119 protein-coding genes (2 of these 119 running past the window's edge) are annotated in these 108,518 nt (G+C 66.2%); 62 read left to right on the forward strand and 57 right to left on the reverse strand.

Going from position 1 to position 108,518, the window contains the following annotated elements; genetic code table 11:
* On the reverse strand, positions 1-819 hold the 5' portion of the coding sequence (locus tag AC1RP5_RS02390) for an MBL fold metallo-hydrolase (protein WP_493108966.1). The gene continues 30 nt to the left of window position 1, outside the view; 819 of the gene's 849 nt are visible here — the first part of the coding sequence; it begins with the start codon at positions 817-819; its stop codon lies beyond the left edge, outside the window.
* Between the two features lie 198 nt (positions 820-1,017).
* Here AC1RP5_RS02390 and hspQ point away from each other — a divergent pair, with 198 nt between their 5' ends.
* Positions 1,018-1,389 carry a heat shock protein HspQ gene (gene hspQ / locus AC1RP5_RS02395; protein ID WP_493108967.1) on the forward strand — a complete coding sequence of 124 codons (372 nt, stop codon included), beginning with the start codon at positions 1,018-1,020 and terminating at the stop codon, positions 1,387-1,389.
* A 12-nt stretch (positions 1,390-1,401) separates the two neighbouring features.
* On the opposite strand, the gene AC1RP5_RS02400 is transcribed toward hspQ, so the two are convergent.
* From AC1RP5_RS02400 to AC1RP5_RS02425, 6 genes are read right to left on the reverse strand one after another with little or no spacing between them, the layout of a single operon-like run.
* Positions 1,402-2,064 carry a cysteine hydrolase family protein gene (locus tag AC1RP5_RS02400; protein WP_493108968.1) on the reverse strand — a complete coding sequence of 221 codons (663 nt, stop codon included), beginning with the start codon at positions 2,062-2,064 and terminating at the stop codon, positions 1,402-1,404.
* Between the two features lie 13 nt (positions 2,065-2,077).
* Positions 2,078-3,535, reverse strand: coding sequence for an ABC transporter ATP-binding protein (locus AC1RP5_RS02405; protein ID WP_493113276.1), 1,458 nt, complete (start codon positions 3,533-3,535; stop codon positions 2,078-2,080).
* Positions 3,536-3,582: 47 nt separating this feature from the next.
* Positions 3,583-4,266 (reverse strand): biuret amidohydrolase, encoded by a 684-nt coding sequence (gene biuH, locus AC1RP5_RS02410; RefSeq protein ID WP_493108969.1) that lies wholly within the window; start codon positions 4,264-4,266, stop codon positions 3,583-3,585.
* Between the two features lie 8 nt (positions 4,267-4,274).
* Positions 4,275-5,201, reverse strand: a complete 927-nt coding sequence (locus AC1RP5_RS02415) for an ABC transporter permease (RefSeq protein ID WP_493108970.1) — start codon at positions 5,199-5,201, stop codon at positions 4,275-4,277.
* Positions 5,202-6,269, reverse strand: coding sequence for an ABC transporter permease (locus tag AC1RP5_RS02420; protein WP_493108971.1), 1,068 nt, complete (start codon positions 6,267-6,269; stop codon positions 5,202-5,204).
* Positions 6,270-6,296: 27 nt separating this feature from the next.
* On the reverse strand, positions 6,297-7,409 hold the full coding sequence (locus AC1RP5_RS02425) for a BMP family ABC transporter substrate-binding protein (RefSeq protein WP_493108972.1): 1,113 nt from the start codon (positions 7,407-7,409) through the stop codon (positions 6,297-6,299).
* A gap of 261 nt (positions 7,410-7,670) precedes the next feature.
* Between AC1RP5_RS02425 and AC1RP5_RS02430 the strand changes: the two genes are divergently transcribed.
* Positions 7,671-8,327: a GntR family transcriptional regulator gene (locus AC1RP5_RS02430; RefSeq protein ID WP_493108973.1), complete on the forward strand. Its 657-nt coding sequence runs from the start codon at positions 7,671-7,673 to the stop codon at positions 8,325-8,327.
* Positions 8,328-8,336: 9 nt separating this feature from the next.
* On the opposite strand, the gene AC1RP5_RS02435 is transcribed toward AC1RP5_RS02430, so the two are convergent.
* The 4 genes from AC1RP5_RS02435 to rph are packed head-to-tail and all read right to left on the reverse strand — an operon-like array spanning position 8,337 to position 11,687.
* Entirely contained in the window at positions 8,337-9,206 is an 870-nt protein-coding gene (locus tag AC1RP5_RS02435; RefSeq protein WP_493108974.1) for a transporter substrate-binding domain-containing protein, read from the reverse strand.
* A complete protein-coding gene (hemW, locus tag AC1RP5_RS02440) occupies positions 9,203-10,357 on the reverse strand; it encodes a radical SAM family heme chaperone HemW (protein WP_493108975.1) in 1,155 nt (384 codons plus the stop codon). Before hemW ends, AC1RP5_RS02435 begins: the two co-directional genes overlap by 4 nt.
* Positions 10,354-10,968 carry an RdgB/HAM1 family non-canonical purine NTP pyrophosphatase gene (gene rdgB, locus AC1RP5_RS02445; protein WP_493108976.1) on the reverse strand — a complete coding sequence of 205 codons (615 nt, stop codon included), beginning with the start codon at positions 10,966-10,968 and terminating at the stop codon, positions 10,354-10,356. Before rdgB ends, hemW begins: the two co-directional genes overlap by 4 nt.
* Positions 10,968-11,687 (reverse strand): ribonuclease PH, encoded by a 720-nt coding sequence (gene rph, locus AC1RP5_RS02450; protein ID WP_493108977.1) that lies wholly within the window; start codon positions 11,685-11,687, stop codon positions 10,968-10,970. Before rph ends, rdgB begins: the two co-directional genes overlap by 1 nt.
* A 210-nt stretch (positions 11,688-11,897) precedes the next feature.
* On the opposite strand from rph, the gene hrcA reads away from it, so the two are divergent.
* Entirely contained in the window at positions 11,898-12,932 is a 1,035-nt protein-coding gene (gene hrcA / locus AC1RP5_RS02455; protein ID WP_493108978.1) for a heat-inducible transcriptional repressor HrcA, read from the forward strand.
* 18 nt (positions 12,933-12,950) lie between these two features.
* Here hrcA and AC1RP5_RS02460 read toward each other — a convergent pair whose 3' ends face one another.
* On the reverse strand, positions 12,951-13,562 hold the full coding sequence (locus tag AC1RP5_RS02460; RefSeq protein WP_493108979.1) for a L,D-transpeptidase family protein: 612 nt from the start codon (positions 13,560-13,562) through the stop codon (positions 12,951-12,953).
* A gap of 52 nt (positions 13,563-13,614) precedes the next feature.
* Here AC1RP5_RS02460 and AC1RP5_RS02465 point away from each other — a divergent pair, with 52 nt between their 5' ends.
* Entirely contained in the window at positions 13,615-14,316 is a 702-nt protein-coding gene (locus tag AC1RP5_RS02465; protein WP_493108980.1) for a fumarylacetoacetate hydrolase family protein, read from the forward strand.
* Positions 14,317-14,393: 77 nt separating this feature from the next.
* Here AC1RP5_RS02465 and ypfJ read toward each other — a convergent pair whose 3' ends face one another.
* Complete coding sequence (ypfJ, locus tag AC1RP5_RS02470; protein ID WP_493108981.1) at positions 14,394-15,344, reverse strand: KPN_02809 family neutral zinc metallopeptidase; 951 nt, start codon at positions 15,342-15,344, stop codon at positions 14,394-14,396.
* A 67-nt stretch (positions 15,345-15,411) separates the two neighbouring features.
* On the opposite strand from ypfJ, the gene AC1RP5_RS02475 reads away from it, so the two are divergent.
* Positions 15,412-16,233: an exodeoxyribonuclease III gene (locus AC1RP5_RS02475; protein WP_493108982.1), complete on the forward strand. Its 822-nt coding sequence runs from the start codon at positions 15,412-15,414 to the stop codon at positions 16,231-16,233.
* 24 nt (positions 16,234-16,257) lie between these two features.
* Entirely contained in the window at positions 16,258-16,503 is a 246-nt protein-coding gene (locus AC1RP5_RS02480; RefSeq protein ID WP_493108983.1) for a GlsB/YeaQ/YmgE family stress response membrane protein, read from the forward strand.
* On the opposite strand, the gene AC1RP5_RS02485 is transcribed toward AC1RP5_RS02480, so the two are convergent.
* Genes AC1RP5_RS02485 through AC1RP5_RS02495 form a run of 3 tightly spaced genes read right to left on the reverse strand, consistent with a single transcriptional unit; the run spans position 16,500 to position 20,203 of the window.
* Positions 16,500-16,988, reverse strand: coding sequence for a class I SAM-dependent methyltransferase (locus tag AC1RP5_RS02485; RefSeq protein WP_493108984.1), 489 nt, complete (start codon positions 16,986-16,988; stop codon positions 16,500-16,502). The genes AC1RP5_RS02480 and AC1RP5_RS02485 overlap by 4 nt on opposite strands.
* A 25-nt stretch (positions 16,989-17,013) precedes the next feature.
* Positions 17,014-17,463: a cyclic nucleotide-binding domain-containing protein gene (locus AC1RP5_RS02490; protein ID WP_493108986.1), complete on the reverse strand. Its 450-nt coding sequence runs from the start codon at positions 17,461-17,463 to the stop codon at positions 17,014-17,016.
* A 19-nt stretch (positions 17,464-17,482) separates the two neighbouring features.
* A complete protein-coding gene (locus AC1RP5_RS02495) occupies positions 17,483-20,203 on the reverse strand; it encodes an ABC transporter transmembrane domain-containing protein (RefSeq protein ID WP_493108987.1) in 2,721 nt (906 codons plus the stop codon).
* Positions 20,204-20,379: 176 nt separating this feature from the next.
* On the opposite strand from AC1RP5_RS02495, the gene AC1RP5_RS02500 reads away from it, so the two are divergent.
* The 20 genes from AC1RP5_RS02500 (at position 20,380) to AC1RP5_RS02595 (ending at position 38,700) form a co-directional block, all read left to right on the forward strand.
* The gene (locus AC1RP5_RS02500; protein ID WP_493108988.1) at positions 20,380-21,660 is read left to right on the forward strand and encodes a glycosyltransferase family protein; all 1,281 of its coding nucleotides are present in this window, start codon (positions 20,380-20,382) and stop codon (positions 21,658-21,660) included.
* 13 nt (positions 21,661-21,673) lie between these two features.
* A complete protein-coding gene (locus tag AC1RP5_RS02505) occupies positions 21,674-22,966 on the forward strand; it encodes a glycosyltransferase (protein WP_493108989.1) in 1,293 nt (430 codons plus the stop codon).
* 3 nt (positions 22,967-22,969) lie between these two features.
* On the forward strand, positions 22,970-24,076 hold the full coding sequence (locus tag AC1RP5_RS02510; protein WP_493108990.1) for a glycosyltransferase family 4 protein: 1,107 nt from the start codon (positions 22,970-22,972) through the stop codon (positions 24,074-24,076).
* On the forward strand, positions 24,073-24,660 hold the full coding sequence (locus AC1RP5_RS02515) for a histidine phosphatase family protein (protein WP_493108991.1): 588 nt from the start codon (positions 24,073-24,075) through the stop codon (positions 24,658-24,660). Before AC1RP5_RS02510 ends, AC1RP5_RS02515 begins: the two co-directional genes overlap by 4 nt.
* A complete protein-coding gene (locus AC1RP5_RS02520) occupies positions 24,657-25,802 on the forward strand; it encodes a glycosyltransferase family protein (RefSeq protein ID WP_493108992.1) in 1,146 nt (381 codons plus the stop codon). The genes AC1RP5_RS02515 and AC1RP5_RS02520 overlap by 4 nt, the downstream gene beginning before the upstream one ends.
* On the forward strand, positions 25,799-26,578 hold the full coding sequence (locus tag AC1RP5_RS02525) for a polysaccharide deacetylase family protein (protein ID WP_493108993.1): 780 nt from the start codon (positions 25,799-25,801) through the stop codon (positions 26,576-26,578). Before AC1RP5_RS02520 ends, AC1RP5_RS02525 begins: the two co-directional genes overlap by 4 nt.
* On the forward strand, positions 26,575-27,081 hold the full coding sequence (locus AC1RP5_RS02530) for a hypothetical protein (protein ID WP_493108995.1): 507 nt from the start codon (positions 26,575-26,577) through the stop codon (positions 27,079-27,081). Before AC1RP5_RS02525 ends, AC1RP5_RS02530 begins: the two co-directional genes overlap by 4 nt.
* On the forward strand, positions 27,078-29,030 hold the full coding sequence (locus tag AC1RP5_RS02535) for an ABC transporter ATP-binding protein (protein ID WP_493108996.1): 1,953 nt from the start codon (positions 27,078-27,080) through the stop codon (positions 29,028-29,030). The genes AC1RP5_RS02530 and AC1RP5_RS02535 overlap by 4 nt, the downstream gene beginning before the upstream one ends.
* A gap of 1 nt (position 29,031) precedes the next feature.
* A complete protein-coding gene (locus AC1RP5_RS02540; protein WP_493108997.1) occupies positions 29,032-30,027 on the forward strand; it encodes an ABC transporter permease in 996 nt (331 codons plus the stop codon).
* Between the two features lie 7 nt (positions 30,028-30,034).
* Positions 30,035-31,210 (forward strand): ABC transporter permease, encoded by a 1,176-nt coding sequence (locus tag AC1RP5_RS02545; protein ID WP_493108998.1) that lies wholly within the window; start codon positions 30,035-30,037, stop codon positions 31,208-31,210.
* A 360-nt stretch (positions 31,211-31,570) separates the two neighbouring features.
* A complete protein-coding gene (gene ccmA, locus AC1RP5_RS02550; protein ID WP_493108999.1) occupies positions 31,571-32,215 on the forward strand; it encodes a heme ABC exporter ATP-binding protein CcmA in 645 nt (214 codons plus the stop codon).
* Complete coding sequence (gene ccmB, locus AC1RP5_RS02555) at positions 32,212-32,877, forward strand: heme exporter protein CcmB (RefSeq protein ID WP_493109000.1); 666 nt, start codon at positions 32,212-32,214, stop codon at positions 32,875-32,877. The genes ccmA and ccmB overlap by 4 nt, the downstream gene beginning before the upstream one ends.
* 14 nt (positions 32,878-32,891) lie before the next feature.
* The gene (locus AC1RP5_RS02560) at positions 32,892-33,611 is read left to right on the forward strand and encodes a heme ABC transporter permease (RefSeq protein WP_493109001.1); all 720 of its coding nucleotides are present in this window, start codon (positions 32,892-32,894) and stop codon (positions 33,609-33,611) included.
* The gene (gene ccmD / locus AC1RP5_RS02565) at positions 33,608-33,748 is read left to right on the forward strand and encodes a heme exporter protein CcmD (protein ID WP_493109002.1); all 141 of its coding nucleotides are present in this window, start codon (positions 33,608-33,610) and stop codon (positions 33,746-33,748) included. Before AC1RP5_RS02560 ends, ccmD begins: the two co-directional genes overlap by 4 nt.
* Positions 33,745-34,179, forward strand: a complete 435-nt coding sequence (ccmE, locus tag AC1RP5_RS02570; protein WP_493109003.1) for a cytochrome c maturation protein CcmE — start codon at positions 33,745-33,747, stop codon at positions 34,177-34,179. The genes ccmD and ccmE overlap by 4 nt, the downstream gene beginning before the upstream one ends.
* An 81-nt stretch (positions 34,180-34,260) precedes the next feature.
* Entirely contained in the window at positions 34,261-36,207 is a 1,947-nt protein-coding gene (locus AC1RP5_RS02575) for a heme lyase CcmF/NrfE family subunit (protein ID WP_493109004.1), read from the forward strand.
* 1 nt (position 36,208) lies between these two features.
* Positions 36,209-36,748 (forward strand): DsbE family thiol:disulfide interchange protein, encoded by a 540-nt coding sequence (locus AC1RP5_RS02580; protein WP_493109005.1) that lies wholly within the window; start codon positions 36,209-36,211, stop codon positions 36,746-36,748.
* Positions 36,745-37,209, forward strand: a complete 465-nt coding sequence (locus tag AC1RP5_RS02585) for a cytochrome c-type biogenesis protein (protein ID WP_493109006.1) — start codon at positions 36,745-36,747, stop codon at positions 37,207-37,209. Before AC1RP5_RS02580 ends, AC1RP5_RS02585 begins: the two co-directional genes overlap by 4 nt.
* 6 nt (positions 37,210-37,215) lie before the next feature.
* Positions 37,216-38,502, forward strand: a complete 1,287-nt coding sequence (gene ccmI, locus AC1RP5_RS02590; protein WP_493109008.1) for a c-type cytochrome biogenesis protein CcmI — start codon at positions 37,216-37,218, stop codon at positions 38,500-38,502.
* A 6-nt stretch (positions 38,503-38,508) separates the two neighbouring features.
* Positions 38,509-38,700 (forward strand): hypothetical protein, encoded by a 192-nt coding sequence (locus AC1RP5_RS02595; RefSeq protein ID WP_493109009.1) that lies wholly within the window; start codon positions 38,509-38,511, stop codon positions 38,698-38,700.
* Here the strand turns inward: AC1RP5_RS02595 and AC1RP5_RS02600 are convergent.
* Genes AC1RP5_RS02600 through AC1RP5_RS02615 form a run of 4 tightly spaced genes read right to left on the reverse strand, consistent with a single transcriptional unit; the run spans position 38,697 to position 41,472 of the window.
* Entirely contained in the window at positions 38,697-38,918 is a 222-nt protein-coding gene (locus AC1RP5_RS02600) for a hypothetical protein (RefSeq protein ID WP_493109010.1), read from the reverse strand. The two genes, AC1RP5_RS02595 and AC1RP5_RS02600, sit on opposite strands and share 4 nt — an antisense overlap.
* A gap of 42 nt (positions 38,919-38,960) precedes the next feature.
* Positions 38,961-39,797, reverse strand: a complete 837-nt coding sequence (locus AC1RP5_RS02605) for an Eco29kI family restriction endonuclease (protein ID WP_493109011.1) — start codon at positions 39,795-39,797, stop codon at positions 38,961-38,963.
* Positions 39,794-40,981, reverse strand: a complete 1,188-nt coding sequence (locus AC1RP5_RS02610; protein ID WP_493109012.1) for a DNA cytosine methyltransferase — start codon at positions 40,979-40,981, stop codon at positions 39,794-39,796. Before AC1RP5_RS02610 ends, AC1RP5_RS02605 begins: the two co-directional genes overlap by 4 nt.
* The gene (locus tag AC1RP5_RS02615) at positions 40,978-41,472 is read right to left on the reverse strand and encodes a very short patch repair endonuclease (RefSeq protein ID WP_493109013.1); all 495 of its coding nucleotides are present in this window, start codon (positions 41,470-41,472) and stop codon (positions 40,978-40,980) included. The genes AC1RP5_RS02610 and AC1RP5_RS02615 overlap by 4 nt, the downstream gene beginning before the upstream one ends.
* Before the next feature lie 108 nt (positions 41,473-41,580).
* On the opposite strand from AC1RP5_RS02615, the gene AC1RP5_RS02620 reads away from it, so the two are divergent.
* The 3 genes from AC1RP5_RS02620 to AC1RP5_RS02630 all read left to right on the forward strand — a co-directional run bounded on the left by AC1RP5_RS02620 (position 41,581) and on the right by AC1RP5_RS02630 (position 44,402).
* On the forward strand, positions 41,581-42,324 hold the full coding sequence (locus AC1RP5_RS02620; protein WP_493109014.1) for an FRG domain-containing protein: 744 nt from the start codon (positions 41,581-41,583) through the stop codon (positions 42,322-42,324).
* Positions 42,321-43,385 carry a GmrSD restriction endonuclease domain-containing protein gene (locus tag AC1RP5_RS02625; protein ID WP_493109015.1) on the forward strand — a complete coding sequence of 355 codons (1,065 nt, stop codon included), beginning with the start codon at positions 42,321-42,323 and terminating at the stop codon, positions 43,383-43,385. Before AC1RP5_RS02620 ends, AC1RP5_RS02625 begins: the two co-directional genes overlap by 4 nt.
* A 618-nt stretch (positions 43,386-44,003) precedes the next feature.
* Positions 44,004-44,402, forward strand: a complete 399-nt coding sequence (locus AC1RP5_RS02630; RefSeq protein WP_493109016.1) for a nuclear transport factor 2 family protein — start codon at positions 44,004-44,006, stop codon at positions 44,400-44,402.
* 125 nt (positions 44,403-44,527) lie between these two features.
* Here AC1RP5_RS02630 and ahpF read toward each other — a convergent pair whose 3' ends face one another.
* Positions 44,528-46,120: an alkyl hydroperoxide reductase subunit F gene (gene ahpF, locus AC1RP5_RS02635; protein ID WP_493109017.1), complete on the reverse strand. Its 1,593-nt coding sequence runs from the start codon at positions 46,118-46,120 to the stop codon at positions 44,528-44,530.
* 171 nt (positions 46,121-46,291) lie between these two features.
* Positions 46,292-46,861, reverse strand: a complete 570-nt coding sequence (gene ahpC / locus AC1RP5_RS02640) for an alkyl hydroperoxide reductase subunit C (protein WP_493109018.1) — start codon at positions 46,859-46,861, stop codon at positions 46,292-46,294.
* Between the two features lie 112 nt (positions 46,862-46,973).
* On the opposite strand from ahpC, the gene AC1RP5_RS02645 reads away from it, so the two are divergent.
* A complete protein-coding gene (locus AC1RP5_RS02645; protein ID WP_493109019.1) occupies positions 46,974-47,864 on the forward strand; it encodes a hydrogen peroxide-inducible genes activator in 891 nt (296 codons plus the stop codon).
* Positions 47,865-48,010: 146 nt separating this feature from the next.
* On the opposite strand, the gene AC1RP5_RS02650 is transcribed toward AC1RP5_RS02645, so the two are convergent.
* Together AC1RP5_RS02650 and AC1RP5_RS02655 are read right to left on the reverse strand one after the other, a co-directional pair.
* Positions 48,011-48,310: a hypothetical protein gene (locus AC1RP5_RS02650; protein WP_493109020.1), complete on the reverse strand. Its 300-nt coding sequence runs from the start codon at positions 48,308-48,310 to the stop codon at positions 48,011-48,013.
* A 4-nt stretch (positions 48,311-48,314) separates the two neighbouring features.
* On the reverse strand, positions 48,315-48,644 hold the full coding sequence (locus AC1RP5_RS02655) for a hypothetical protein (protein WP_493109021.1): 330 nt from the start codon (positions 48,642-48,644) through the stop codon (positions 48,315-48,317).
* A 111-nt stretch (positions 48,645-48,755) separates the two neighbouring features.
* On the opposite strand from AC1RP5_RS02655, the gene AC1RP5_RS02660 reads away from it, so the two are divergent.
* From AC1RP5_RS02660 to AC1RP5_RS02680, 5 genes are read left to right on the forward strand one after another with little or no spacing between them, the layout of a single operon-like run.
* Positions 48,756-49,430 carry an MSMEG_1061 family FMN-dependent PPOX-type flavoprotein gene (locus tag AC1RP5_RS02660; RefSeq protein WP_493109022.1) on the forward strand — a complete coding sequence of 225 codons (675 nt, stop codon included), beginning with the start codon at positions 48,756-48,758 and terminating at the stop codon, positions 49,428-49,430.
* Positions 49,412-50,335: a fatty acid desaturase gene (locus AC1RP5_RS02665; protein ID WP_493109023.1), complete on the forward strand. Its 924-nt coding sequence runs from the start codon at positions 49,412-49,414 to the stop codon at positions 50,333-50,335. The genes AC1RP5_RS02660 and AC1RP5_RS02665 overlap by 19 nt, the downstream gene beginning before the upstream one ends.
* A 27-nt stretch (positions 50,336-50,362) precedes the next feature.
* Positions 50,363-51,334 (forward strand): alpha/beta fold hydrolase, encoded by a 972-nt coding sequence (locus AC1RP5_RS02670; protein WP_493109024.1) that lies wholly within the window; start codon positions 50,363-50,365, stop codon positions 51,332-51,334.
* Positions 51,327-52,769, forward strand: coding sequence for a thioredoxin family protein (locus tag AC1RP5_RS02675; RefSeq protein ID WP_493109025.1), 1,443 nt, complete (start codon positions 51,327-51,329; stop codon positions 52,767-52,769). The genes AC1RP5_RS02670 and AC1RP5_RS02675 overlap by 8 nt, the downstream gene beginning before the upstream one ends.
* A 13-nt stretch (positions 52,770-52,782) precedes the next feature.
* A complete protein-coding gene (locus AC1RP5_RS02680) occupies positions 52,783-53,307 on the forward strand; it encodes a UGSC family (seleno)protein (RefSeq protein WP_493109026.1) in 525 nt (174 codons plus the stop codon).
* A gap of 63 nt (positions 53,308-53,370) precedes the next feature.
* On the opposite strand, the gene AC1RP5_RS02685 is transcribed toward AC1RP5_RS02680, so the two are convergent.
* Both AC1RP5_RS02685 and AC1RP5_RS02690 read right to left on the reverse strand, forming a co-directional pair.
* Positions 53,371-54,429, reverse strand: coding sequence for an alpha/beta fold hydrolase (locus tag AC1RP5_RS02685; protein WP_493109027.1), 1,059 nt, complete (start codon positions 54,427-54,429; stop codon positions 53,371-53,373).
* Positions 54,410-56,854: a DUF3772 domain-containing protein gene (locus AC1RP5_RS02690; protein WP_493109028.1), complete on the reverse strand. Its 2,445-nt coding sequence runs from the start codon at positions 56,852-56,854 to the stop codon at positions 54,410-54,412. Before AC1RP5_RS02690 ends, AC1RP5_RS02685 begins: the two co-directional genes overlap by 20 nt.
* Positions 56,855-57,066: 212 nt before the next feature.
* Between AC1RP5_RS02690 and AC1RP5_RS02695 the strand changes: the two genes are divergently transcribed.
* The 3 genes from AC1RP5_RS02695 to AC1RP5_RS02705 are packed head-to-tail and all read left to right on the forward strand — an operon-like array spanning position 57,067 to position 59,251.
* Positions 57,067-58,170 carry a malate/lactate/ureidoglycolate dehydrogenase gene (locus AC1RP5_RS02695; RefSeq protein ID WP_493109029.1) on the forward strand — a complete coding sequence of 368 codons (1,104 nt, stop codon included), beginning with the start codon at positions 57,067-57,069 and terminating at the stop codon, positions 58,168-58,170.
* A 26-nt stretch (positions 58,171-58,196) separates the two neighbouring features.
* Entirely contained in the window at positions 58,197-58,817 is a 621-nt protein-coding gene (locus AC1RP5_RS02700; RefSeq protein ID WP_493109030.1) for a glutathione S-transferase family protein, read from the forward strand.
* Positions 58,814-59,251: a cupin domain-containing protein gene (locus AC1RP5_RS02705; RefSeq protein ID WP_493113278.1), complete on the forward strand. Its 438-nt coding sequence runs from the start codon at positions 58,814-58,816 to the stop codon at positions 59,249-59,251. Before AC1RP5_RS02700 ends, AC1RP5_RS02705 begins: the two co-directional genes overlap by 4 nt.
* Positions 59,252-59,321: 70 nt before the next feature.
* Here the strand turns inward: AC1RP5_RS02705 and yddG are convergent, their stop codons facing one another.
* On the reverse strand, positions 59,322-60,173 hold the full coding sequence (yddG, locus tag AC1RP5_RS02710; RefSeq protein ID WP_493109031.1) for an aromatic amino acid exporter YddG: 852 nt from the start codon (positions 60,171-60,173) through the stop codon (positions 59,322-59,324).
* A gap of 121 nt (positions 60,174-60,294) precedes the next feature.
* On the opposite strand from yddG, the gene AC1RP5_RS02715 reads away from it, so the two are divergent.
* On the forward strand, positions 60,295-61,047 hold the full coding sequence (locus AC1RP5_RS02715) for a DUF1499 domain-containing protein (protein WP_493109032.1): 753 nt from the start codon (positions 60,295-60,297) through the stop codon (positions 61,045-61,047).
* A gap of 6 nt (positions 61,048-61,053) precedes the next feature.
* Here the strand turns inward: AC1RP5_RS02715 and AC1RP5_RS02720 are convergent, their stop codons facing one another.
* The 4 genes from AC1RP5_RS02720 to AC1RP5_RS02735 form a co-directional block, all read right to left on the reverse strand.
* A complete protein-coding gene (locus tag AC1RP5_RS02720; protein ID WP_493109033.1) occupies positions 61,054-62,481 on the reverse strand; it encodes a sensor histidine kinase in 1,428 nt (475 codons plus the stop codon).
* Between the two features lie 9 nt (positions 62,482-62,490).
* Positions 62,491-63,915 (reverse strand): dihydrolipoyl dehydrogenase family protein, encoded by a 1,425-nt coding sequence (locus AC1RP5_RS02725; RefSeq protein ID WP_493109034.1) that lies wholly within the window; start codon positions 63,913-63,915, stop codon positions 62,491-62,493.
* A 1-nt stretch (position 63,916) separates the two neighbouring features.
* Complete coding sequence (locus AC1RP5_RS02730) at positions 63,917-64,624, reverse strand: TVP38/TMEM64 family protein (RefSeq protein WP_493109036.1); 708 nt, start codon at positions 64,622-64,624, stop codon at positions 63,917-63,919.
* A gap of 65 nt (positions 64,625-64,689) precedes the next feature.
* A complete protein-coding gene (locus tag AC1RP5_RS02735) occupies positions 64,690-65,346 on the reverse strand; it encodes a glutathione S-transferase family protein (protein ID WP_493109037.1) in 657 nt (218 codons plus the stop codon).
* 116 nt (positions 65,347-65,462) lie between these two features.
* Here AC1RP5_RS02735 and rpmH point away from each other — a divergent pair, with 116 nt between their 5' ends.
* The 5 genes from rpmH (at position 65,463) to yihA (ending at position 68,841) form a co-directional block, all read left to right on the forward strand.
* Entirely contained in the window at positions 65,463-65,597 is a 135-nt protein-coding gene (rpmH, locus tag AC1RP5_RS02740; protein WP_068199953.1) for a 50S ribosomal protein L34, read from the forward strand.
* 5 nt (positions 65,598-65,602) lie between these two features.
* A complete protein-coding gene (rnpA, locus tag AC1RP5_RS02745; RefSeq protein ID WP_493109038.1) occupies positions 65,603-65,992 on the forward strand; it encodes a ribonuclease P protein component in 390 nt (129 codons plus the stop codon).
* A 63-nt stretch (positions 65,993-66,055) separates the two neighbouring features.
* Positions 66,056-66,322 carry a membrane protein insertion efficiency factor YidD gene (yidD, locus tag AC1RP5_RS02750; protein ID WP_493109039.1) on the forward strand — a complete coding sequence of 89 codons (267 nt, stop codon included), beginning with the start codon at positions 66,056-66,058 and terminating at the stop codon, positions 66,320-66,322.
* 24 nt (positions 66,323-66,346) lie between these two features.
* Complete coding sequence (gene yidC / locus AC1RP5_RS02755) at positions 66,347-68,179, forward strand: membrane protein insertase YidC (RefSeq protein WP_493109040.1); 1,833 nt, start codon at positions 66,347-66,349, stop codon at positions 68,177-68,179.
* Positions 68,179-68,841, forward strand: a complete 663-nt coding sequence (yihA, locus tag AC1RP5_RS02760; RefSeq protein ID WP_493109041.1) for a ribosome biogenesis GTP-binding protein YihA/YsxC — start codon at positions 68,179-68,181, stop codon at positions 68,839-68,841. The genes yidC and yihA overlap by 1 nt, the downstream gene beginning before the upstream one ends.
* A gap of 18 nt (positions 68,842-68,859) precedes the next feature.
* On the opposite strand, the gene AC1RP5_RS02765 is transcribed toward yihA, so the two are convergent.
* A complete protein-coding gene (locus AC1RP5_RS02765; RefSeq protein ID WP_493109042.1) occupies positions 68,860-69,546 on the reverse strand; it encodes a 2OG-Fe(II) oxygenase in 687 nt (228 codons plus the stop codon).
* Positions 69,547-69,662: 116 nt separating this feature from the next.
* Here AC1RP5_RS02765 and argB point away from each other — a divergent pair, with 116 nt between their 5' ends.
* Both argB and def read left to right on the forward strand, forming a co-directional pair.
* Complete coding sequence (gene argB / locus AC1RP5_RS02770) at positions 69,663-70,577, forward strand: acetylglutamate kinase (RefSeq protein WP_493109043.1); 915 nt, start codon at positions 69,663-69,665, stop codon at positions 70,575-70,577.
* Positions 70,578-70,620: 43 nt separating this feature from the next.
* Complete coding sequence (gene def / locus AC1RP5_RS02775; protein WP_493109044.1) at positions 70,621-71,193, forward strand: peptide deformylase; 573 nt, start codon at positions 70,621-70,623, stop codon at positions 71,191-71,193.
* On the opposite strand, the gene AC1RP5_RS02780 is transcribed toward def, so the two are convergent.
* Positions 71,190-72,029 carry an SDR family NAD(P)-dependent oxidoreductase gene (locus AC1RP5_RS02780; protein WP_493109045.1) on the reverse strand — a complete coding sequence of 280 codons (840 nt, stop codon included), beginning with the start codon at positions 72,027-72,029 and terminating at the stop codon, positions 71,190-71,192. The genes def and AC1RP5_RS02780 overlap by 4 nt on opposite strands.
* Positions 72,030-72,124: 95 nt before the next feature.
* Between AC1RP5_RS02780 and AC1RP5_RS02785 the strand changes: the two genes are divergently transcribed.
* Positions 72,125-73,033 carry an AraC family transcriptional regulator gene (locus tag AC1RP5_RS02785; RefSeq protein ID WP_493109046.1) on the forward strand — a complete coding sequence of 303 codons (909 nt, stop codon included), beginning with the start codon at positions 72,125-72,127 and terminating at the stop codon, positions 73,031-73,033.
* Here the strand turns inward: AC1RP5_RS02785 and AC1RP5_RS02790 are convergent.
* From AC1RP5_RS02790 to AC1RP5_RS02845, 12 genes are all read right to left on the reverse strand, one after another.
* Positions 73,030-73,848: a phosphodiesterase gene (locus AC1RP5_RS02790; protein WP_493109047.1), complete on the reverse strand. Its 819-nt coding sequence runs from the start codon at positions 73,846-73,848 to the stop codon at positions 73,030-73,032. The two genes, AC1RP5_RS02785 and AC1RP5_RS02790, sit on opposite strands and share 4 nt — an antisense overlap.
* 10 nt (positions 73,849-73,858) lie before the next feature.
* Positions 73,859-74,905, reverse strand: coding sequence for an ABC transporter ATP-binding protein (locus AC1RP5_RS02795; protein ID WP_493109048.1), 1,047 nt, complete (start codon positions 74,903-74,905; stop codon positions 73,859-73,861).
* On the reverse strand, positions 74,902-75,708 hold the full coding sequence (locus tag AC1RP5_RS02800) for an ABC transporter permease (RefSeq protein ID WP_493109049.1): 807 nt from the start codon (positions 75,706-75,708) through the stop codon (positions 74,902-74,904). The genes AC1RP5_RS02795 and AC1RP5_RS02800 overlap by 4 nt, the downstream gene beginning before the upstream one ends.
* A gap of 1 nt (position 75,709) precedes the next feature.
* Positions 75,710-76,528: an ABC transporter permease gene (locus AC1RP5_RS02805; RefSeq protein WP_493109051.1), complete on the reverse strand. Its 819-nt coding sequence runs from the start codon at positions 76,526-76,528 to the stop codon at positions 75,710-75,712.
* Positions 76,529-76,602: 74 nt separating this feature from the next.
* Positions 76,603-77,610, reverse strand: coding sequence for an extracellular solute-binding protein (locus AC1RP5_RS02810; RefSeq protein ID WP_493113280.1), 1,008 nt, complete (start codon positions 77,608-77,610; stop codon positions 76,603-76,605).
* A 7-nt stretch (positions 77,611-77,617) separates the two neighbouring features.
* Positions 77,618-78,424, reverse strand: coding sequence for a DeoR/GlpR family DNA-binding transcription regulator (locus tag AC1RP5_RS02815; protein WP_493109052.1), 807 nt, complete (start codon positions 78,422-78,424; stop codon positions 77,618-77,620).
* A 184-nt stretch (positions 78,425-78,608) separates the two neighbouring features.
* The gene (locus tag AC1RP5_RS02820) at positions 78,609-79,973 is read right to left on the reverse strand and encodes an NAD(P)H-dependent oxidoreductase (RefSeq protein WP_493109053.1); all 1,365 of its coding nucleotides are present in this window, start codon (positions 79,971-79,973) and stop codon (positions 78,609-78,611) included.
* A gap of 23 nt (positions 79,974-79,996) precedes the next feature.
* Positions 79,997-80,797 (reverse strand): phytanoyl-CoA dioxygenase family protein, encoded by an 801-nt coding sequence (locus AC1RP5_RS02825; RefSeq protein WP_493109054.1) that lies wholly within the window; start codon positions 80,795-80,797, stop codon positions 79,997-79,999.
* Positions 80,798-80,847: 50 nt separating this feature from the next.
* Positions 80,848-81,519: a GntR family transcriptional regulator gene (locus AC1RP5_RS02830; protein WP_493109055.1), complete on the reverse strand. Its 672-nt coding sequence runs from the start codon at positions 81,517-81,519 to the stop codon at positions 80,848-80,850.
* A gap of 39 nt (positions 81,520-81,558) precedes the next feature.
* The gene (locus AC1RP5_RS02835) at positions 81,559-82,518 is read right to left on the reverse strand and encodes a glycerophosphodiester phosphodiesterase (RefSeq protein WP_493113282.1); all 960 of its coding nucleotides are present in this window, start codon (positions 82,516-82,518) and stop codon (positions 81,559-81,561) included.
* Positions 82,469-83,416 carry a M48 family metallopeptidase gene (locus tag AC1RP5_RS02840; protein ID WP_493109056.1) on the reverse strand — a complete coding sequence of 316 codons (948 nt, stop codon included), beginning with the start codon at positions 83,414-83,416 and terminating at the stop codon, positions 82,469-82,471. Before AC1RP5_RS02840 ends, AC1RP5_RS02835 begins: the two co-directional genes overlap by 50 nt.
* A gap of 13 nt (positions 83,417-83,429) precedes the next feature.
* Complete coding sequence (locus AC1RP5_RS02845) at positions 83,430-83,984, reverse strand: LemA family protein (RefSeq protein WP_493109057.1); 555 nt, start codon at positions 83,982-83,984, stop codon at positions 83,430-83,432.
* A gap of 64 nt (positions 83,985-84,048) precedes the next feature.
* On the opposite strand from AC1RP5_RS02845, the gene AC1RP5_RS02850 reads away from it, so the two are divergent.
* Positions 84,049-84,516 carry a nuclear transport factor 2 family protein gene (locus AC1RP5_RS02850; protein WP_493109058.1) on the forward strand — a complete coding sequence of 156 codons (468 nt, stop codon included), beginning with the start codon at positions 84,049-84,051 and terminating at the stop codon, positions 84,514-84,516.
* 9 nt (positions 84,517-84,525) lie between these two features.
* Here AC1RP5_RS02850 and AC1RP5_RS02855 read toward each other — a convergent pair whose 3' ends face one another.
* Together AC1RP5_RS02855 and dapD are read right to left on the reverse strand one after the other, a co-directional pair.
* Complete coding sequence (locus AC1RP5_RS02855; RefSeq protein ID WP_493109059.1) at positions 84,526-85,515, reverse strand: TauD/TfdA family dioxygenase; 990 nt, start codon at positions 85,513-85,515, stop codon at positions 84,526-84,528.
* 26 nt (positions 85,516-85,541) lie between these two features.
* Positions 85,542-86,381 carry a 2,3,4,5-tetrahydropyridine-2,6-dicarboxylate N-succinyltransferase gene (gene dapD, locus AC1RP5_RS02860; RefSeq protein ID WP_493109060.1) on the reverse strand — a complete coding sequence of 280 codons (840 nt, stop codon included), beginning with the start codon at positions 86,379-86,381 and terminating at the stop codon, positions 85,542-85,544.
* 75 nt (positions 86,382-86,456) lie between these two features.
* Here dapD and nudB point away from each other — a divergent pair, with 75 nt between their 5' ends.
* Together nudB and AC1RP5_RS02870 are read left to right on the forward strand one after the other, a co-directional pair.
* Entirely contained in the window at positions 86,457-86,909 is a 453-nt protein-coding gene (gene nudB / locus AC1RP5_RS02865; RefSeq protein WP_493109061.1) for a dihydroneopterin triphosphate diphosphatase, read from the forward strand.
* A complete protein-coding gene (locus AC1RP5_RS02870) occupies positions 86,906-88,297 on the forward strand; it encodes an MFS transporter (RefSeq protein ID WP_493109062.1) in 1,392 nt (463 codons plus the stop codon). The genes nudB and AC1RP5_RS02870 overlap by 4 nt, the downstream gene beginning before the upstream one ends.
* A gap of 2 nt (positions 88,298-88,299) precedes the next feature.
* On the opposite strand, the gene AC1RP5_RS02875 is transcribed toward AC1RP5_RS02870, so the two are convergent.
* Positions 88,300-88,779, reverse strand: coding sequence for a VOC family protein (locus AC1RP5_RS02875; RefSeq protein WP_493109063.1), 480 nt, complete (start codon positions 88,777-88,779; stop codon positions 88,300-88,302).
* 10 nt (positions 88,780-88,789) lie between these two features.
* Positions 88,790-89,500, reverse strand: a complete 711-nt coding sequence (locus AC1RP5_RS02880) for a DUF1428 domain-containing protein (RefSeq protein WP_493109065.1) — start codon at positions 89,498-89,500, stop codon at positions 88,790-88,792.
* Positions 89,501-89,557: 57 nt separating this feature from the next.
* On the opposite strand from AC1RP5_RS02880, the gene AC1RP5_RS02885 reads away from it, so the two are divergent.
* A complete protein-coding gene (locus AC1RP5_RS02885; protein WP_493109066.1) occupies positions 89,558-90,004 on the forward strand; it encodes a MarR family winged helix-turn-helix transcriptional regulator in 447 nt (148 codons plus the stop codon).
* The gene (locus AC1RP5_RS02890; RefSeq protein ID WP_493109067.1) at positions 90,001-90,495 is read left to right on the forward strand and encodes a GFA family protein; all 495 of its coding nucleotides are present in this window, start codon (positions 90,001-90,003) and stop codon (positions 90,493-90,495) included. The genes AC1RP5_RS02885 and AC1RP5_RS02890 overlap by 4 nt, the downstream gene beginning before the upstream one ends.
* Here the strand turns inward: AC1RP5_RS02890 and AC1RP5_RS02895 are convergent.
* Positions 90,492-91,418 carry an AEC family transporter gene (locus tag AC1RP5_RS02895; RefSeq protein ID WP_493109068.1) on the reverse strand — a complete coding sequence of 309 codons (927 nt, stop codon included), beginning with the start codon at positions 91,416-91,418 and terminating at the stop codon, positions 90,492-90,494. The genes AC1RP5_RS02890 and AC1RP5_RS02895 overlap by 4 nt on opposite strands.
* A gap of 82 nt (positions 91,419-91,500) precedes the next feature.
* Here AC1RP5_RS02895 and AC1RP5_RS02900 point away from each other — a divergent pair, with 82 nt between their 5' ends.
* Complete coding sequence (locus tag AC1RP5_RS02900) at positions 91,501-92,439, forward strand: LysR family transcriptional regulator (protein WP_493109069.1); 939 nt, start codon at positions 91,501-91,503, stop codon at positions 92,437-92,439.
* On the opposite strand, the gene nth is transcribed toward AC1RP5_RS02900, so the two are convergent.
* Entirely contained in the window at positions 92,414-93,061 is a 648-nt protein-coding gene (nth, locus tag AC1RP5_RS02905; RefSeq protein WP_493109070.1) for an endonuclease III, read from the reverse strand. The two genes, AC1RP5_RS02900 and nth, sit on opposite strands and share 26 nt — an antisense overlap.
* 14 nt (positions 93,062-93,075) lie before the next feature.
* Here nth and AC1RP5_RS02910 point away from each other — a divergent pair, with 14 nt between their 5' ends.
* Positions 93,076-93,564, forward strand: a complete 489-nt coding sequence (locus AC1RP5_RS02910) for a DUF2244 domain-containing protein (protein ID WP_493109071.1) — start codon at positions 93,076-93,078, stop codon at positions 93,562-93,564.
* Positions 93,565-93,582: 18 nt separating this feature from the next.
* On the opposite strand, the gene dapB is transcribed toward AC1RP5_RS02910, so the two are convergent.
* Positions 93,583-94,380, reverse strand: coding sequence for a 4-hydroxy-tetrahydrodipicolinate reductase (dapB, locus tag AC1RP5_RS02915; protein ID WP_493109072.1), 798 nt, complete (start codon positions 94,378-94,380; stop codon positions 93,583-93,585).
* Between the two features lie 57 nt (positions 94,381-94,437).
* Between dapB and AC1RP5_RS02920 the strand changes: the two genes are divergently transcribed.
* Positions 94,438-94,707: a DUF3303 domain-containing protein gene (locus AC1RP5_RS02920; protein ID WP_493109073.1), complete on the forward strand. Its 270-nt coding sequence runs from the start codon at positions 94,438-94,440 to the stop codon at positions 94,705-94,707.
* Here AC1RP5_RS02920 and AC1RP5_RS02925 read toward each other — a convergent pair whose 3' ends face one another.
* Positions 94,708-96,168 carry a M81 family metallopeptidase gene (locus tag AC1RP5_RS02925; RefSeq protein ID WP_493109074.1) on the reverse strand — a complete coding sequence of 487 codons (1,461 nt, stop codon included), beginning with the start codon at positions 96,166-96,168 and terminating at the stop codon, positions 94,708-94,710. It abuts the gene before it with no gap.
* Between the two features lie 2 nt (positions 96,169-96,170).
* On the reverse strand, positions 96,171-96,743 hold the full coding sequence (locus tag AC1RP5_RS02930; RefSeq protein WP_493109075.1) for a DNA-3-methyladenine glycosylase I: 573 nt from the start codon (positions 96,741-96,743) through the stop codon (positions 96,171-96,173).
* Positions 96,744-96,780: 37 nt separating this feature from the next.
* Between AC1RP5_RS02930 and AC1RP5_RS02935 the strand changes: the two genes are divergently transcribed.
* A complete protein-coding gene (locus tag AC1RP5_RS02935; protein WP_493109076.1) occupies positions 96,781-97,500 on the forward strand; it encodes a haloacid dehalogenase type II in 720 nt (239 codons plus the stop codon).
* 97 nt (positions 97,501-97,597) lie between these two features.
* On the opposite strand, the gene AC1RP5_RS02940 is transcribed toward AC1RP5_RS02935, so the two are convergent.
* Genes AC1RP5_RS02940 through AC1RP5_RS02950 form a run of 3 tightly spaced genes read right to left on the reverse strand, consistent with a single transcriptional unit; the run spans position 97,598 to position 100,808 of the window.
* A complete protein-coding gene (locus tag AC1RP5_RS02940) occupies positions 97,598-99,193 on the reverse strand; it encodes an ABC transporter substrate-binding protein (protein WP_493109077.1) in 1,596 nt (531 codons plus the stop codon).
* A 13-nt stretch (positions 99,194-99,206) separates the two neighbouring features.
* Positions 99,207-100,604 carry an amidase gene (locus AC1RP5_RS02945; protein WP_493109078.1) on the reverse strand — a complete coding sequence of 466 codons (1,398 nt, stop codon included), beginning with the start codon at positions 100,602-100,604 and terminating at the stop codon, positions 99,207-99,209.
* A 9-nt stretch (positions 100,605-100,613) separates the two neighbouring features.
* Positions 100,614-100,808, reverse strand: a complete 195-nt coding sequence (locus AC1RP5_RS02950) for a hypothetical protein (RefSeq protein ID WP_493109079.1) — start codon at positions 100,806-100,808, stop codon at positions 100,614-100,616.
* Between the two features lie 149 nt (positions 100,809-100,957).
* On the opposite strand from AC1RP5_RS02950, the gene AC1RP5_RS02955 reads away from it, so the two are divergent.
* From AC1RP5_RS02955 to AC1RP5_RS02980, 6 genes are all read left to right on the forward strand, one after another.
* Positions 100,958-102,562, forward strand: a complete 1,605-nt coding sequence (locus tag AC1RP5_RS02955) for an ABC transporter substrate-binding protein (protein WP_493109081.1) — start codon at positions 100,958-100,960, stop codon at positions 102,560-102,562.
* A gap of 31 nt (positions 102,563-102,593) precedes the next feature.
* Positions 102,594-103,547, forward strand: coding sequence for an ABC transporter permease (locus tag AC1RP5_RS02960; protein ID WP_493109082.1), 954 nt, complete (start codon positions 102,594-102,596; stop codon positions 103,545-103,547).
* A 4-nt stretch (positions 103,548-103,551) separates the two neighbouring features.
* Entirely contained in the window at positions 103,552-104,460 is a 909-nt protein-coding gene (locus tag AC1RP5_RS02965) for an ABC transporter permease (RefSeq protein WP_493109083.1), read from the forward strand.
* A gap of 1 nt (position 104,461) precedes the next feature.
* Complete coding sequence (locus tag AC1RP5_RS02970; RefSeq protein WP_493109084.1) at positions 104,462-105,496, forward strand: ABC transporter ATP-binding protein; 1,035 nt, start codon at positions 104,462-104,464, stop codon at positions 105,494-105,496.
* A complete protein-coding gene (locus AC1RP5_RS02975; protein ID WP_493109085.1) occupies positions 105,493-106,464 on the forward strand; it encodes an ABC transporter ATP-binding protein in 972 nt (323 codons plus the stop codon). The genes AC1RP5_RS02970 and AC1RP5_RS02975 overlap by 4 nt, the downstream gene beginning before the upstream one ends.
* Before the next feature lie 129 nt (positions 106,465-106,593).
* Positions 106,594-108,518, forward strand: partial view of an ATP-binding protein gene (locus AC1RP5_RS02980; RefSeq protein WP_493109086.1) — the 5' portion only. It continues 1,039 nt past the right edge of the window; the window shows 1,925 of its 2,964 coding nt (coding positions 1-1,925); it begins with the start codon at positions 106,594-106,596; the stop codon falls past the right edge of the window.

A 108,518-nucleotide genomic window follows, 5' to 3' on the forward strand; every position in this document is an offset into this window, starting at 1 on the left:
GACGAGGACACGTGGCAGGCCGCTTGCCGCAAGGCCCGGCCGCAGCAGGGCGGCTTCGCGCGCCACGCCGTCCATGAAGGCGTCGTCATGGCTGGGATCGTGATGGAAGATAGCCAGCGTGCCGACACCGGCCGCTTCGGCGATGCGCGCGCCTTCCTGCCAGGTCGAGTGGCCCCAGCCGCGATAGCGCGGGTATTCCTGGTCGGTGTAGCTCGAATCGTAGATCATCACGTCAGCGCCGCGGCAGAGATCCACGATCGTGGCGTCGAGCTGGCCTTCGCGATGTTCGGTGTCGGTGATGTAGCAGATCGACTTGCCGAGATGGTCGATGCGGTAGCCGGTGGCGCCATTGGGATGGTTGAGCGGCGCCGTGCGCACGGCGACCGCACCGCACGACAACGCGTCGCCGGCCCGGAACTCCTTGAACTCGACCCGCGCCTGGAAGACGTCGAGCGACACCGGGTAGAGCGGCGCCTGCATCAGATGGCCGACGACTTTCTTCAACGTGTAAGGCACCTCGAGATGGCCGGCCCACATGCGCACCGTGCTGCGCTTGTCGAACAGCGGCGCGAAGAAGGTGAGGCCGGAGATGTGATCGAGATGCGTATGGGTGAAGTAGATGTCGATGTCGAGAGGGGCCTGGCGCGCCAGCTCTACGCCCAGCGTGCGAATACCCGTGCCCGCATCGAAGATCAGCCGGCGTCCGCCGGCGCTGACTTCCAGGCACGACGTATTGCCGCCATAGCGTGCGTATTCTGCGCCCGGGCACGAGATCGATCCCCGCACGCCCCAGAATCGGACTTTCAGACCCTCGACCAACGCATCCTTCCCGGCAACCGTGGCGCCAGAGTCCACAGGCAGGTGCGTCCCGTCAACCGACGCGCGAAGCCCTCCGCCTTGGCCACATTCTTGCGTAGCGATCTGGGCGGCTGTTTTTCACGTATTCTTGCAGTCGGCGGTCGAATCCGGCGTCCCGACTGCGTTGCCTACCGGCCTGTTCGGAGCAATACTTTGCCTATGGACCCTATCAATCAGGCTTCTACTCCGGCGCTCGCCGCGCCGCCCCTGCGTTGCGCCAAGTTCGCCATCGGCCAGGTGGTGAAGCACCGCGTCTACCCTTTTCGCGGCGTGATCTTCGACGTCGACCCGGTGTTCGCGAACACCGAGGAATGGCTGTCGTCGATCCCCGAAGAGGTGCGGCCGCGCCGCGACCAGCCCTTCTACCATCTGCTCGCGGAGAACGCGCAGACCACCTACGTGGCCTATGTGTCGGAGCAGAACCTGCTGGCGGATGACACGGGCAAGCCGGTGTCGCACCCGCAGGTGCCGCAGTTCTTCAAGGAACTGAAGAGCGGTCACTACGTCTCGCGCGAGCGCGCGCTCCACTAGGAGCCCGCTTCGTCAGCGCAGCGCTGCCGCCACCTGATCGACGGTGGCGGTCCAGCCGACGATTGCGCCCTGGGCGCGGATCATGTCGATCGCCGCCTTCTTGAATTCCGGGAAATAGCTTTCGGTCGCGTCCTCGGCCAGCAGGCATTCGAAGCCGCGGTCGTTGGCTTCGCGCATGGTCGTCTGTACGCAGACCTCGGTGGTGACGCCGGCAAACACGAGATGCGTGATCTTCTTCTCTGCCAGGATCTCGCCGAGGGGCGTCGCGTAGAAGGCACCCTTGCCCGGCTTGTCGAGCACGATCTCGCCGGGCTTGGCCGCCAGCTCCGGCACGATGTCGGCACCCGGTTCGCCGGCGATCAGGATGCGGCCCATCGTTCCCGGATCGCCGATCCGCATCGACGGCTTGCCGCGCAGCCGCTTGGCCGGCGGACAATCCGACAGGTCGGGCCTGTGGCACTCGCGCGTGTGGATGATCGGCAGTCCGGCCGCGCGGAAGGTTTCGATCAGCCGTCCGACCGTCGGCACGATCGCCGACAGCAGACTCACATCGTTGCCCAAGGTCGCGCCGAAGCCACCGGGCTCGATGAAGTCGCGCTGCATGTCGATGACGATCAACGCCAGATGCGCGGGATCGAAGGTGAAGTCGAACGGTTGGGCGGTGATGGTCTTCATCGGTGGCCTGCTCTCAATGACCCGCCATCGCGCGGCCGATGGCGCCGACGTCGGCGGAAGCGGCGTCCGTTTGCAGCGCCAGCTTGCCGTCGAACATGACGACGATGCGATCCGACAATTGCAGGATTTCGTCGAGGTCCTCGCTTACCAGCAGCACGGCGGCGCCGCGGTTGCGGGCCTGCACGATGCGGGCGCGGATTTCGGCGACGGCAGCGAAGTCGAGGCCGAAACAGGGATTGGCCACGATCAGCAGATCGCCCTCGCTCGACAGTTCGCGGGCCAGCACGGCGCGCTGTACGTTGCCGCCGGACAGACCGCGAATGGCGGCATCGGGCCCGGGCGTCTTCACCTTGTAAGCCTCGATCAGCTTGCGCGCCGTGTCGCGCATCGGGCCACGCTTGAGCCAGATGCCGGTCGACGAGGAAGGCGGTTGGTCGAACGAACGCAGCGCGATGTTCTCCGCCACCGACATGTCGGCCACACAGGCGTTGCGCAGCGGCTCCTCGGGCAGGCAGGCGATCTTGTGGCGGATCATCTCGGGCCGAGTGGCCGTGTAGACCTCGCCATGCACCAGCATCTTGCCGGCCTCGGCGTCGCGCTGGCCGGCCAGTGTCTCGACGAGTTCGCGCTGGCCGTTGCCCGACACGCCCGCAACGCCGACGATCTCGCCGGCGCGAATGTCGAGCGCCAGATCCTCGACCGCGAGCTGGCCGACATTGTCGGCAACGCTCAACCCTTCGAGCCTGAGGACGGCCTTGCCCGGCGCGCGCGCCTCGCGCTCGACCACGACGCGGGTCTCGCGGCGGCCCACCATCATCTCGGCCATCATGTCGTTGTCGAGCTCGCTCGTCGGCTTCGTGCCGATGAGCTGGCCACGGCGAAGCACCGTGACGGCATCGCAATAGGTGTTCACCTCACGGAACTTGTGCGTGATGGTGACGATGGTGATCTGCCCGGCGGTCGTCAGCTTCTTCAGCGTCGTCAGCACCTCGTCGGCCTCGTCCGGCGTCAGCACCGAGGTCGGCTCGTCGAGGATCAGCAGGTTACGCTTGAGGTAGAGCTGGCGGAGGATCTCGCCCTTCTGCTTCTGGCCGGCCGCGAGGTCGGCGACGGTCACGTCAATCGGCACCGTGAACGGCGTCGTCTCGAAGAAGGCTTTTAGCGCGCGCCGCTCCGACGCCCAGTCGATCACGGCCGGCAGATTGCCACGCGACAGCACGAAATTCTCCAGTACCGTCATGTTCGGCACGAGCGTGAAGTGCTGGTAGACCATGCCGAGGCCGAGATCGTGGGCCTGGCGGGGATGAGTGATCGTCACCTCGCGCTCGTTCAGCAGGATTTGGCCCTCGTCGGCGGCGTAGTAGCCCATGGCGCACTTCACCAGGGTGCTCTTGCCCGCGCCGTTCTCGCCCAGCAGCGCATGGAAGGCGCCGGCCTTGATCTTCACGGAGACGTCGTCGAGCGCGGCCATCGCGCCGAAGCGCTTGGTGAAGCCGATCAGCTCGAGGGACGGCGCGGTCACGCCAGCGCCTTCAGGATCGCGGCCGAGTTGGCGACGGCGCCGAACACGCCACCCTGCATCTCGACCATCTTCAGCGCGGCGCTGTGATTGCCCGGATCGGTGGCGCCGGTGCAATCCTCCAGGATCAGGCATTCGAAGCCGCGATCGTTGGCCTCGCGCATCGTGGTGTGGACGCAGACGTCGGTCGTGATTCCGGTCAGCACCAGATTGTCGATGCCGCGCGTGCGCAGCATCAGTTCGAGGTCGGTCGCGCAGAACGAGCCCTTGCCCGGCTTGTCGATGATCGGCTCGCCGGCAATCGGCGCGAGATCGGGAATGATCTCCCAGCCCGGCTCGCCGCGCACCAGGATGCGGCCGCACGGACCGGGATCGCCGATGCCGGCGCCGATCTGCTGCGAACGCCAGCGCTTGTTGGGTGGCAGGTCGGAGAGATCGGGACGATGGCCCTCGCGCGTGTGGATCACGGTCCAGCCGGCCTTTCGCGCGGCGGCGAGCAGCTTCTTGATCGGCTCGATCGGCGCGCGCGTCAGCGACAGGTCGTAGCCCATCTTGTCGACATAGCCGCCGACGCCGCAGAAATCGGTCTGCATGTCGATGATGACCAGCGCGGTGTTGTCGGGACGCAGCGCGCCGTTCCACGGCCAGGCATAAGGGCGGGAGTCGATGTGGGTCTTGCTCATGACGGCTCCTACTTGACGGCGCCCAGCTCGCCCGGTGCGCCGCGCAGGCTTCGTGCCGGCGAGCAGGTGGCGATCATCAGGGCAAGGGTGAGGACGTAGGGCGCGGCGCTGAACAGGTAGTAGCCCTGGGTCACGCCGACCGATTGAAGCGCCGGGCTGATCGCACCGGCCGCGCCAAACAGTAGCGAGGCCCACAGGCAGCGGATCGGATCCCAGCGCGCGAAGATCACGAGCGCCACGGCCATCAAGCCCTGACCGCTGGAAAGTCCTTCGTTCCAGCTTCCCGGATAGTAGAGCGACAGGAAGGCGCCGCCGATGCCGGCGAAGGCGCCGCCGACGGCCGTCGCCACCAGCCGCACCCGGGCGACCGAGGCGCCGATGGCGAGTGCTGCGTCGACGCTCTCGCCGGCCAGCCGCACGATCAGGCCCCAGCGCGTGTTTTTAAGCGCCCAGGCCAGCGCGAAGGCCAGGATGATACCGACGATGAAGAGCGGATTGACCTGCAGTGCCTGCTGCACCTGCGGGATGCTGCTCCACGCGCCGAGGTCGAGGGCGCCGAGGTTGGGCGCCTTGGGCTGGATGAAGGGTTTGCCGAGGAAGAAAGCGAGGCCGGTGCCGAACAGCATCAGGCCGATGCCGGTGGCGATGTCGTTGACCTTGGGCAGCTGGCAGAGCCCGGCATGCAGTGCGCCCAGCAGCAGGCCGACGAAGGCCGCCACCAGGACGCCGAGCCAGGGCGAACCGCTCAGCAGCGCGGTGCCGTAGGCGCTCATCGCACCCATCATCAGGGTGCCTTCGAGGCCGAGATTGATGCGGCCGCTGCGCTCGGTCAGGCATTCGCCGAGGCTCACGAAGATGAACGGTGTGCTGACACGGATGGCGCCGGCCAGCATGGCCAGCGGCACGCCCCAGAGACCGAGATCGCTGCCGCCCATTCAGCGTCCCTCCACCGGCTTGAAGCGCCACAGCCAGCTCCACGACCGGCCGTACAGCGTTTCGCTCGCCAGGATGCAAACGAAGATAATGCCCTGCAGCACGACCACCGCGGCGTCGGGCAGGTCGAGCCGGCGCTGCAGCAGGCCGCCGCTGGCGCCGATGCCGCCCAGCAGGATGGCGACCGGGATGATCGCCAGCGGATGATGGCGTGCGAGGAAGGAGACGAGGATGCCGGTGAAGCCGTAGCCGACGGCCAGCGAGGCATTGGCCTTGCCGTGCACCGCCGCGACCTCGACCATGCCCGCGAGGCCGGCCGCCGCGCCGCCGGCGGCACAGGCGATCAGCACGTAGCGACCGACATTGAGGCCCATCATGCGCGCGGTCTTCGGGTTGCCGCCGATCACCTGCATGGCGAAGCCGAAGGTGGTGAAGCGCTGCACGACGTAGCAAAGCAGGCAGGCCACGATGCCGAAGGCGAGGCCCCAATGCACATCGCTGCCGGCGATCGTGCCCAGCATGTTGGCGTCGCCGATCGGCGGGGTCGACGGTTTGTTGAGGCTCGTCGGGTCGCGCAGCGGGCCCTCGACGAAATGGTTCATCAGGGCGATGGCGATATAGGTCAGCAGCAGGCTGGAGATCGTCTCGTTGACGCCGCGATACTGGCGTAGCCCGCCGGCCAGCGCGATCCACACGCCTCCCACGATCATCGCCGCCGCCGCCATGGTGAGGTGCACGACCAGCGGTCCGGAGCCCGAAACGGCGACGCCCGCCGCCGCGGCCGCCACGCCGCCCAAGACAAGCGCGCCCTCGTTGCCGATGATGATCAGTCCGAGCCGCGCCGGCAGGGCCGTGCACAGCGCCGTCAGGATCAGCGGCGCCGCGCGCGTCAGCGTGTTCTGGAAGGAGAACCAGCTGCCGAACGCTCCCTGGTACATGAGCACATAGGCCTCGAACGGATCGACGCCCGCATAGAAGATCAGCAGCAGGCCGAAGATCACCGCCGACGCCAGCAGGGCCAGCGCCGAGACGGCGATGCGTTCGAGGGCGGTGCTGATGCCCGTACTCACACTGGGCTCCCGGTCCGCGTTGCGCGCTTAGGACGTCGCGCCTAAAACGCCTTCGACCAGGTAGTTCATGCCCTCGAGCTTGGGCTCGGTCTGGGTGTAGGCCGTGCCGCCGTCGATGACGGTGTTGCCCTTGTTGTCCTTCAGCGGGCCCTTGAAGATCGCGAAGCTGCCGTCGACGATTCCCTTCCGGGCTTCCTCGACCTTGGCCTTGGCCGCGTCAGACACGGCGGGTCCGAAGGGCGAATTCTTGACGTAGCCTGCCTTGAGGCCGCCGCGCACGAAATTGCCGGGTACGCCGCCCTTCTTCATCGTCTCGACGAAGTCGACATAGATCTTGTCCCACTGCCACTCGGCGCCGGTGAGATAGCCCTTGGGCGCGAGTTTCGCCTGGTTGGTGTGATAGCCGCAGGTGTAGATGCCGGCGCGCTCGGCGGTCTCGATCACGACCTTCGGGCTGTCGACATGGCAGGTCACGACATCGACGCCCTGCGCGATCATGGAGTTGGTGGCCTCGGCTTCCTTGACGGGCATCGACCAGTCGCCGGTGAAGATCGCCTGGCAGGTGACCTTCGGATTCACCGAGCGCGCGCCCATGGTGAAGGCGTTGATGTTGCGAAGCACTTGGGGGATCGGCTTGGCGGCCACGAAGCCGATCTTGCCGCTCTTGGTGGTCGAGCCAGCGACGATGCCGCTGAGATACTGCGCCTCGTCGATGTAGCCGAAGTAGCTGCCGGTGTTCATCGGGTTCTTGGCCTGGTTCCACAGGCCGCCGCAGTGGCGGAACTGGATCTTCGGGTACTTGGCGGCCATGCGCAGCATGTGCGGGTCGAAGTAGCCGAACGAGGTCGGGAACAGCAGCGTGGCGCCGTCCATGTTGATCATGCTCTCCATCGATTTCTCGACGGCGACCGTCTCGGGCACCTTCTCTTCCTCGACGACCTTCACGCCGGCCATCTTCTTCAGGACGGCCGCGCCCTCGGCATGGGCCTGGTTGTAGCCGTAGTCGTCGCGCGGGCCGACATAGATGAAGCCCACCACCAGCGGCTTCTGCGCCTGCGCGCCGCCCGCCAGACCCAGCACCGCCGCGCCCGCCGCACCGCCGAGGAGTGTCCGTCGGCCGATATTGAACTTGTCGATCATTGAACGTCCCCCTTGATCGCGTGTCCGGCCGTCGCGGCCCGCAAGAGGAACAGCAAGCAATGTGCCACCCTTCAAAAGAGGGGTAATTCGAGGGAATCTGCGGAAAAAACGCGCAAAAAGTGCGTCTTTCCTGATTCAGAGCGAGCGCGGCGCCGCGCGGATGAGCATGAAGACTGTATACAATTTCAGCCTATTGCATTCTTTTAGGGCACACACAGGCCATCTGTGCACTTTGGCATCCATATTGTATGCAATCGGGGAATGCATCCCGATAACCCCACTTTGGCGGACAAGATCGCTGCGGCGATCGCCGACGGCATCCTCAACGGCGCGCTGCCGCCCGGCGAGCGACTGGACGAGGTCGGGCTTGCCGAACAGCACGGTGTGTCGCGCACCCCGGTCCGCGAGGCCCTGCGCCAGCTTGCGATGAGCGGCCTGATCGACATGCGCCCGCGCAAGGGCGCGATCGTCTCGAAGGCGACGCCCGAGGAAATCGAGAGCCTGTTCGTCGCGATGGCCGAGATGGAAGCGACCTGCGCCCGCCTGGCCGCGATGAGCATGACGCCGATCGAGCGGCGCCGGCTGCAGGCGCGGCATGAATCCATGGTGGCGCTGGCAGCGGCCGGCGAGACCGAAGCCTATTCCGACGCCAACGTCGCCTTCCATTCGGCGATCTATGCCGGTGCACACAATGCGCCGCTGGCCGAGTACGCGATGAGCCTGCGCCGCCGCGTCGGTCCGTTCCGCCGCGCCCAGTTCCGGATGGACGGTCGCCTGCTGCGCTCCAACCAGGAACATGACGCAGTGGTGCGCGCGATCCTCTCCGGCGACGCCGCCGGCGCGCACGCCGCGATGATCCATCACGTCAGCCTGGTCGAGGACGCGTTCGAGGCTTTCGCGGCGATCAACGCGGCGTAACCATCGCCGCTAGTTCAGCGCGAACGGGAAATACTTCTCGTTGATCTTCTTGTAGGTGCCGTCGGTCACCATTTCGCCGAACGCCTTGTTCAGCGCTTCACGCAGCTTGGCGTCTTCCTTGCGCAGGCCCGCGGCGACGCCGACGCCCAGCGTCTGCGTGTCCTTGATATCCTGCCCGACCAGCTCGCAGCATTTGCCTTCCGGCTTCTGGCTCCACAGCCAGAGCTGCGCCTTGTCGCCGAACACCGCATCGACCTCGTCGTTGGCCAGCCCCTGCAGCGCGGCGGCGATCGTGTCGTAGCGCTTGAGCTGCGCGGAGCGGCGGAAGCTCTTGTCGGCCCAGTCGGCGTGCGTGGAATCGCGCTGGATGCCGATGCGCTTGTTGCGCAGCAACGACGGTGGCCCGTCATAAGGTGCGCCCTTGGGCGCGATGAAGGCGCCGGGCGACAGGTAGTAACGGCGCGACAGGCCCATGCGCTGGCGCCGCTCGCGCGTCACTTCCATCGACGACATGATGATGTCGAACTTCTTGTCGATCAGGCCGGGGATCAGCTCGTCCCATTTCAGGGCGACGAACTCGCACTCCGCCTTGATGCGCTGGCAGGCTTCCTGCGCCAGCTCCATCTCGAAGCCGGCCGGGAGGCCCTTGCGATCGAGATAGTTGAAGGGCGGGAAGGCCGCCTCGGTGGCGATGGTGATCTTGAAGGCCGCCGGCGTGAACGGCGATTTCGGTCCGGGCTTGGCGGCCGGCGCCGCGGCAGGCTTCGCGGCCGGTGCGGCGGGTTTGGCCGGTGGCTTCGGCGGTGGTTGCGTCTGCTGCTGCGCCGAGGCGGCGCCCGTTATCGCGACCAGAGCCAGGAGAGCGACCAGAAGCCTCATGCGATCAGCCGCTCCAGCAACGCGTTGAGCCGCTGTCGGCCTTCCGGCGTGGCGCGCAGATGCGTGGCGTCGACTTCGAGGAAGCCGGCGCGAACCAGCGGTGCGAGCCGCGCTTCGTCGATTGCCTCGACCGGGTCGGCGCCGGTGACGGACGCAAAGGTGGCGCGGTCGATGCCGTCGGCCAGCCTCAGTCCCATCATCAACGCCTCCTCCACCAGATCCTGTCCTTCGACGGTCGACGTTTCCGTCGTGCCGTGGCCCGTCCGTTCGACGGCTTCCAGCCAGGCTTCCGGTCCGCTCGACCGACGGGTCGCCCGTTTGGCGGTCCCTTCGGCGAAGCGTCCATGGGCGCCCGGCCCGATGCCGACGTAATCCTGATACCGCCAATAGATCAAATTATGGCGGCAGGCAGCCCCCGGCCGCGCATGGTTGGAAATCTCGTAGGCCGGCATGCCTGCCCGGTCGAGCCGCGCCTGGGTTTGCTCGAACATGGCGGCGGAGGCTTCCTCGTCCGGCAGCACGAAGTTGCCGCGCGCGTGCTCGGTGAAGAAGCGCGTCCCGCGCTCGATGGTGAGCTGGTAGAGCGACAGGTGTTCGCCGGCCAGCGCCAGCGCACGTTCCAGCTCCTCGGCCCAGGCCTCCGGCGTCTGGCCAGGCCGGGCATAGATCAGGTCGAAGGAATGGCGTGAGAAGTGGCGGCGCGCGGTGGCGAGCGCGTCGAGCGCCTCGTCGCGCGAATGCTCGCGGCCGAGAAATTTCAGCGACGCCGCGTCAAGCGCCTGGACGCCCAGCGACACCCGGTTGACGCCGGCTTGAGCAAGCGCGGCGAAGCGGCTGGCCTCGACCGAGGTCGGGTTGGCTTCGAGCGTGATCTCGATCTCGGGCGCGCTGTCCCAAAGCTCTTTGGTGCGGGCGATCAGCGCGGCGACGGTCTCGGGTTCCATCAGCGACGGCGTGCCGCCCCCGAAGAACATCGTCTCGACCCGCCGGTCCGGTGCCTCGCGCGCGCCATGCTCCAGTTCGCGCAGCAGCGCCGCCCGCCAGCGCGCCTGTTCGACGCCCTCGCGAACATGGCTGTTGAAATCGCAGTAAGGGCACTTCGACTTGCAGAAGGGCCAATGGACATAAACGCCCAGTGGCGCCGCGCTCATCCGAAGCAGGCCTCGACCATCATCCGGAAGGCGCGACCGCGATGGCTGATGGCGTTCTTCTCCGCGTCCGACATCTCCGCCGTCGTGCGCGTATCGCCGACCGGTTGGAAGCAGGGATCGTAGCCGTGGCCACCGGTGCCGCGCGGCGGCCAGACGATGGCGCCGTCAAGTGTGCCGTGGAACAGCTCGACATGCTCGTCGGGCCAGGCCAGCGCCAGCACGCAATGGAAGGTCGCAACCCGCGCTGCATCGGTCTTCACGACGTGGCGCGCCGCCAGCTCGTCCTGGATGCGGCGCATGCCGACCATTGCGTCGCGCGCCGGCCCTTCCCAGTCGGCGGTGTAGACGCCGGGCTGATGATCGAGGGCGTGTACGCTGAGGCCGGAATCGTCGGCCAGCGAAGGAAGACCGCTTCCCCGCACGGCTGCCAGCGCCTTCAGCGTGGCATTGTCCTCGAAGGTGGTGCCGGTCTCGTCGGGCGACGGCAGGCCAAGCTCGCCCGCCGAGACGATCTCGACGCCGAACGGCGCCAGCATGGTGCGGATCTCGCCCGCCTTGCCGCGATTGTGGGTCGCCACAACGAGCTTTGGCAGAACGAAGCGCCGCGCCATCAGTTCTTCCCGATCGCCTGCTTCTGCAGGACCACCAGTTCGCCGATGCCCTTCTTGGCGAGAGCGAGCAGCTCGAGGAACTGCGCCTCGCTGAACGGATCCTTCTCGGCCGTGCCCTGCACCTCGACGATGCCGCCCGCACCGGTCAGCACGAAATTGGCATCGGCCTCGGCCTTGGAATCCTCGGGGTAATCGAGGTCGAGAACGGCGGTGCCTTCCCACAGGCCGCACGACACCGCGGCGACCGTGCCGGTCAGCGGGTTCGCGGCCAGCTTGCCGTCCTTGATCAGGCGCTCGAAGGCGAAGTGCAGCGCCACCCACGAGCCGGTGATGCTGGCGGTGCGGGTGCCGCCGTCGGCCTGCAGCACGTCGCAGTCGATGTTGATCTGGCGTTCGCCCATGGCCTGCAGGTTCACGACGGCGCGCAGAGAGCGGCCGATCAGGCGCTGGATCTCCTGGGTGCGGCCCGATTGCTTTCCGCGCGCGGCCTCACGGTCCGTGCGGGTATGGGTCGAGCGCGGCAGCATGCCGTATTCGGCCGTCACCCAGCCCTTGCCGCTGTTGCGCATCCACGGCGGCACCTTCTCGTCGATCGAGGCGGTGCAAAGGACATGCGTGTCGCCGAATTTGACCAGGCACGACCCCTCGGCGTGACGGGAAAAGCCGGGTTCTAGGGAAACCGGGCGAAGCTGGTCGGGGGCGCGGCCTGATGGGCGCATGGGTTTCTCCTGAGGGGTGGGCGGCCGGTGTGTACCCCCCGGCAGACGGCGAATCCAGCCGCCATCCGGTGGTTTGCCGCCGATTGGCGCGCCGGCTTCATTGACCCTGCTGCCCGCACTACCTACATTTTTTCCATGGCGATCCACCGCATCGGCATTCCCGGGGGCGCCCTTGCCGATTCCCCGACCGGACAACGCCAGGCTGCCTCCGTGGCGGAACTGAACGAACGTGCACGCGAAGTGCTGCGCCACGTCGTGGAAGGTTATGTCGAGACGGGCGAGCCGGTGGGCTCCCGGGCGCTGACTCGCAAGCTCACCGAGACCCTGTCGCCGGCCACCATTCGAAACATCATGGCCGATCTTCAAGACGCGGGCCTTCTCTACGCACCACACACCTCGGCCGGCCGCCTGCCGACCGACGCTGGGCTAAAACTGTTCGTGAACGGCCTGCTCGAGGTCGGCAACGTCTCCGAAGAGGAGCGCGAATCGATCGAGGCGCGCTGCGCCACGTCGGGCCGCAGCGTCACCGAGGCGCTGGAGCAGGCAACCGCAATGCTGTCGGGCTTGTCGCGTTGCGCCGGCCTGGTGATGGCGCCCAAGACGGAACAGCCACTGAAGCACATCGAATTCGTCAATCTCGGCCCCGGCCGCGCGCTGGTCGTCACGGTCACGCATTCGGGCCATGTCGAGAACCGCGTGATCGACACGCCGCTCGGCATGCCGCCGTCGGCGCTGACCGAGGCCAGCAACTATCTCAATGCGCGGCTGAGCGGGCGCACCTTCGACGAAGCACGCCGGCTGATCCTCGAAGACATCAAGCTGAAGCGCGCGGAGCTGAACGACCTCACGGCGCGGGTGATCGAATCGGGTCTTGCGACGTGGTCCGGTGAACCGAATGGCGCCGGCTCGCTGATCGTGCGTGGCCAGGCGCGCCTGCTTGAAGACATCACGGCGATCGAGGATCTGGAACGCGTGCGCATCCTGTTCGATGCGCTGGAGCGCGGTGAGAGCTTCGTGCGCCTGCTCGAACTCGCCAACACCGCGTCGGGCGTGCAGATCTTCATCGGCGCCGACAATCCGCTGTTCGCCAACACCGGCTGCTCGATGGTGGTGGCGCCATTCCGCGATTCGCAGGAGCGCATCCTGGGTGCCATCGGCGTGATCGGTCCGACCCGCCTCAACTACGCGCGCATCATCCCGCTGGTCGACTACACCGCGCGCACGATTGGGCGGATGGTCGGATAAGCGAACCCCATCGGGCACCTACCAGTCCTTCTCGTCGAAGTCCTCGAACTGCTTGATGCGCTCGTCTTCCTCCGAACGCGGCACCGCCTCTTCATTGGCGGCATGTGAGAGGATTCGCAGCCGGGTTTCGCGGCTCAGCAGCGGCAGAAGCTCCAGAAGATCGTTGCGCGCAAAGGCGACGCAGCCCTGGGTGCCGGCGTAATCGTCGCGCGCGACGTGGAGGAAGATGGCGCTGCCCCATTCGCCTTCCGGCGGATCATCGTTGTAGCCGACCACGACGACGAGATCGTAGAGCCCGTCCTCGCGCCACATCTTCTCGTGGCTCCACTCGTTGGGGATGCTGACCAGCCGGTTGTAGGTGGGCGAGCGCGGGTCGTCGCACCAGCCGTCATGCTCGTTGATCGGCCGGGCTGGCAGATTGACCTTGGGCAGGACCAGCCGGTCGTTGCGGAAATAGATGCGGCGCAACGGGAATTCGCCGACCGGCGTGGCGGAATCGCCCTCGACCTTGTCTTCGCGGATCCCGCCTGCACCCACGGTGCAGCGCCAGCGCCGCTCGCCCAGGGCGGCCCAGCCCAGCGAGGTTTCGGCCGTATCGGCCTGCACGATCAGGACATTTTCGTCGGTCATTGCCCAGCACTCCGGTGACCTTCATAAAGGCACGCTCTTGAGGGAGAAAGCGATGGCTTATGTCGTAACGCCGCCGGCCACCGTCGGCGTGCCGGTCCACGGAACCGGCGATCTGTTTCCCGTCCGCCGCATCTTCTGCGTCGGCCGCAATTACGCCGCCCATGCCCGCGAGATGGGACACGATCCCGACCGCGAGCCGCCGTTCTTCTTTACCAAGCCGGCCGACGCGATCGTCATCTGCGCCGACCCGAAGAACCCGACCAAGGTTGCCTATCCGCCGGCCACCAAAAATCTGCACCATGAGATGGAGCTGGTCGTGGCGATGAAGTCGGGCGGTGCGAACATCCCCGTCGAGAAGGCGCTGGAGCATGTCTACGGCTACGGTGTCGGTCTCGACATGACGCGCCGCGATCTCCAGAACCAGGCCAAGGACATGGGCCGCCCGTGGGACATGGGCAAGGGCTTCGACCAGTCCGCGCCTATCGGCGAGATCTATCCGGCCGCCAAGATCGGCCACCCCGCCAAGGGCACGATCCAGCTCGATGTGAACGGCAAGACCCGCCAGAAGTCGGACCTCAACGCGCTGATCTGGAGCGTGCCGGAGACGATTTCCTACCTGTCGGGCCTGGTCGAACTCGCTGCCGGCGACCTGATCTACACCGGCACGCCCGACGGCGTGGCTGCGGTGGTGAAGGGCGACACGCTGTCGGGCTTCGTCGACGGCTGCGGCACCGTCACCTGCGTGCTGGTTTAATTCATCCGGACCGCGGGCCCGCTCATGACTGCGGGTTCGCGCGGGGTAACCCCCGCGCTGAGGAGACCCGCGGTCCGTTAGAGTTGTTGAGCGCGGAACGTATCGCACTGACGCGGATCGCCGCTGTCCAAGCCCTTGCGGAACCAGCGCGCGCGTTGCGCACTGGTGCCGTGCGTAAAGCTGTCGGGCACGACGCGGCCCTGGCTCTGCTTCTGTAGGGCGTCGTCGCCGATCGCGCTGGCGGCGGCCAGCGCCTGATCGACGTCCTTGTCGTCGATCATCTTGCCGCCGCGCTGCTTGTCGGCGCGATTGGCCCAGACGCCGGCGAAGCAGTCGGCCTGGAGTTCGGTGCGCACGGATAGCGCGTTGCCGTCGCGCTTGCTCATGCTCTCGCGCATCTGCTGGACCTTGGCCGAGATGCCGAGCTGGTTCTGCACGTGATGGCCGACCTCGTGGGCGATCACATAGGCCTGCGGAAACTGGCCGGGCGCGCGGAAGCGGCGCGCCAGCTCGTCGAAGAAGCCGAGGTCGAGATAGACCCGTTGATCGGCCGGACAATAGAACGGCCCCATCGCCGCCTGTCCGACACCGCATTCGGTGCGGGTGGCGTCGCGGAACAGCACCAGCTTGGGGTCGCGATACTGGCGGCCCATGCCCTGGAAGATTTCGTGCCAGACATCCTCGGTGCTCTTCAGGACACGCGAGACGAACTGGGTCTCGGCGTCGCCGGCCGGCGCCTGCGTGCCCGGTGTGCGGCTGGCCGAGGAAGAGGGCGGCGCCGGCGCGTAGCTCGAGGTGCCGCCCCCGCCCGCAATGTCGCTCAGGATGGCGCCAGGATCGGCGCCCATGATCATGGCGATGACGACGAAGGCGACCAGGCCGAAACCGCCCTTGAACAGGCCACCTCCCCCTCCGCCCATCGGGATGGGAAAGCCGCCGCCGCCAAATCCGCCGCCACCGCCGCCGAATCCACCGCCTTCGCTGCGGCGATCCTCGACGTTGCTGCTCTGGTCGCCATCCATCTGCATGGCTTAGGTCTCCCTGATCGCGATGTTCCCGGCGAGAACGTCTGCGGATCGTCTATAATGCCCGGCGATGAGTCTCACCATTGCGACCTGGAACATAAACTCGGTCCGGCTGCGGATCGGAAACGTTGAACGGTACCTGAAGTTGCGCCAGCCCGATGTGCTGTGCCTCCAGGAGACCAAGTGCCCGGACGAATTCTTCCCGCACGAGGCCTTCGAGCGGATGGGCTACACCCACCGCTTCGTGCAGGGCATGAAGGCCTATAACGGCGTGGCGATCCTCTCCAAGGTGCCGTTCGCCGCCGGCAACATCCATCACCGCTGCGGCAAGGAGGATTGCCGGCACGTCGAGGTCGCGCTCGATGTCGGTGGCGACCCGATCCTGCTCGACAATCTCTACATTCCCGCCGGCGGCGACATTCCCGACCCCGACCTCAACGTGAAGTTCGCGCACAAGCTCGATTTCTATCGCGAGATGGCGGCCTGGTATGCCGAGCGCAAGCCCGGCCAGCGCGCCCGCAAGGGCCTGCGCCGCATCACCGTGGGCGACCTCAACGTGGCGCCGCTGGAGCACGATGTCTGGAGCCACAAGCAGCTCCTGAAGATCGTCTCGCACACACCCATAGAGGTGGAACTGTTCGGCAAGCTGCAGGCCTCGCTCGACTGGATCGACGTGCCGCGCAAGTTCGTGCCGGAGGATCAGAAGCTCTATTCCTGGTGGAGCTATCGCAACAACGACTGGCGCGTCTCCAACCGCGGCCGCCGGCTCGACCATATCCTGGCGAGTCCCGCCCTTGCCGGCGCGATCCGCAGCCACCACATCGACGTCGACCTGCGCGACTGGGAAAAAGCGTCGGACCATGTGCCGGTGTCGGCGACGTTCGAGGTCTAGTGTGAAGTCTGGGGGGAGCCCGCCATGCTGCAAATCATCTTCACGATCCTGATCGGCTTCGTCGTGGGCCTGCTGGCCCGCTGGATCGGTCCCGGCGTGCAAATCCAGGGCTTCTGGATCACCGTCCTGATCGGTGTCGCGGGCTCGGTGATCGCGACCTATGGCGGCCAGGCGCTCGGCCTCTACCGCGCCGGTCGGCCGGCTGGGTTCATCGGTTCGGTGGTCGGCGCGATCGTCCTGCTGGCGCTGGTTCAGCTCTTCGGTCGCTAACGCACGCGATAAAGAAAGTACCGATCCTTCGGGACACCCGGAGGCTCGGGCAAAAGCTGCCAGCGCGCGACCTCGAGCGTCTGGTTGGCGAGCACGTAGCCGCCCGACACGGCCAGCCTGTCGAGGGCCGGACCGAGCCACTTGCCCATTGCCACGTTCGCTTCGTGATCGCCGGTGCCGAGATCGGTGTGGATCAGCGCGGCCGTTGCGCCGAGTTTTTGCGCCGCTTCAGGGATCGTCTTGTCCGCATCGCCGAGGAACAGCCGGTCGTCGGACGGGATGCAGTCGGGATGGGCGGCGACCTTGCGCTCGAACACGTAGATGTCGCGGCCGGGAAAGAGCTCGCGCAGGTGGTCGTAGGTGCGACCGTTGCCCAGGCCCACTTCGAGCAGGGCGCCCGGCACGGCATCGACCAGAGGCTTGAGAAAATTCAGGCAGTCGCGCTGCGCCTGCATGCGCGCGATGAAACTGTCGAGACGACTCATGACGATGCGATGACTCTTTGAATGCTCAGGCGGCCTTGGTGGCGGCGCGCAGCTTCTGGTTGGTGTCCTCGAGGCGATGCGCCAGCTCACGCATGATCTCGATCGCCATCTCGGGGAACTCCGCGACCAGGCGATAGAACATGTCCTTGGTGATCTTGAGCGTGGCGAGCGGCTCCTTGGCCTTGATGGTCGCGGTGCGCGGCACGTCGCACAGGATGGCGATCTCGCCGAAGAAGCTGTTGGGCTTCATCTCCGCGACGGCGATCTGGCCGTTCGGCGTGTCGATCAGCACGTCGGCCGCACCGCCCAGGATCACGTACATCGTGTCGCCGGGATCGCCCTGGTGGCAGACTTCCTGACCGACGCCGAAGTTCACCCTCTCGCTGGTGAAGGCCAGGAGTTTCAGCCTCGCCTGCTCGACCTTCGAGAAGATCGGCACGCCTTTCAGAAGCTCTACTTCTTCGTTGAGGTTCATGGTGTGCTCCTCGATGTGCCTACGCCGACGCCATCAGCTCGGTATAGAGCCCGCCTTTTGCCGCCAGATCCGGCGGCGATCCCTGGGCGACCACGCGGCCACCCTGCATAACGACGATCTGCTCGAACGGCTCCGCCTGGTTGGGCCGATTGGCGATCCAGAACACGCCTTTGTTCTCTTCCGACGCCATGGCCAGGATGTTGTCGCGGATCCGGTCCTGCGTGCGGCTGTCGAACATGGCGACCGCTTCGTTGACGACCATTAGCTGCGGCCGCTTGATCAATGCGCGCGCGATGCCGAGCTTCTGGCGCTGGCTCGCCGGTAGTCTCTTACCGCCGACGCCGACATTGTACTCCAGGCCGACTTCGATGACCGAGTCGCGCAGCCCGAGCTCGTCGAACACCTGGGCGATCAGGGTGCCGATGCGTTCGCCGGCCTGCGCCTGGCCGTAGACCAGGCGGCCGAACAGGATGTTGTCCTGCAGGGTGGCGGCGCTGTTGTAGCGCTCGAAATCGTAGAACTCGACGGCGTCGCGCAGGTTGGCCGGCAGGCCTTCGGCGAAGGCACGGCGGGCGCCCAGGATGCGCTCCTCCATGGCTGCATCGATCAGGCCCAGGCGATGGCGGGCCTCGATGTAGCGGAACGGCAGGGTCATCAGGCGGATGCGGTCGGCCTCGGGCACCGCCTCGATGCCCTTGCCGCCGAGGCGCTGCAGCAGCAGCCGGACGTTGGGCAGCTCGTCGGCCGAGATGAAGCTGTACTGCTCGAACAACGGATTGTCGGGCGACAGGCCGGAGAACAGTTCGACCATGGTCTCGGCGATGGTGAGGCCCATCCGTTGCAGGTCGATGTCGAGCCCGGTCTTCTGCAGCACCGACTTCACGTAGGGATCGGCCGCGAGGTTGTCGCCGTCGAATTGCTTGCCCAGCGCCGTGCCGAACAGCAGGTTCTCCGCAACCGACAGGTTCTTGTTGTAGTGGTCGTTGTTGAAGGGCTCGACCAGTCCGGCGTAGGTGCCGTCCTGCAGGTGCTCGTGCAGCGTATGGCGGGCCTTCAGGATCTTTTCAGCAAGGTCGGGGCGCAGCTTGGAATCGACAGTGCCGCGCAGGCCCAGCGAATAGATGTCTTCGTCGAGTTCAACCTGCTTCAGCACCCGCACCATGCAGGGCAGCAGGTCGACCGGGCCGGTGGCGCCGGCCAGCTCGTAGTCGACCCAGTCGGCATTGGGATCGAAGGGCGGGTTGCCGGCACGCTCCGATTCCTTCCAGAAGGTATCGCGGATCGCTTTGGTGGCCTCGTCGTAGACGGCAGGCGAGACGGGCCGCAGCTTCAGACCGAACAGCAGATTGTCGCGGACCGACAGTGGGAAGAGGTAGGTGTCCTGGCCGACATAGGCCAGACGCGCGCCGATCACGTATTCCGGGATCTGGAAGAAGTCCTGGCCGTCGACGCGGATCGAGCCGCTGGCCGGCAGTACCTGACGGGCCAGCACATGGCCCAGTACATCCTTGCCCGAGCCGGACCCGCCGATCACCGCCACGCGGCTGATGGTCTGCAAAGTGAGCGAGACGCTGTCGAGCTGCTTTACGCGGCCGTCTTCGGACACGACGACGCCGGCCAGCGCCAGCTCCTTGCCCAGCGGCGGTGGCGGCCCGTCGGGAATCACCTGCAGTTCCGGCGGCATCATGCCCTCGGGCTGGAACTGATCGATCACCTGCTCGTACTTGATCTGCACGTCCTGGCGCTGCTGGTCCCAGTCGATCAGCTCCTTGATCGGCGAGGGCAGGTCCTTGTAGGCGAGCAGCACGCCGACCACGGCGCCGACGTCCATCTGGCCGGTGATCGCGAAGTAGCCGCCCACCAGGTAGATCGCGAAGGGCGTCGCCTGCGACAGGATGTTGTTCCAGAACTTGGCGACGAACTTCTTCTGGTAGAGGTCGAAGCGGATCTTGAAGATCTTGCCCAACCGCTCGGAGATGTCGGCGCGCTCGTAGTTGGCCGCGCCATGGATATGGATCTCGTGCACGCCGTCGGCCGTTTCGGCGATGCGGCCGGCGAGCTGGCGGGCCGAAATCTGACGCTGCCGGCCCAGTGCCAGCACTGGCTTCCTGAGGCGCGGGATGATCGCCATCTGCACCGCCAGCAGCACGATCACGATGATCCCGAGCAGCCAGTTCTGCATCATGATGAAGATGATGGCCGTCAGCGCCTGGCCGCCCAGGAACATCGGCTGTACGAATGCATCGCCGATGAAGCCGCCGAGCGGCTCGACCTCGTCCTTCACCATGGTGGCCAGTTCGGCCTGCTTGACCTTGCGGAAATGGGCCGGCGGGAAGCGCAGGATGCGATCGTAGAGCTCGTAGCGGATGCGGCGCAGCATGCGCTCGCCCATGCGGCCCTTCTGGGTATTGATCGTCTTCTTGAACAGACCATTCACAACGACTGCACCCAGGAAGACGAAGCTCATGACCACGAGGTACTGGAGCTGGTCGACCTGGAATCCGTCGAAGAAGCGGATGACCTTGCCCGGGAAGATGGCCGTCAGGTCGAGTTCCCAGACCAGGAACGGGATCGTCTTGGTGTTCTTGAACGCGTTGCCCTGGATGCCGTTGTTGATGACCGACTTCGGCACCGTCAACGACATGAAGTAGAAAACCTGGGCGAGGACCACCAGCAGAAGGATCACGACCTGTTCAGGCCGGCTGTGCCGCCAGATATAGGAGAAGAGGCTGCGTTCCATGAATCCTGCGTCACCGCGATCCTGACTTCCCTATAGGCGATCAGTGCCTTGATTACATTCGATATTTCCAAATTGTCGCGGTCCCGCCGGGGGGTTCGCGGCATCCCTGGCTTGTGGCATAGTCGGCCCGTCGTTCACCGGTCGGGGCAGTAGCCGCTTCGGCGAGGGAGAGGCCAATGCTCGCCAGCACCCGGTCCAAGCGCGTGCTTATCTACAGCCATGACTCCTTCGGCCTCGGCCACGTGAGTCGCTGCCGCACCATCGCCAATGCCATCGTCGAGGCCGACAAGGATGTGTCGGTGCTCATCCTGTCCGGCTCGCCGGTCGTCGGGTCCTACGAGTTCCGCTCCGGCGTCGACTTCGTGCGTATCCCCGGCGTCGTGAAGATGATCGACACTGGCGAATACGACTCGGCCAACCTGCGCATGAACGTCGAGCACACGCTCGAGATGCGCACCCGCATCATCCGCGACACGGCCGACATCTACCGGCCCGATCTCTTCATCGTCGACAAGGAGCCGCTCGGCCTGCGCGGCGAGGTCGGTCCCGCGCTGCGTCTGCTGAAGGAGCGCGGCACGCCGCTGGTGCTCGGCCTGCGCGACGTGATGGACGATCCCGCCCAGCTCGCCAAGGAATGGGAACGCAAGAACGTCGTGCCGGCGTTGCGCGACCTCTATGACGAGATCTGGGTCTATGGCCTGCCGCAGATCAACAAGCCGCTGACCGGCATCGACGTACCGCCGTCGGTGCGCCACAAGATGGTTTACACCGGCTATCTGCGGCGTGAACTGCCGCTGCACGGCGACGTGCCGCACGAGATGGAGGAGATCGACGGTCCCTTCATCCTGGTGACTCCGGGTGGCGGCGGCGACGGCGTCGAGCTGGTCGACTGGGTGCTGGCCGCCTACGAGACCGACCAGAACATTCCCTATGGCGCGGTCATCGTGTTCGGTCCGTTCATGCCGGCCGCGGCGCGCGAAGCCTTCAAGGAGCGCGCGGCGAAGTTCCCCAACATCCGCACGCTGACCTTCACCAACAATCTCGGCGCGCTGATGAAGCGGGCCGCCGGCGTCGTCGCCATGGGCGGCTACAACACGTTCTGCGAGATCCTGTCGTTCGACAAGCGGGCCATCATCGTGCCGCGTACTCATCCGCGGCTGGAACAGTTCATCCGCGCCCGCGCGGCGCGCAACATCGGCCTGATCGAGATGCTCGATCCCGCCCGCGGCCTCGACCCGCAGGCGATGGCCACGGCATTGCGGCACCTGCCGCAGCAGGGACTGCCCAGCGACGTCGTGGTGCCCGGCCTGCTCGATGGCCTGGGCAGTGTCTGGCGCCTCGTGTCCAAGCAGCTTTCCCATCCGCACCGGGGCCCTGCGTCGCTCGACGTCGCGGACACCGGCGGTGAACTCGCGTCGGCGGACTCGGTGATCGTGCCGGGCCGCGTCCGGACCTGATTCTCGGATCCTGATGTCGCAAACGTCCGGCGTGGAAGCAGGCAGCGCGCGTGTCGCGGTCATCCTGAAGGGCTGGCCGCGCCTCTCCGAGACCTTCATTGCCCAGGAGATCGCGGGGCTCGAGGCGCGCGGCGTCGTGCTGGAACTATGGTCGATGCGCCGCCCGACCGACAAGGCGCGCCATCCCGTGCACGATCGCGTGCGCGGTCGCGTCGTCTATCTGCCGGAGTATCTGAAGGACGAGCCGGGTCGCGTCTTCTCGGCCTGGCTCAAGGCGCGCCGCCTGCCGGGCTATGCCGCTGCACGCGCCAAGTTCCTCGCCGACTTCCAGAGGGATCGCACCTCCAATCGCGTCCGGCGCTGGGGCCAGGCGCTGGTGCTGGCCGCCGAACTGCCGCCCACGATCGAGCGGCTCTACGCGCACTTCCTGCACACGCCCGCCTCGGTGACGCGTTACGCCGCCACGCTGCGTGGCCTGCCGTGGAGCGTGTCGGCGCATGCCAAGGATATCTGGACCAGTGAGCCGTGGGACGTGAGCGAGAAGCTCTCGGACTGCGCCTGGCTGGTGACCTGCACCAATGTTGGATTGCAACGGCTGAAAGAGCTGGCGCCCGATCCGCGCAAGCTGCGCCTCGTCTATCACGGGCTCGACTTCGCCCATCTGCCGCCGCCGCCGCCGCCGCCGCGCCCGCCGCGCGACGGTTCGGACCCGGCCGATCCCGTCGTGATCCTGTCGGTCGGCCGCAAGGTCGAGAAGAAGGGCTACGACGATCTTCTGAACGCCTTGGCGGCGCTGCCGGCTCATCTGCATTGGCGCTTCGAGCATGTCGGCGCGGGCAGTCTCTCGGATACCTTGAAGGCGCAGGCCGCGGCGCTCGGCATCGCCGATCGCTGCGTGTGGCATGGCGGCCAGCCGCAGAAGGCGGTGTTTGCGGCACTCGCCAGCGCCGATCTGTTCGTTCTGGCGAGCAAGAAAGCGGCCGACGGCGACCAGGATGGTTTGCCCAACGTGCTGATGGAAGCCGCGCACCAGGGCCTGCCTCTCGTCTCGACGCAGGCAGCCGCCATCGGCGAGTTCATCGAGGACGGCGAGACCGGCCTGCTCGTGCCGCCGGCCGCGCCGCGCGAACTGGGCATCGCACTCGGCCGCATGATCGCCGATCCCGCCTTGCGCCGCCGTCTGGCGGAGCGGGCCGGCGAGGTGGTGCGCACGCGCTTCTCCTACGAGGCCGGCGTCGAATGGATCGCGTCGGCGCTGCAGGGCCGGCGCCTCGAGGACACGACAACCGCGCGCGCCGCGGAGTAGGCCATGCGCGTGCTGCTGCACACGCCGCTGAAGCCGCCCGACAGCGCCGTGCCGTCCGGCGATCGCGAAATGGCGCGAGGTTTGAAGCGCCTGCTCGAACGTCTCGGGCACCGGGTCGTGATGCCGGCCGCCAGTCGCGTCGCGCCGGGACCGCCTCCCGTCGACACTCATCTCGCGTTGGAACGTCGGGCGCGGGAGCAGGCCAGGCGGTTGATCGCCCGCTGGCGGGCGCTGCCGGCGCATCATCCGGAGCGCTTCGATCTCTGGTTCACCTATCACTGCTACTACCGCAAACCCGACTGGCTCGGGCCCGTGGTGACGCGCGCGCTGGGCATTCCCTACGTGATCGCCGAGGCCTCGCATGCGCCGTGCCGCGCGCAAGGGCCGACCCGCCTCGGCCATCGCGCCGTCGAGCGGGCGCTGGAGGCCGTCGACCTCGTGCTGACGGTCAATCCGCGCGACGTTGCCGGCGTGAAGGCGCGGCTGCGTCCCGGCGCACGCCAGGTCTGGCTGCCGCCGTTCATCGACATAGAACCCTTCGAGGTCCCGCCGAGGCGCGATCCCGCCGGGCCGCCGCTGTTGCTGAGCGTCGGCATGATGCGCACGCGCGACAAGCTCGACTCCTATCGTGTACTCGCCCGCGCCTTCGCCCTGATGAAGGACAAGGACTGGCGGGCACTGCTGGTGGGCGACGGTCCCGCGCGGCCTGAGATCGAGGCGCTGATGGCGCCGTTCGGCTCGCGCGTGCGTTTTGCCGGCGCCGTGCCGCATACCGATCTTCCCGCGCTCTACGCATCGGCGGACCTTTACCTTTGGCCCGCGATCAACGAAGCCTACGGCATGGCCTTCCTCGAAGCCCAGGCGACTGGCTTGCCCGTGGTTGCCGGCCGCACCGGCGGCGTGCCCGCGGTCGTGGCCGACGGCATCAGCGGCCTTTTGGCTCCGATCGGCGACGCGGCAGCGTTCGCCGCGGCCGTGACGCGCCTGCTGGACGATCCGGCCGAACGCGCGCGGCTTGGCGAGGCGGCGGCAGCACGCGTGGCCGCCCATCACGACGAACGCGCGGCCGCGCATGCGCTTGCTGCTGCCCTGGCGACCTTGCGGCAATGAGAGCCGTACCGTTTGCCCTCGTGCGGCATGCCCCCACCGTGTGGAATGGCGAAGGCCGGCTGCAGGGCCTGACCGATACCCGTCTCAGCGCCGAGGGCGAGGCCGCTGCGGCGCGCTGGCGTCTGCCGCCGCCGGCCGATGGCTGGAAGAGGATTTGCAGTCCGCTGCAACGCGCGCGCCGCACCGCCGAATTGCTGCAGCCCGCGATGCCGGTGACCCTCGACTCCCGCCTGCGCGAGATGAGTTTCGGCATCTGGGAAGGATTTACCGTCAAGGAATTGCGCGCCACCGGCGGTGAGCAGTTCGTGGCGGCGGAAGCGGCCGGGCTCGACTTCCATCCGCCGGGCGGGGAGTCGCCGCGCATGGCGATGGCCCGCCTCTCGCAGTGGAGTTCGACGCTCACCGAGCCGGTGGTCGCCGTGTCGCACAAGGCCGCGATCCGCGCCCTGCTGGCGCTGGCGACCGGATGGAACATGCTGGGCCGTCCGCCGCACAAGCTCGACTGGACCTGCGCGCATTTCTTCGTGGCCCACGACGAGGGCCGCATCGCGATCGAACGGCTGAACGTGCCGATGACATCATGACCGCGCGCGTCTTCTTCTACGTGCAACACCTGCTGGGCATCGGCCATCTTCGCCGCGCCGCCACGCTGGCGCGCGCGCTGGCGACGGGCGGCTTCGACGTGTTGCTGGTCTCGGGCGGCGCGCCGGTCGACGGGCTGGCGCTGGGAAGGGCGCGTCTCCATCAACTGCCGCCGCTGCGCGCGGCCGATGCGCGATTGAAGGAATTGGCGCTGCTCGATGGCACGCCAGTCGATGAAGCCTATCGTGCGGCGCGCACGCGGCAACTGCTCGACCTGTTCGAAGCCGAGCAACCCGACATTCTCCTCACCGAACAGTTCCCGTTCGGCCGCACGCAACTTCGCTTCGAGTTGATGCCCCTGCTCGACGCGGCGCAGGACAGGGAGCCGGCGCCGTGGATCGTCTCGTCGATCCGCGACGTGTTGCGTCGCACCGCCTCGCCGGCCCGGGTCGACGAGATGATCCAGACCTTCGAGGCCTTCGACGCCGTGCTGGTCCATGCCGATCCGGCCCTGGTGCAGCTCGGCGACAGCTTCCCCGGTTGGGCCGATATCCAGGCGCGGGCGCTCTATACGGGCTACGTCTCGGATTCGGACGCGGACGTCTCCGACGTCAATGTCGGCAAGGGCGAAGTGATCGTGTCGGCCGGCGGCGGCGCCGTCGGTGCGCCGTTGCTGCAGGCCGCCATCGCCGCTCGGCCGTTGACCGCGCTGGCCGACCGCAGATGGCGTTTGCTGGTCGGGCCGAACATGCCGGACGCCGAACGTGCGGCGCTTGCCGCGTCGGCTGGTCCGGACATCATCGTCGAAGCGGTGCGCGCCGACTTCCCGTCGCTCCTGCGCAACGCGGCGCTGTCGATCTCGCAGGCGGGATACAACACCGTGGTCGAGACGCTCTGCCATGGCGATCGTGCCGTGCTGGTGCCATTCGGCACCGCGCGGGAGACCGAACAGGCCGATCGTGCCCGCGTCCTGGTCGAGCGCGGCATGGTGGCGTCGATCGCGCCCGACGAGCTGACGCCGGCCAACCTCGCAGCGGCCATCGCCAGGGCGTGGGCCGGCCCTTCGATACGCAGCTTCCCGCCGGTCGATGCGAAAGGCGCCGCGGCGACCGTCGCCGCCCTGAAGCAGATGGTGTCGCCATGAGCGGCTGGCAGGCTCTCGCCGACGAGGCCGCGCGCTGGCGCGATGCCGGTCGCACGGCCGATCTCTGGTGGCGCGACGACGATGCGATCGATGCCGGACCCGCGCTCGATCGTCTGCTCGCCATCGTTGGCGATACGAAAACGCCGCTCGCGCTCGCGGTGGTGCCGGCGCAGGCGACGCCGGCGCTGGCCGAACGCCTCGCCGCTGCGCCGGGCGTCGACGTGCTGCAGCATGGATATGCCCACACCAATCATGCGGTTGCCCCGGACAAGAAGATCGAACTGGGCGTCCAGCGACCGGCCATGTTCACCCTGGGCGAGCTTGCGACCGGCTGGATGGCGCTCGAACGCCTGTTCGGGTCCCGGGCGCTGCCCGTCATGGTACCGCCATGGAACCGTATTGCGCCGGTGCTCATCCCGACTCTTCCGGAAATCGGCTATCGCGGACTCTCGACCTTCGGTCCGCGTGCGCGCGTCCATCCGGTGCGCGGCCTGCTGCAGATCAATACCCACGTCGATCTGATCGACTGGAAGGGCGGTCGCGCCTTTGCGGGCGAGGAAGCGCTGCTAGTCAGCCTCGTCTCGGCGCTCGCACAGGCGCGCAGCGGCGGCGGCGAGCCGGTCGGCATCCTTAGTCATCATCTTGCGATGGACGCGGGGGCGTGGGATTTCCTAAGGTCGTTGTGGGAAAGAATGAAGACGCTGGAGAACATCGTAGTGCGTCCGGCGCGCGAGCTGTTCGGCCATGATGCCCAGGTCAAGGGAGGGCGCGGGTGAATTCCGCTGATCTGCGCTATCCGCGGCAGACGCTGATCGCCGACTATTGGCGCGCGGCGACGGGTGTCGTGCTGTGCGGTGCGCCGTTGCTGCTGCTCGACGTCAATGTCTGGCTGGCGGCTATTTTCATCGCCGGGTTCGGACTCTTCGCGCTCTTTCTGGTACGCACGGCATTGCGCCATCGGACGCGTTACGTGCTGGGCCCCGATACGCTCTGCGCCGACGGCCCGGTCGGCACGCTGGTGGAATGGAGCCGTCTCGACCGGATGAAACTCAGCTATTTTTCGACCAAGCGCGACCGGACGGATGGCTGGATGCAACTCAGCGTCGGTTCGACTGGCGGCAGGCTGGTGAAGGTCGATTCCTCGCTCGAGGGCTTTCACGATATCGTGGCGCGGGCATCGGAGGCGGTCGAGGCAACGAGGCTGCCGCTCAGCGACACGACGAAGGCGAACTTGAGGTCCATGGGTATCGTGGTGGCGGGTCAGGAAGAAACGGCATGAAGGATCTGCTGCGAGTCGAGGATCTGACGGTCGAGTTCGGCGTGCACGAAGGCGTGCTGCGGGCCGTCGACAAGGTGTCGTTCTCCATCCCGCCCGGCGGCACCGTGGCCCTGGTGGGCGAATCGGGCTCCGGCAAATCGGTGTGCAGCCAGGCGATCATGGGCCTGCTGCCGCGCACCGCGAAGATCACCACCGGTTCGATCCTGTTCCAGGATCCGAGGGTCAACGAAGGCGTCGTCGACATCGCCAAGATCGACCGTTCCGGTCCGGCCATGCGGCGCATCCGCGGCGGCCAGATCTCGATCATTTTCCAGGAACCGATGACCTCGCTGTCGGCCCTCCATACGGTGGGTGACCAGATCGGCGAAGCGGTCGAGTTGCACGGCGCCCAGCCGGGCGGCCCGCTCGGCGGCAAGAGCGGCCGCAAGCTCAGCCGTGCCGAGATCGACGGGCTCACGACCGACATGCTGCGCATGGTCGGCTTCCCCGACCCGAAGCGCGCACTCAGGACCTATCCGTTCGAGCTGTCGGGCGGTCTCCGTCAGCGCGCGATGATCGCCATGGCGCTGGTCTGCCGGCCGGCACTGCTGATCGCCGACGAGCCCACGACCGCGCTCGACGTCACCATCCAGGCCCAGATCCTGCGTCTCATGAAGGATCTCCAGCAGGAACTGGGGATGGCGCTGCTGATGATCACCCACGATCTCGGGGTGGTCGCCAACGTCGCTGACGACGTGGTCGTCATGTATCGCGGCAAGGTCGTCGAGTCGGGCGACCTGCGCGACATCTTCCGCGATCCGCAGCATCCTTACCTGAAGGCGCTGCTGCATGCGGTGCCGCGCTTCGACATGAAGCCCGGCGAGCGGCTGCAGCCGATCCGCGAGATCAAGGGCACGACCGGCCATCTGCTGAAGGAGAAGCCGGTCTCGGCGCCCACGGCGACCTTCAATCCCGACGCGCCGGTACTCAAGGTGCGGCACGTCACCAAGACCTTCCGCATCCGCAAGGCCGACACGCTGATGGAACAGCTGATGGGCGGCGGCACGACGCGCGCCGTCCGCGCCGTCAACGACGTGAGCTTCGACGTCATGCGCGGCGAGTGCCTCGGCCTGGTGGGCGAATCGGGCTGCGGCAAGACCACCCTCAGCAAGATGCTGATGCGCGGCATCTCGGCCGATGCCGGACAGGGCGGCCGCGTGATCTTCGACGATTGGGGCCGCAAGACCGACGTGCTGAACATCGAGGGCGAGGAGCTGAACCGCTTCCGCACCAAGCTGCAGTTCATCTTCCAGGATCCGTTCGGCTCGCTGAACCCGCGCATGACGGTCTTCGACATCCTGGTCGAGCCGCTGGTCATCCATAAGATCGGCGACGATGCTTATCGTCGCGAGATGGTCGCTGAGCTGATGGAGATGGTCGGCCTCGACCGCCGCCACCTCAGCCGTTACCCGCACTCCTTCTCTGGCGGCCAACGCCAGCGCATCGGCATCGCGCGCGCGTTGGCGTTGCGGCCCGATATGCTGATCTGCGACGAGCCGGTGTCGGCGCTCGACGTGTCGATCCAGGCGCAGATCCTGAACCTGCTGAAGGACCTGCAGAAGCAGCTTGGCCTCACCTACCTCTTCATCAGCCACAATCTCGCGGTGGTCGATTACATCGCCGACCGCATCGCGGTGATGTGCGCCGGCCGCCTGGTCGAGCTGGCGCCTGCCGGCGAACTGTTCCGCAATCCCATGCATCCCTACACCAAGGCACTCCTTTCGGCGGTGCCGATGCCCGATCCCGATGCCCGCCTCGATCTCGGGGCGCTGATGGAGGGCAAGGCGTCCGATCCGTCGGTCTGGCCCGAGCCGTTCCGCGACGACGGCAAGACGCCGCTGCTCTGGACCGAGGCCGAACCCGGCCACTTTGTCCGCGTCTCACGGTCTAACGGACGAGAGGTGGTCTGACATGCTGCACTTCATTGTCCGTCGCATCCTGCTGATGATCCCGACGCTGTTCGTGATCAGCGCCCTCGTCTATTTCATCATCGACTTGCCGCCCGGCGACTGCGTCACTTCGCAGATCGAGGAGCTGCTGGCGCGCGGCGATCCAGATGCGCACCAGCGCGCCGACGAGCTGCGCGCGCTGTACGGCCTCAATCATCCGCTGTGGCTGCGCTATCTGGATTGGGTCTCCGGCATCTTCCGCTGGGACTTCGGTCTTTCCTGCCAGGATACGGTGCCGGTCGCCGACCTGATCAGCGAGAGGATGGTGCTCACCATCATCATGGAGACCTGCACGATCATCTTCATCTGGGTCGTGTCCTTCGTGATCGGCGTCTATGCCGCGACGCATCAATACAAATGGGGCGACTACGTCGCCTCGTTCATCGGCTTCATCGGCCTGTCGATCCCGAACTTCCTGCTGGCGCTGGTGCTGCTCTATGTCGGCAAGGTCTATTTCGGCCTGTCGATCGGCGGCCTGATGGACCCCGAGTACATCGACAAGCCGCTGAGCTGGGGCAAGATCGTTTCGGTGATGCAGCACCTGATCATCCCGGTCATCGTGATCGGCATGTCGGGCACCGCCGGCATGATCCGGCGGCTGCGCGCCAACCTGCTGGACGAGCTGCAGAAGCAGTATGTCGTCACCGGCCGGGCCAAGGGCCTGCCGCCGATGAAGCTGCTGGTGAAGTATCCCCTGCGGCACGCCATCAACCCGTTCGTCGCCGACATCGGCGGCCTGCTGCCCGACGTCATTTCGGGATCGGTCATCGTCTCGGTGGTGCTGTCGCTGCCGACCACGGGCCCGATGCTGCTGAGCGCGCTCAAGACCCAGGACGTCAATCTGGCCGCCACCTTCCTGCTGTTCGTGGCGGCCCTCACCGTCGTCGGCATGCTGATCTCGGACCTGGCGCTGGCCGCGCTCGATCCGCGCATCCGCTTCGGCAGCTCGGAAAAGTGAGGGTGCCATGACCGACACGACACCCAACACCCCGCCCCGCACACCGCACTTCGTCTCGAAGGAGACGTGGGACCCCTACGTCGCCGACAAGCTGACCGCCGAGCAGGAACGCTACTACATGGCGGGCCAGTGGAAGCTCATGTGGTGGCGCTTCCGCCGCCACCGGCCGGCTGTCGTCTCCCTGGCCTTCCTCGTGCTGATGTATTTCTCGACGCTCATCAGCGAGTTCATCGCGCCCTACGACCTGCACACCCGCCATTCCGGCTACATCTTCGCCGCGCCTCAGTCGGTCCATCTCTTCCACGAGGGCTCGTTCCTCGGGCCGTTCGTCTACGGCCTCAAGATGGAGCGCGATCCGGCGACCCTGCAGCGCGTCTACAGCCCCGACACCAACAAGCCGCAGCAGCTGCGCTTCTTCTGCCTTGGCGAAAGCTACGAGTTCTGGGGCCTGATCGAAGGGCGCTTCCATTTCATGTGTCCGCCCGAGGGTGGCACCGTCTTCCTGTTGGGCACCGATCGACTAGGACGCGACATGTTCAGTCGCATCGTCTACGCGGCGCGAATCTCCCTCACCATCGGTATCATCGGCATCGGCCTGTCGTTTGCGCTCGCCCTGATCCTCGGCGGGTTGGCCGGCTACTACGGCGGCTGGATCGACAGCGTCGTCCAGCGGCTGACCGAGATCATCAAGAGCTTCCCGCATCTGCCCCTGTGGCTGGCCCTGTCGGCGGCACTGCCCGTCACCTGGTCGCCGCTGCTGGTCTACTTCGGCATCACCATCATCCTGGCGCTGCTCGACTGGCCGGGTCTGGGGCGCGCCGTCCGTTCCAAGCTCCTGTCCTTGCGTGAGGAGGATTACGCGGCGGCGGCCCAGATGATGGGCGCCAAGCCCGCTCGCATCATCGGCCGTCACCTGCTGCCGGGCTTCATGAGCCACCTGATTGCCTCGGCCACGCTGTCGATCCCGTCGATGATCCTGGCCGAGACGGCCTTGTCGTTCCTCGGCCTCGGCCTGCGGCCGCCGATCACCTCGTGGGGCGTGCTGCTGAACGAGGCCACGGATATCAACGTCGTGGCCGTGAACTGGTGGCTGATGCTGCCGGTGGTGCCGGTGATCCTGGTGATCCTCGCGTACCAGTTCATGGGCGACGGTATGAGAGATGCGGCGGATCCCTACGCCTAAGCGCGCAGCGCTTAGGCGTGGCGGGCGGCAGGGCCTGTAATTAGGCCCGAGAGCCGGCACGGCCCAGAACGAATGAGGGTGTTGCCACACCCTCAAGCTCTTGAAATCCCTATCTATTTTTCCCTGAGCAACAGTCGCTGCACTTGCGCATCGACTGTTGCTCAGAAATCACACTCTTGCCCCATTTGGGCCTAGCGACAGCCACCCGGCGCTTCCATTTAGATTGGGTATCTCCCCCGAACGTGGTCCCCCCAAAGCCACGTTCTAGCCTCCTCGGAGGCGCTTAGGCCGTCATCTCACTCTCCCCCGAGATGACGGCCTTTTTCTTTGCCTGCTGCCGGCATGCTAGGACGGCGCCCCATGGCGTCTCCGCTTCTCGAAGTGACCGGCCTCTCCTGCCGCCGCGGTGGCCGGCAGGTGTTCGATCGCCTGTCCTTCGGGCTGGGCGAAGGCGAGCTGCTGGCGCTTACCGGGCGCAACGGCAGCGGCAAGACCACTCTCCTGCGCGCCCTGGCGGGCTTGAGCCCATCCGACGCCGGCACGATCGCCTGGAAGGGCGCTGACGTCGCTGAGGATCCCGAGAGCTGGCGCGGTCGACTGGCCTGGCTGGGCCATCTCGAGGGGCTGAAAGGCGACCTCACTGTCGGCGAAAACCTCCTGGTCGCCGAGCGTCTGCGCGGCGGCGCGGGCGACGACCGGCTGGAGGGCGCGCTGCTGGCCTTCGACCTGATCGGACTTTCCGCACGGGAAGTGCGCACCCTGTCGGCCGGCCAGCGCCGCCGCACCGCGCTGGCCCGCATCGTCCTCTCGCAGGCGCCGCTCTGGCTGCTCGACGAACCGCTGAACGCGCTCGATGCCCCGGCTCAAGCCGCGTTCCGCACGGCCCTCCAGGCGCATCTTGCGGCTGGCGGCCTCGCCATCGCCGCGACCCATGCCGAGCTCGGCATCGAGGGTGCGCAGCGGCTCGAGCTGCGCGGCGGCGCCTCGGTGGAGAGGCCGGCATGAGCGGCTTCACGGCCTTGCTGATGCGCGATCTGCGTCTCGTCTGGCGCCGGCCGGGTGATGTCGGCGTCGTGCTGGCCTTCTTCGTCGTGGCGACGGTGCTGTTTCCGCTGGGCATCGGCCCCGAGACCAATGTGCTGACTCGCATCGCGGCAGGTGTCCTCTGGTGCGCCGCGCTGTTCGCCGCGCTGCTCTCGCTGGAGCGGCTGTTTGCCGCCGACTACGAGGACGGCACGCTCGACCTCCTGCTGCTGGCGCCGTGGCCGCTAGAACTGGCGGCGCTGGCGAAATGCCTCGCTCACTGGATCGTGACCGGCCTGCCGCTCAGCCTGCTCGCACCCTTTCTCGGCATCGCTTTCGGCCTCGACGGTCAAAGCCTGCTGGCGCTGGGGGCGACCCTGCTGGTCGGCACGCCCACTTTGTCGTTGATCGGCGGGCTTGCGGCCGCTCTCACGCTCGGTGCGCGCAAGTCCGGCGCCCTGCTGGCGCTGCTCGCGCTGCCGCTCTGCGTGCCGACGCTGATCTTTGGTGCGGGCGCGATCGAAACGCTGGCGGCGGGCGAGGGCATCGTGACACATGTCGCGATCCTCGCCGCTCTTGCATTGGTCGCCCTGGCCACGACGCCTTGGGCGATTGCCGCAGCCTTGCGGCAAGCCGGCGAATAGGGAGGATGGGGCCGATGGCCGACCTGCATTTTCTCGCCAATCCTGCGCGTTTCCGGCGCTTCTCGCAGCGCGTGCTGCCGGGCCTCGCTTTCGCGACGGCGCTGATGATCGCGGTCGGCTTCTACATGGCCTTCTTCGTGGCGCCCGAGGATTACCAGCAGGGCAAGACGGTGCGGATCATGTTCGTGCACGTGCCGTCGGCATGGCTGTCGATGGGTGGCTACGCGATGCTGGCCGCGCTCGGCGCCTCGCTGCTGGTGTGGCGCCATCCGCTGGCGGCACTGATGGCGCGCGCGGCGGCGCCGGTCGGCGCGAGCTTCGCGGCGGTGTGCCTGCTCACCGGCTCGCTGTGGGGCCGGCCGATGTGGGGCACCTACTGGGTGTGGGACGCGCGGCTCACCTCGATGCTGCTGCTCTTCTTCCTCTATCTCGGCCACATCGCGCTCAGCCGCGCTTACGATTCGCCGGAGCGCGGCGATCGTGCGGCCGCGATCCTCGCGCTGATCGGCGTGATCAACCTGCCGATCATCAAGTTCTCGGTCGACTGGTGGAACACGCTGCACCAACCCGCCTCGATCACGCGGCTCGATGCGCCGGCGATCCACAATTCGATCCTGGTGCCGCTACTCTGGATGGCGGTGGCGCTGCTGTTCCTGTTCGTGTTTCTGGTGCTGTTGCGCACCGAGACCGAAATCGACCGCCGCCGCCTCGAGAATGCCGAGGCCGCGGCATGAGCAATCATGCGGCCTATATCCTTGCGGCCTATCTGGCGGCCGCCACGATCCTGGGCGGTCTGGTGATCGCGTCGCTCAGCGCGCACCGGAAGGTGCGACGCGAGCTCGCTGCGCGGGGCCTGGACAAACGTCGATGACCCCGAAGCGCCGCCGCCTTTGGTTGTTGCTGGGATCTCTGGGCACGCTCGGCGTCGCGGCCGCGCTCGTGCTCACGGCGCTGAACGACAATCTTGTCTTCTTCTATTCGCCGACGCAGGTCGCGGAGAAGAACATCGGTGCCGACCGCCGCTTCCGGCTGGGTGGTCTGGTCGAGCAGGGCAGCGTCCAGAAGGACGGTCAGCTCGTACGCTTCATCGTCACCGACACGAACAAGACGCTGAAGGTTTCCTATCGCGGGATTCTTCCCGATCTGTTTCGCGAGGGGCAGGGCGTGATCGCCGAGGGCTCGATCGGGCCGGACGGCGTGTTCACGGCGCGCGAGATTCTAGCCAAGCACGACGAGAACTACATGCCGCCTGAGGTCGCCAAGGCGCTCAAAGAGTCGGGCCAATGGAAAGACAAGAAGTGAGCGTCAGGCTCATGCGGACCGCGGGCCTCCAGGTCCGCCTCACGATCATGAGCGGGCCTGGAGGCCCGCGGTCCAGAAGACATGATTCCTGAGCTTGGACATTTCGCGCTCATCCTCGCGCTAGCCGTCGCGCTGGTGCAGGGGACGTTGCCGCTCGTCGGCGCATCGCGTAACGACATCAGACTGATGTCGCTCGGCCGCACGGCGGCGCTGACACAGGCCTTCCTCGTGCTGCTGGCGTTCGGCGCGTTGACGCAGGCCTACGTCACGTCGGACTTCTCCGTCCTCAACGTCGTCGACAACTCGCATTCGGCCAAGCCGCTGCTCTACAAGATCAGCGGCGTGTGGGGGAACCACGAAGGCTCGATGCTGCTGTGGGCGTTGATCCTCGCGCTGTTCGGTGCGGCGGTCGCGGTCTTCGGCAACAACCTGCCCGACACGCTGCGCAGCCGCGTGCTGGCGATCCAGGCGCTGATCGGCGTCGGGTTCCTCGCCTTCCTGCTCTTCACCTCGAATCCGTTCGAGCGCGTCTTCCCCGCGCCGCCCGATGGCAACGGGCTCAATCCGCTGCTGCAGGATCCCGGCCTCGCGTTCCATCCGCCGCTTCTCTATCTCGGCTATGTCGGCTTCTCGGTGACTTACGCCTTCGCCGTCGCCGCCCTTCTCGAAGGCCGGGTCGACGCCGCGTGGGCGCGCTGGGTGCGGCCGTGGGCGCTCGCGGCCTGGTGCTTCCTGACGCTGGGCATCGCGCTCGGTTCATGGTGGGCCTACTACATCCTCGGCTGGGGCGGCTTCTGGTTCTGGGATCCCGTCGAGAACGCCTCGCTGATGCCGTGGCTCGCCGGCACCGCGCTGCTGCATTCGGCCATCGTCGTGGAGAAGCGCGACGCACTGAAGAGCTGGACGGTGCTGCTGGCGCTGCTGGCCTTCTCGCTGTCGCTGCTCGGCACCTTCCTCGTGCGGTCGGGCGTGCTGACCTCGGTGCATGCCTTCGCGCAGGACCCGGCGCGCGGCATGTTCATCCTCGCCTTCCTGCTGCTCGTCACCGGCGGTGGCCTCGCGCTCTACGCCTGGCGCGCGCCGCAGCTGCAGGGCGGCGGCCTGTTCCAGCCGGTCAGCCGCGAGGGCGCGCTGATCCTGAACAACCTGCTGCTGTGCACCTTGGCGGCCACGGTGCTGCTGGGCACGCTCTATCCGCTGTTCCTCGACCTGCTGACCGGCAACAAGGTCTCGGTCGGCCCGCCGTTCTTCAACGCGACCTTCGTGCCGCTCTGCGCGCCGCTGTTCGCCGCGCTCTGCGTCGGCCCGTTCCTCGGCTGGAAGCGCGCCGAGCTGTGGCCGGCGCTGATGCGGCTGCGGATCGCGCTCGTCGTGTCGCTGGCGGCGATCCTCGTCGCGATGACGATGATCGACAGCCGCTCGACGCTCGCGGCTCTCGCCTTCGGCTTCGGTGTCTGGCTGATCGTCGGCAGCCTGGTCTCGCTCGGCGATCGCATCCGCACCGGCACGCTCCGCACCATCCCGCGCTCGACCCTGGGCATGGTGATCAGCCACGCAGCCCTGGGCGTCGTCGTGCTGGGTTCGGTCGCGACCTCGTCGTGGAACACCGAGCTGATGCAGACCATGAAGCCCGGCGACAAGGTTTCCTTCGCGGGCTACGCCGTGCAGCTCGAGCGGATGGACGAGGTGCAGGGCCCCAACTACGTGGCCGAGCGTGCGACCTTGAACGTCACCGTCGGCGGCAAGCCCTACACGGTGCTGCAGCCGGAGCGGCGCCTCTTCACCGTGCAGCGCCGCCAGGTCGCGGAGACGGCGATCCAGACCAACCTGCTGCGTGACTTCTACGCCACCCTGGGCGAGGGCGATCCGAAGCAGGGCTGGGTGATCCGCCTCTATCTCAATCCGCTGGCGCCGTGGATCTGGCTCGGTGCGGCGCTGTGCGCGCTGGGCGGCTTCGTCTCGCTGTCGGACCGGCGCCTGCGCATCGGTGCGCCGTCGCGCAAGCCCGTGCTGCAGGCGGCGGAATAGCATGCGCCGGCTCCTCTTCGTCCTGCCGCTGCTGACGCTCGCGCTGATGGCCGGCTTCTTCGCCTGGTCGCTGACCAGCGGCCGCGATCCCGCCTCGATCGGCTCGGTGGTGGTCGGCCGCGAGGCGCCGAAGCTCGACCTGCCGGCGCTGCATCAGGGCGACCCGCCGCTCACCGGCGCGGCGCTGCGCACCGGCAAGCCGGTGATCGTGAACTTCTTTGCGAGCTGGTGCACGCCCTGCCTTGCCGAGCATCCGCTGTTCACGCGGCTGGCCGAACGCGAGGGCGCGACCATCATTGGCATCGCGTGGAAGAACAAGCGCGAGGATGCGACCGCGTGGCTGAAGAAGCTCGGCGATCCCTTCAAGCTCGCGGGCCTCGACCTCGACGGCAAGACCGGCCTCGACTGGGGCCTCTCCGGCGTGCCCGAGACCTATCTGATCGACGGCACCGGCATCGTGCTCCGCCATTATCGTGGGCCGATCACCGAGCGGGATTTGAACGAGACGATCCTGCCGTTCCTCAAGGGAGCGGCGAAGTGAGACGCCTCCTCGCGATCTGCGCGCTCGCGCTCACTTCCTTCGTACTCCCCGCCCACGCCGTCGAGCCCTCCGAAATCCTGCCCGACCCCGCGCTCGAATCCCGCGCGCGTGAGATCGGCCGCGCGTTGCGCTGCGTCGTTTGCCAGAACCAGTCGATCGACGATTCCTCGGCCGAAGTCGCGCGCGACATGCGCCGGGCCGTGCGCGAGCGGCTGACCGCCGGCGACAGCGACGGCGACGTCTTCGCCTTCATGGTCGCGCGCTACGGCGACTACGTGCTGCTGAAGCCGCCCTTCAAGGCCGGCACGCTCGTCCTGTGGCTGGGCGCGCCGCTCGTGTTGCTGGTCGCCGGCGGCGCTCTCCTCCTCGCCGCGCGCCGCCGCCGCGCCCAACCCGTCGCGGCGCCAAAGCCGCTCGACGAGGAGGAGCGCCGCCGCCTCGACGCGCTCCTGAAGGGCTGACGGGCCATGCTCGAATTCCTGCTGGCTCTCCTCACCACCGCGACGGTCGCCGCCCTTCTCTGGCCGCTGCTGCGCCCGCGCCTGCCCGCGCGAGACCGGCTGTCGGGCGAACTGGCGATCTACCGCGACCAGCTGGCCGAACTGGAGCGCGAGCGCGCCGCCGGCACGCTCGGCCCCACCGAAGCCGCCGCCGCCCGCACCGAGATCGAGCGCCGCATGCTGGCCGCCGGCGACGCCGCCGCAGGCACGGCCAAAGCAAAGACCCCCTCCGACGCGGTGCAGAAGTGGCTGCCTCCCGCGCTCTCGCTCTTCGTCCCGCTGCTGACCTTGGGCCTCTACCTGCAGACCGGCCGCCCTGGTCTTCCTGCCGCGCCGTTCGCCGATCGTGGCGCCGAGCACCCCGCCGCCCCGCAACAGCTCGACGTCGCCCGCCTGCTGGCCGAGGCGCGCGCCCGCCTGGCGCAGGACCCCAACGACGCCGACGCGCTGGCCGCACTCGGCGAGGGCCTGACCCTTGAGGCCGGCGGCACCGTCACCCCCCAGGCACTCGACGCGCTACGCCGCGCGCTACAGGCGCGGCCCGACGATCCGCGCATCCTCTACTATCTCGGCCTGCACGAGGCGCAGAGCGGCGATTCGAAGGCCGCGATCGCCCGCTGGAGCGACCTTGCCGCCAAGAGCCCGCCCGACGCGCCCTATCTCGGCCTGCTGCGCGCCGAGATCGCGCGGGTGGCCAAGGCCGCGGGCATCGAGGTGCCGCAAAGCGCGACGCCGCAAACCCAACCACCGCAATCCACCATGCCGACGCCCAGCCGCGAGCAGCAGGAGGCGATGGCGCAGCTCACGCCGGAGCAGCGCCAGCAGGCGATCCGCTCCATGGTCGAGGGGCTGGCCGCGCGCCTCGCCGACGCGCCGCAGGACCGCGCCGGCTGGCTGCGCCTGGCCAATGCCTGGAAGGTGCTGGGCGAGAACGCCAACGCCGCCGACGCCTACGGCCGCGCCGACACGCTGGCCCCCGTCGACGCGCGCATCCTGGCCGACTGGGCCGAGGCGCATGTGCGCCAGCTGAGCCCCGGCGCCGTCCCCTCGGCCCAGGCCGTCGCCGTGCTGGAGCGGCTGGAGAAGGCCGAGCCGCGCAACGCGCTGGCCCTGTTCTACCTGGGCGTCGCCGCCGAAGCCGCGGGCAACAAGCCGGCGGCGCTGCAGCGCTGGAAGACGCTGCTGGCGCTCCTGCCGGCCGATGCGCCGATCCGGGGGATGCTGGAGGAGAGGATCAAGGCGGCGGGGGGGTGAGGTCGGGTGACCGGGCCGGGGCCGATGCTCGGTGCGCTACGCGCGCAGGATCGCCTGACGATTGCGCAGCTTATCGCCGCCAGTCGCAACGCGCTCAAGGTGCGGCTGCGCGAGGTGGTGTCGACGGGACACGAGTGCCACCAAGGCAAGGAGCGGGCGACCTGGTATTCGTTGCGACTGCTAACCGTCGCCGGTTAAAGCGATGTCTCTCCAAAATGGTCGAGGTAGATCGACCCGATGGTCTTACCGGACTCGTCGATCACGGGATGGTGGCCCGTTTCTAGCTCATCTCGCTCAATTCTGTCCGCCAGCTTGCGGAGCGCGGCGGCGCACCATGTGTTCACCGTCTGAGAATTTGGACCTGAAAGATCCAGTTCAATTTCGCAATTTAGGTGCGGCGTTACATCGTCGTCCATTGAGCGCTCCTCCTCCTTCCATGAAGACCCAGAGACCGTGAGTTATGTTTGGCGCAACTCGTCGACGAAGCTGGCCAATACGTCGCTCAGTCGCTTGAGAGGCGGATGCTTAGAAAAATGTTCAGCTAACTCCGACTGGATCCTTTCGATGCTCTTGGCGTCCTCAGTGGACTTTGCCGCCCAAGCTCTACCTGGATGAAGGGTATCCCATGGTGACCGTTTATTGCGGCGTGTATTGGCATCGTCACCATGCTTGCCAAGTCCGAAAACCAGCTTTGTCTCACTGTTCCAAATCGGCCTGAATAAACGGATTAGATAATCCTCTGCGCCGGTCTCCCATCCGGTCTGAACGACCAGAGCTCTATATTCAAAGTCTTCTATTTGGAGGTTCTGCCCGGCCCTCTCAATATTCTTACGATGCTCGTTGAGTCGAGCGGCCAGCCGAGCACCCTGAGCAACTGGAGTCATCGCACCCTGCTGATGGGGTGCCGCTTGTCCAACATAGATTGGCGTGTCAGTGCTGCTGATGGGAGAGTAGAGGGAGAAGCTACCCGAGTAGTATATCGCATAGACTCCTGATCCATGGAAAAGCTGAAGCTCGCTTAGTGGTCGGCGCGGTTGAGCCGTTAGTGCTAAAGCAATGAAAAAGCCAGTAGTGCGTGGGTTTCCTGGATCAAAGACGGCACTGGGACGAGTGATCGGATCCAGCTTCGCAAGTAAAGCTTGCAAGTCGTTTGCTGCGTTGTTCAAAGCGTCGTTCAATCGGCGCCTTGAGGTGGCCGAGAACTGACCTGTGTTGATCTCAGCAGCTAATTCCTCAAGGTCCTTTCGAAGATTTGCAATGACCGATTCAGCTTGAGGAAGAGGACTCTTAGTCATTGGAACTGCTTGGACCTCGTCACAAGCATTAATTGCTTACGAACACTTCTGGCCACCATCGCACCCAATTCAACAGGAACCGCATTGCCTAGCTGACGCATCGTCTCACTCCATGCTCCATGGAATACGAAGTCATCTGGAAATGTCTGCAAACGCGCGCTCTCCCGAACAGTAAAATAGCGTACTTTGCCACTGGAGCGAACAAGCATGTTCTCACCGCCTGGGACGCCATGTACGCCCGCCTTGAGAGCTTTAGCTGGTTCATCAAGGGGACTGCCGGTGTGACCGGGATAGGCGCGCGCCCCAGGTTGGAAGCGATGATTAGGGATATGGAATGCCTTCTTGGGCTCAAGCTCGGGATCAGGCAGGCCGCGCAGAGCGTCTCTCACAGTCAGCCAGGCTTTTGTCTCTGGCTGAGCCCCGATCTTCAATGCTCTCTCTTGCAGCCGTGGCCCAACCTGCCGTTCGCGTTTAGCGACGCGATGATGTTCCCAATACTCACCGCTTCGCAATTGAGACCAAAGAAGCGCGTCGATGGAGTGAGTTTCGTCGGGGAATGACCATTCGACACCCAGGTCGCGACGAAACCCAACGAAGACGATACGCTCTCGCCGTTGAGGGATTCCGTAATCAGCTGCATTCAGTACGCGACATACAACTCGATACGTCAATCCAGTGCTGCGCTTGTTGCCAGTATGGTGCCGCTCTAGGCGGCCGAGATGGTCTTCCCAATTCTCGCAATTCTTACGAATAATGTCTGGATAGGTTAATTGCTGAATAATGTACGTTAGGTAACTGGCGAAACTTGCACGAGTAAGCCCCTTCACATTCTCGAAAATGAATGCTTTGGGCTTAATTTCTCTAACCGCGCGAACCGCCTCTGGCCACATGTCACGTTCATCGTCATGCGCTCGATGTCGACCGCCCAGGGAAAACGGCTGACAAGGTGGGCCGCCAGTTACTAGATCGACTTGACCTTCGTATGGATGAAAATCAACTGTTCTCACGTCACATTCGGTTGGCTCGGGCCATTTGACCACAGCTGGCACGCCATCATTCCGATTCTCTCGGATTGTGTCACAGCACCATTTATCTCTTTCAATGATTGCTTGGGGCATAAAGCCAGCGTTGCTTACACCAATGCCAAGCCCACCTGCTCCGACAAACAGCTCGACCGATTTCATTTCTTGTCCCCAAGAAAGGCAGCAAGGGCGTTCTTTAAACGTTCCTTATCTCCGATTTGACACTCCCATACAACCAAGACTTTCCAACCGTCTTTTCTGAGCAGGCTGATATTACGGCGATCACGTTTCGCGTTTGCGGTGAGCTTTGAAGTCCAAAAATCGATTCGAGACTTCGGGAGCCGAGCTAACCGACAGGTGGCGGCTGAGTGCCGATGCCAAAAGCAACCGTGAACGAAGATTATTTTCTGCTTCCCCTTAAATACAAGGTCAGGACGACCAGGCAGATTGCGCGCCTGGAGTCGATATCGATACCCGAGCGCCGAAACGGTGCTTCGTACCACTCGCTCGGGCTTGGTGTCCTTGTGTCGAACGAGACTCATTCTGACACTGCGCTCTGCGGGTGTGAGAGGATCTACGGACACCGTCCGGCTTGGTTTGGTTAACTTAGTTTGCTTGTTCATGGGGCGAGCCCGACCAGATTGGCGAAGCATATTGCGAGGGATCAAGCCAAGGTTGTGGATTTCTGTTCGATAATTGGCGACAAGATTCAGCCGTCGTGCGTTACTTGTATGGTTTCATTGGTGGGATCGTGAGCAAGCATGCGGTTTCCTGATAAACAGATTCGGTCAGTTGGCGACCTTTTAGAAGAGCTCAATCGAAGGCTTAAGCCAAAGGAAAGTGTGTGGTTCAGGGGGCACTCAAATAAGAGTTGGCCTCTAGTGCCATCTATTGCTCGCAGTATAGCAACTCTTGCCGCAGAGCGAGCTTACGTTAAGCATTTCATGCAAAACGCCTTTGCCTACATCGGGGAAAGACCAAGAACCGAATGGGAGTGGATTTTTACGATGCAGCACCATCGGGCGCCCACTCGCCTTTTGGACTGGTCTGAAAGTCCTCTCACAGCTCTCTATTTTATTGTAACGGCACGACCTAGAGTTGATGGAGCGCTCTGGTGTCTCGATCCTGTAGAACTTAACAAGAAAGCCAACATACGCTTCGACAATCCGAAGGAAATTCCTTTGTTTGGAATGGATCGTCAGCTTGACAACTATCTTCCGAGTAGCGTGGGCAGCGAAAAGCTAACAAATTTTACACCGGTCGCGGCACTTGCCGAGAGGAACACTCGGAGAATTGAAGCGCAACTAGGAACCTTCACGATCGTCCATCGCGAAGCAATGCCGATCGAGAAAGTTGGCGATGGCAGCCATGTATGGCGGTTGATTGTTCCCAAAGCCGCAAAAGCCCGCATACGAGACGAACTGGCGCGGCTCAAAGTTAGTGAATTTACGGTGTTCCCGGATCTGGATAGAGTTGCGGCGGCTGCTCGCGAGTTGCTCGAATGAATGCCATGGAAGTGACAACTTTACCCCAGAGCGCGATCCTGTACCTGTACGCGAGGAAGAATCGTGTTCAACTTGATCCTGTTTATCAGCGAGCAAGCGAAATATGGAGTCTAGACAAGCGTCAGCTGTTGATTGATTCAATACTCAATGGCTTCGACATTCCGAAGTTGTACTTTCATAAACTGCCAAAGCGCGCGTCGTCGAAATTCGACTACGCGATTGTAGACGGGAAGCAGCGGCTCGAAACAATTTGGAAGTTTATCGACGGAGCTTTTCCTCTGGCGGACGATTTCGAATACTTTAAAGATCCAAAAGTTGAGGCGTCGGGTCTTACATATGCTGAATTGAGCAAACAACATCCAGATCTCAAAATATCTTTTGATAGCTATACGCTCTCTGTCGTCTCGATCGAAACTGCCGATATTGAGATGATCGAAGAGATGTTCTCGCGGTTAAACGAAGCGGTTCCATTGAGTGCAGCAGAAAAGCGAAACGCTTTTCCGGGCCCTTTGCCTACTGCAATACGGCATATCTCTAAACACAAGTTCTTTACCAAGAAGTTGCCGTTCAAGAATCAACGCTACCGGCATTTCGATACTGCGGCCAAGTTTCTTAGTGCTCAGAAAGCGCAACGGGTTGTCGACACAAAGAAGATCTATCTGGACGGCTTTGTACGCGAGTTCGAGAATAGACCCAAGACTAGCAGGTTGACATTCGTTTCTGATACGGAACGCGTGCTTGACGCAATGGTGAGGGTTTTCGTCGATGCTGATCCACTGCTGCGATCAGTCGGCATGATTAATATCTATTATCATTTGTTTCGGATCGCGCGTGACGAAAGGTGGCTCGGAGATATTTCGAGGTCGCGATTGCTAAAATTTGAGAAACTGAGAATTGACAACCGCGCAATCGCGGAAAGCGACTTTGATAAAGCTGACTATGAACTTGTTGAGTTTGAGCGCTATCAGCAATCTCCGAATGATGGCTACGCTATACGCCTCAGACTGCGAACGCTTCTGAATAAGGCTTTTGAGCGTCAAGTTAGTACGGATGAACTATAAAGAAGTAAAGTGAGGGTATGCATGGCGCTAGTTCGATCATTTGCGCGAAAAGATCGTGAGCGAGCTTCATTGCATGATGAGATTGATGCGACGTATTCAACTTTTGAAAGAGATGGCATCAGAGTTTTGCAGATCGACACGTACGGTCGAAATTCGCGACAAGTTCCGGGAAAGCAGAGCCAGACTCTTCAACTTGACATAGGCGGGGCCAAAGCCCTGTACGAAATACTAAAGCGCGAATTCCAGCTCTAGGTTATTCCCGCGAGCTAGCGAAGGTGTAGGGCGTGCCGGCTTTTGGCATGATGTGGGGCGGTCATACTCGTCTAAGCCGCCTCCTACAGCTCGACCAGCGTACTCCGGATCAGGTGTCGAACGCCGATAACGCGCCCTTGAGGTCCTCGCGCAGGACGACGACGATCTGCTTGCAGGGCACGCTCGTGGTGTCGCCTGCGAGAAGAACGGGGGTTGCCAACTGCATGTATGCGCCTGTCTGGCACTAAGCAGCACAAGGAAGCTCGCTCCAGCGTTACGAGAATGCCTCATTACCTCCCAGACAATCGCCGCCTCGCCTGCGCTGGCCTACCTCCCGCGTGGATCAACCATCCGCAGGAGGAAGCCATGTCCCATCCCACCGCCACGCCGGACGCCGTCGTCGAGGCCTACGTCGCCACCTGGAACGAGACCGATGCCGCGCGCCGCGGCGCCGGCATTGCGGCGGCCTGGACTGAGAAGGGCATCTACCGCGATCCGGTGATGGCGAGCGACTTGCATGCCGGGATCGATGCCATGCTGGCGGGCGTGCAGGCGAAGTTCCCGGGCTTCGTGCTCAAGCGCACGTCGAAGGTCGACGCTCATGCCGGCCCCTCTGGTGGGCCGGTGGGCGGCTATCTGCGCTTCACGTGGTCGCTCGGTCCGGTCGATGGGCCATCGGTCGTCGAGGGTGTCGATTTCTGCACCCTGGCGCCGGATGGGCGGCTGGCGTCTGTGGTGGGGTTCATCGACAAGATGCCGGGCTAGGTGCGCTACAGGGGCAGGAAAGGTCCCTCGGCTTCGCTTCGCTTCGCTCGGGATGACAACGGGAGCGACGCGATAGGCGTGCGACAACCCGGGCCGGCGAGGACCCGGGTCATCTGCCTTGCGGCCTAAGCCGCTTCCTTCACCTCCACCGGCGTGCTGCGGATCAGGTGGTCGAATGCCGACAGCGCGGCCTTCGCGCCCTCGCCCATGGCGATGACGATCTGCTTATAGGGCACGGTCGTGGCGTCGCCGGCGGCGAAGATGCCGGGGACCGAGGTCTGGCCCCTGGCGTCGACTTCGATCTCGCCGCGCGGGCTCAAGGCGATCGCGCCCTTCAGCCACTCGGTGTTGGGCACCAGGCCGATCTGCACGAAGATGCCCTCGAGCTCGATCGTCTTCTGCTCGCCCGCCCCGTTGTTAGCCGCGCGGTCCTTGTAGGCGAGGCCCGTCACCTTGGCGCCGTCGCCGTGCACCTCGGTCGTCTGCGCCGAGACGATCACCGTGGCGTTGGGCAGCGACTTGAGCTTGGCCTGCAGCACCGCGTCGGCGCGGAGCTGGCTGTCGAACTCGATCAGGGTGACGTGGCTCACCAGGCCCGCGAGGTCGATCGCCGCCTCGACGCCGGAATTGCCGCCGCCGATCACCGCCACCCGCTTGCCCTTGAACAGCGGGCCGTCGCAGTGCGGGCAGTAGGCCACGCCCTTGTTGCGATACTCGGCCTCGCCGGGGACGTTCATCTGCCGCCACCGCGCGCCGGGCGCCAGCACGATCGTGCGCGCCTTGAGGCTGGCGCCATTCTGCAGCTCCAGCTCGGCATGGCCGTCGGGCGTCGCGGCCGGGGTCAGCTTGGCGGCGATCTGCAAGTCCATCACGTCGACCTCGTAGTCCTTCACGTGCTGGCTGAGCGCGGCCGCCATCTTCGGCCCCTCGGTGTGGGAGACCGAGATGAAATTCTCGATGCCCATCGTGTCCAGCACCTGGCCGCCGAAGCGCTCCGAGGCGATGCCGGTGCGGATGCCCTTGCGTGCGGCGTAGATCGCCGCGGCCGCGCCAGCGGGGCCGCCGCCGACCACCAGCACGTCATAGGGCTTCTTCGTCGCGATCTCCTCGGCCGCGCGTTCGCTGGCGCCGGTGTCGAGCTTGGCCAGGATCTGCTCCAGGCTCATGCGGCCCTGGCCGAACGGCAGGCTGTTCAGGAAGATCGACGGGACGGCCATCACGCCGCGCTTCTCGACCTCGTCCTGGAACAGGGCGCCGTCGATCGCCGTGTGGCGGATGCGCGGGTTCAGCACGCTCATCAGGTTCAGCGCCTGCACCACGTCGGGGCAGTTCTGGCACGAGAGCGAGAAATAGGTCTCGAACGTGTAGTCGCCGTCGAGGCCCTTCACCCGCTCGATCGTCTCCTGCGCTTCCTTGCCCGGGTGGCCGCCGACCTGCAGCAGCGCCAGCACCAGCGAGGTGAATTCATGGCCCATCGGGATGCCGGCGAAGCGGACCGAGATGTCGGTGCCGGCGCGCACGATGGCGAAGGACGGCTTGCGCATGTCCTCGTCGGCCTCGGCGAACGTGACCTTGTCCGACAGGCCCGCGATCTCCTGCAGCAGCTCCTTCAGCTCGGCCGACTTCTCGCTCCCGTCGAGCGACGCCACCAGCTCAACCGGCTGCGTCAGGCGCTCGAGATATCCCTGCAACTGCGTCTTGAGGTTGGCATCCAACATGGGAGGTACTCCTGTGAAAACTCTTGGTCGTCGCGGAGGAAAAAGAGATCCCTCGACTTCGCTGCGCTCCGCTCGGGATGACGGATCCCATGGAACCCGTCGTCCCGACCGGAGCCCGAAGGGCGGAGTGGAGGGACCTCTTTTGAAGGTCTCTCCACCCCTTCGTCGTCCTTAGATCTTGCCGACCAGGTCGAGGCTGGGGGCGAGGGTCTTCTCGCCTTCCTTCCAGGCGGCCGGGCAGACTTCGCCGGGGTGCGAGGCGACGTACTGGGCGGCCTTGACCTTGCGCAGCAGCTCCGAGGCGTCGCGGCCGATGCCGCCGGCGGTGATCTCGACGATCTGGATCTTGCCGTCCGGGTCGACCACGAAGGTGCCGCGATCGGCCAGACCGGCTTCCTCGATCATCACGCCGAAGTTGCGGGTGATGGCGCCGGTCGGGTCACCGACCATGACGTACTCGATCTTCTTGATGGCTTCCGACGTGTCGTGCCACGCCTTGTGGCTGAAGTGCGTGTCGGTCGAGACGCTGTAGATTTCCACGCCCAGCTTCTTGAACTCGGCGTAGTTCGTGGCCAGGTCCTCGAGCTCGGTCGGGCAGACGAAGGTGAAGTCCGCCGGGTAGAAGAACACGACCGACCACTTGCCCTTGCCCTTCAGGTTGGCTTCGGTGACGTCGATGAACTTGCCCTTCTGGAAGGCGGTGGCCTTGAACGGCTTGATCTCGGTGTTGATGAGGGACACGCTTGAAACTCCTTGGGTAATTGGTCGCAACGGTTACTTAGGGGCATTCTAAGATCGTTTAAAGCGCAAAATACCGAATTGAATAATCGGTAAAAGCGATTATATGCCCCCTATGAAACCTACCCCCACCTTGCGACAGCTTCGCTACCTGGTGGCCGTGGTCGATCGCTGCCACTTCGGCCAGGCGGCCGCCGCCTGCAACGTCAGCCAGTCGACCCTCAGCGCCAGCATCCAGGAGCTGGAGGAGCTTTTAGGCGCCCCCCTGCTGGAGCGGACCAAGCGCACAGTCGTGCCGACCCCGCTGGGCCGCGGCGTCGCGGACCGGGCGCGGGGGCTGCTGGAGGGCGCGGAGAACCTGATGGACCTGGCCCAGGCGTCGCGCGACCCGCTGTCGGGTCCGCTGCATCTCGGCGTCATCCCGACCATCGGCCCGTTCCTGCTGCCGCGCGCGATGCCGCGCCTGCGTAAAAGCTTCCCGAAGCTGCAGCTCTATCTGCGCGAGGACCAGACCGCCCGCCTGCTCGAACGCCTCGACAGCGGTGAACTCGACGCCGTGCTGCTGGCGCTGCCCTATGCGCTGGGCGACCTCGAAGTCATGGACCTCGGCGAGGACCGGTTCTCGATCGTCTATCCGTCGAGCCATCAACCGGCCGCGAACATCGCCGACGAGAACCTGCTGCTGCTGGAGGACGGTCACTGCCTGCGCGACCAGGCGCTGGCGGCCTGCGAGCTGGAAGGCGCGCGGCGCAATGCCGGCTTCAATGGCACGAGCCTGCATACGCTGGCGCAGATGGTGGCAAACGGATTGGGCGTGACCCTGATGCCGCAAATGGCAATCGATGCCGGCATCCTGCGCGGCCTCGACGTGACGGTGCGCCCCTTGGTGGGCGCCGTTCCGCATCGCCGTATCGGGCTGGTGTGGCGGCGGACATCGGCGCGCGCCGAAACCTTTCACGCCTTGGGAAATTCACTCAAGGAGGAACTTGGAGTCGAACTGCGATGAAAAAGGAACAAGCCTGCCCTGCAGGATTGACTCGTCAGGTCCCACAGGGGGCTGTGCTACTTCCGGAATGCAGAGAATAAAGGCCTGTGCGCCCGACCGCGGATCTCGCGGTCGGGCTCTTTTTTTGCGCAGGCGGCGCGCTCGCGTTACTGCTGGCGCGGCGTTTCCTGAGGCATCTCCGGCGTCGGCGTCACCGGGATCGGCGTGATCCTCGGCACGTTCGGCGTCCGGGTCTCGTTGGTCGGCGCATTGATGCCCGCGGGATCCGGACTGCGGGCCATCTCGCTCCGCTCGCCCTTGTCGCCCGAGAAGAACATCAGACCTGCGGCGGCTACGATCGCGGCCACCACACCCGTGACAAGGTAAAGCCCACGGCTCGGGGCCTTCTGCTCGAACGCGACGTCGTCGTAGACGGGCCTGTCGAGTTTCGGATCGTAGTCGCTCATGTCCTTACTCCTGCGGAGCGGTACGCGGCGTGGCCGGAGCCGGGGCCGCGGGATTGGCCGGCATCGGGATAGCCGTCGGGCGGTCCGCGTTCGGGGTCGCGCCCGGCGCCGTCGGCGTGTCGGTCACCGTCCGCTCGATCGGAGCGGGAGCCTGCGCCTGTTCAGGCGCGCCGTTCTGCGGATTGCCGAAGTACAGGAAGCCACCCACCAGGGCGACGCCCGCCAGGACGGCGAGCAGGACATAGCCGGGGCGGCCGTCATCCGGCGCACGATACGGGTCCTTGGGGTCGTAGCCGAAACGGCCCGGGCCCAGGTTGGGATCATAATCGCTCATCTGGTCCTCCTTTTGCTGTGTGTCTGAACAACCAACGACTCCTCGCGCCGGATGGTTTCCACAAAGGGGGGTGCCTGCTACCCTGCCCTGCAGATTCCGGAGGTCTCGCAAATGCCTGATTCGCTGTCTTTTTCGACCCCGCCGACGGAACCCGAATTGCTCGATGCGGCGGGCGCGGCCGCCCTGGTCGCGTCCTACGCGCCGGTCAGCGCGACGGCCGCGATCAAGGATATCGGCCGCATCGATGCCCACATGGGTCGCTTCATTGCCCTGTCGCCGATCTGCCTGATCTCGACGGCCGACGCCGTCGGCAAGCAGGACGTCACGCCGCGCGGGGATCCGCCGGGCTCCTTCAAGGTACTGGACGAGAAGACGATCGCGCTGGCCGACCGGCCGGGCAACAACCGCCTCGATACGCTGCGCAATCTTCTGGAGAACCCCGAGGTCGCACTGATCTTCCTGCTGCCGGGCGTCAACGAGACGGTGCGGGTCGCGGGCACCGCGCGCCTGTCGGTCGATCCGGAGTTGCTCGAAGCGATGGCGGTGCAGGGCAAGGCGCCGAAATGTGCGATCGTCGTGTCGGTTCGCCAGGCCTACCTGCACTGCGCCAAGGCGCTGCTGCGCTCGCGCCTGTGGTCGCCCGACTATGTCCAGCCCAAGGGCACCTTCCCCTCGATCTCGCGCATGGTCGGCGACCAGATTGGCCTCAGCGAAGACGAGAAGAAGAAGCGCGAAGCGGCGACCGAGCACGCCTACAAGGAAGGCCTATGGGCGCCTATACAATAACCGGCCAGCGCGCCCGCCAGATGCGGGTGGTGCCGGCCGAGGTGCTGAAGCGGCTCTATGTCCGCGACGACACCAAGGGCCTCATCCAGACGGCCGCGCACGTGGCCCTGCTGATCCTCGGCGGCTGGCTGGTGCTTTTAACGCGCGGCACCTGGTGGGTGCTGCCGGCGCTGTTGCTGCAGGGCATCTTCATCAACTCGCTGTTCGGCGCCCTGCACGAGTCGGTGCATTACGGATCGTTCAAGACGCGCTGGATGGCCGACCTGCTCGCTTTCTTTTCCGGCGCGGCGATCCTGAACAATGCCGGTTTCTACCGGCACTATCATCTCGCCCATCACCGCTACACCCAGGACCCCGACCGCGATCCCGAATTGATCACGTCCGGCACGCCGCGCACCTGGAAGAACTATCTGTTCCGCGTCAGCTCGATCCCGTTCCTGATGATCCGCGCGCGCGACCTCCTGCTGTTCCCGTTCGGCTTCCGCGGCGACGTCACCTACATCCACGAAGCGGCATGGCCCGAGGTGCGGCGCTGGGGCCGCTGGCTGCTTGCCTTCTACGCCGTGCTGATCGTCGGTTCGATCCTGCTCAAGACCGATGCAATCCTGTGGGTCTGGTTCTTCCCGCTGCTGGTCGGCCTGCCGTTGCTACGCCTCTACCTGCTGACCGAGCACACGCTCTGCCCCAACAGCGACGACGGCTTCGCCAACACGCGCACGACGATCTCCAATCCCGTCGTGCGGTTCCTGATGTGGAACCTGCCTTATCACGCCGAGCATCACCTTCTGCCCAACATTCCGTTCCATCACCTGCCCGAGGCGCACCGGCATCTGCGGCCGCACCTGAAATACGTCGCGAAGAGCTACACTCAGGTGCACGGCGAGATCATCCGCAGCTTCGGCTGAACTAAAAACGGGAAAGGGGGCGAACCCATGCGGACGAGCGAAGGTGTCTGGACGGCGGACCATGTCCGGCTGCAGCGCGGCGGCACGCTGAAGCAGGCCCGTATCGTCTGGAAGACCTACGGCACGCTGTCGCCCAAGCGCGACAACGTCATCCTCTATCCGACCAGCTACGGCGCCCATCACACCGACATCGAATGGCTGGTCGACGTGCGGCGCTGCCTCGATCCCAGTCGCTACTTCATCATCATTCCCAACATGCTGACGAACGGCCTCTCCTCGTCGCCGTCCAACACAGCCGACTTCCCCGAGGTCACGACCTTCGACAACGTGATGCTGCAGCGGCAGATGCTGGTGGAACTGTTCGGCATCGACCGGCTGAAGCTGGTCTATGGCTGGTCGATGGGCGCGCAGCAGGCCTATCACTGGGGCGCGCTGTTCGGCGAGGCGGTCGAGCGCATCGTCGTCAATTGCGGCTCGGCCCGCACCGCGCCGCACAACTTCGTCTTCCTCGAAGGCATCCGTACCACCCTGCAGGCCGCCGCGACGCCGCAGCAGGGATTGCGCGCCATGGGCCGCATCTATGCCGGCTGGGCGCTCAGCCAGACCTTCTATCGGCGCGAGATGTGGCGCGGTCTCGGCTTCACGACGCTGGAGGATTTCCTCGTCCGCTCGTGGGAGGCCAACTTTCTGCGCCGCGCTATGCACGACCTGCTGGCCCAGCTCTGGACCTGGCAGAACGGCGATATTTCGGCCAACGATCTTTACCGCGGTGACCTCGAAATGGCGCTTTCGGGCATCAAGGCCAAGGTTTTGCTGATGCCGTCGGCCACCGATCTCTATTTCCAGACCGACGACAACCGGGCGGAGCTGCCGCATTTGCGGTATGGCAGACTGGTCGAGATCCCGTCGGTCTGGGGACATCGCGCTGGCAATCCGCGCGACAATCCCGAGGACGCCGCGTTCATCGACGCCCAGGTGGAGGCTCTGCTGAATGATTGAGGTATTGCCTGCGGACGGGCTGGTGATCGTTGCCAAGCACGAATGCCATACCTGCGTGCTGGTCGAGCCGGTGATGCAGAGCCTCGACCGCGCCGGCCCGCTCACCGTAATCACGCAGGACGATCCGACGTTTCCGTCCGGCGTCGGTCGCGTGCTCGACGACCAGCAGCTCGAACGCTCCTTCCATCTCAAGGTCGAGGCCGTGCCGACCTTGATCCGCTACGAAGGCGGCCGCGAAGTCGGGCGCACCGTGGGCTGGGATCGCGCCGAATGGACCCGCCTCGCCGGCGCCGCGGCAGCGGGCGAAGGCCTGCCCGCCTGGCAGCCCGGCTGCGGCTCGCGCAGCGTCGAACCCGGCGTACAGGAAGCGCTGATCGCGCGCTACGGCGATCCTGGTCTTGCATCGCGCGAGATCCCGGTCGGCGAATGGGACGATCCGATCGAGGCCTGTTTCGAGCGTGGCTGGAGCGACGGTCTGCCCGTCGTGCCGCCGACCGACGAGCGCATCCTGCGCATGCTGGGCGGCACCGATCGCAAGCCCGACGAAGTCGTCGGCCTCATCCCGCCAAATCTTGCGCCCTGCACGATCGAGAAGGTGGCGATCAACGCGGTGATGGCGGGCTGCAAGCCGGAATACATGCCCGTCGTTCTGGGCGTGCTGGAGGCGGCGCTCGATCCGTTGTTCGTGCTGCATGGGCTGCTCTGCACGACGCATTTCTCGGGGCCTCTGGTCATCATCAACGGACCGGCGGCCAAGGCCGTCGGCATGAACTCCGGCGTCAATGCGCTGGGCCAGGGCAACCGCGCCAACGCCACGATCGGGCGTGCGCTGCAGCTCATCGTGCGCAACGTCGGCGGCGGCATTCCCGGTGGCATGGACCGTGCGACCCTGGGCAATCCCGGCAAGTACACGTTCTGCTTTGCCGAGGATGAATCCGACCCGGACTGGGAGCCGCTGGCGCAACGCCGCGGCATCGACGCCGGCAAGAGCGCCGTGACCCTGTTCCATGGCGAGGGCGTACACGGCTTTATCGACCAGAAATCGCGCACGCCGGAAGAGCTCGTCCGCTCGCTGGCCATGGGCCTGTTCGGCGTCGGCCATCCCAAGCTCTGCAACGTCGGCAATGCGGTGCTCGTGCTGTCGCCCGAGCATTACAATATCTTCAAGGAAGGTGGCTGGAACCGCCGTCGCATCGAAGAGGAACTCCATCAGGCGCTGAAGCGGCCCGGCCGCGACCTGATTCACGGCGCGCAGAATGTCGCCGAAGGGCTGCCCGCCTCGATGGCCGACAAGATGGTCGACAAGTTCCAGCCCGACGGCGTGCTGATCGTTCGCGCCGGCGGCCCGGCCGGTCTATTCTCCGCCATCATCGGTGGCTGGCCTGGACAGCGCGTGAGCGACGAATGCCAGGCCGTTACCCACGAGATTCGCTGAAGGACATCGATCGATGAATTATTCGAGCAAGTTGCGCGACCCCACTTCCGAAGCTTCGCCGACGCGCCGCGCCCGCCTTGCGCCCCCGTCCTCGCTCGACGGCAAGGTCGTGGCGCTGATGGATATCGGCAAGTCGCGCGGCGCGGAGTTCCTCGACCGGCTGGAGGGTCATTTCAAGGCCGCTGGCGTCGCGACGAAGCGCTACCGCAAGCCCACGAACACCAAGGTGGCGCCGGCTTCGGTGATGCAGACGATCGCGGCCGAGGCGCAGCTCGCGGTGATCGCCTTAAGCGATTGAGGCTCTTGCACATCGTGCAGTCTGCACGACCTTCATAATCTCGACGGACGCGGGCTTCCCGGCGTCAACATCGTGACCACCGAATTCGTTGACGGCGTTACCGCGCAAAGCGATGCGCTGGGCTTCGAACCGGCGGTCGTCTACGTGCCGCATCCCATCCAGAACCGCACCAAGGACGAGATCGTCGAAATCGCCGACCGCGCCTTCGCGCAGGTGATGGCGTTGCTGAAGAGCACTTAATCATTGGACCGCGGGCCTCCAGGCCCGCTCATGAGGCGGGTCTGGAGACCCGCGGTCCGATGACTAATCCTTCTCAGGCACCACCGACGGCTGGACGGTGGTGTCGTTGGCCGGGTCGGGTTCCGGTTCGGACGGTGCTGCCGTCTGTGGCGGCAACGGCGCGTTGGCGAGGAAGGCGGCGACGACCGCGGCGGTCGCACGCGGCGCCTCTTCCATCGGGTTGTGGCCCAGGTTCTCGAAGATCTCGAGCTTGCTGCCCTTGATGTCCTCCTGGAAGCGGAAGGCATCGGCCACCGGCACCCAGCGGTCCTTGGCGCCCCAGATGATCAAGGTCGGCACGTCCATGCGCTTGAGCGGCGAGGGATCGAGCGGCTCCTGCTTGCGGGCGCGCTGCAGCGTCGCCTCGCGATTGCCGGGGAAGCGCTGCAGCTCGGAATAACGCCGGATGCGCTCGGGTGTCACCATCGCGGGATCGGCATAGACCTCGGTAAGGGACCGACGGACCAGACCCTCCGGCTTGAAGTAGATGCCGATGTCGCCGACGACCGGCGTGCGGGCGAGGCGGGTCGGCAGGGGCGCGTCGCCACCCTGCCGCGGGTAGCCCGCGGCGTCGACCAGCACGAGCTGGATCACGCGATCGGGCCGTGTCGCGGCAAAGGTCCAGGCGACGGCGGCGCCCAGCGAATGGCCGGCCACGACGACCTTGTCGAGATGCAGCGTGTCGATCAGCACCTCGATGAAGTCGGCATAGGCCTCGACCGTATATTCGTCACGCGGCCAGGCGCCGGTCAGGCCATGGCCCGGCAGGTCGACCGAGATCACCCTTGCCGTCTTGCCGAGTTCTCGCGCCCAGCCTTCCCACGAATGCAGCGAGCCGTTCGAGCCATGGATCAGCAGGATCGGCACGCCGTCGGGATTGCCCTGCTCGCGGACATGGGCGTTGACGCCGCCGACATCGACGAAGCGCGAGCGGTCGTTGGCGTAGCGCGCGATCAGGGTCTCGGGCGGCAGCGAGGGCGCGTAGGCCCACATCGCGATGCCGGCAAACACTGCGGCCGAGAACAGCGCATAGAGCGGCCAGCGCCGGGGCGGGGCCTCGTCCCTACGGCGTCGCGGGGGCATCGCCCGGCCTTTCCGTGGAGCCTTCCTTTGTCTCTGGCGACGGGTCGCTGTGCAGCGCGAAGTTCACCTTGTCGAGGCCGCGCACCCTGAACTCCGGCACCGGGCTGGGGTCGATGATCTTCTGCTCGATCAGCTTCTGCAGGATCGCCCGGTTGAGGTCGTTGGTGACGATCAGCCGGTCCTCGAGCCGCGCGACGAACACGAACAGCTCGAAGTCGAGCCCGCCGGACGCGACCTTCACGAAGCGCACGATCGGCGCGGGCACGCGCAGCACGCGGGCATGGCCAAGTGCGGCCTCGCGCAGGATCGCCTCCATGCCGTTCACGTCGGTGCCGACCGGCACGGTGAGCTTGATCTCGATGCGGCTCGACGTGTCGGAATAGGTGCGGTTCACCACCGGGTTCTGCAGGAACATGCTGTTGGGCACGATGACGTGCGTGCGCTGGAACGTCTCGATCTCGGTGGCGCGAATGTTGATGCGCCGCACGAAGCCCTCATGGCCGCTCACGGTCACCCAGTCGCCCGCCTTGATCGGCCGCTCGACCAGCAGGATGACACCGGAGATCACGTTGTTGGCGATGTTCTGCAGCCCGAGGCCGATGCCGACCGAGAGCGCGCCCAGCACGATGGCGAGGTTGGTGAAGTCGACGCCCAGCGCGCCGATGCCCACCAGGATGGCGATCATCACGCCGGCATAGTTGAGGCCGGCATCGATCGATTGGCGCAGCGGCATCGGCGCATCGACGGTCGGCAGCACACGGTCGCGCACGATGCCGCGGATCAGGCGGGCCAGCAGCATGCAGACGAAGAACGCCACGATCGCCATGCCGACATTGCCGAGCGAGATCGTGACGCCGCCGACCTTGACGCCGCGCAGGAGCTGGCCGAATCCGTCGGCGATCGCGTCGGTGTCGACGTTCCAGGTCGCGGGGATGGCAATGGACAGGACCAGCACCAGCGCCGCGTCGAAGACCAGCAGCACGAGATACTGGCCGCGCAGCGAGGCGTCGGGCGCCAGGCCGAGATTGCGGCGGACCCACTTGCCCGACGGCGATCCGGGTGCGGCCGCCGCATCGAGAAGATCGGCCACCAGCCGATGCAGCAGCAAGGCCACGGCGATCAGCAGGCAGGTGGTCGAGATCGCGGAATGCAGATGCGAGCCCAGGGTCGCGTAGCCGACGAGCGAGAAGACGATGGACGAAAACACCGAGACCACGAGCGCCAGGCGGATGACCGTCCACCACGTGCCGCCGATCATGGGCGGCAGCTCGGAGCCTTCGGGGCGGGCGGCCCGCCAGGCGCGATTCGACAGGGCCGGCAGGCTGAGCACAGCCACCACGCTGGTCATCACGACCGCGCCGACCGCCGCCACCGCGTCACGGCCATCGCCGCGCGTCAGGGCCAGATAGATGAATTCGAGCGGCAGGCTGACCGAGAACAGGCGCCGCAGGGCGTTCGACAGATAGGCGGCGCTGTCGTCGGTGAGCGGCATCACGCGCCATTCAGGTCGGGCCGGCGACAGGCCCGCCGACGTCATGCCGAACACCAGCAGCAGCAGCATGAGGCGCACCACGGCTTCGGGGATCAGCGTGTCGATCGGCGACGGCGGATTGCTGGCCAGCAGCAGCTTGCCGATCAGCCACACCGCCAGGATGGGCACCAGGACGAGGCCGAGTCCGTCGATGGCGGTGACGATGGTCTGGTCGCGCTGGGCATCGATGTGCGTGCCGCCCCGGCCGAAGCGGCGGCGCAGCGACCGGCCCAGCCACCACAGGACGATGGTGATGACCGCCCACAGGCCGAGCGGCACCAGTTCGGGACTGCCCGAGCTCAGGGAGAGGAAGCCGTCGCGGCTCCAGATCGCCATCGCCTTGGTCAGAGACGATATCGAGGCGACGAACTGCGGCCCGATATTCCGCCACACGCTGGGCGAAAGCGGGGAAGGATCGCGTCGCAGCAGGGTCCGCAGCACCAGCTCGCCGCGCAGCTTGGTCATGCGCTCGAGAAGCTGGTCGGCGCGGGCGATCACGACCTCGCATTGCTTGAGCCGGCTTTCGGAGACCGTGGCCTGCTCGGTCAACCGGTCGCGGTCGGCCTTCACCGCGTCGGTTTCAGGTGGTGCATCGGTGCCGGGCTTCACCTCGAGCGGCGCCAGGAGCTTCCTGGTGTCGGCGAGGTCGTTGCGGGCGAGCGAGGCGGCGGCCATCGCCGCCGTCCGCACGTCGGTCGCCTGCTCGCGCAGGCCGTCGATCTCGACCGGCAGCAGGTCGGCCTGCTCGGTACGTGAGGCGATGCGGTCGAGCTGGCGTCCCCACAGCTCGACGAGCTGGCTGAAGGGTCGTTGCGGCGGCGGCACGGACTGGGCGGAGGCCGCGACGCTGGCGAACAGCAGCACGAGCCATGCGAGGCGAGCTAGAGATCGCATTCGGTGCGCGATTCCCGGAAACGACGAAAGGGCTTTAGTGGTCACTACCACGGGCGGCCCGGACCGGGCCACGCCGCAGACAGTGTCTGGCCGCGCAGCAGGGCGAAATCAGGGCGCGTTTGGCGTGGGCCTGTACCTGTAACCGCTTCGTCGTTGACAGGGCCGTGACGACGCGGAACCTTGCCGCCCGAATGTAAAGGGGAGATCAAGGTATGGCCGAAGGGCAGGGTTCCGTTGGCGAAGTGCGTATCAAGCCCGACCGCCTGCATGATTTCACCATGGCGATCTGCCGGGCCGACGGCAGCTCCGTCGAGGAGGCGAAGCTGGTCGCCGACCATCTCGTCCTCGCCAACCTGTACGGTCATGACAGCCACGGCGTCGGCATGATGCCGTCCTATATCCAGAACACGATGAACGGCGCCTGCAAGCGCAACCACCACGCCAAGATCGATCGCGACAATGGCGCGGTGATCGTGATCGACGGCGGCGCCGGCTACGGTCAGGTCATCGCCAAGGAGGCGATGGAGATCGGTATCGAGCGGGCGAAGAAGCACGGCGTCTGCGTCGTCGGCCTCAAGAACTCCCACCATATCGGCCGTATCGGTCACTGGGGCGAGCAGTGCGCGCGCGCCGGCATGGTCAGCACCCATTGGGTGAACGTGCATGGTCACAAGTCGCTGGTCGCGCCGTTCGGTGGCGCCGAGGCGCGCTTCACGACCAATCCCTACTGCACGGCCATTCCGCGCAAGGGCCGCGAGCCGATCGTGCTCGACTTCGCCACCAGCCAGGTCGCGATGGGCAAGGTGCGGGTCGCCAACAACAAGAAGATCCAGATGGAGGAAGGCCTCCTGATCGATGCGGCGGGCAACGCCACCACCGAACCGGGCGTGATGTACAACGCGCCCTACGGCGCCATCCTGCCGTTCGGTCTGCACAAGGGCGGTGGCCTCGCCGTGATCTGCGACCTGCTGGCCGGCGCGCTGACCGGCGGCCGCACGCACAGCCCGCGCACGATCAAGAAGAACGGCACCGACATCATCAACAACATGCTGTCGATCATCATCGATCCCGATTCGATGGGCGGCACCGCCTTCTTCGAGGACGAGGTCGACACCTTCATCGACTGGGTGAAGTCGGCCAAGCCGCAGCCCGGCGTCGACGAAGTGCTGGTGCCGGGCGAGCCCGAGCGGGCGCGCAAGCTCGACCGCGAGAAGAACGGCGTTCCAATCGATTCGACGACCTGGCAGCAGCTCGTCGACACGGCCCGCAAGGTGCGCTTGAACGACACGGATATCCCGCAGATGGCCGGCGCCTGACGCGACCGGATAACAGGAGACCGACCATGGCCAAGATGAAGCTCTACTACTCGCCGTCGTCGCCCTATGCCCGCAAGGTCAGGGTGCTCTCGCTCGAGACCGGTCTCGACAAGAAGATGGACCTGGTGAACGTGGCGCTGACGCCGGTCGCTCCCAACGGCGACGTCGACAAGCACAATCCGGTCGGCAAGATCCCGGCGCTGTCCATCAAGAACATGGACCTCTTCGACTCGCCGGTGATCTGCGAGTACCTCGACAGCCAGCACAAGGGCCGCAAGCTGTTCCCGCGCAAGGGCCGCGAGCGCTGGATGGCGCTGCGTCAGCAGGCGATGGCCGACGGCCTGCTCGATGCCGCGCTGCTCGCCCGCTACGAGGGCTTCCTGCGCCCCGAGGAGAAGCGCTGGCCCGATTGGTCAAAGGGCCAGATGAAGAAGATCGACGGCGTGCTCGACCAGCTCGAGGCCGAATCGAAGGCGCTGAAGGGCAAGCCGACCATCGGTACGATCTCGATCGGCTGCGCGCTGGGCTATCTCGACTTCCGCTTCGGCAATCACGACTGGCGCGCCAAGCGACCAAAGCTCGCCAAGTGGTTCACCGCCTTCGGCAAGACGCCGTCGATGAAGGCCACCGTTCCGCCGCCGGCCTGATTGACGTGACGGCCGACGAGATCATCGCCCGGCTCGGGCTGCAGCCGCATCCCGAGGGCGGGCACTACCGCGAGACGTTCCGGGCGGCCGACCCCACCGGCAAGGGCGGGCGCGGCGCCAGCACGGCGATCTTCTTCCTGCTGAAGGGCGGCGAGCGCTCGCATTGGCACAAGGTCGATGCCGACGAGGCCTGGCATCACTATGCCGGCGCGCCGCTCGAACTCTCCCTGAGCGACGACGGCCGCACGTCCCGCCATCTGCGCCTGGGCGCTGATTTCGGCCTGGGCGAGACGCCGCAGATCGTGGTGCCGCGTGGCGTCTGGCAGGCCGCCCGCTCGCTCGGCAACTGGACCCTGGTCGGCTGCACGGTGGCGCCGGCCTTCGAGTTCGCCGGCTTCGATCTCGCTCCGCCGGGTTGGGAGCCGGGCGCCTAGCACTCATTCGGACCGCGGGCCTCCAGGCCCGCCTCATGAGCGGGCCTGGAGGCCCGCGGTCCGCTTGAATCTACTGACGCTTCCAGAGATCGCGAGACGCCAGCACCGCGCCGACCGTGACCAGCAGAGCGGCGGCGATCAGCGTGCCGGTCGGTTCGGCCAGCCCGCAGGCCATCAGGATCGCCGTCGACAGGATGGGCGTCGCATAGGAGAGCGCGCCCAGCGCCCGGATGTCGCCGCGCTTCACCGCATGGTCCCAGAAATAGAAGGCCGAGCCGGCCGGTCCGAGGCCGAGCGCCAGCACCGCGGCCCAGGCCGATGGGGTCGCGGGCCAGACGGTGCGCTCGAACGCGAGATGGCAGGCCAGCGACAGCAGGGCCGACGCGGCGCAGAAGGCGGCGATGGCGTCGGTCGGGGTCTCGCCGAAGCGTCGCGACAGCACGGAATAGATTGACCAGGCGAAGGCGCAGCCCAGCGCCAGCAGGTAACCGAGCGCGTGGCTGTCGGCGAAGTGCAGGCCACGGCCGAACGCCAGCAGCGCGACACCGGCAAACCCCAACGCCGCGCCCAAAAGATGCGGCCAGCCCAGCCGTTCGCCGGCCAGCGGCGCGGAGAGCAGCACGATCAGCAGCGGCCACAGGTAGTTGATGAGGTTGGCTTCGGCCGGCGGGGCGAGCTGCAGGGCCGCGAAGTAAAGGGCGTGGTAGCCGAACAGGCCGCCGATCCCCAGCAGCCAGACCCGCCAGGGCCAGACGACCAACCCGGACCAGCCGACGCCACGGGACAGGGCGCGGGCGATGCCGATCGCCGCCCCGACCGCGAACGTCATGGCAACCATCTGGAACGGCGGAATCGGCCCGGCCGACACCGAAAGGAGGGCCAGCGAGCTCCACAGGCCGATCGAGATGAGGCCTGCCGCCATGGCCCGGCGCCGGATTGTGTCGGCCGTCGTCATCGCCGCCGCATAGAGAATGAAAGGTCGGTTGTCGAGCGGATGCGCAAGTTGCGTTTCACGGTTACGATGCGATTGCAGCGGAGCCTGGATGTTCGTTAGGCCGACCAATCCGATTAGTCATCGACTGGCGCGTATCGCCTTCATCTTAGCGACCATCGGGTCGCTGATCGTAGCCGTTTCCGGTCCGCTTCACCGCTATGTCGGCCTCGATATCGAGGCGGCCATCGCGCTGTTCCGCTACGGCTTCTATCTCACCGTCGCTGGCGTGGCGCTGGGCCTCGCCACCATTCTGCCGGCCCGTCCCGGCGACAAGCGGCGCGGCTTCGTCGCCGCTTTCCTGGCGATCGCGATCGGCGCGGCCGGTGGGTGGGTGCCGCTGCACTGGTTCCTGCAGGCGCAGCAGCGGCCGGCCATCAACGACATCACCACCGACACGGCCAATCCGCCGCCGCTGGTGGCCACCGCGCAACTGCGGCGCGGCGCACCCAATCCGCCGACCTATCCGAAGGAGAGCGCCGCGCTGCAACGCGCCGCCTTCCCCGATATCGAGCCCGTCGTGCTGGCCGTGCCGCCGGCCGAGGCGTTCAAGCGGGCCGACCGTGCAGCCACAGCGTTGGGATGGGATGTCGTGGCGCGTGTTCCCGCCGATGGTCGCCTCGAAGCCGTCGCGACCAGCCCGTGGTTCGGTTTTCGCGACGACATCGTCATCCGCATCCGGCCGCAGGGAGCCGGCGGCAGCCGTGTCGACATCCGATCCAAGGGTCGCCTTGGCGAATCCGACCTCGGCGGCAATGCCGAGCGTGTCCGCGCCTTCATTGCGCGCCTGAAGAGCGAAGGCTGACGACAGCTACGTCGCTGGCAGCGTGAAGCAGAACAGCGTGCCCTGCTCGTTCGATTCGATGAGGGCGATGTCGCCGCCGTGGAGGCGCACCAGGTCGCGGGCGATGGCGAGGCCGAGACCGGTGCCGCCCTGGCGTCCGCCGGTGGTGAAGGGCTGGAACAGCTGCTTGGCCACCGCAGCGGGAATGCCCGGTCCATTGTCGGCCACTTCGAGCAGCAGGTAGCCGCCATTGCGCCGGAAGCGGACGGTGACGCTCGTGGCGCCGGCTTCGAAGGAGTTGCGGCCGAGATTGACGAACACGCGGTAGAGCACGTCGCGGTCGCACCGCGCGGTGCAGCCATTGCCGATCTCGTTGATCCAGGTGCGCAGCAGGTTGGGGTCCCTGTCCTCACCCTGCTCCTGCAGCGCGACGCCCACTTCGTCGACGAGGTCGGCGAGATCGACCTCGGCGAGCCGGGGCGACGGCTTTTCGCGGACATACTCGATGGCGTCGCTGGCCAACCGTGCCGCGCGGTCGATCGTGTTGAGGATGGTCGGCGCCAGCGCGCGCGTGCGCTCATCGTCGCTGCGCGCCAGCCGGTCCGACAGCAGACGGGCCGTCGAGAGCATGTTGCGCAGGTCGTGGTTGATCTTGTTGGTCGCGGCGCCGACTTCGGCCAGGCGCGATTTCTGGCGCAGCGACGCACGCAGCTCGCGCTGCAGGATCTGGAACTCGCGGTCGACAACGCCGATCTCGTCGTTGCGCCGTACCGGTCCGCGCTCGGCGCCCGCTTCCTCCGGCGCACGACGGAACGCAGTCATGGCGGCCGACAGGTCCTGCAGTGGTCGGACGACCAGCCAGCGCAGCGCGAGGTAGAGAAGTGCCGCCGTGAAGAGCGCGATGATGATCGAGAGGACCAGGATGCGGCTGGCGTAGCCATACATCGCGGCGCGCATCGGCGGCTCATCGACGACGATCCAGACCATGGCGCCGGGCAGGCGGACCGACTCGCCACCGACACGGATGAAATGCGAGCCGTCGCGCGCCATCGCTTCCAGCGCGTCCCAGATCAGGCCGAGGGCGCCGCGGTCCTTGAGGTTGAAGCCCTGCATCTCCGGCCGGGGCTCGATGTTCATCAGGGCGCGCTTGGGCTTGTTCGGCTCGACCAGCACGACCGCCTCGACCCGGGCATGCGCCAGCAGCGAACGCTTCACCTCTTCCGTCACCATGTTGTCGGGCGTGGCGTCGAGGGCGAGCGCCGCCAGCGTGCCGCTCTCGATCAACTGTTCGAGATAGACCAGCCGGAAGCGGGCGATCGAGGGCAGGAAGATCGCGACCTCGGCCGTCATCACGGCAACCACCACGAGGCCCAGGATTCGCCACGACAGGCCGAAGGTGCTGCGCCGGTTCGCGCGGCGGACGGACCGTTCCGTCAGGGTGGCGTCGGCGGTCATGGCGCGACTCTACCAGACCGGCAATCGTGCGAGAAAGCGCACGAGGCCCTGGGTGCGCGGGCCGAACAGGGTTTCGGTGTAGTAGCTGCCCGCCGCCCGTTTGGCCGTCTCGCCGAGCGTTGGATAAGGCGGCACGAACCCCGCCAGGGTCGAGACCTTCAGGCGGCCGGAAAGGGCCAGGCACCAGGTCTGGATCAGTTCGCCCGCCTGCGGTCCCGCGATGCCCGCCCCCAGCACGCGCCCGCGCCGATCGGTGATTGCCTTCACCAGGCCGTCGGTCTCGCGATCGGTCTGCGCGCGATCGTTCTCGGAGAACTTCCAGCGCAGGACCTTGATGCCGTCGCCATGGCGCGCGCGGGCATCGCGCTCGTTCAGGCCGACCTGTGCTAGCTCCGGATCGGTGTAGGTCGCCCACGGCACGAGCCCGGCATCGAGCCGGGCGGGTGCGCGGAACAGAGCGCCGCGGATGAACAGTGAGGCTTCGTGGCCCGCCATGTGGGTGAACGCATATCGCCCATTGCAGTCGCCGATCGCCCAGACGTTGCGATTGGAGGTGCGCAGCGAATCGTCGACCGTGATGCCGTGCTTCGTGTGCGCCACGTCAGCCTTGTCGAGGTCGAGACCTTCGACCGTGGGCGTGCGCCCCGTCGCGACCAGCAGGTGCGAGCCTTCGATCCGCGTCTCGCCGTCGAGCACGACGGCGACGCCATCGGTCGTTCGCTCGACCCTGGCAACGCGGGTCTTTTCGCGGAGGTCGATCCCTTCGCTGCGCAGCCGGGCCACGACGATCACGGCGAGTTCGGGATCGTCCTTGGCGAGACAGGTCGCGGCTTCCAGCACGGTGACGCGGGCGCCGAGGCGGCGGAAGGCCTGCGCCATCTCGAGGCCGATCGGACCGCCGCCCAGTACTACGAGATGCGAGGGCAGCGTGCGGTTGGTGAAGAGCGTCTCGTTGGTGAAGTGCGGCACCTCGGCAAGCCCGGGCACGGGCGGCAGCGTGGGCCGCGAACCGGTCGCGAGCACGATGCGCTTGCTGCGGATGCGATGGGTGCCGGCCTGCAGTTCGGTGCGGCCGACGAAGCGCGCCTCTTCCTTGAGGACACGCACGCCGAGTTTCTCGAAGCGTTCGACCGAGTCGTTGGGTGCGATGGCCTGGATCACGCCGGCCACGTGATCCATCACCTTGCCGAAATCGACGTTGGGTTCGACCGGCGCGATGCCAAAGGCGGCGCCGCTTCGCTGCGCCTGCGCGGCGTGCGCGGCGGCGATCAGGGCCTTCGACGGCACGCAACCGAAGTTGAGGCAATCGCCGCCCATCAGCGCGCGTTCGACCAGCACGACATCGAGACCGAGCTGTGCCGCACCCGCCGCCACGACCAGACCGGCCGATCCGCCGCCGACGATGCAGACATCGGGCGTGAGCAGGTCGCTCATCTCAACCCGCAGGCCGGCGGCGCAGGCGGCTGTAGACGACTGGCAGCAGCGACAGGGCGCCCAGTCCCAGCAGCGGCAGCAGGATGCGCCATTCGAAGATGATGCCGAGGTTGGGCTGCTCGCCGCGTTCCAGCAGCATGCCGAGGCCGGCGCCGACGCCGGAATAGATGACCGCCGCCGGGATGATGCCGAGCAATGTCGCCGGGCCGTAGCGCAGCAATCGCATGCCCAGCAGCGCCGGCACGATGTTGACCAGCCAGAAGGGGAAGATCGGCACCAGCCTCAGGAACAGCAGGTAGTTGAAATCGTCGTGCCGGAATCCCTCCTCGAACCGCGCCAGCTTTGCGCCGGCGCGCGCGCGGAAGAGGTCGCGAAAGGCGTAGCGCGCGGCCAGGAACACGGCGATCGAGCCGGCCGTCGCGCCGATCACCGAAAGGAACGCCCCTATCCAGGTGCCGAACAGGAAGCCGCCCACGGGCGTCGCCAGCATGGCGATGGGCAACGAGAAGGCGACCATGATCGCATAGGCCAGCAGGAAGACGAGCGCCGCCAGCGTGCGATGCGCCGCGACCCACGCCGTCAGCGCCGCCTGATGACGGCCCAGCATCTCGTAGGAGAAGTAGCGCTCGAGACCGAGCAGCAGGAAGGTCGCCAATCCCGCCAGCAGGATCGCCACTGGCAGCAGCCGGCGCAGTGTCGACGGATTCATCTGGCCTTTCGTCTCGCCCCACATGGATATTGACGCTGCGGGGGCGATCCTCAAAGCACATGCTGTCACGCCTGAGTGACTGGAAGACCGGGATTTGTCGCAGCGAGGCTCGGGCGCGCGCCGAGCTGTCGCCACCAGGCGGAGAGCCGGGGACGTTCGGCGAGCAGCGCCGCGCCGCGCGCGGACTGCGCGAAGTAGGCGACCATCGCGCCGAGGTGGAAATCGGCCAACGAGACTTCGGCCCCCGTGAGCCAGGTGTCCGTCGCGGCCAGCGCCTCAAGCGCGTCGAGGACCTTGGCCGCCGCCGCCAGCCCCTTCGCCAGCTCCGCGGGATCGCCTGGGGCGCGGTTATGGGGCCGGACGACATCCTGGACGAAGACCTGCCGCACCAGCGGCCGGTAGGCATAGGCGTCGACCACACCGACGATCTGGTCCATGCGGGCAAGCCGCCGGGGATCCGTGGGTTGGAGGGCGGGACCTGGGAAGGCGCGGTCGATGTAGCGGGTGATGGCACCGGTTTCGTAGAGGGCGAAGCCGTCATGGACGAGGGCCGGGACGCGGCCGAACGGGTGGAGCGCCAGATAGGCCGCCGGCACATCGGCCGCGAACGGATTTACTTCGACCCGTTCATAGGCCACGCCCTTCTCGGCCAGGGTCAGGCGGGCGATCCGGACGTAGACGCTGTAGCGGTAGCCGTGAAGAAAGAGGGTCCCGGAAGTCATGGGCGGCATCCTAGCCCTCGTTGACTCTGAAGGGTCACACGCTTATTACCCTCGCCCACGGAATTTGCCCCCGGCGCCTGCGCGGGGGGCTTTGTTGTGTTTTAAGGAGTTGCGTCATGAAACGCACCTATCAGCCGAGCAAGCTCGTCCGCGCCCGTCGGCACGGCTTCCGGTCCCGTATGGCGACCGTCGGTGGCCGCAAGGTCATCGCCAACCGCCGTCGGTCCGGCCGCAAGCGTCTGTCGGCCTAGTTCTATTGGCTGCGGCGCGCCTCGGGCGTCTGCCGAATCGTAGCGACTTTTTACGCGTCCAGGCCGGGCGGCGATGTGCCATGCCCGGTTTTGTGCTGCAGACGGCGCCCCTGCCGCCGAATCTCGCCTTTCCCGCCATCCGGGTCGGTTTCACCGTCAGCCGCAAGGTCGGCAATGCCGTGGTGCGTAACCGCGTCCGCCGCCGCCTGCGCGAGATCGCCCGGGAGGTGATTCCGCAGATGGCGCGCGCCGATCAGGATTATGTGCTGGTCGGCCGCCAGGGCGCGATCACCCGGGACTACCAGAAGCTGCGGGCCGAGCTGGGCGAGGCGCTGAAGCGCCTCAAGTCGCTGGCGATCCCGGAGGCCGCACCCGCGCCGATAGCGACGCCATGACTGCCCCATGAACTGCATTGGCAGCTTGCGCCGGCCCACTTAAATCGCCAGTTTCCGGGCCGCATGATGTCTCTGGTCCTGCGCGGCGCGGTTCGTCTCTACCAACTCACGCTCGCCTACTTCTTCGTCGGTGCCTGCCGCTACGAGCCCTCCTGCTCGGCCTATGCGGCGGAAGCGCTGTCGAAGCATGGCGCGCTGCGGGGGAGCTGGCTCGCTGCGCATCGACTGTGCCGCTGCGGCCCCTGGGGCGCCGGCGGCTACGATCCCGTTCCGTCGGCCGCGTCCCGCCCGCGCGCGCCGCTTTCCTGTCACTCCGCCCGGCGCTCCTGAGCCGCCACGAAAGATCGCCGACAAATGGATCAGAAGAATTTTATCGTCGCTATCGTTCTCTCGGTGCTGATCATCGTGGGCTGGCAGGTGGTGTTCCCGCCGTCCAAGCAGGCGACCCAGAACGCCCAGCAGCAGGCCTCGACCACGACGCCGTCGGGCGCGCCGGCCGCGCCCGCCGGCCAGAACGGGACGACGCCGGGTTCGACGCCCGGCCCCGGCAACACGCCGACCCAGCAGCCGGTCGTGAGCCGCGGCGAAGCCGTTCTCCTGACGCCGCGCGTCACCTTCAACACGCCTGAACTCACCGGCTCGATCTCGCTCAAGGGCGCGCGCATCGACGACGTTCAGCTCGTTAAGTATCGCGAGACCATCGATCCCAAGAGCCCGCCGGTGCCGGTCCTGTCGCCGGTTGGCAGCGAGCATCCCTACTACGCCGAGTTCGGCTGGTCGGCGTCGGATCCGGCGATCAAGGTGCCCGGTGCCGACACGGTGTGGACGTCGGACGCGCAGACCGTTGCGCCCGGCAAGCCGGTCAAGCTCACCTGGGACAATGGCGATGGACTGATCTTCGGTCTCACCGTCGCGATCGACGAATTCTTCATGTTCGACGTGAAGCAGAGCGTCGAGAACAAGACCGACAAGCCCGTAACGTTGTTCCCGTGGAGCCTGATCGTCCGCTACGGCGAGCCGAAGTTCGAGGGCATGTACATCCTCCATGAGGGCCCGTACGGCGTCTTCAACGGCACGCTGAAGGAATTCAGCTACTCCGACTTCAAGGGCGGCAAACAGCAGAAGATCAACACCACCGGTGGCTGGGTCGGCATCACCGACAAGTACTGGATGTCGGTGCTCGTGCCCGACCAGAAGTCCAAGGTCGATGTTTCGATCAAGCAGACCGGCGCCGGCGCCGACGTGAAGTACCAGGTCGACTATGTCGGCAGCGGCGTCGCCGTGGCGCCGGGTGCGAGCGTCACGACCGACGCCCGCCTGTTCGCCGGCGCGAAGATCGTGCGGGTGATTTCCGACTACGAAAGCAAGTACGGCATCGAGAAGTTCGACCTCACGATCGACTGGGGCTGGTTCTGGTTCTTCACCAAGCCGCTGTTCTGGTTGCTCGAGTGGCTCTACGTGCATCTCGGCAATTTCGGCCTGTCGATCCTGGTGCTGACCGTGGTCGTGAAGGCCGTGTTCTTCCCGCTGGCCAACAAGTCCTATGCGGCGATGAGCAAGATGAAGCGGCTCCAGCCCGAGATGGAGAAGCTCAAGCAGCGCTATGGCGAGGATCGCCAGCGCATGAACCAGGAGCTGATGCAGCTCTATCGCCGGGAAAAGGTGAATCCGGCGGCGGGCTGCCTGCCGATCGTCGTGCAGATCCCGGTGTTCTTCGCGCTCTACAAGGTGCTCTACACCACCATCGAGATGCGCCATCAGCCGTTCTACGGCTGGATCAAGGATCTGTCCGCGCCCGATCCGCTTACGATCCTGACGGGCTTCGGCCTGTTCCCGTGGGACGTCCCGCAGTTCCTGCACTTCTTCAACATCGGCATCTGGCCCATGATCATGGGCGTCACGATGTACCTGCAGCAGAAGCTGAACCCGCAGCCGACCGATGCGGTGCAGGCGCGCGTGTTCCAGTTCCTGCCCATCCTGTTCACCTTCATGCTGGCGCCCTTCGCCGCCGGCCTGGTGATCTACTGGGCCTGGAGCAACACGCTCTCGATCGCGCAGCAGTACATGATCATGCGTCGCCACGGCGCGCCGATCGGCGGCAAGGCCGTCCCGGCTACCGTGTCGGCCGAGTCGACTCCCGCCCCCACTGACAAGAAGGGCGGCAAGGGAACCGGCAAGAAGGGCTGATGCCGGACAAGTCACCTGACGAGATCGACGAGGGCCGCTCGCCGGCCGAGATCGAGGCGGCGCGCAAGCTCTTTGCGGGCCCCTGTGATTTCGTCTCCGGCGCGGCCTCGATCGAGTCCCTGCCCGGCATCTCGCTGCCCGAAGTGGCCTTCGCCGGCCGCTCCAATGTCGGCAAGTCGAGCCTGGTGAATGCGCTCACCGGGCGCCGCACCCTGGCACGCGTCTCGGCCAATCCCGGCCACACGCGGCAGGTCAATTTCTTCAACCTCTGCGACCGGCTGATGCTGGTCGACCTGCCGGGCTACGGTTTCGCCAAGGTCTCGCGCTCGATGAAGGAGACGTGGCAGGACCTGGCCTCCGCCTATCTGCGCGGCCGTCCGACCCTGATGCGCATCTTCGTGCTGATCGACGGCCGGCACGGCGTGAAGGAAAGCGACCGCGAGACGATGCGCAATCTCGACAGCGCCGCCGTCTCCTACCAGCTCCTGCTGACCAAGACCGATTACCTGCGTGCCGCGGACGTGCCGCGCGCGATCAAGGACGCCGAGGCGGTCGCGCGTAAGCACGGCGCCGCCCACCCGATCGTCCTGCCGACCAGCAGCGAGACCGGCTTCGGCATTCCCGAGTTGCGCGCCGACATCGCCGCGGTCGCCCAGGTTTAGGCGCGCGCCTCTCCGCGGCTACGCCGCGTCGTGGAAGATCACGCCCAGGGTAAAGCGTTGGCCGGTATGCAGGCTCGATACGCCATGGCGCATGGCGGTGCGATGCCAGCCACGGACACCTTTCACCGGCCGTTCGTTGACGGCGAAGATCGCGGCGTCCCCCTGCTGCAGTGGCACGACCTCGCCGCGCGACTGCATGCGCGGGCGCTGCTCCACCAGCATGAACTCGCCGCCGGTGAAGTCGCGCCCGGGCGCGCTCAACATCACCACGACCTGTAGCGGGAAGACCATCTCGCCGTAGAGATCGCGATGCAGGCAGTTGTAGTCGCCGGGCCCGTAGCGCAGCAGCAGCGGCGTCGGCCGCGTCTGGCCGGCCTCGTGGCATTCGCGCAGCCAGGCCTCCAGGGTCGAGGGGAAGCGCTTGGGCTTTCCCAGCTGCTCGTTCCAGCGATTGGCGACCTCGGCGAGGGCCGGGTAGAGCGTCTGGCGAAGCCGCTGCACGGGCTTGGGCAGGTCGTAGGCGAAGTACTGGTATTCGCCCTGCCCATAGCCATGGCGCTGCATGACAATATGTTTACGGAATCGGGCCTGCTCGGGCCACAGGGCGGCCAAGGTGCGGCACTCGTCGGGGCCGATCAGGTTTCGCGCCACGGCGAAGCCACGATTTGCCAGGGTTTCGCTGTCGAAAACGGAGGAGGCTTGCATCTGGACATCCTGACGCGGCCGACCGGGTTCTTCTATCCGCGACCCGCCTAATATATTATGCGCCTTGGCCCTCTCCCGGCACGGAGAGGGCTTTCGTTCAACTGGAGATGCTGGAAATGGCCGAGCCGGTTCAACCCGACAAGGAGCAGAAGCGGCTCATCCGCATGGCGGAGACCATCTCCAAGGCGTTGCCCTATATGCGCCGGCATAACGACGCCACCTTCGTGGTGAAGTACGGCGGCCATGCCATGACCGACCCGAAGCTCGGCGACCTGGTCGCCCGCGACGTGGTGCTGATGAAGCAGGTCGGCATGAACCCGATCGTGGTCCATGGCGGCGGCCCCCAGATCAACAAGATGCTGGAGCGCGTCGGCATCAAGAGCACGTTCGTGAACGGGCTGCGCGTCACCGACGCCCAGACGATGGAAATCGTCGAGATGGTCCTGGCCGGCTCGATCAACAAGGCGATCGTGGCCGACATCAACGAGTGCGGCGGCATCGCCGTCGGCATCTGCGGCAAGGACGGCAACCTGATCCTGGCCAAGAAGGTGACGCAGACGCGCGACCCGAAGACCGGCGAACTCCTCAAGGTCGATCTCAAGCAGGTCGGCGAGCCCGCCAAGATCAACGTCATGGTGCTGGAGCAGCTGCGCCGCGCCGACGTGATCCCGGTCGTGGCGCCCATCGGCTTCGGCGTCGACGACGAGCTGACCTACAACATCAACGCCGACACCTCGGCCGGCGCCATCGCGGGCGCCATGAAGGCCAAGCGTCTGCTGTTCCTGACCGACGTCCCGGGCGTCCTCGACAAGGACGGCAAGGTGATCCCCGACATGACGATCGAGCAGGCTCGCGCGCTGATCGCCGACGGGACGATCTCGGGTGGCATGATCCCCAAGGTCGAGAACTGCATCGATGCCGTGAACTCGGGCGTCGAAGCCGCCGTCATCATGGACGGCCGCGTGCCGCATGCGCTCCTGCTGGAGGTTTTCACCGAGGCCGGCGTCGGTACCATGGTCCGCCGGACCTGATCCCGACCTTGAAAAGCCCGATTTCTCTGCATATTTAGGCCCGATGGCTCTCCTGCCGATCCTCACCGCGCCCGATCCGCGCCTCAAGAAGAAATCCCTGCCCGTCGAAACGGTCGACGCCGGCGTGCGCCAGCTCATGGATGACATGCTGGAGACGATGTACGACGCGCCGGGCATTGGCCTCGCCGCGCCGCAGATCGGCGTGTTGAAGCGCGTCATCGTGCTCGACATCGACCGGGAAGACACCAAGACCGGCCCGCTGTTCATGGCCAACCCCGAGATCGTCGAGGCTTCGGACGAGGACGTTTCCTACGAGGAAGGCTGCCTCTCGGTCCCCGATCACTATTCCGACGTGGTCCGTCCGGCCACGGTCACCGTCCGCTACCTCGACCGCGACGGCAAGCAGCAGGACCTGGCCTGCGATGGCCTGCTGGCGACCTGCGTCCAGCACGAGATCGACCATCTCGACGGCATCCTGTTCATCGACCACATCTCGGCGCTGAAGCGGAACATGATCCTTCGCAAGCTCCTCAAGGCGCGCAAGGAACAGGAACGCGACGCGGCCGAGGGTCGCCCTGCCAAAGCGAAGACCAAGGACGCAGAACCCGCGATCTAGGCGCCGTCGCCAACGGGCTTCGGCCCGAACATCTCCCGCATCTTCTGCAGGTAGTGCTCTTCCGACGTCGACCAGCGCAAGCCGGCCAAGAGCTTCGAATCAGCGCCCGCGGGATAGCGGATCCTGCCGCCCTCTTCCGTCGCGGCCGCAAGGGTCGCTTCGGCCACCTCCGCCTCGGTGCAGTAGCGCGTCGGATAGTTCGCCATGTTGGCGAAGCATGATTGCGTGAAGGCGCCGTATTCGTCCGGGAACAGGCCCTGCATGCGGGCGCTGCCGTTGGCTGTGAGATTGGTGGTCGGCGCGTAGCCGGGTTCGACCAGGCGGGCCTTGATGCCGAAAGCGCCCAACTCGTATGAGAGCGATTCCGTGAAGCCTTCGACGGCGCATTTGCTGGCGGCATAGGCCGCCACCAGCGGCATCACGCCGAGGGTGACGCTGGAGGTGACGTTGATGATGGTGCCGTGTCCCTGCCGGCGCATCTGCGGGATGATGGCGCGGCAGGCCGCGAACACGCCGAAGGTGTTGGTCTCGAAGATCTCGCGCACGGCCTTGTCGGGAGTGGCCTCGAAGATCGAGGCGAGGCCGATGCCCGCATTGTTCACCAGGACGTCGATCGCGCCGAACGCAGCGACGCCACCGGCAATGGCCCCCGCGATGCTGGCATCATTGGTGACATCGAGAGGCAGGACCTTCAGCAGGTCGGAGGGGCTGGCGAAAACCGTCGGATCCGGCCGTCGCATGGTGGCGACGACGTTCCATCCGCGATCGAGGAAGTGCTCGACCATCGCCTTGCCGTAGCCGGACGAGGTGCCGGTGATGAGGACTGTCTGGGCCATCTGATGCTCCGCTTTCTGTCTGGTCCGTTCAGCATAGCCATCAGGCATGGATGGTATATAATCTGAGTGCCTGAATTAGTTATGGATCGTCCAGAATGGATCCCTTCAGCGATCTAATCGGCCTGCTGCAGCCCCGCGCCGCACTCTCGAAGCCGATCACCGGCCGGGGGCGCTGGGGCGTGCGGTACGCGGCCTACGGCCAGCCGGGCTTCGCCCTCGTCCTGGCCGGACAATGCTGGCTGGCGCTCGAGGGCGGCGGGCCGGTCCTGCTCGAAGCGGGTGACTTCGTGCTGTTGCCCGCGACCCCTGCCTTCACCCTGTCCAGCCATCCCGACGTCGCCTGTGTGCCGGTCGAGCCGTCGGACAAGCCCGTCCGGCATGGAGATCCCGACGGCGAGCCTGACCTGCAGATGCTGGGCGGCGCCTTCCAGATCGAACCGACCAACGCCGCGCTGCTGACCGGCCTGCTGCCGCGCATGACCCATCTCCGCGCGGCGGACGGCGACACGACACGCCTCGCGCGCTTCGTCCATCTCCTGCGCGAGGAATCCGAGGCCGACTGGCCCGGTCGCGAGATGATCCTGCAGCGGCTGCTCGAGGTGATGCTGGTCGAATGCCTGCGTCGACCAGGATCGGGCAGCGCCGTGCTGCCGACGGGATTGCTGGCGGGGCTGCGCGACCGCGGGCTGGCGGTCGCCTTGCGCGCGATGCATGCGGACGTGCGTGCCGGCTGGACGGTGGCGGAACTCGCACGGCTCGCCGGCATGTCGCGCTCGGCCTTCGCCGCCCGCTTCTCGCAGGCCCTGGGCTGCGCTCCGATGGAATATCTCGCGCGCTGGCGGATGGCGCTGGCGCAGGATGCGCTCGGCCGCGGAAACAAATCGCTCGACCGCCTTGCCGAGGAGATCGGTTACGAATCCGCCAGCGCTTTCAGCACAGCCTTCCGCCGCCGCATCGGCTGCGCGCCCGGCGCCTTCGCGCGATCGCGGCGGAGGGCGGCCTAGTCGATCAGCTTGCCGTCGGCGTCGAAGAACGGATACGGCCCGTCATAGTCGCCGATGACGGCGGCGTGGGTCACGAGCTGGCCATCGTTCCACCAGTGCAGCATGAAACCCGGCGGCTCCATGCGGAAACGGCTAGGGGCATCGGGATGGATGTCGAGCGCGACCTGATGCGCGGGGCTGGGGCAGGTCATGGCCGGCCGACCGCCGACCAGGGCGTGGATCGTGCGATGGAGATGGCCGCACAGGATCAGTTCGATCTGATCGTGCTTGGCCACGATGTCGGCGAAGGCCTCGCGCCCTAGAAGGCCGATCTTGTCCATGTGGCCGATGCCGGTGACGAAGGGCGGATGGTGCATCAGCACGAGGGTCGGCGTGTTGGGCTTGTCGGCCAGCGTCCGGTCGAGCCAATCGAGGCGTTCGCGACAGAGTTCGCCGCCGCCCTGCCCCGGGATCAGCGTGTCGAGGCCGACGAGGCGCAACGGATAGTCGTCGACTGCGAACTGCAGGAACGTGCCGTCCGTCGGCAGATAGCCGCCGTCGCGGAAGGCATCTCGCATCGCCTCGCGTTCGTCGTGATTGCCGGGAATGGCGATGATCCGCTGCTTGATCGGCGCCAGGATCGACTTCAGGTGGTCGTATTCCTCCGGCCGTCCGAGATCGACGAGGTCGCCGGTCAGCAGGATCAGGTCGGGCTGCGGGCTCAGCGTCAGAATCTCGTGCACGCAGCGGCGCAGCATGCTCGCGGTGTCGACCTTCTTGTAGGCGAGCTTTCCCGGCAGCTTGATGTGGGTGTCGGTGATCTGCGCGATCAGCATTGAAAACTCCTCACAGGACCAACAGGCCGCGCGGATCGATGGCGAGACCCACCGCATCGCCATGCTGGAAATCGCGCCGCGCCGTGCTCTCGATCACCAGCGGCTTCTCCTCACCGACATCGACGAAGAGCCGTGTGCGGTCGCCCAGGAAGAAGGCCGACGCCACCTTGCCTTGCAGATTGGCCGTCTCGCTGCTCTCGGCGACGCGGATGTCTTCGGGGCGGAACAGGATTTCCGTCGCCGTCGCGGGCGCCTCGGCCCAGGGAACGATCCCGGCCTTGCAGCGGAAGACGCCGTTGCCGGTGGAGCCGGTCAGGCGGTTCATCGTGCCGATGAAGTCGGCGACGAAGCGCGTGGTTGGCCGCTGGTAGATCTCGCGCGGCTTGCCGATCTGCGCGACCCGGCCGTGCTCCATGACCACGATGCGGTCGCCCAGCGCCATCGCCTCGGCTTGGTCGTGCGTGACGTAGATCGCGGTGATGCCGAGCGAGCGCAGCAGCGAATCGATGTCGAGACGCAGCGTGTCGCGCAGCTTGGCGTCGAGCGCGGTCAACGGCTCGTCGAGCAGCAGGGCGCGTGGCCGGACCGCGATGGCACGCGCGAGCGCCACCCTCTGCCGCTGGCCGCCCGAAAGTTGGTCGATGCGGCGGTCGGCGAGCCGTGTGATCTGCATCATCGCCAGCATCTCGGAGACGCGCGCCTTCACCTGCGCGTCCGGTACCTTGCGGATGCGCAGGCCGTAGCCGACGTTGCCGGCCACGGTCATGTTCGGGAACAGCGCGTAGGACTGGAACACCATGCCGACATTGCGCTGCTCGATGGGCAGGTGCGTGACGTCGACGCCGTCGAACAGGACCTTGCCACCGGCATCGGGTTCTTCGAGGCCGGCGATGATGCGGAGGGTCGTCGTCTTGCCGCAGCCCGAAGGGCCGAGAAACACGACGGTCTCGCCGGCATGGATGGCGAGGTCGAGCGGCTCCAGCGCCCGGGTGCCGTCGGCGAAGGTCTTGGCGCAGTTCTCCAGCGCGATCGCGAGGGGTTTGCCGGCGTCGGTCATTCCGTTTCCTCCGCCACGAACTTCACCGGTCGCGGCTTGGCAAAGGCCTGCATGGCCAGCAGCAGGGGCATGATCATCACGAAGAAGACGAGTGTGTAGGCGCTGCCGATCTCGAGCCGCAGCGAAGCGTAGGCGTCGGCCAGGCCAACGGGCAGCGTCTTGGTGAAAGGCGTGTGCAGCAGCCACGTCATGTTGAACTCGCCCATCGACAAGGTCACGACCATCAGCGAGCCGGCGAGGATGCCCTGCCGGCAGTTCGGCAGCACGATGTCGCGAAAGCGCTCCCGGAAGCCTGCACCCAGCGAGGCGGCGCCTTCCTCGAGCGTCTTGAGGTCGATCGCCATCAGCACGGCCAGGACGCTGCGCACCATGAACGGTAGGGTGAAGAGCACGTGGCCGACCAGGATGAAGGCCCACGAGGTGCGGAAGCCCGACAGGCTGCCGTAGGTCACGATCAGCGCGAGCGCGGTCGCCAGGCCGGGCACCGCGACCGGCATCACCAGCAGCTCCTCGATGGCGCGGGTCAGCGCATTCTGCCGCTTGGCCAGCACGTAGGCCGCCGGGATGCCGAGTACGAGCGTGGCGGCGAGACAGGCCAGCGACAGGCCGATCGACAGGAAGATCGTGTCACGATAGCCGTTCCACACCTCCATCACCCAGCGCTGGGTGAGGCCGCTCTCGATGCCCACGAAGTAGTTGACCGTAAGGCCGGCCATGATCGAGAGGATCATCGGCACGATCAGGAAGGCGCAGACGAGCAAGGTGAAGCCGAGCTGCAGCAGGAAGAGGCCACGACGCTTCATGTCAGCCTGCCGCCGCGACGCTGGAGCCCGCGGCGGTGCGCGCGGCGGCGAGGACGACCCAGGTGACCGCGCCCAGCACGAAGCTCAAGGCGGCTGCCATCGCGATGTTCGCCGACAGGGTGAACTCCGTATAGATCACCATCGGCAGCACATCGATCTTGGCCGCAAGCGTGAACGCCGTGCCGAAGGCGCCAACCGCTGTGGCGAAGCAGATCGCGCCGGCCGAGATGAAGGCGGGCTTCAGTCCGGGAATGATGACGTCGAGCACGACGCGCCACGGTGAGGCGCCCAGCGAACGGGCGGCCTCCTCCAGTTTGGGGTCAAGCTTCTCGGCCGCGGCCATCACGGTGAGGATGGTGCGCGGGATCGAGAAATAGACGTAGCCCATGAACAGGCCCGACAGCGTGTAGGCCAACACGAGCTTCTCGCCGGTCAGCGCCTGCGTCACCTGGCCGATCAGGCCCTGGCGGCCGGCCAGCATGATCACCATGAAACCGATGACCACGCCGGGGAACGCGAGCGGGAAGGTCAGCATCGCCACCAGCATGCCGTTTCCAGGGAACCTGTTGCGTTGCAGGAATACGCCCGCGATGCCGCTGATGACGAGCGTCGCCGCCGTCGTCGTCGCGGCCACAAGGAGCGTGGAAATCAGGCTGTTGAAGTACTGGGCGTCGGTCAGGATCGCGGCATAGGCTGCCCATCCGGTCTTGCCGCTGCCGCCGATGAAGAACAGCCGCGCCATGGGCAACAGGAAGAAGCCGGCGAAGAAAATGCCGGCCGGCAGCAGGAGGAAGATCAGTCGGCGGAATTCGTTCCGCATGTCTTGTTCCTTGAACGCGCGACGGCGGGGTGATCCTTCGACCGCCCCGCCGCGCTCTTACTGTCGAGAGACGGTCAGTTCACTTCCTTGCGGTAGCGCTCGACGATCTGTGGCTGCGCTTTCGCAAGGTTCTTGAGGTCCACCGGCTTGGCGCGGGCATATTCGGCGTCCGGCAGGAACTTGGCCTTGGCTTCGGCCGAGAGCTGGTCGGCGAAGACCGGGCGCAGATAGGCATTGCCCCACATCGCCTGGCTTTCGTCGGACAGCACGAAGTCGAGCACCTTCTTGCCGTTCTCCGCGTTCGGGCTCTTGTTGACCAGCGCCATCACGTAGGGGAACACCAAGGTGCCTTCCTTCGGGATCACGAATTGCACCGGCGCCTTGTCGGTGTACTGGCCGCGATAGGCGTTGAAGTCGTAGTCGAGCAGGATCGGGATCTCGCCCGAGATCACGCGGGCATACGAGGTCTGCTTCGGCACGATCGGCTGGTTCTTGGCCAGTTCCTTGAAGAACTTGATGGCCGGGTCGAGATTGTCATAGGTGCCGCCGAGCGCGAGGTTGATCGCCATCACGCCGAGCTGGCCGACGGCGGCCGAGGTCGGATCGAGATACCCGACCATGCCCTTGTATTCGGGCTTGAGCAGGTCGGCCCAGCTCTGCGGTACTGGCTTGTTGCCGAGCGCGGCCTTGTTCACGAACAGGCCAAGCGTGCCGGAGTGGATTGTGAACCAGTTGCCGTCGGGATCCTTGAGATCGGCCGGGATCTTCTCCCAGTTCTTCGGCTTGTAGGGCGTCAGCACGCCGGCATCCTTGGCCGGGTCGGCCGCGATGCCGCCGAGATAGGTGACGTCGGCGACCGGGCTGCCCTTTTCGGCGATCAGCGCGGCGATGGCCTGGCCGGAGTTCTTGTTGTCCGGCGGGACCTGGATGCCGAGCTTGGCCTGGATGGCCTTGAGCTGCGAGCCCCAGTCGGCCCATTCCGGCGGGCAGTTGTAGCAGATGGCCCGCTGTTGGGCGGCGGCGCCCGAGATGTTTGCCGCGGCGGCGATGCCAAGGGCAGCCGCGAGAGCAAGATGCTTCAACATGAGATCAACCCCTCCTTGTTTGACTTGTCGACTCTTGAGACGCGTCGTCGTCCGGCCAGGACACGAGCCGGACCCCGGCCTCGCCCAGCCTCTCGGCGATGGCAGCGGGCACCGGACGATCGGTGAACACGGCGCTCGCCTCGGTGATGTTGCCGCCGCGCACGGTGCCGCCGCGGCCGAACTTGGAATGGTCGAGGACGAGAAAGCGCTGGCGGCAATGCTGGGCGAGCGCGCCGCGCATCGTCACCTCGTCGGTGCTGAAGTCGAGCAGGGTGCCGTCCTCGGCGACGCCGCCCACGCCGTAGATGCCGATGTCCGCGGCGAAGCGACCGAAGAAGCCGTGGGCCTCGCCCGCCACCACGTCGCGGTCGAGGTTGCGCAGGCGGCCGCCGGCGACGGTGATCTCGCAGGAGGCGCTACGGCTCAGCGCCAGCGCGACGTTGAGATTGTTGGTCATGACGCGGAGGCCGGCATGGTCGGCCAGCGCCAGCGCGCATTGTTCGGGCGTGGTGCCGATGCCGAAGAACAGCGACGCGCCCTCCGGCACTTCGCGCGCCACGAGCTGGGCGATGCGGCGCTTGGCGTCGATGTTCAGGACCTGGCGGGCAGGATAGGCGAGGTTCTCAGCCTCGGGCGGCAGCTCGACGCCGCCATGGCGCCGGCGCAGCAGGCCGCGGTCGCAGAGCAGGTTGACGTCGCGGCGGATCGTCTGCGGCGTGACGCCGAACTGATGGGCAAGCGCCTCTATCGCCTGGAAGCCGTCGCCGCGGACGAGTTCCACGATGGCGCGGGCGCGATCTTCGGCCTGCATTCCCGGATCCTGAGTCCGCTTCCTGTCCCGTTCGGTCTGCATTGTTCAAATGAACTATGAGTACCGTTCTTTTCGTTCATATGACTTTCATATGAACATTCGGGGTCGTCAATGGGCCGCGCAAAGCGCGGCCCCATGAGCGTCAGGACATTGCCCCGGGCAATGCCGGGAGCGTCGAAGGAAGTTACTGAGCCGCGATCTTCGCCGCCGCGGGCGCGAAGTCGCGTTCCATCTCGCGGCGGAGCTTCACGGCGGTAAGGGACTCGTCCATCACGACGTCGGCGTAGGTCAGCGACTGGCCGGCCTTGATCGGCTTCACCAGCTTGACGTTGTGCGCGAGGCCGAGCGGCAGGCTGCCGAGGCCGGTCGACTTCTCCGACGGGAAGAGCTTGCCGTAGACCGTGTAGCCGCCCTCGCCGTCCAGGATCTCGCCCGGCTTGAGGTCGCGCTTGGCGGTGGCGATGACGTCGGCGTGGAAGCCGATCGGCGTACCGGTCGGCTCCTTGCGCAGGCCGATCGAGGCGACCGACATGCCGACCTCGAGGCCGATCAGGTGCCAGCGCTTGTACATGACCGAGTACCGGCCGCTCGGGTCGGTCTGCAGCATGTACTCCTCGAAGCAGTTCTTCTGGTACTCGGTGGCCGCCTCGAACACGACCCACACGCCCTTGCGGATTTCGTAGGGGATGGCGCGCCCGTCCTTCTCCAGCGACGAGGCCACTTCGACCTGGCCCTTGTGGTGGAGCTGGCCACCTTCCGAGATCGGCCGCATCACGAAGGGCAGGTCCTCGACCGAGCACGGCGGGAAAGCGAGGCCGTCCGGCGCCGGCGTGAGGCCGGTGGCGTTGGCGACGGCGGTGCTCTCGATGGCGGGTTTGGAGCCGTCGAGGAAGGAGTTGAACATCTTGGGGTTCAGGCCGCCGCGCTTGGCCTGTTCCTCGTTGAGGCCCCAGTACTTCCACACCGTCTCGGGCGTCGACTGCGCGAAGTGCGGCAGCCACTTGTGGCCGCGGCCGGCAGCCGTGACCTCGAAGCCCGAGGTGCGCGCCCAGTCGACCAGCTCGCAGATCAGCGCTGGCTGATCGCCGTACGCGAGGGAGTAGATCACACCGGCGGCGGCGGCGCGCTTGGCCAGCAGCGGGCCGCAGAAGGCGTCGGCCTCGACCGTCACCATCACCACGCTCTTGCCATGCTTGAAGGCTTCGAGTGCATGCTCGACGGCCGCAATGGGATCGCCGGTCGATTCGACGATGATGTCGATCTCGGGATGGCTGACCAAAGCGCGCCAGTCATCGGTGAGGTAGGTGCTGCCGTGCTTGCGCGCGTCGGCGAATGAACTCGCTGACGTCACGTCGGGCTTCCAGCCCAGCCGCGCCAGGTTCTCGCGCGCGCGATCGGGCGAGAGATCGGCGATGCCCAGCAGATGGATGCCCGGCGTCGTCGGGATCTGCGACAGGTACATCGAGCCGAACTTGCCGGCGCCGATGACGCCGATGCGCAGCGGATTGGCTTCGGCCGCACGGGCCTGAAGCATGCGATGCAGACTCATTTGTTTCCTCCGGAAGTCTTTGTCTATTCCGCCGCGACCTTGCGGTTGACGGCGCGGATCACCGCATCGTCTTCCCACGCATCGATCGGCGTGAAGTCGCGGTGCGCAATGTAGTCCGGCCGCTTGAAGCGGCGGATCGCGTTGCTGACCGAATTATAGGTCACATAGATGATCTGGCGATCCCACGGCGACATGTTGGGGCCGCTGCCATGCACCAGCGTGCCGTGGAAGAAGATCGCCGAGCCCGGTCCGCCCTTGGGGGCGACGATGCCGCCCTGGTCGACCAGCTTGGCGATCGTGTCGTTGTCGATCGTCCACAGCGGATAAGACGTGGTGGTGAGGTCGTGGCTGGCCTCGATCGCGCCCTTCTTGTGGCTCTTGGGAATGAACCACAGAGGACCGTTGAACTCGTTCACTTCGTCGATGAACACGGCGAGGTTCATGGCGCGCGCCTCGGGCATGTCGTCGTCGGCCTTCCAGGTGCCGTAGTCCTGGTGCCACTGCCAGACATCTCCGTCGAAGGCGGCCTTACCGTTGATCTTGAACTGGTGGATGTAGGTCTTGTCCTTCAGGAGCTGCTCGGCCGGCTCCACGAAGCGCGGATGATGGATCAGCGCCTCGAACACCGGATGATAGGTGTGGACCGCGAAGGCGGTGCGCACGACGTCGCCGGACTTCTCGCGGATGTTCTCGGGGCGGCGCTGGGCGAAGACCTCGGGCACCGAAGATTTCAGGATCTTCGTTTCTTCCGGCGAGAAATACTCGGGGAAGAAGAGATAGCCTTCTTCGTCGAATTGCTTCAGCTGCTCAGAGGTGAGCTTCATGGCGGTTCCTCCTTGGCTTTTCAGTCTTTGCTTTGTAGTGAACGCCGTCTTCAGGCGGCGCGGGAAATCACGACCTTCAATCGTCCGGTGAGAATGTCGGCCATCTGCTCGGCATGGCCGCGACAGAGCGCTTCGGCCTCGGCGGCCTGGCCCGCTTCGAGCGCGCGCAGGATGCCCTCGTGTTCGTCCCACACACTGATCCGCAGATCCTCCTCGCTCAAGGCCGCCGCCATCACCCGGCGCAGATGCTGCCAGTGCTGCTGGGCGGTCTCGCCGATCACGGGATTGCCCGAGGCTTCGTAGACGAAGAGGTGGAAGTCGATGTCGGCCTCGATGACCGACGGCACGTAGCGGCTCGCCACGGCGCGGCGGCCGACGTCGAGCAGGGCGCGGCCACGTTGCATGAGGTGTGGCGTGTAGTTCGCGGCCGCGAGCCGGGCGGCGGCACCGTCGAGGGCAGCGCGGACGACGTAGAGGTTGCGCGCCTGCTGGACGTCGAGCGGGGCCACGCAGACGCCCTTGCGGCCGGCGTCGATCAGGAAGCCCTCGCGGCGCAGCATCATCATCGCCTGGAGGACCGGCTGGCGCGACACGCCGAACTGCTGGGCGATCTCTTCCTGGGTGATCCGGGCGCCGGATTTCAGCTCGCCTGAGCAGATCGCTTCCAGGACGGAATCGTGAATTCGCTCGGAAAGATCAGGCTCGGGCAGTATCGGGCGCATGTTCTGTATACAGAACACAGCGCGGCCTGAGTCAACCGCCTAGCGGCTTTTCAGGCCCTTTGAGCTGAGAATCTGGGCCCCGCGGTCGGGGTAATCGGTGATCAGCCCGTCGACACCCCCGTCGATCAGCCGGGCCATCTCGGCCGGGGAATTCACGGTCCACGGCACGACTTTCAGACCAAGGGCCTGGGCTTCCTTCACATTCTCTGCAGTGACGTTCCGCCAGAACGGCGACCAGGTCGCGCAGCCGGCTTCCTTTGCCAGCCGGGGCACCGATCCGCCCTGCGCCGCCAGGTCGAGCCCGCCCAGCCAGGGCGAGGGGCGGCCGCTGGCGCGCTGCACCGTGTCGAAGTTGCTGCTCTCGATGGTGAGGCAGGCGGTGGCGATCTCCGGCGCGAGCTTCTTCGCCGCGATCAGGCCGCGCCAATCGAACGACTGCAGGGTGCTGCGCGCCTCGGCCTTTGCCTTGCGGATGCCCTCCACGGCGGCGGCGGCGAAGACGGCCGGATCGAGCGTGAGCTCGGGCTTGGCGGGGTCGGTCTTGATCTCGATGTTGAAACGCACGCCTGGCGCGGCCTGCGCGAAGAATTCGGCGAGAGTCGGGAAGCGCTGGCCGTCGACCGGCTTCTGGTCGGGGAACTGCTGCGCGTATTTGCTGGCCGGATTGATGCGGCCGATGTCGTAGCGCTTCAGCTCGTCGAGGGTCAGCGTGCGGATGGCGGGGCCCGGTGCGGTGAGCCACTGCCCGTCCGGCCCGCGCACCAGATCGGGATTGAGATAGGGGTCGTGGCTGATGACGACGACCCCGTCGCGCGTAACCGAGAGGTCGGTCTCGAGCGTCGTGACGCCGAGATCCTGCGCCACCTTGAAACCGGCCAGCGTGTTCTCCGGCGCCAGCCCGCGCGCGCCGCGATGGCCCTGCAGGTCGAACGCCCCTGCGAGGCCTGCGCTAGCTGCCCAGATTGCGCAGGCGAGCGATGCGATCCTCGATATCGGGATGCGTGGCGAGAAGCGCCGGCGTCTTGGAGGTGAACTGGTTGATCGGGTTGACGATGAAGAGGTGCTGCGTGGCACGACTCACTCCGGGAAAGGGCGCCGCCTTCTCTGCCAGCTTGCCGAGGGCGGAGATGAGACCGTTGGGATTGCGCGTGAACCGTACCGACGTCGCATCGGCAAGATATTCGCGCTGACGCGACACCGCCATCTGAACGGCCTTGGCCGCGAGCGGCGCCAGGATCGCGACCACGAGCAGGACGACGATCAGGATGCCGCCGCCCGAGCTTCCCTTGCGGTCGCTGCTGCGGGTCGAACCCCAGTTCATGGTGCGCAAAGCCATGTCGCAGACCAGCGCGATCAGGCCGACGGTGACGCCGACCACCACCATGTAGCGCGTGTCGAGATTGGCGAGGTGCGCCATCTCGTGCGCCACCACGCCCTGCAGCTCGTCGCGATTGAGTGTGTTCAACAGGCCGCGTGTCACGGCGATGGTGCCGCTGCCGACACGATTACCCGTGGCGAAGGCGTTCAGCGCATCGGTCTCCAGCACCATGACCTTGGGCATCGGCACGCCGGCGGCGATCGAGATTTCCTCGACTACGTTGTAGAGCTGCGGCGCGTCCTGCTTCTCGATTTCCTTGGCGCCAGCCATGCCCAGCACCATCTTGTCGCCGATCGCCAGCGAGATCGCGCTCCAGCCGACGCTGACCACCGCCATCAGGCCGGCGCCCAGGATGCCGACATGGCTCACGACCGGCAGCGTGTCGGAGGATTCGCCTTCTAGCAGTGCGCCGACGAGGTAGCCGACCGCAGCAGCCAGCGCCGTCAGGATCACCAGCAACACCATCGTGTTGCGGCGGTTCTCCGCCTGTGCGGTGACGAAGTCGGTGGTGGCGCTCATGCGCCGCTACCAATCAGCGAAGCGCGACCTTCGGCACTTCGCGCTCGCTCTCGGGCATGTTGAACAGGTCCATCGGCCCGAAGCCCAGCGACGCCGCGGCCAGCACGGCGGGGAAGCTCTGGCGGCGGGTATTATAGTTGTTCACCGAGTCGTTGTAGAACTGGCGCGCGAAGGCGATCTTGTTCTCGGTCGTCGTCAGCTCCTCCTGGAGCTGCATGACATTGTCGTTGGCCTTGAGCTGCGGGTAGTTCTCCATCAGCGCGAACAGGCCGCGCGTCGCCTGGGTGAGCGCGGCCTCGGCCGGTCCCGACTGGGCCGGATTGCCGGTCGCTGCCACGGCGTTGTTGCGCGCCTGGACCACCTTGGTGAGCGTCTCCTGCTCGTAGCCCATGGCGTCCTTCACCACCTGCACGAGATTGGGAATGAGATCGTGACGCCGCTTCAGTTGCACGTCGATCTGGCTCCAGGCGGTCTGCGCCTGGTTGCGGCCGCCGACGAGGCCGTTGTAGACGGCGATCAGCCACAGGCCGATCAAGACGACGATGCCGAGGACGATCCAGAGGCTCATGCCAGTTCTCCTTTGCCGCAGCCGCCAGTCTAGTCATGATCGGGGCCATTCGGGAGGAATAAGGATGGATACGTCAGCTCTGCTGAAGTCTTTTTGCTCGGCCGTCGAGCGCCGGGACGGCAAGGCCTTTGCCGGCCTTTTCACCGAGGATGCCGTCTATCATGACGTTTTCTACGGCGATTTCGCGGGCCGCGAGCGGATCGCGGAGATGATCGACGACTGGTTCCATCGCACCGCGCACGAATTCCGCTGGGACATGCACCGGCCGGTGAGCGACGGGAAGATGCTCTACGCCTACTACACGTTCAGCTACGTCTCGAAGCTGCCCGGCGCCGAGGGCAAGCGCGTGGGCTTCGAGGGCTGCTCGATGATGCAGCTCCGCGACGGCCTGATCCTCGATTATCGCGAAGTGGCCAATGTCGGCCCGGCCTTCGTCGAGCTGGGCTTCGCGCCCGAGCGCACCTCGAAGATCCTCGCCAAGGAAGGCGCGCATCTCAAGGGTCTGCCCGAGTGGAAGCGCCACCTGGCCTGACGGTAACCGTCAGCCGTTGTAGGCGCGGCGGCCGCTGTCGCGCAGCCACAGGCGGATGAGCAGACGCTTGCGCTCCGCCTCCGGCCAATCGCGGAACCCGGTGCGCTTGTGCCCGAGTGCGCGATTGTCGATGAGCTGCATCTGACCGGGCTGGAACACGAAGCGGGCTGCCATGCCCGGCGCGTTCAGGATCGCCTCGAAGGCTTCGAGGGCCGCAACACCCTCCGGGTCGAGCGCGATGCCGGCTAGAGCGTGGCCGTTGGTCACCTGGAAACGCGACAGCCGGGCGATCAGCCGGTCGGCCTCGCGTTCCAGCATCGGGTGGTGTGTCGTCATGATGTCGTCCGGCGCATGCTCGCGCTGGCGGTCGAAGTAGAACGGTTGGTACAGCCTCGTCAGCAGGTCGGGATGCCGCCGGCGCATCTCTTCGTGCGCGGCGGCGAAGCTCACGATGCCGCTGACGCCGCCTTCCATCGCCGTGCGCACGCACAGCAGGCCGACATAATGCGGCGGCACGAGATTGTAGCTGTTGTCGGTATGGAAGTTCTGCTCGGCGTTGGTGACGTCGGGACGCACGCCGTTGCCGGGCGGTTTGCCGAGATCGGTGACCTCGTAGATCGAGGTGCCATCCCATTTCTGGGCCACCGGACGGGCGACTAGTGAGGCGAGCAGCCACCATACGGCGCGTATGCCGTCCCGCGACCAGCGCTCGACGGGCAGACGGTCGATGATGGCGAAGCCTGGCCCGCCGTCGAGACTCAGTTTGACGTCGCGCATGAAGGCGCGCGAAGCGTCGAGCTGGAAATCCTCCGGGCGCAGCAGGAGGAGCGGCACGGGATCGCGATCGAGCGTCGTAACGAGTCGATCGAGTTCGTGTTCGACGTCACCGGGAAGCGCGATCCGCCCGGCTTCCGGCGCCAGCGTGTCACCCCGCCAGAGCAGCCGATCGGGCATTGCCTCGCGAGGCAATGGCACGGAAAGATCGGCTGCGTCGGGCATGAGGGCTCTCCGCGGGTGTCTTGCCTTTAGTCGCGCAGCAGGTCGTTGATCGAGGTCTTCGACCGGGTGCGCTCGTCGACGGTCTTGGTGATGATCACGCAGTAGCGCGCGGGCTTGTCGGGTCCGCCGCCCATCGTGCCGGGATGCACCACCGAGTACGGCGGCACCTTGCCGATATGGATCTGGCCGGTCTCGCGGTCGACGATGCGGGTGTTGGCCGAGATGAACACGCCCATCGACAGCACCGAACCGGTACCGACGATCACGCCTTCGACGACCTCGGAGCGGGCGCCGATGAAGCAGTCGTCCTCGATGATGACCGGGTTGGCCTGCAGCGGCTCGAGCACGCCGCCGATGCCGACGCCGCCCGAGAGATGGCAGTTCTTGCCGATCTGGGCGCACGAGCCGACGGTCGCCCAGGTGTCGACCATGGTGCCCTTATCGACATAGGCGCCGAGGTTGACGAAGGACGGCATCACCACGACCGACGGGGCGATGTAGGAACCGCGGCGCATGATGGCGCCCGGCACGGCGCGGAATCCGGCCTTGGCGAACTTCGCGGCGTCCCAGCCGGTGGTCTTGAGCGGCACCTTGTCGAACCAGGGAGCGGCGCCCATGCCCGGGAACGACGCGCCGCCGTCCATCGGGACCGAATCGGTGAGGCGGAAGGAGAGCAGGACGGCCTTCTTCAGCCACTGATGCACAACCCACTCGCCGCCAAGCTTCTCGGCGGTACGGAAGCTGCCGTCGTCGAGGCCGGCGATCGCCGCCTCGACCGCGTCGCGAACCTCGCCCTTGGTCGCGCTGTTGACGCCATCACGCGCTTCCCATGCCGCGTCGATCACGGCTTGCAGCTGCTTGCTCATCGTAAATCCCTCGAAAAATGCCGCCGGACCATAGCGGCGGGAGGCCCGGAGTCAATGTTCCGGCTATGCTGCGGCATGGGCTTCAAGATCCCCGAATCGGTGCTGGTGGTGATCCATACGCCCCGGCTGGACGTGCTTTTGCTGGAGCGGGCCGGGCAGGGTCTGTGGCAGTCGGTAACCGGCTCGCGCGAGCTGGACGACCCCGACCTCGAAGCCACCGCCCGCCGCGAGTTGCTGGAGGAAACCGGGCTCTCGGTCGGCACCCTCACCAACTGGCGGCAGACCAACCGCTACGAGATCTGGGCCCAGTGGCGCGGACGCTATGCGCCGGACGTCACTCACAATGTCGAGCATGTGTTCGGCTTCCAGGTGCCCGAGCTGACCGTGGCGACCCTCGACCCCGCCGAACACGTCGCCCAGCTCTGGCTGCCCTGGCAGGAGGCCATGGAGAAGGTCTTTTCGCCCACAAACCGCGCGGCGATCTGGCAACTGCCGAAGCGCGTTCTCGGGCATAGTGGCCCGGCATGACAGATCATCCCGCGGCCGCACCGCCCGTCCGTGAAGCCTCGAAGCTCGGCCAGTTCAGCTGGGCGCTGTTCGATTGGGCCAACCAGCCCTTCTTCACGATCATCACCACCTTCATCTTCGCGCCCTACTTCGCCAACGTGCTGGTCGGCGATCCGATCAAGGGCCAGTCGGCCTGGGCCTTCACGCAATCAGCGTCCGGCATCCTGATCGCGTTGATGAGCCCGTTTCTCGGCGCCATGGCCGATGCCGGCGGTCGGCGCAAACCCTACATCTTCTTCTTCCAGCTCCTGCTCGTCGCTGGCTGCGCGGGCCTGTGGTGGGCTTTCCCCAACCGGTCCGATCTCATCATGCCGATCAGCTGGGCGGTGATCCTGGCCACGATCGGCGCCGAGATGTCGATCGTGTTCAACAATTCGCAGCTTCCCAACATCGTGCGGCCCGAGCGCATGGGCTGGCTGAGCGGCTTCGGCTGGGGACTGGGTTACTGCGGCGGCCTCATCTCCCTGTTCGTCGTGCTGGCCGTGTCGATGCCGTCACTGTTCGGGCTTTCGGCGAGCGACCAGCCACTGTTCGGTCTCGACGTGCCGAGTCACGAGCTCGAGCGCCTGGTCGGCCCGGCCTCGGCGCTGTGGATCGCGATCTTCGTGTTGCCGATGTTCCTGTTCACGCCGGATTCCGCCGGCGCGCGGCGCCAGCCGCTGCTCGTCGCCGCACGCGAGGGCGGCCGCTCGCTCTGGTCGACGCTGAAGCGCGTGCCGCGTTTCGGCAACGTGCTGCGCTACCTCATCGCCTTCATGCTCTACAATGACGGGCTCGCCGCGATCATCGCCTTTGGCGGCGTCTATGCCGCCGCGACCTTCGGCTGGAGCACGGTGACCTTGGGCATCTTCGGCATCATCCTGACCGTGTTCGCGATTCCCGGCGCCTTCCTCGGCGGCAAGCTCGACGACTGGATCGGCAGCAAGCGCACGGTGCAGTTCGCCATCGCCGGCGTGATCGTGGCGACCCTGGGCATCGTCGGCGTCACCGCCACGCATGTCCTGTTCGTCGTGCCTGTCGACCCGATCAGCCCGACGCGCGGGCTGTTCGGGTCGGTGCAGGAGAAGACCCTGATGGGCTTCGCGCTGCTTCTCGGCTTCTGCATGGGGCCGATGCAGGCGGCCAGCCGAACCATGGTGGGCCGGATCGCGCCGCACGGCATGACCGGCGAGTTCTACGGACTGTTCGCCCTGTCGGGCCGCGCCACCGCCTGGATGGCGCCATTCGCCATCGGCGTCGTTACGGCAGCGACGCAGTCCACCCGGATCGGCATGGCCTGCGTCCTGTTCTTCCTGGTGCTGGGCTTCATCCTGCTCTGGAAGGTCCGCGAGGAACGCGCCCAGGTCTGAAGTCAGCCTTTTCGCGCCGCCTCGATCTTGGAGACGTCGATCTTCTTCATGTCCATCATCGCCTCGAAGGCGCGCTTGGCCTCGTCACCGCCCGCGGCCATCGCCTCGGTCAGCGCACGCGGCGTGATCTGCCACGACAGACCCCATTTGTCCTTGCACCAGCCGCAGGCGCTTTCCTGGCCGCCATTGCCGACGATGGCGTTCCAGTAACGGTCGGTCTCCGCCTGGTCGTCGGTCGCGATCTGGAACGAGAAGGCCTCGGTCTGCTTGAACACCGGGCCGCCGTTCAGGCCGAGGCAGGGAATGCCCATGACCGTGAACTGGACCGTCAACACGTCGCCCTTCTTGCCCGACGGATAGTCGCTGGGCGCCTTGTGGACGGACGTCACCTTGGTGTCGGGAAAGGTCTTTTCGTAGAAGCGGGCCGCCTCTTCTGCATCCTTGTCGAACCAGATGCAGATCGTGTTCTTCGCGATGGTCATTGCCGTCCCCTTACACGTCGAGGATCGGCGAGAAGCCGCCATAGACCATGCGCTTGCCGTCGAACGGCATCTTCTGGTCCTTCATGCGCTGGTCTTCCATCATCTTCTTCCAGCCTTCGTCGCGCACCTGCTTGGAGGGCCATTCGACCCACGAATAGACGATCTTCTCGTCCGGCGTCGCTTTCACGGCGCCCTTGAAGTCGGTGACCTTGCCATCGGGCACTTCATCGCCCCAGGTCTCGACGACGCGGACCGCGCCATAGTCCTTGAACACCGCCGCGGCCTTCTTCGCCATGTCGAGATAGGCCTGCTTGTTGACGGCCGGCACAGCCGCGAGGAAGCCGTCGACATAGCCGGTCTTACCCTTCGCGCCGGCTTCGTCGAGGATCGGTGCGAAGCCGGCGACGATCATGCGCTTGCCGTCGAACGGCATCTCCATCTTCTCCATGCGCGGGTCGCTCATCAGCTTCTGGTGCGCCGCGTCGGCGACTTCCTTGCTGGGATATTCGATCCACGAGAAGACGACGATCTCGTCGGGCGTGGCCTTCACCGCGCCCTTGAAGTCGGTGAGCTTGCCGTCCGGCACATCGTCGCCCCAGGCCTCGACCTGGCGGGTGGCGCCGAATTCCTTGGCGATCGGCGAGAAGTCGGCAGCGGCCTTGCGATAGGCTTCCTTCTTGTCGGCCGGCACCGGCAACACGAATCCTTGTACGTAGGTCATTGCATCCTCTTGGCGGTTGATTTCGAGGCGATGGGTTGATATCAACGTAATTGTATCATGTCAAAGAAGCTGAACGCCTCGTTCGAGACGACGTTGCACGTCTACGATCATTGCCTGTGCTTCGCCGCGCAGCGCGCCGCGCGTGCCCTGGCACGCCGCTTCGACGAAGCTTTGTCACCGCTTGGTCTCACCAGCGGGCAGTTCTCGCTGCTGACCTCGCTCAATCAGCCCGAGCCGCCGTCGATGGGGTCCATCGCGGCGCTGCTGGTGATGGATCGCACGACCTTGACCGCGAACCTGAAGCCGCTGGAGCAGCGCGGATTCGTGAAGATTTCCATCGATCCGGATGACCGTCGCGTGCGACGACTCATTCTGACGCCAGCGGGTCGCAAGGTGTTACAGTCGGCCATGCCGGTCTGGATCGAAACACATGGCGAGATCGATCGCCTCGTGACGCCGCACGATGGCAAGGCTCTGCGCAGCGGCCTGCGGGCTTTGGCGTGACAACGCTCGCCTGTGCTTGCGGCAAGGTTGAATACGAAGCGACCGAGCCCGCGATTCTCGCCGTCGTCTGCTACTGCGACGATTGCCAGGAAGGCGGCCACCGCATCGAGGCGCTGGCGAACGCACCGCCGGTGCTGGAAGCCGATGGGGGCACTTCTTGCGTTCTCTACCGCAAGGACCGCGTCCGCTGCACGCGCGGCGCTGAGCTGGTGACGAAGCTCAAGCTGCGCGAGAAGACGGCGACCAACCGGTTGGTCGCGACCTGCTGCAACTCGGCGCTGGCGATGAGCTTCGACGATGCGAAGCACTGGATGCCTTTGTTCCGTGCGCGCTTGCGTGGGCCGGTGCGGCCGCTCGACATGCGCATCTGCACGAAGTTCGCGCCCGATCCGAACAGGATCCCCAACGACGTGCCGGCGCACAAAAGCTTCGCCTTCAGCTTCATCTGGAAGCTGTTAGGCGCCCGGCTCGCGATGATGCTGGGCCGCTAGGCGGCGATGATGCCGATGCCGGCGGCGACGAACGGCAGGGCGACCAACGCGAACAGCGTCTGCGTCGCGGTGATGCCGGCCATCAGCGGCGCGTCGCCGCCCAGCTGGCGCGCCATGATGTAGGCCGAAGAGGCCGTCGGCAGCGCCTGGAAGAGCAGCGCGGTGACGAGCGCCGGTCCCGTCAGGCCCATCAGCGAGGCCACCGCGACGGTCACCACTGGCATCGCCAGGAACTTGATCGCCGAGGAGGTGGCGACCGGTCCGACCCAGCGGCGCACCGATCCGAACTCCAGCGCCGCGCCGACGCAGAGCAGGCCGACCGGCAGCGACGCCGCGCCCAGCGACCGCAAGGCCGGCTCGACGCCCGCCGGAACGCTGAGGCCCAGAAGCTGGAAGGCGATGCCGGCGAAGGAGCCGAGCACCAGCGGATTCGTGACGAGCTGCTTGGCGATGCCGCGGCCGGTCAGCCGCGCGGCGCCGTGGCGGGCGAAGACCAGCACGCAGAGGATGTTCACCGTGGGCACGATCGCGGCGTTGCAGATGGCGGCGAGCGCAATGCCCTGCGCCCCGAAGAGACCGGCGGCCAGGGTCACGCCGACATAGTTGTTGAAGCGGATGCTGCCCTGGAAGATCGAGGTGAAGGACGGCCCGTCGACCCTCAGCACCGGCCGCAGCGCCACGACGAGCGCGGCCACGGTCAGGGTCGAGAAGACCAGCGTCGCGGCAAGCTCGCGCGCCGGCAGCGATTCGAGCCGGGCCGTGGCAAGGCTATGGAAGAACAGGCAGGGGACCAGCACGTAGTAGCTGAGCCGTTCCGCCTGCGGCCAGAACCCTTCGGCCAGGAAGCCTTGCCGCTTCAGGACCATGCCCAGCGCGATCAGCAGGACGATGGGCAGCAGGGCGAGGATCACGTCGGCGGTCATGCTCCATGGTGTACGCCGCCGCGAGGCACGAGGAAAAATTCTGAATATTCAGTCGATCGATGATTAATTATCATCGGTCCGAATGTCGATCCGCGCCCTCCGTACCCTGCAGGCCATCGCGCGCCACGGCTCCTTCGCCGCCGCCGGCAAGGCGGTCGGGCTCACGCAATCGGCCGTCAGCCTGCAGGTGAAGGCGCTGGAGGACGAGTTCGGCGCGCCACTGTTCGACCGCTCGCGCCGCTTGCCGGTGCTGACCGAGGCCGGCCGAATCGTCGTCGCACGGTCGGCCGAGGTGCTGGCGCTCTACGACGACATCGCCGGGGCGCTGGGCGACGAACGCTCGCTGGCGGGCAGACTCAGGGTTGGCGCCGTGCAGACCGCGCTGGCCGGCGTGCTGCCCGATGCGCTGGTCGCCCTCAACCGCGCCCATCCGCGCGCCCGCGTCTCCGTCTCGGTTGGCCTCTCGGCGGAGCTGGCGGAGAAGGTCGTGGCCGGCGAGCTCGACGCGGCGCTGACCACCGAGCCGGTACGGCCCTATCCGGCGGGCCTCGCCTGGACGCCGCTTTACCAGGACCGCTTCTGGCTGTTCGCACCGCCCGGCGAGGGCCAGCGCAGCGCCCGCGACCTGCTGGCCGAGCTTCCCTTCATCCGCTTCGACAGCAAGGCGTGGGCGGGTCGCGTGATCGACCGCGAGCTGCGGCGCATGCGGGTCGAGGTCCACGAGGAGATGGTGCTCGACAGCCAGGACGTGATCCTGCGCATGGTCGAGAAGGGGCTGGGCGTCGCGGTGCTGGCGGTGTCGGACGAAGTCTTCGCCGATCTTCCGCTGACCCGCCTGCCGTTCGGTGAGCCGCAGCTCATCCGCAACATCGTGATGCTGGAACGTCAGGACCGCCGCGGCGGCCGTCTGGCCGTGGCGCTGGCCGATGCGGTCAAAGGTGCGAAGGAAGAGGTCTCGGCGCCGCCTCGGAAGCGGACGAAGATCGCCCGCAAGGCTAGGCCGCGACCGTCTTCCCCTTGAAGGTACAGAGGTCGTTCACGACGCAGGCCGGACAGAGCGGCGTACGGGCCTTGCAGGTGTAGCGGCCGTGCAGGATCAGCCAGTGATGGGCGTGCAGCTTGTAGTCCTCCGGCACGCGCTTCAGCAGTTTCAGCTCGACCTGCAGCGGGTTCTTGCCCGGCGCGAGACCGGTGCGGTTGCCGACGCGGAAGATGTGCGTGTCGACGGCGATGGTCGCCTCGCCATAGGCCACGTTCATCACGACGTTGGCGGTCTTGCGGCCGACGCCCGGCAGTGCTTCCAGCTCCTCGTGCGTGCGCGGCACCTCGCCGCCATACCGCTCCAGCAGCAGGTGGCTGAGCGCGATCACGTTCTTGCCCTTGGTGCGGAACAGACCGATCGTCTTGATGTGGTCGATCAGCTTGGCCTCGCCCAGTTCCACCATCTGGGCCGGCGTCTTCACGAACTTGAACAGCGGCCCGGTCGCGCGATTCACCCCGACATCGGTGGCTTGCGCCGAGAGCACGACGGCCACCAGGAGCTGGTAGACATTGTCATATTCGAGTTCCGTCTCCGGCTCTGGCATTGCCTTCTTGAGGCGTGCAAAGAACTCGGGGATGACGGCGGTCTTCATCAGGGCCATATAAGCTTCATACCATGACCGAAGCGCCCCTTCCGGCGGTTCATTTCGCCACCTCGCTGTCGCCGCACCGCAGCCTGTCTGCGGAGGGCTTTCGCTTCGTCATGCTCGGCGCCGTCGCCGCCAACGTCGTGATCGGCCTGCCCCTGTTCCTCATGGGCGCCTGGCCGGTCTTCGGCTTCATGGGCCTCGACGTCTTCCTCTTGTGGTGGCTGTTCAAGCGCAGCTACCTCGACGCGCGGCGCAGCGAGACCCTGCTGCTGACCGACCGCGAACTGGTCGTGGTCCGCGTCGCGCCCGACGGCGAGCGCGAGGAACACCGGCTCGACGCCTACTGGCTGAAGGTCGAGGCCACGGAAGAGCGTCTGGTCGTGACCTCGCGCGGCAACCGCGCCGTGATCGGCCGCTTCCTCGGCCCAGAGGAACGCTTGAGGGTCGCCGACCGGCTCAAGGCCGCGATCGCCGAGATGCGCGCGCCGCGTTACGACCACGCCTGGGACGAGTAGCGCGTCGCCGGTTCGGGCTCAGAGCCCCAGCACGTCCTTCATGCCGTACAGGCCGGGCTTCTTGCCTTCCAGCCACTTGGCCGACTTCACCGCGCCCGCCGCATAGGTCTCGCGGCTGAAGGAGCGGTGGTTGAGTTCGAGCCGCTCGCCGGCCGCCGCGAAGTAGACCGTGTGCACGCCCACTTCTTCGCCGCCGCGCAAGGTCGCGAAGCCGATCTCGCCGGTCGGCCGCGCGCCGGTATGGCCGTCGCGGCTCTTGCGCCAGACTTCCTCGAGCTGGACCTTGCGGCCCGCCGCGGCGGCGCGGCCGAGCGCCAGCGCCGTGCCGGAGGGCGCGTCGATCTTGTGACGATGGTGCATCTCCAGCACCTCGATGTCGTAGGCGGGGTCGAGCATCGCGGCGGTCTTCTCGACCAGCGCCAGCAGCACGTTGACGCCCAGCGCCATGTTGGCCGCCCACATGATCGGCACCTTCCTGGCCGCATCGTGGATCAGCTTGGTCTGGATGGGATCGAGGCCGGTCGTGCCGATCACCATGGCGACGCCCTTGTCGCCGGCGACCTTGGCATGCGCGACGGTGGCTTCCGGCACGGTGAAGTCGATCACGCACTGGGCGGCGGCGATGGCGGCGGCACTGTCGTCGCCGATCAGCACGCCGTTGGCCTCGAGCCCCGCGACCTCGCCCGCATCCTTACCCAGCGCCTTGGCACCCGGGATCTCGCTGGCGGCAACCAGCGACACGCCCTCGGTGCGGGCGATCTGTCGAACCAGCATCTGGCCCATGCGCCCGGAGGCGCCGACGACGGCGATCTTCATCTCGTTCCTCTTTTCATTGACTGGCATAGATTAACGGACAGAAAGCAAGGGGGACACATGCTCTTCATGGTCGTCGAGAAGTTCAAGAACCAGGACGGCAAGGCCGTCTACCGCAAGCTTCAGAAGGGCCGCGGCCTGCCCGACGGGCTCGAGTTCGTCGCGAGCTACGTCACCGCCGATCTCGGCCGCTGCTTCCAGCTCATGCGCGCCGACGACATCACCACCTTCCAGCGCTGGATCGCCGACTGGCAGGAAGTCGTCGAGTTCGAGGTCGTGCCCGTCGTCGAAGGCAAGACGACGCGCGAGGCGCTGGAACCGCTCCTGTAGCTACTTCCAGGGATTCGCGACCTTCGGCCAGAACGGCGTCTTGCGCTTGGTGTAGGGCCAGCGCGTGACGTCGGGGTCGGCTGCACCAGGCGTGGCGACGTAGAGGATCTCCTTCGCCACGCCGACGAAGCCATTATAGAAATGCTGCGCCGACTTCACGATGACGACGCGGTAGTCGGCGGGATCGGCGCCGACGGCGCGGAAGGCGTCGGCGTGGAAGGTCTGGTTGCGGCGCGTGCAGATCGCGACGTCGACATGCTCCGATGACAGCAGCGCCATGTCGCCGAGCGGCGACATCACCGGCCCGTAGGGCTGATAGACGTTGCGGGCGATCTTCTTCACCGTGACGTCGAGATCGACCGGCTCGCCGCTCACCGTGCCCGACTTGCCGCCGAGCCGCATGCGGATGCGCGCGCCCTCGCCCGCTTCCTCGGCGATCTGGAAGGCCATCGGGTCCCACATCACGCCGAACAGTGCCGGCCCGATCTGGCGCTCGATCAGCGCCTTCAGCACGAAGGTCGAATCGCCGGGGGCGCCGGAGCCTGGATTGTCGGCGCGGTCGGCCAGCACCAGCGGGCCCTGATTGTGCGAGGCGGCGCGGTCCATCGCCTCCTCGACGGTCAGGTACTTGGTGGCATAGCGGTCGCGATTGTCCCACAGCTCGGCCGCGAGCTGCTTGGCCAGCGCCTCGGCCTTGCCCATATCGCCATCGGCCACCACCAGCGTGCGCGTGCCGACATCTTCCACGTCGGCGAAGGAGAAGCCGTGGCTCAGCGAGACCGAGAGGATGCCGTCCTTGCCTTCGAGCGACTTCATGCGCGTCACGAACTCGCTGATCGGCGGCACGGAGGTGCGGTACTGCGCGATCATGCGGCAGTCGAAGCGGGCCATCACCGGCTTCACCTTGCCGTCGACCGTGTCGGCGATGATGTCGAACAGCTCGGCCGCGCGCTCCATCGTGTCGGTGTGCGGATACTCCTTGTAGCCGACCAGCACGTCGGCGCTGTCGAGCATCAGGGCGCTCAAATGACAGTGCAGGTCGAACTCGGCGCCGATCGCCACCTTCGGGCCGACGATGGCGCGGACCCTGGCGAGGAGATCGCCTTCGCAATCGTCGTAGCCGTCGGCCACCATCGCGCCGTGCACGTTGATCAGCACGGCGTCGAGCGGCAGCGCGGCCTTCACGCCTTCGAGGACCTCGTCGCGGAAATCCTCATAGACCTTGCGCACGGTCGTGCCCGAGGGCGCGGCGAAGGTCGCGAGGCCCTCGATCACGGTCCAGCCGCGTTCCTCAGCCCTCTTGCGCCAGACATGCATCGGCGCGGTGAAGTTGGTCGGCTCGGCCTTCGTCGCGTCGCCGCGCCAGATGCCGTGCTCCTGGTAGCCGCGCAGCCCTGTCGGAAAGGGCACGAACTGGTTGGTCTCGGTCCCGAGGGCCGCGATGAACACACGCTTGGTCACGATCACTCCTTGGCGCAATGGCAGCCCACGACATGGTCGTCGACCATGCCCGAGGCTTGCATGAAGGCATAACAGATGGTGGAGCCGACGAACTTGAAGCCGGCCTTTTGCAAAGCCTTCGACATCGCGTCGCTCTCGGGCGTGCGTGCCGGCACGGCTTTCAGATCCTTCGGCCGGTTCTTCTTCGGCTTGCCGCCGACGAAGCTCCACAGGAACTTCGCGAAGGAGCCGTCGCGCTCCTTCAGGGCAAGATAGGCCTGGGCGTTGCTCACACTCGCTGCGATCTTGCCTTTGTGGCGGATGATGCCGGGATCGAGCAGCAGCTTCTCCAGCTTCGCAGGGCGATACCGCGCGATCTTCTCCGGATCGAATCCGTCATAGACCTTGCGGTAGTGCTCGCGCTTGCGCAGCACGGTGATCCACGAGAGGCCGGCCTGGCAGCCTTCGAGCGTTAAAAGCTCGAACAAAGCGCGATCGTCGCGGATCGGCCGGCCCCATTCCGTGTCGTGGTACTTCTGGTAAAGCGGATCGTCGGAAACCCAGCCGCATCTTGGCTTGCCGTCCGCGCCGCTCACTCTATCGTGCTTCCAAACCATGTGAGGAAGCTACCCAATGTCCAACGTTCCCGCCAATCTGAAGGTCTGCATTTTCGATGTATTCGGCACCGTCGTCGACTGGCGCGGCAGCCTGATCGCCGACCTGCCCGCGCTCGGCAAGAAGTACGGCATCGACACCGACTGGACGAGCTTCGCCGACGACTGGCGCGGCCTCTACCAGCCGCAGATGACGCGGGTGCGCAAGAAGGAGATTCCCTGGACGCGCATCGACGACCTGCACAAGGAAGCCTTCGAGATGCTGCTGAAGAAGCGCGGCCTGAACCATCCCGGCGAGGAAGGCGCGTGGGAGTTCACGCATCTCTGGCACAAGCTGCGCCCCTGGCCGGATTCGGTCGAAGGCATCGGCATGATGAAGAAGAAGTATGTCGTGGCCACCATGAGCAACGGCAATGTCGCGCTGCTGATCAACATGGCCAAGAACGGTGGCATTCCCTGGGATCACTGCTTCTCGGGCGAGACCTTCCATCACTACAAGCCCGACCCCGAATCCTATCTCGGCGTGGTCGACAGCATGTACCTCAAGCCCGAGCAGGTGATGCTGGTCGCGGCGCACAACAACGACCTGGCGGCGGCGCAGAAGTGCGGCCTGTCGACCGGCTTCGTCCTGCGCCCCGGCGAACACGGCCCCGGCCAGACCCGCGATCTCAAGGCCGAGGGCGAGTGGAACGCGGTGGGTACCTCGATGATCGATCTCGCGAAGAAGCTGGGGTGCTAACGACTGTCGTCCTGAGCCGAAGGCGAAGGACCTAGGGCCCGCAACAGAGGTGCTGTCGCGGGCGTGAGATCCTTCGCTGCGCTCAGGAGGACATGAGCTAAACCCCGATCGTCGTCAGGTCCTGGAACCAGTGCTGGGCCTGGATGTACGACTTGATCTTGGGCGACAGCGCGTGCGGATTGGTGTCGTGGACGACCCAGATCAGCACGGCGTCGTCGACCACCTTCTCGTGCACCTTGGCCATGATCGCGTCCTGCTTGGCCGAATCGAACTCGGCCAGTGCCTGGTCGATCAGCTTGTCGACCTCGGGGCTGGCATAGTTGCTCCAGTTCACGCCGACGGGCGCGGCCTGGTTCGAGGCGAAGAAGCGCGTGAAGGCGTAGAGCGGGTCCGACGTCACGTAGGCGATGTTGTTGGCGGTGACGTCCTTGTTCATCTCGGCCTTGGCGCCGGCGCGCCACGCCGTGTAGAGCGCCTCGAGCTCGACGACCTTGAATTCGAGGTCGATGTAGATGTCCTTGAACATCTGCTGGATCGCCTCGTTCATCGGCAGCGACAGCATCTGGCCACTGCCGCCCGAGGCCACCACGAACTTGGTCTTGAGCGGCTGGGCCTTGCTGAAGCCCGCGTCGCTCATCAGCTTGCGCGCATCGTCGGGCGCGAACTTGATCTCGAAGGAGGGCTTGCCGAACCACGGGCTCGACTTGTCGACCTGTCCGAAGGCCGGTGTCGCGAGGCCGCCCAGCAGTTGCACGATGGCGTTGCGGTCGATGGCGAGGTTGGCGGCCTTGCGCAGGCGGATGTCGGTCCAGGGCGAGCCCGGCAGCATCGAGGGATGATAGTTCCAGACGTGTGGCGTCACGTTCTGCACGATCTTCATGCCGGACTTGGTCAGGCGGTCGACCGTGTCGGGCGTCGGCGTCTCGATCAGGTCGACCTGGCCTGAAAGCAGCGCCGCGGTGCGCGTGGCACCCTCGGGCGCGACCACGAGGATCATGCGGTCGGCCTTGGGAATGCGCTTGGGGTTCCAGTACGCCTCGTTCTTGACCAGTTCGGCGCGCTCACGCGGCACCAGGCGGGCCAGCTTGAACGGGCCGGTGCCCGACGGCTCCGACGCGAACTTGTTCCAGTCCTTGCCGAGCTTTTCGAACTGCGCCGGGCTCGACACCAGGAACCAGAGCATCTGGTAGGGGAACAGCGCGTCGACGACCTTGGTCTTCACCTCGACCGTCATGTCGTCGATCTTCCTGTAGCTCGCGACCGACGGCAGGCGCGGCCGGACCTGCGAGGCCTGGCGCTGGTCGAACTGCGGGGACTTGGTGTCGAACACCTTGTCGAAGTTCCAGATCACGGCGTCGGCGTTGAAGGCCGAGCCGTCATGAAACTTCACGCCGTCGCGCAGCTTGAAGGTCCACAGCGTCTTGTCGGTGTCGTTGACCTTCCACTCGGTGGCGAGGCCCGGGATCAGCTTGCCGGGCTTGTCGGAGATGTCCATCTCCCAGGCAACCAGCGGATCGTAGAGCGTGTAGCCGGTGAACTTGTAGGCACCGGCGCCGCGATCGGGCTGTCCCGTGGTGAGCGGCACGTCGGCCATCGAGATGCCGAAGCGCACGACTTTCTCCTGCGCGAAAGCAGGGATCGGCAACGTTGCCAGTGCGCCGGCGGCAATGAAGGAACGACGGGTCACGCTCATTGTAGGACTCCTGTCAGAGTTTCGGTCGGTGCGAACGCCACGGCGTGGCGCGTTCGTAGGCGGCGCCGGCGGCGAGGACGCTGGCCTCGTCGAACGGCTTGCCGGCGAGCTGGAAGGCGAGCGGCATGCCGTCCGAGCCGAAGCCGCAGCACACGGCGGCGGCCGGTTGGCCGGTGACGTTGAACGGCATGCTGAGCGAGGGCTTGCCGAGGAAGTGGAAGATCGGCGCCGGCTCCTCGAAGACTTCCGGCGCGCCCCACTGGTTGGCCGTCATCACGAGGTCGTAGCCGCGCATCACCTCGCGCGTGTCCTGCTGCAGCTTGCGGCGGAAACGCAGCGCCGAGATGTACTGCTCGGCCGACAGGAAGGCGCCGAGCTGGAAGCGCCGCCGCGTCGTGTAGCCGAACTTCTCCGGCCGCTCGATCACGTCGCGCCGATGGATGGCGTGCGCCTCGGTCGTGATGATGACGCGACCGCAGATATGATAGTCGCGGATGTCGGGGAAGGTCACTTCCTCGACGATGGCGCCGAGGTCGCGCATCACGCGCACGGCCTCTTCCATGCCCTCTTCCATGTCTTCCGACAGCTTGCCGTCGGGGCCTTCGTACCAGCTCCGCGCCAGGGCAATGCGCATGCCCTTGATCGGGCGCTGTGCCGCCGCTCCGTAATCGACCTTTTCCGTCTTGGCGGAGCCCTGGTCATTGGGATCGTGGCCCGCCAGCACGTCGAGCATCAGCGCGCAGTCCTCGGTCGTCCACGCCATGGGTCCGGCGGTGTCGAGGCTGAACGACAGCGGGAAGACGCCGCAGCGGCTAACCAGACCGTATGTCGGCTTGATGCCGGCGGTGGCGCAGTAGCCCGCCGGATTGCGGATCGAGCCGCCGGTGTCGGAGCCCATGGCGCCCATGCAGAGCGCCGCCGCGATCGCGGCACCCGAACCGCTCGACGAGCCGCCGGGCTGGAACGCGGTGTTCCACGGATTGCGCACCGGCGGAAACGGCTGGTCCGGCGTCATCGCGCCGTTGGCGAACTCGTGCGTGCCGAGCTTGCCCAGGATCACCGCGCCGCCAGCCTTCAGGCGTCGCACTGTCTCGGCGTCGATCGCCGGCACATAGTCGATTTTTAGATGCGAATGGCCGGTCGTCTTGATGCCGGCCGTTTCGTAGATGTCCTTCAGCCCGATCGGGATGCCGTGCATCGGCCCGCGCCGCAGGCCGCCGCTCATTTCCATGTCGGCCTGTCGCGCGGCGTTCAGCGCGACGTCGGCGGTGACGAGGACGTAACTCGAGAGGCCGCGATCGACGGCGGCAATGCGGGTCAGGAAGGCTTCGGTGAGCTTCGTCGAGGTGAGTTCGCCGCGCGCCATCAGGCGGCCGGCTTCGGCGATGCTCAGTGTGGTCAGATCGGTCATGGGATGGGCCTACTCGTCGGCCCGGAAGACTTGCGGCGGTTCGGCGGCCCACGCCCAGCGCGACGGAATCCTCTCCATCAGGCCCAGCAGGCCGACATAACCCTTGTGCAGGTGCCCGATGTCTTCCTCGGTCAAGGTGAGACCGGTCAGCGCGGCGCGTGCCCGAAACTCCTCGAGCGTTGGCGCCTTGATCGACGATGTCATGAATTCCCTCCGCTGCGACAAGCATGCAATCGACATGCCGCGTGGTTCGTAGCGTGCCCATGTTGCGTTGGCTTGGCACTTGCATGGCGGGAGGGGCGAGCGTCTCCCGTTGGGGTTGTCGACGGGATCGCCGAACTTGGGAGCCCTGAATGTTCAAGCGCCTTCGCATTGCCGTCGCCGGTGTCGGTCTTTTCGCAGCGACTGCGATGCCTGCCTTCTCGCAGGGCACTCTGCGCATCGGCATGACAGCCGCCGACATTCCCCTGACGACGGGCCAGCCCGATCAAGGGTTCGAGGGTTATCGTTTCGCCGGCTACACGATCTATGACGCGCTCGTGAACTGGGACCTGTCGAAGGCCGACACGATCGCCGACATCCGGCCCGGTCTTGCTCTGTCCTGGGCGCCGGTCGAGGGCGAGCCCACCAAGTGGATCTTCAAGCTGCGCGAGGGCGTCAAATTCCACGACGGCTCGGACTTCGATGCCGACGCGGTGATCTGGAACCTCGACAAGGTGCTGAACGACAAGTCGCCCCAGTTCGACAGCAAGCAGCTCGCCCAGGTGCGTGCCCGTATCCCGACCCTGGTCGGCTACAAGAAGATCGACAAGAACACGGTCGAGCTCACGACCCGGATCGTGAACTCCCTGTTCCCCTACGACATGTCCTACGTCTTCTATTCGAGCCCGGCCAACTGGGAGAAGCAGGGCAAGGACTGGAACAAGGTCGCGCTGAACCCGTCGGGCACCGGCCCGTTCAAGGTCGACCGCGTCGTGCCGCGCGAGCGCATGGAACTCTCGCGCAACGCCGACTACTGGGAAAAGGCGCGCGTGCCGAAGGTCGACAAGGTCATCCTGTTCCCGATGCCGGAGGCCGCGACCCGCACGGCCGCACTTCTGGCGGGCCAGGTCGACTGGATCGAGGTGCCCGCGCCCGACGCCATCCCGCGCCTCAAGCAGGGCGGCATGTCCATCGTCACCAACAAGTATCCGCACAACTGGGCCTATCAGCCCAGCATGGTCGAAGGCTCGCCGTGGACCGACATCCGCGTCCGCAAGGCCGCCAACCTCGCCATCGATCGCGCCGGCATCGCCAAGCTGCTGGGCGGCCTGATGATCGAGTCCAAGGGCCATGTCTATCCGGGCCATCCGTGGTTCGGCTCACCCGCCTTCGACATCAAGTACGATCCGGCTGAAGCCAAGAAGCTGCTGGCCGAAGCGGGCTACAGCGCGACCAAGAAGCCCAAGATCAAGATCGCGATCTCGACCTCGGGCTCGGGCCAGATGCTGCCGCTGCCGATGAACGAGTACGTTCAGGAGAACCTCAACGCCGTGGGCTTCGACGCCTCGTTCGAGGTCATGGAATGGAACGCGCTGGTGACCTTCGCCTTCCAGCCGGTGACCGGCGACAACGCCAAGAAGGCGGGCGTGAACGGCATCAACATCAGCCGCGCCACGGTCGATCCCTACTCGGCCTTCACGCGCCTGATGAACAGCAACTTCGTGCCGCCGGTCGGCGCCAACTGGGGCATCCTGAAGGACGAGAAGCTCGACGCCATGATCAACAAGGCGCACACGAGCTTCGACAAGGCCGAGCAGACCAAGGCCCTGTCCGACGTGCACAGCTACATCGTCGACCAGGCCTATTGGGTCTGGATCGCGCACGATCTCAATCCGCGCGCCATGAGCCCCAAGGTGAAGGGCTTCGTGCAGGCGCAGAGCTGGTTCCAGGACCTGACGCCGATCGAAATCAAATAGCTTCCAGCAAAGAAGAGAGAGGCGGGCCGCAATGCTCCTCTACGCCCTACGCCGCCTGATCTACCTGGTCCCCGTCGCCTTCGGCGTGTCGCTGCTCGTCTTCGCGCTGGTGCACCTGGCGCCGGGCGATCCGATCTCGGCGATCGTGCCGCCGGACGCGCCGAAGGAAGTCGTCGACAAGCTCAAGGAGTACTACGGCTTCGACAAGCCGCTGCCGGTGCAGTACCTGCGCTGGCTCGGCGTGACGCTGACGGGCGATCTTGGCACGTCCATCGGCACCGGCCGGTCGGTGGCGAGCGAGGTCGGCAGCGCCTTCGGCAACACGATCATCCTGGCCATCGCCGCCACGATCTTCGCCTTCACCCTGGCGGTGATCCTGGGCACCGCGGCGGCCTACGCGAAGTCGCGCATCGTCGACCGGCTGGTGACGATGATCTCGCTGATCGGCGTCAGCATCCCGCATTTCTGGCTGGCGATCGTGCTGGTCATCATCTTCGCGGTGGAACTGGGCGCGCTGCCGCCCATGGGCATCGGACCGGAGAACTCGACCGGCTGGAAGTTCGATCGCGCGCATCTCGCCCACATGGTGCTGCCGACCATCGCGCTCTCCGTGATCCCGCTCGGTGTCGTCACCCGCACGGTGCGCTCCACCGTGAAGGAAACGCTCAGCATGGAATTCGTGACGGCGTTGCAGGCCAAGGGCATGCGCGACAGCCGGATCCTCTTCCACGTGCTGAAGAACGCCGCGCCGACCTGCCTGGCCGTCATGGGCCTGCAGGCCGGCAACCTGATCGGTGGCTCGATCCTGATCGAGACGGTGTTCGCCTGGCCGGGCACTGGCTTCCTGCTGAACAGCGCCATCTTCCGCCGCGACCTGCCGATCCTGCAGGGCACGACCCTGGTGCTGGCCGGTTTCTTCATGCTGCTCAACCTGACCGTGGACATCATCCAGACGATGGTCGATCCGCGCATCAAGCGAGGCTGAACCCATGGCCCTCCAAAGTCCTTCGCTCGACGTCGGCGGCGCCGTCCTGATGGCGCCGAAGCCTACTGCCGCCGGCCGCGGCTACTGGCAATCGGTCGGCCGCCGCCTGCGCCGCGATCCCGTCACGCTGATCTGCGCGGCGATCCTGATCCTGCTGGTGCTGGCCTCGATCGCCGCTCCGTACCTCTATCTGGCGGATCCCTACAAGACGTCGATGATCCGCCGTCTCTATCCGCTGGGATCGCCCAACCACTGGCTGGGCACCGACGAGCTGGGACGCGACATGTTCGCCCGCCTGATCTATGGCGGCCGGCTGTCGCTGTTCATGGGCGTGACGCCGGTCGTCTGCGCCCTGCTGATCGGCGGCAGCCTCGGCATCCTGGCGGGTTTCGTCGGCGGCAAGACCAACATGGCCATCATGCGCGTCATGGACGTGTTCTACGCCTTCCCGTCGGTCCTGCTGGCGATCTCGCTGTCGGGCGCGATGGGCGCGGGCACCGAGAACACGCTGCTGTCGCTCACCCTGGTGTTCATCCCGCCGATCTGCCGCGTCTCGGAGAGCGTCACCACCCAGGTGCGCGGCTTCGACTTCGTGGATGCGGCCAAGGCAAGCGGCGCCTCGGCCTTCACCATCGTGCGCGTCCACGTGCTGGGCAACGTGCTGGGGCCCATCCTGGTCTATGCGACGTCGCTGATCAGCGTGGCGATCATTCTCGCCGCCGGCCTCAGCTTCCTCGGTCTCGGCGTCAAGCCACCGGAGCCGGAATGGGGTCTGATGCTGAACACGCTGCGTCAGGCGATCTACGTCAACCCGATCCTCGCGGCGCTGCCCGGCGTGATGATCTTCATCACCTCGATCTGCTTCAACCTGATGAGCGATGGCCTGCGCGCGGCCATGGATGTGAAGGCCTGACATGGACACGCTGCTTCCGATCCAGGATCGCGGCGGCCCGGCCCAGCCGCTGTTGCTCGCCACCGGCCTGCGCAAGCATTTCCCGATTGCGGGCGGCCTGCTCGGCCGTACCACCAAGGTCGTCCGCGCCGTCGACGATCTCACCCTCTCCGTCGCCAAGGGCGAGACCCTGGGCGTGGTGGGCGAGTCGGGCTGCGGCAAGTCCACGGTGGCGCGTCTGCTGATCCGCCTCATCAAGCCGGACAAGGGCACGATGGTGCTCGACGGCGATCCGGTCGACGAGCCGCACGGCATCACGGTGAACGAGCTGCGCCGTCAGGTGCAGATGGTGTTCCAGGATTCCTACGCCTCGCTCAATCCGCGCCTCACCATCGCCGAGACCTTGGCCTTCGCCCCGCGCGCGCACGGCCTGCCGGCGGCGGAAGCCCGCGAGCGCGTCCGCGATCTTCTGAGCAAGGTCGGCCTCGACCCGGCGAGCTACGCCACGCGCTATCCGCACGAACTGTCGGGCGGCCAGCGCCAGAGGGTGAACATCGCCCGTGCGCTCGCGCTCCGGCCGCGACTGATCATCCTCGACGAGGCGGTGTCGGCGCTCGACAAGTCGGTCGAGGCGCAGGTGCTGAACATGCTGGTCGATCTCAAGAGCGAGCTCGACCTCACCTACGTCTTCATCAGCCACGATCTCAACGTCGTGCAGTACCTCAGCGACCGCGTGCTGGTCATGTATCTAGGCAAGATCGTCGAGATCGGGCCGGTCGACGCGATCTACGGCAATCCGCAGCATCCCTACACGCGCGCGCTGCTTTCGGCGCGACCGTCGATGGACCCGCGCAAGCGGACCAAGGAAGCGCCGATCCAGGGCGATCCGCCCAACCCCATCGACCCGCCCTCGGGCTGCCGTTTCCGCACGCGCTGCCCGTTCGCCGAAGACGTCTGCGCCCGCGCGGAACCGCTGCTGGCCGATGCCGGTGCACAGGCCGTCGCCTGTCACATGCGCGTGGCCGGCTCGGGACATTCCAAGGCGGTGGCGGCATGACCGACAAGACCAACCTCCTGGAGGTTCGCGACCTCCACGTCACCTTCGTGACGCCCGACCGCACGGTGCATGCCGTCAACGGCGTCAGCTTCGACCTCGCGCGCGGCGAGACGCTGGGCATCCTGGGCGAATCGGGCTCGGGCAAGAGCGTCACGCTCCGTTCGATCCTGCGGCTGCATCCAGAGCATCGCACGCGCTGGTCCGGCAGCATCAAGCTGCAGGGCGACGAGGTCCTCGAGATGGGACCCAAGGCGCTGTCCGACCTGCGCGGCCAGCGCGTCTCGATGATCTTCCAGGAGCCGGCGACGGCCTTCGATCCGGTTTTCACCATCGGCCAGCAGATCGCCGAGACGGTGCGCCGGCACACCGGCAAGAGCGAGACCGAGGCATGGAAGCGCGCCAAGGACCTGCTGGAGATGGTGCGCATTCCCTCGCCGGCGACGCGCCTGAAAGCCTATCCGCATGAAATGTCGGGCGGCATGCGCCAGCGCGCGATGATCGCGCTCGCGCTGTCCTGCAATCCGACCCTGCTGCTGGCCGACGAGCCCACCACGGCGCTCGATGCCACGGTGCAGATCCAGGTGCTGCTGCTCATTCGCGAGCTGCAGCGCGAATTCAACCTCGGCGTCATCTTCGTCACCCACGATATCGGCGTGGCCGTCGAAGTCTCCGACCGGATCGGCGTCATGTATGCCGGCAAGCTCGTGGAGATGGCGCCGGTCGAACGCATGGTCGACGCGCCGCAGCACCCCTACAGCCGCGGCCTGCTCGCCTCGACGGTGCATGACGGCATGCGCGGCCAGCGCCTCGAATCGATTCCGGGCGCGCCGCCCGATCTCGCGCAGGTCCCGGCCGGCTGCAGCTTCGCGCCGCGCTGCAAGTTCGTGCGCCCCGATTGCACCACGGCAATCCCGTCGCTGCGCGACGTCGAGGCCGCGCACGCGGTGCGCTGCGTGCTCGCGGCGTAGAACGGGACAAATCCGGTCATCGGCCCCGCGGCCTTGGTCGCGGGGGCGCAGTTGAACTGTAACGTCCTTCACCACACAATCGTGAGGCGGCGCTTCGCGAAGCGCTGCCAGCAGCAATGACGGAAACAGATGCCCGGCAGGGAAGACGCGCGCGTCCGTCGCCGGCCCTCGGTGGATCGGGGCCGCGACGGGACTTCGGCAGGCGAGAAGGTCGCCGAAGCGCCGGCGCGTCCCGAACCCGCGGCGTGGCCACAGCGGCCGGCCGAACGGTCCTACGTATTCGGCGACTTCTGCCTCCAGCCCGATCTGCAGGTCCTTCTGCTGGCGGGCAAGCCCGTGCGGATCGGCGGACGCGCGCTCGATATCCTCACGCTGCTGGTTCAGCGCGCCGGCGAACTCGTCACCAAGGCCGAACTCGAAGCCTATGTGTGGCCCGACACGTTCGTCCATGAAAGCAACCTCAAGGTCCATGTCGCGGCGTTGCGCCGGGTGCTGCGCGCCGCGTCGGTCGATCCGCGCTGCATCCTGAACGTTCCCGGCCGGGGCTACTGCTTCACCCAGACGGTAACGGTCGAGGGGCGTGCCCGCGCGTCGGCGCGGCGCTGGCCGAAGGCGCGCGCGAGCGCTCCCTTGCCGCGCGCCGGGATCATCGGTCGCGACGAGGAGATCGCATCGCTGGCCCAGGCGATCTCGCAGCATCCTCTCGTCACGGTCGTCGGTGCCGGCGGCGTGGGCAAGACGACGGTCGCTCTCGCGGCGGCGGAACGACTCTCCGATCGCTACGACGCGGCTCCCTGCTTCGTCGACCTCTCCTCGATCGACGACTCCCAGCTCGTGGTGCATGCCATCGCCGGCGCCCTGGGCGTGCGTGTCGATCTCAACGACCGGCTCGGCGCCATCGGCGATCACCTTCGGGCGACGCCGCGGCTGCTGATCCTCGACAATTGCGAGCACCTGTCGACCGCGGTGGCGGCCGCCGCCGAATATCTCGCGGCCGATCTCGGACGCGCGGCCCTTCTTGCGACCAGCCGCGAACCGCTGCGCGCCCGCACCGAACATGTCTATCGGCTGGCGCCGCTGGCGTGTCCCGGCCTCGCCGGGCAGGTCTCTGCCGCCGAGGCGCTGGCCTATCCCGCCGTCGCGCTGTTCGTCGCGCGCGCCGACGAACGCACCGTCTTCACGCTGCAGGACGACGACGCCATGTCCGTGGCGACGATCTGCAGCCAACTGGACGGCATCCCGCTCGCCCTCGAACTCGCCGCGACGCAACTCGGCGCAGATGGTCCGGCCGGGCTGCTGCAGCGGCTGCAGCAGCGTTTCGAGCTGCTGGGACGGGAGGATATGGAAGGGCCGGCGCGCCAGCGGACTCTCACGGCCACGCTCGACTGGAGCTATCGGCTGCTCTCCGAGACCGAGGGGCGCATCCTGCGGTTCGCGGCGGTCTTTGCGCGCGACTTCGCGCTGGATGACGTCATCGCGATCCTGGGTCCGGAGGGACTCGATACAGCCGATGTCGTCGTCGGTCTCGAAAGCCTGGTCGCCAAGTCGTTCGTGATGGCGGGCGTGTCGCAGGGCGCGCGCCGCTACCGGCTGCTCGAAAGCAGCCGCAGCTATGCGCTGACGCGGCTCGATGCGGAGGGCGAGCGGGACCGGGCGAGTGTCTCGCACGCCAGCCACATCCTGTCGGTCCTGGAGCGCGCCGAGGACGAATGGCGCTGGCGGGTGGCCGATGACTGGATCGCGCTTTACGGGCCGAGGGTGGACGATCTGCGGCGCGCCATCGTCTGGGCGTTCGGTGCGAACGGCGACGGCCTGATCGGCGTCCGGCTCGCCGCCGCCGCAATCCCGCTGTGGGAGGCACTGGGTTCGGCGGATGAATGTGGTGCGAGGGTCCGGGAAGCGCTGCAGGTCGCCGACGGCCTCCCCGCCTGCGACGTCAGGCTGAAGGCGAAGCTGGCGTGGCGGCATGCCTGGACGCTGACCTGGTCGGAGCCGCAGCTCCCCGCCACCGCCGCGCCATGGCTCGACTGCCTGCGCCTGGCCCGCGAAGCCGG

Source organism: Reyranella sp. GW821-FHT12G01 (assembly GCF_058806575.1).

Excerpts from the sequence above, each read along its gene's own strand:
- AC1RP5_RS02665 (WP_493109023.1), top strand. The coding sequence starts at position 49,412 with ATGGGCGCCTATACAATAACCGGCCAGCGCGCCCGCCAGATGCGGGTG.
- biuH (WP_493108969.1), bottom strand. The coding sequence starts at position 4,266 with ATGAGCAAGACCCACATCGACTCCCGCCCTTATGCCTGGCCGTGGAAC.
- ypfJ (WP_493108981.1), bottom strand. The coding sequence starts at position 15,344 with ATGCAGATGGATGGCGACCAGAGCAGCAACGTCGAGGATCGCCGCAGC.
- AC1RP5_RS02720 (WP_493109033.1), bottom strand. The coding sequence starts at position 62,481 with ATGACCGCCGACGCCACCCTGACGGAACGGTCCGTCCGCCGCGCGAAC.
- AC1RP5_RS02690 (WP_493109028.1), bottom strand. The coding sequence starts at position 56,854 with ATGCGATCTCTAGCTCGCCTCGCATGGCTCGTGCTGCTGTTCGCCAGC.
- ccmI (WP_493109008.1), top strand. The coding sequence starts at position 37,216 with ATGCTCGAATTCCTGCTGGCTCTCCTCACCACCGCGACGGTCGCCGCC.
- AC1RP5_RS02885 (WP_493109066.1), top strand. The coding sequence starts at position 89,558 with ATGTCAAAGAAGCTGAACGCCTCGTTCGAGACGACGTTGCACGTCTAC.
- AC1RP5_RS02600 (WP_493109010.1), bottom strand. The coding sequence starts at position 38,918 with ATGGACGACGATGTAACGCCGCACCTAAATTGCGAAATTGAACTGGAT.
- nudB (WP_493109061.1), top strand. The coding sequence starts at position 86,457 with ATGGGCTTCAAGATCCCCGAATCGGTGCTGGTGGTGATCCATACGCCC.
- AC1RP5_RS02935 (WP_493109076.1), top strand. The coding sequence starts at position 96,781 with ATGTCCAACGTTCCCGCCAATCTGAAGGTCTGCATTTTCGATGTATTC.
- AC1RP5_RS02725 (WP_493109034.1), bottom strand. The coding sequence starts at position 63,915 with ATGAGCGACCTGCTCACGCCCGATGTCTGCATCGTCGGCGGCGGATCG.
- AC1RP5_RS02790 (WP_493109047.1), bottom strand. The coding sequence starts at position 73,848 with ATGCTGATCGCGCAGATCACCGACACCCACATCAAGCTGCCGGGAAAG.
- AC1RP5_RS02785 (WP_493109046.1), top strand. The coding sequence starts at position 72,125 with ATGGATCCCTTCAGCGATCTAATCGGCCTGCTGCAGCCCCGCGCCGCA.
- AC1RP5_RS02910 (WP_493109071.1), top strand. The coding sequence starts at position 93,076 with ATGACCGAAGCGCCCCTTCCGGCGGTTCATTTCGCCACCTCGCTGTCG.
- AC1RP5_RS02490 (WP_493108986.1), bottom strand. The coding sequence starts at position 17,463 with ATGAACCTCAACGAAGAAGTAGAGCTTCTGAAAGGCGTGCCGATCTTC.
- ccmD (WP_493109002.1), top strand. The coding sequence starts at position 33,608 with ATGAGCAATCATGCGGCCTATATCCTTGCGGCCTATCTGGCGGCCGCC.
- AC1RP5_RS02855 (WP_493109059.1), bottom strand. The coding sequence starts at position 85,515 with ATGCCCGACGCAGCCGATCTTTCCGTGCCATTGCCTCGCGAGGCAATG.
- AC1RP5_RS02460 (WP_493108979.1), bottom strand. The coding sequence starts at position 13,562 with ATGACCGACGAAAATGTCCTGATCGTGCAGGCCGATACGGCCGAAACC.
- AC1RP5_RS02940 (WP_493109077.1), bottom strand. The coding sequence starts at position 99,193 with ATGAGCGTGACCCGTCGTTCCTTCATTGCCGCCGGCGCACTGGCAACG.
- AC1RP5_RS02655 (WP_493109021.1), bottom strand. The coding sequence starts at position 48,644 with ATGAGCGATTATGATCCCAACCTGGGCCCGGGCCGTTTCGGCTACGAC.
- argB (WP_493109043.1), top strand. The coding sequence starts at position 69,663 with ATGGCCGAGCCGGTTCAACCCGACAAGGAGCAGAAGCGGCTCATCCGC.
- AC1RP5_RS02850 (WP_493109058.1), top strand. The coding sequence starts at position 84,049 with ATGGATACGTCAGCTCTGCTGAAGTCTTTTTGCTCGGCCGTCGAGCGC.
- AC1RP5_RS02495 (WP_493108987.1), bottom strand. The coding sequence starts at position 20,203 with ATGGAACGCAGCCTCTTCTCCTATATCTGGCGGCACAGCCGGCCTGAA.
- AC1RP5_RS02580 (WP_493109005.1), top strand. The coding sequence starts at position 36,209 with ATGCGCCGGCTCCTCTTCGTCCTGCCGCTGCTGACGCTCGCGCTGATG.
- yihA (WP_493109041.1), top strand. The coding sequence starts at position 68,179 with ATGCCGGACAAGTCACCTGACGAGATCGACGAGGGCCGCTCGCCGGCC.
- AC1RP5_RS02730 (WP_493109036.1), bottom strand. The coding sequence starts at position 64,624 with ATGAATCCGTCGACACTGCGCCGGCTGCTGCCAGTGGCGATCCTGCTG.
- AC1RP5_RS02575 (WP_493109004.1), top strand. The coding sequence starts at position 34,261 with ATGATTCCTGAGCTTGGACATTTCGCGCTCATCCTCGCGCTAGCCGTC.
- AC1RP5_RS02660 (WP_493109022.1), top strand. The coding sequence starts at position 48,756 with ATGCCTGATTCGCTGTCTTTTTCGACCCCGCCGACGGAACCCGAATTG.
- rpmH (WP_068199953.1), top strand. The coding sequence starts at position 65,463 with ATGAAACGCACCTATCAGCCGAGCAAGCTCGTCCGCGCCCGTCGGCAC.
- AC1RP5_RS02435 (WP_493108974.1), bottom strand. The coding sequence starts at position 9,206 with ATGAGGCTTCTGGTCGCTCTCCTGGCTCTGGTCGCGATAACGGGCGCC.
- AC1RP5_RS02560 (WP_493109001.1), top strand. The coding sequence starts at position 32,892 with ATGGCCGACCTGCATTTTCTCGCCAATCCTGCGCGTTTCCGGCGCTTC.
- AC1RP5_RS02965 (WP_493109083.1), top strand. The coding sequence starts at position 103,552 with ATGGCCCTCCAAAGTCCTTCGCTCGACGTCGGCGGCGCCGTCCTGATG.
- AC1RP5_RS02645 (WP_493109019.1), top strand. The coding sequence starts at position 46,974 with ATGAAACCTACCCCCACCTTGCGACAGCTTCGCTACCTGGTGGCCGTG.
- AC1RP5_RS02895 (WP_493109068.1), bottom strand. The coding sequence starts at position 91,418 with ATGACCGCCGACGTGATCCTCGCCCTGCTGCCCATCGTCCTGCTGATC.
- yidD (WP_493109039.1), top strand. The coding sequence starts at position 66,056 with ATGATGTCTCTGGTCCTGCGCGGCGCGGTTCGTCTCTACCAACTCACG.
- AC1RP5_RS02630 (WP_493109016.1), top strand. The coding sequence starts at position 44,004 with ATGTCCCATCCCACCGCCACGCCGGACGCCGTCGTCGAGGCCTACGTC.
- AC1RP5_RS02765 (WP_493109042.1), bottom strand. The coding sequence starts at position 69,546 with ATGCAAGCCTCCTCCGTTTTCGACAGCGAAACCCTGGCAAATCGTGGC.
- AC1RP5_RS02700 (WP_493109030.1), top strand. The coding sequence starts at position 58,197 with ATGGCCAAGATGAAGCTCTACTACTCGCCGTCGTCGCCCTATGCCCGC.
- AC1RP5_RS02715 (WP_493109032.1), top strand. The coding sequence starts at position 60,295 with ATGTTCGTTAGGCCGACCAATCCGATTAGTCATCGACTGGCGCGTATC.
- ccmE (WP_493109003.1), top strand. The coding sequence starts at position 33,745 with ATGACCCCGAAGCGCCGCCGCCTTTGGTTGTTGCTGGGATCTCTGGGC.
- AC1RP5_RS02500 (WP_493108988.1), top strand. The coding sequence starts at position 20,380 with ATGCTCGCCAGCACCCGGTCCAAGCGCGTGCTTATCTACAGCCATGAC.
- yddG (WP_493109031.1), bottom strand. The coding sequence starts at position 60,173 with ATGGCGGCAGGCCTCATCTCGATCGGCCTGTGGAGCTCGCTGGCCCTC.
- hspQ (WP_493108967.1), top strand. The coding sequence starts at position 1,018 with ATGGACCCTATCAATCAGGCTTCTACTCCGGCGCTCGCCGCGCCGCCC.
- ccmA (WP_493108999.1), top strand. The coding sequence starts at position 31,571 with ATGGCGTCTCCGCTTCTCGAAGTGACCGGCCTCTCCTGCCGCCGCGGT.
- AC1RP5_RS02480 (WP_493108983.1), top strand. The coding sequence starts at position 16,258 with ATGCTGCAAATCATCTTCACGATCCTGATCGGCTTCGTCGTGGGCCTG.
- AC1RP5_RS02780 (WP_493109045.1), bottom strand. The coding sequence starts at position 72,029 with ATGGCCCAGACAGTCCTCATCACCGGCACCTCGTCCGGCTACGGCAAG.
- AC1RP5_RS02520 (WP_493108992.1), top strand. The coding sequence starts at position 24,657 with ATGACCGCGCGCGTCTTCTTCTACGTGCAACACCTGCTGGGCATCGGC.
- AC1RP5_RS02845 (WP_493109057.1), bottom strand. The coding sequence starts at position 83,984 with ATGAGCCTCTGGATCGTCCTCGGCATCGTCGTCTTGATCGGCCTGTGG.
- ccmB (WP_493109000.1), top strand. The coding sequence starts at position 32,212 with ATGAGCGGCTTCACGGCCTTGCTGATGCGCGATCTGCGTCTCGTCTGG.
- AC1RP5_RS02900 (WP_493109069.1), top strand. The coding sequence starts at position 91,501 with ATGTCGATCCGCGCCCTCCGTACCCTGCAGGCCATCGCGCGCCACGGC.
- AC1RP5_RS02485 (WP_493108984.1), bottom strand. The coding sequence starts at position 16,988 with ATGAGTCGTCTCGACAGTTTCATCGCGCGCATGCAGGCGCAGCGCGAC.
- def (WP_493109044.1), top strand. The coding sequence starts at position 70,621 with ATGGCTCTCCTGCCGATCCTCACCGCGCCCGATCCGCGCCTCAAGAAG.
- AC1RP5_RS02670 (WP_493109024.1), top strand. The coding sequence starts at position 50,363 with ATGCGGACGAGCGAAGGTGTCTGGACGGCGGACCATGTCCGGCTGCAG.
- AC1RP5_RS02875 (WP_493109063.1), bottom strand. The coding sequence starts at position 88,779 with ATGACCATCGCGAAGAACACGATCTGCATCTGGTTCGACAAGGATGCA.
- AC1RP5_RS02830 (WP_493109055.1), bottom strand. The coding sequence starts at position 81,519 with ATGCGCCCGATACTGCCCGAGCCTGATCTTTCCGAGCGAATTCACGAT.
- AC1RP5_RS02870 (WP_493109062.1), top strand. The coding sequence starts at position 86,906 with ATGACAGATCATCCCGCGGCCGCACCGCCCGTCCGTGAAGCCTCGAAG.
- AC1RP5_RS02510 (WP_493108990.1), top strand. The coding sequence starts at position 22,970 with ATGCGCGTGCTGCTGCACACGCCGCTGAAGCCGCCCGACAGCGCCGTG.
- AC1RP5_RS02840 (WP_493109056.1), bottom strand. The coding sequence starts at position 83,416 with ATGAGCGCCACCACCGACTTCGTCACCGCACAGGCGGAGAACCGCCGC.
- dapB (WP_493109072.1), bottom strand. The coding sequence starts at position 94,380 with ATGAAGATCGCCGTCGTCGGCGCCTCCGGGCGCATGGGCCAGATGCTG.
- AC1RP5_RS02800 (WP_493109049.1), bottom strand. The coding sequence starts at position 75,708 with ATGAAGCGTCGTGGCCTCTTCCTGCTGCAGCTCGGCTTCACCTTGCTC.
- AC1RP5_RS02615 (WP_493109013.1), bottom strand. The coding sequence starts at position 41,472 with ATGCTTCGCCAATCTGGTCGGGCTCGCCCCATGAACAAGCAAACTAAG.
- AC1RP5_RS02605 (WP_493109011.1), bottom strand. The coding sequence starts at position 39,797 with ATGACTAAGAGTCCTCTTCCTCAAGCTGAATCGGTCATTGCAAATCTT.
- ahpF (WP_493109017.1), bottom strand. The coding sequence starts at position 46,120 with ATGTTGGATGCCAACCTCAAGACGCAGTTGCAGGGATATCTCGAGCGC.
- AC1RP5_RS02400 (WP_493108968.1), bottom strand. The coding sequence starts at position 2,064 with ATGAAGACCATCACCGCCCAACCGTTCGACTTCACCTTCGATCCCGCG.
- AC1RP5_RS02975 (WP_493109085.1), top strand. The coding sequence starts at position 105,493 with ATGACCGACAAGACCAACCTCCTGGAGGTTCGCGACCTCCACGTCACC.
- rph (WP_493108977.1), bottom strand. The coding sequence starts at position 11,687 with ATGCGCCCATCAGGCCGCGCCCCCGACCAGCTTCGCCCGGTTTCCCTA.
- AC1RP5_RS02515 (WP_493108991.1), top strand. The coding sequence starts at position 24,073 with ATGAGAGCCGTACCGTTTGCCCTCGTGCGGCATGCCCCCACCGTGTGG.
- AC1RP5_RS02650 (WP_493109020.1), bottom strand. The coding sequence starts at position 48,310 with ATGAGCGACTACGATCCGAAACTCGACAGGCCCGTCTACGACGACGTC.
- AC1RP5_RS02805 (WP_493109051.1), bottom strand. The coding sequence starts at position 76,528 with ATGCGGAACGAATTCCGCCGACTGATCTTCCTCCTGCTGCCGGCCGGC.
- AC1RP5_RS02610 (WP_493109012.1), bottom strand. The coding sequence starts at position 40,981 with ATGAAATCGGTCGAGCTGTTTGTCGGAGCAGGTGGGCTTGGCATTGGT.
- AC1RP5_RS02545 (WP_493108998.1), top strand. The coding sequence starts at position 30,035 with ATGACCGACACGACACCCAACACCCCGCCCCGCACACCGCACTTCGTC.
- rdgB (WP_493108976.1), bottom strand. The coding sequence starts at position 10,968 with ATGGCGCGGCGCTTCGTTCTGCCAAAGCTCGTTGTGGCGACCCACAAT.
- AC1RP5_RS02525 (WP_493108993.1), top strand. The coding sequence starts at position 25,799 with ATGAGCGGCTGGCAGGCTCTCGCCGACGAGGCCGCGCGCTGGCGCGAT.
- yidC (WP_493109040.1), top strand. The coding sequence starts at position 66,347 with ATGGATCAGAAGAATTTTATCGTCGCTATCGTTCTCTCGGTGCTGATC.
- AC1RP5_RS02425 (WP_493108972.1), bottom strand. The coding sequence starts at position 7,409 with ATGATCGACAAGTTCAATATCGGCCGACGGACACTCCTCGGCGGTGCG.
- AC1RP5_RS02920 (WP_493109073.1), top strand. The coding sequence starts at position 94,438 with ATGCTCTTCATGGTCGTCGAGAAGTTCAAGAACCAGGACGGCAAGGCC.
- AC1RP5_RS02625 (WP_493109015.1), top strand. The coding sequence starts at position 42,321 with ATGAATGCCATGGAAGTGACAACTTTACCCCAGAGCGCGATCCTGTAC.
- AC1RP5_RS02950 (WP_493109079.1), bottom strand. The coding sequence starts at position 100,808 with ATGACATCGTCGATCAAGGCGCCAACGCTCGAGGAGTTTCGGGCACGC.
- AC1RP5_RS02735 (WP_493109037.1), bottom strand. The coding sequence starts at position 65,346 with ATGACTTCCGGGACCCTCTTTCTTCACGGCTACCGCTACAGCGTCTAC.
- AC1RP5_RS02825 (WP_493109054.1), bottom strand. The coding sequence starts at position 80,797 with ATGAAGCTCACCTCTGAGCAGCTGAAGCAATTCGACGAAGAAGGCTAT.
- dapD (WP_493109060.1), bottom strand. The coding sequence starts at position 86,381 with ATGAGCAAGCAGCTGCAAGCCGTGATCGACGCGGCATGGGAAGCGCGT.
- hemW (WP_493108975.1), bottom strand. The coding sequence starts at position 10,357 with ATGAGCGCGGCGCCACTGGGCGTTTATGTCCATTGGCCCTTCTGCAAG.
- AC1RP5_RS02405 (WP_493113276.1), bottom strand. The coding sequence starts at position 3,535 with ATGGCCGCGCTCGACGACGTCTCCGTGAAGATCAAGGCCGGCGCCTTC.
- AC1RP5_RS02960 (WP_493109082.1), top strand. The coding sequence starts at position 102,594 with ATGCTCCTCTACGCCCTACGCCGCCTGATCTACCTGGTCCCCGTCGCC.
- AC1RP5_RS02465 (WP_493108980.1), top strand. The coding sequence starts at position 13,615 with ATGGCTTATGTCGTAACGCCGCCGGCCACCGTCGGCGTGCCGGTCCAC.
- AC1RP5_RS02505 (WP_493108989.1), top strand. The coding sequence starts at position 21,674 with ATGTCGCAAACGTCCGGCGTGGAAGCAGGCAGCGCGCGTGTCGCGGTC.
- AC1RP5_RS02620 (WP_493109014.1), top strand. The coding sequence starts at position 41,581 with ATGCGGTTTCCTGATAAACAGATTCGGTCAGTTGGCGACCTTTTAGAA.
- AC1RP5_RS02695 (WP_493109029.1), top strand. The coding sequence starts at position 57,067 with ATGGCCGAAGGGCAGGGTTCCGTTGGCGAAGTGCGTATCAAGCCCGAC.
- AC1RP5_RS02815 (WP_493109052.1), bottom strand. The coding sequence starts at position 78,424 with ATGCAGGCCGAAGATCGCGCCCGCGCCATCGTGGAACTCGTCCGCGGC.
- AC1RP5_RS02430 (WP_493108973.1), top strand. The coding sequence starts at position 7,671 with ATGCATCCCGATAACCCCACTTTGGCGGACAAGATCGCTGCGGCGATC.
- AC1RP5_RS02415 (WP_493108970.1), bottom strand. The coding sequence starts at position 5,201 with ATGGGCGGCAGCGATCTCGGTCTCTGGGGCGTGCCGCTGGCCATGCTG.
- AC1RP5_RS02795 (WP_493109048.1), bottom strand. The coding sequence starts at position 74,905 with ATGACCGACGCCGGCAAACCCCTCGCGATCGCGCTGGAGAACTGCGCC.
- AC1RP5_RS02540 (WP_493108997.1), top strand. The coding sequence starts at position 29,032 with ATGCTGCACTTCATTGTCCGTCGCATCCTGCTGATGATCCCGACGCTG.
- AC1RP5_RS02535 (WP_493108996.1), top strand. The coding sequence starts at position 27,078 with ATGAAGGATCTGCTGCGAGTCGAGGATCTGACGGTCGAGTTCGGCGTG.
- AC1RP5_RS02880 (WP_493109065.1), bottom strand. The coding sequence starts at position 89,500 with ATGACCTACGTACAAGGATTCGTGTTGCCGGTGCCGGCCGACAAGAAG.
- nth (WP_493109070.1), bottom strand. The coding sequence starts at position 93,061 with ATGGCCCTGATGAAGACCGCCGTCATCCCCGAGTTCTTTGCACGCCTC.
- AC1RP5_RS02955 (WP_493109081.1), top strand. The coding sequence starts at position 100,958 with ATGTTCAAGCGCCTTCGCATTGCCGTCGCCGGTGTCGGTCTTTTCGCA.
- AC1RP5_RS02820 (WP_493109053.1), bottom strand. The coding sequence starts at position 79,973 with ATGAGTCTGCATCGCATGCTTCAGGCCCGTGCGGCCGAAGCCAATCCG.
- AC1RP5_RS02475 (WP_493108982.1), top strand. The coding sequence starts at position 15,412 with ATGAGTCTCACCATTGCGACCTGGAACATAAACTCGGTCCGGCTGCGG.
- AC1RP5_RS02675 (WP_493109025.1), top strand. The coding sequence starts at position 51,327 with ATGATTGAGGTATTGCCTGCGGACGGGCTGGTGATCGTTGCCAAGCAC.
- AC1RP5_RS02970 (WP_493109084.1), top strand. The coding sequence starts at position 104,462 with ATGGACACGCTGCTTCCGATCCAGGATCGCGGCGGCCCGGCCCAGCCG.
- AC1RP5_RS02685 (WP_493109027.1), bottom strand. The coding sequence starts at position 54,429 with ATGCCCCCGCGACGCCGTAGGGACGAGGCCCCGCCCCGGCGCTGGCCG.
- AC1RP5_RS02945 (WP_493109078.1), bottom strand. The coding sequence starts at position 100,604 with ATGACCGATCTGACCACACTGAGCATCGCCGAAGCCGGCCGCCTGATG.